Origin of the sequence: Polymorphospora sp. NPDC050346 (assembly GCF_040655695.1) — a bacterium.
Classification (GTDB): Bacteria; Actinomycetota; Actinomycetes; order Mycobacteriales; family Micromonosporaceae; genus Polymorphospora; species Polymorphospora lycopeni.
On record NZ_JBFAKM010000009.1, the window covers coordinates 57672 to 173014 of the forward strand.

Consider the following 115343-nt stretch of genomic DNA (forward strand, 5'->3'; position numbering starts at 1 on the left):
CGCGCAACCTGCTGGTGCGGGCCCGCCGCACCGGGGCGTCCGCGACCCCCGAGCTACACGCGGAGTACGACGCACTGGTCGGGCCGTGGCAGCTCACCCCGAAGCTGGCGGCCCTGCTCGCCGAAACCTGACCCGAGGCTCAGCGCCGACGGTCGCGGTCGCCGTCGCCGGGGGGCCGCACCGAGGTCAGCCCCTCGTAGGCCATCGTCGGGAACGGCACGACGTTGGCCGGGCTCTCGGCGTTGCCGGCCGCGGCGAAGGCGTTCCACGAGATGTCGACCAGCAGGCGCTTGAGTTCGGCGTGCCGTTCCGCCGCGTTCGCCTGCAGTGCCATCCGTACGCCGAGGATCACCGAGACGAGGGTGGTGGTGATCGCTCCGGTCGCGGCGAGCAGGTGCATGCCGGATGCCGCCCCCTCATCGAACGCCAGGACCACCAGCCAGGTCCAGAAGCCTGCGGCGAAGACCGCTGCCTTGCAGACGAAGAAGAGGCTGATCGCACCGGGGCGGTGCGGTGGCGGCGGCGGTCGGTTGTCTTGCGGGGCCATCGTGCGCTCCTGGGGGTGATCACTCGTCCGCCGTGGACACGGCCAGCGGACCTGCCGTCGGGCGTACGAACCGCCGGCCGGTTGATCCTATTTGATGCGCGCAATCACGGATGGTGAGACTGGCGATGCTGTCCGACAGATTCGGCAGGCCGATGTGATGTCCCGCTGCCCCCCGGTCAGCGGGACATCACGCCGGTGCTCCACGCCACCGCACATGGGCGGAGAGACGCCATCGTGTGCGGACCGGCCGGGAAGGAAGCGGCACGCCGGGCGCCGGTCCCACGGGTGGGACCCACGCTAGTACGTCCCGTTGATGAGACTAATCGGTCTATCGGCCGGCTCGCGAGCCCTTGTTGTGGTCTACCCTCCAACTGGACATGCTTCGGGTTGAGCGGAAGGGGGTTTGCCACCGCGTGGCCGTACCTGACCGAGCTCAGCCGGCACCCCCGCCGTCCCCGTCAGGGGGCTCTCCGCAGGCGGCGTTCGCCCGCTTCGTACGGCGGGCGATCGACGATGCCAAGAACGAGCGCGGCTGGACCGTCACCGACCTCGCCGCCCGCACCGGGGTCGGGCGCTCCACGGTCTTCCGGTGGCTCGCCGGCGACTGGCAGGACTATCCCGAGCTGGCCAAGGTGCGTGGCTTCTGCGCTGCCCTCGACGTGCCGGTGTCCGCCGCCTTCCGGGCGCTCGGCCTGCCCGACCGGGAGATGTCCCCCGGCCGGGTCCGGGTCGAGCCGCCGCTGGAAGCCGACGTCGAGGTGATCCTCGGCCGGCTCGCCGATCCGGCGGTGCCCGCCGAGGAGAAGAAACTCATCCGCGACATGTTGCGCTACCTCGCCCAGCGCCCGGTCCGCCGGGCCGGCTGAGCCGGCCACCGCCGCTTCGCCGCCGGCCGGGCCGACCGTCACCGGTCACCGTGAGTGGCCGCCGGCCGATGGTCAGCCCACCACGAGGGTGAACTCCGCGGTGTGCACCTGACCGGCCACCTGAAAGTCGAGGAAGAGCCGGTAACGGCCGGGGCTCGGCGCGGTCATCCAGAACTTGATCCCCCCACCGGCGAGTTCCGCCTCCGGATGCACGTGCACGTAGCCCAGGTCGCCGTCCCGGATCGTCACCAGGTGCCCGTACGCGCCGAGGTAGCGCTCCAGGCCGGCGACCGGGCTGCCGTCGCGGAACACCCGGAAGAGCAGCGGCTGCGAGACACCCACCTGCGGCGTGCCCTCGTACGTCACGACGAACCCGTCGACGCTCGCCTCGCGGGCCGGCGCCGGCAGCGGCGTCGGCGCGTAGTCGCCATTGGCCACCAGGTCGACGCCGAGGGTCACCGGGGTCTGCGTGCCGGCCGTGTCGACGGCGGTGAAGTCGGCGTACGCCCGCCAGATGCCTGGACCGGTCAGCGCGAGCGGGACGCTCCACGTGCCGTCGGATGCCATCGTCGGGTGCAGGTGCTGGTAGCCGGTCAGGTCCCGGCGGACCACGATCATGTGCAGCGGCTTGTCGTGCACGATCGCGAACGTGGTCACGGTCTGCCGGTCGATCCCCTGCACGGTGAACCGGAAGTCGACGGCGGAGCCGACCCCGAGTTGGGTCGTCGCCGGCACCAGGGTGTAGCCGGCGCTGCTCAGGGACAGGCCGCTGACGCCGTCGGGGCCGGTGGCCGGGCCGCCGGTCGAGTGGTCGTGGGCGCCGCCGGCAGCGGCGGGCGGATGGGTGTGGTCGCCGGTGCCCGGTGCGTGGGTGTGGTCGCTGGCGCCGCCGGGGGTGCCGGTGCCACCGGTGGAGTCCCCGGCCGGCTGGCCGACGACCCGGCCCAGCCCGAAGCCGGCGACGAGCATGACGACCAGCCCGCCGACGAAGAGGGCGAGCCGGACCGTGGACCGGTCGGGGTCCGGGGCGGCCGCCCTGGCCACCGGTGGCCGGGCCGGCGCGGTCTTAGGCACCGGTGCCGGCGAGTTCGTAGCCCGCCTCGTCGACGGCGGCCCGGACCGTGTCGAGCGCCAGCGGGGCGTCGCTGGTCACCGACACCGTGCCGGTCGGCAGTTCGACCCGCACGTCGGATACGCCGGGCAGCGCGGTGAGTTCGGCGGTCACCGCCTGCACGCAGTGCCCGCAGGTCATGCCGGCGACGGTGTACGTGTTGGTCACGGGCATCTTCGGGTCCTCCTAGGAGCGGACGAGTCGGGCGATCGCGTCGGACGCCTCTTTGACCTTGGCGGACGGGTCGGTGCCGTTCTGGGCGGCGTCCATCACGCAGTGGGCGATGTGCCCTTCGAGCAGGCCGACGGCGACGGCTTGCAGGGCACGCGTCGCGGCGGAGATCTGGGTGAGGACGTCGATGCAGTAGGTGTCCTGCTCGACCATCCGGTGCAGGCCGCGTACCTGGCCCTCGACGCGGCGCAGCCGACCGAGCAGGGCCTGCTTGTCGGCGGCGTACCAGTACTGGCCCGGCTCGTCGCCCGGCGGCGTGGTCTCGGCTTCCGTCATAGGGACGAGGGTACCCCCCCGGCGTATCCGCCCACCGCCCGCCGGGCGAGACGGTGCCGGCATGGTCGTCAGCCCGCGACGGCGAGTGCCAGCGGCAGGACCGCCGGCGCACCGGACTGGCGGAGCAGCCGGCCCACCATCGCCATCGTCCAGCCCGAGTCGACGAGGTCGTCGACGAGCAGCACCGGGCCGGCCAGGCCGTCGAGGGCCGCCGCCAGCCCGTCCGGTACGGCGAAGGCGTCGTGCAGCCCGCGTACCCGTTGGGCGCTGTTGCCGCGCGCACCGGAACCGGACGACGCGCCGGCCCCGGTCGCGGCGACCGTGCCCAGCAGCGGCAGCCGGCCCACCGACGCGACCCGCTCGGCGAGGCTGCCGACTAGTCGAGGGCGTTGCCGCGACCCGACCGCGACCACCCCGGCCGGGCGCTGCGGCCACCGGTCGTCGCCGCGCGCCCAGTCCTTGAGCACCTCCACCACCGCGCCGAAGACGTCGTCGGGCACCGGCCCGTCCGCCGCGCCGGGTCCGACCAGTGCCCGCAGCCGGGTGCCCCACCCGAGGTCGGACAGTCGCCCCACGGCCCGGCCGGGCGCCGACTGCTCGCCGGGGCCGAGTTTGCCGCGCAGCGGTACGCCGATCGCCTCCAGGCCGGTCGGCCACAGCTTCTTCGACGGGATCTCGACGCCGGGCCGGCCGAGGAACGTCTGTGCCGCGGCGAGTGCGGGCGCCGAGACTTCGGCGTCGAACTGCGGTCCGGCGCACCGGTCGCAGCGGCCGCACGGTGCGGCACCGGGATCGTCGAGGCAGCGGCGCAGGAACGCCATCCGGCAGTCGGTGGTGGCCGCGTACTCCCGCATCGCCTGCTGCTCGGCGGTGCGGGCGGCGGCGACCCGCTCCAGCCGGGCGGTGTCGTAGACCCAGGGCTCGCCGGTGGCGACCCAGCCGCCGCGCACCCGGCGGACCGCGCCGTCGACGTCGAGGACCTTGAGCATCAACTCCAGGCGGGCCCGGCGCAGGTCGACGATGGGTTCGAGGGCCGGCGTCGACAGCGGCCGGTCGGCCCGCTCCAGCGCGGCGAGCACCGACCGGACCTGCTCCTGCGGTGGGAAGGCCAGCGAGGCGAAGTAGCGCCAGATCGCCTGGTCTTCCGCACCCGGGAGGAGCAGCACCTCGGCGTGCCGTACGGCGCGGCCGGCCCGCCCCACCTGCTGGTAGTAGGCGATCGGCGACGGTGGCGCGCCGAGGTGCACGACGAACCCGAGGTCGGGTTTGTCGAAGCCCATGCCCAGCGCCGACGTGGCCACCAGCGCCTTGATCTTGTTGTCGAGCAGGTCCTGCTCGGCGGCGCGGCGGTCGGCGTCCTCGGCCTGGCCGGTGTAGGCCGCCACCGGATAGCCCCGGGACCGCAGGAACTCCGCCGTCTCGCCGGCCGCCGCGACGGTCAGGGTGTAGACGATGCCCGAGCCGGGCAGCCGGTCGAGCTGGTCGGCCAGCCAGCCGAGCCGGTGCGCCGGGCTCGGCAGGTCGAGTACGGCCAGCCGCAGCGAATCCCGGTCGAGGCTGCCGCGCAGCACCAGGGCGTCACCGAGTTGTTCGGCCACGTCGTCGGTGACCCGGGTGTTCGCGGTCGCCGTGGTGGCCAGCACCGGGGTGCCGGCCGGCAGGTTGGCCAGGAAGGTCCGCAGCCGGCGGTAGTCGGGGCGGAAGTCGTGTCCCCAGTCGGAGACGCAGTGCGCCTCGTCGACCACGAGCAGCCCGGTCGTCGCCGCCAGGCGGGGCAGCACCGAGTCGCGGAACTCCGGGTTGTTGAGCCGTTCGGGGCTGACCAGCAGCACGTCGACCGCACCGGCGTTGATCTCGTCGGTGACCTGCTGCCACTCGTCGAGGTTGGCCGAGTTGATGGTGCGGGCGGTGATCCCGGCGCGGGCGGCCGCCTCGACCTGGTTGCGCATCAGCGCCAGCAGCGGCGAGACGATGACGGTCGGCCCGGCGGCGGGACCGGCGTCGGCGGCGCGCAGCAGCGCGGTGGCCACGAAGTAGACCGCCGACTTGCCCCAGCCGGTGCGTTGCACGCACAGCACCCGGCGCTTGTCGACCACCAGCGCCTCGATCGCCCGCCACTGGTCGTCGCGCAGTCGCGCCCCGTCTCCGGCGAGCCGGCGCAGCACCGCCTCGGCCTGCTCGCGTACCGCCGTACGCCCGGTGTCCACCCGACATGTCTACCAGCGCCGGCCGACAGCGCGCCGGCCCGCTTCGCGCAGGGCGCGCGCGGCGCGGCGCCGTCGGCCGCTACCTGGTGGTCAGCGCCTCGCGCATCCGGCCGATCTCGGCCTTCTGCTCGACGACGACACCGCTGGCGAGCTCGTTGATGATGTTGTCTTCGCCGAGCACCAGCACCTCGCCCGCCATGTCGATCGCGCCCTGGTGGTGTTCGGCCATCATGTCGACGAACATCCGGTCGAACTCGGCGCCGCGGGCGGCGGTGAGGCGGCTCAGCGCCTCCGCCGACTGCATGCCGGACATGCTGTGCCGGTGCCGGCCACCCGCGTCGCGGCCCAGGCCCCGGTCGGCCAGCCAGGTCTCCAGTGTCTTGATCTCCGGATCCTGGGCGGCCAGGATCCGCTCGGCGATGCTCTTCAGCCCCGGGTTCTCGCCCCGGTCGGCCACCAGCCGCGCCATCACGAGCGCCTGCTCGTGGTGCGGGATCATCATCGCGACGAACCGCACGTCGGCGTTGTTGTAGGACGGTGCCGCCAGCGGCGTCACCTCGTTCGCCGGTGCCGTCTTCGCCGGCTCACCGGGGCGCCCGGGCATCAGCACCGGGGCGGTGGCATCCGGCAGGCCGGGCAGGTCGAGCGGCGCCGGCGGGCTCGGCTGGGCCGCCGGTTGCGGACCGTCGTCGGGCAGCCAGAGGACCACCCCGGCCACCGCGGCCACCACCGTGAGCACGGCCAACTCGATCAGCACGAACGCCCGGATCCGTACGCCACCCAGCACAACTGACTCCCGCCGTCCACCCGAGGTTGGCCGGGATCGTAACGCGCTCTTGACCTGCTACGGGAGGGGTCAGCGGCAGCGAAGATGATCCATTTGGTCCGGCCTGCGGCTATTCGTACCGGCGCACCGACGGCACCGTTGCGAAACCGAGATCAACATCGAAGTCTTCGTGTGACCCACGTCACAATCCCCAGGTCAGGGGCCAGGTTATTGTGCCGACACCCTACTCACCCCCGACGAAGGGTGTCACATGCTAGAAACGTCCCCCCGAAGGTACCGGAGGCTCGCGGTCAGCCTGGCCGCCGCGGGTGCCCTCGTCCTCACCGCAGTCGTGGCGGCACCCGCCAGCGGGTTCACCGACTCGGCCGAAGGCTCGGACGCCTGCGACTCGTTCCAGGGCGCCGGCGACAACTTCGCCGAGTACTGCCTCACCGAGGAGGCGGTCAACGACGCCGCCGCCACGTACGCCATCCCGGGTGTCGACGAGATCTCCAGCAGCCCCAACCTCGAACTGATCGCCAACATCCCCAAGTTCGGCGGGTTCGCCACCGAGAGCGCGTACAACACCGACCTGGCCTTCCAGGGCAACTACGTCATCGCCGGCAACTACCAGGGCTTCAACATCCTCGACGTGAGCACCCCCAGCTCACCCCAGGTGGTCAGCCAGGTGGTCTGCCCCGGATCGCAGGGCGACCCGTCGGTCTTCGGCGACCTGCTGTTCCTCGCCGTGGACGCGCCGCGCAGCGACGACTCGTGCAACAGCGCGAGCGGATCCGCGGCCCAGCAGACCTCCTGGGAGGGCGTCCGGATCTTCGACATCAGCGACAAGGCGAACCCGCAGTACATCAAGTCGGTCCGGACCGACTGCGGCTCCCACACCCTGACGCTGGCGCCGGACAAGGCCGGAACCGACGTCTACGTCTACGTCCAGTCGTACGGCCCGTCGAGCGGCGCCTTCTACTGCAAGCCGCCGCACGACAAGATCTCGATCATCAAGGTTCCGCTGGACAACCCGACCAGCGCCTCCGTCGTGGCCGCCCCGGTCCTGTTCCCGGGCACCGCCGGCAACACCTCCACCAGCGGCTGCCACGACATCACCACCTACCCGGAGCTGGACCTGGCCGCCGGCGCCTGCATGGGTGACGGCGTCCTCATGGACATCTCCGACCGGGAGAACCCGGTGATCATCAGCCAGGTCCGGGACACGAACTTCGCGTTCTGGCACTCGGCGACGTTCAACAACGCCGGCACCAAGGTGGTCTTCACCGACGAACTCGGCGGCGGCAGCGGCGCGATCTGCACCAGCAGCTACCGGACCAACCAGGGCGCGAACGCGATCTACGACATCGTCGGCTCCGGCGCCGACCGCGAACTGGTCTTCAAGAGCTACTACAAGATCCCGCGGCTGAACAGCACGCTGGAGAACTGCGTGGCCCACAACGGCTCGCTGATCCCGGCGATGGGCCGCGACATCATGGTCCAGGCCTGGTACCAGGGCGGCATCTCGGTGATCGACTTCACCGACTCGGCCAACCCGGTCGAGATCGCCTACTGGGACCGGGGTCCGCTCTCGGACACCCGCCGCATCCTGGGTGGGGCCTGGTCGACGTACTACCACAACGGCTACATCTACTCGAACGACATCCAGAAGGGCTTCGACGTCCTCAAGCTGGACGACCCGCGTACGAACAACGCGCGGGCGGTCGTGGCCTTCGAAGAGCTGAACGTGCAGACGCAGCCCAGCTACCCGGCCTGCACCACGGTCATCACCAACCGCATCAACGGCGGCCTGGACGTCAAGTCCGGCGTCACCTGCCTCGACGGTGCGAGCGTCAACGGCGCGACCAAGGTCGCTCCGGGTGCCGGCCTGATCATCTTCGACTCGAGCCTCAACGGCTCGATCACCGCGACCGACGCCACCGTGGTGTCGATCGTGGAGAGCAAGGTCAACGGCTCGGTGAAGGCGCCCGGCGCCGTCATCCGGGACAGCAAGGTCAACGGATCCGTGAAGATCTGATCCACGGCACGAAAGCTCCGGCCCGGCGGATTCCGCCGGGCCGGAGCCTTTTCAGCACTTGTGATCACCGCGCCCCGTACGGGACGCCGGTACGACGGGTCAGCGTTTGCGGTTGGGAACCAACTGCCGCAGCGGGCCGAGCCGGCCGGCGCGGCTGGCCAGCCCGCCGGGGAAGAAGTAGACGGCCAGGATGAACACCGTGCCGAGCACGAACAGCGGCTGCGACAGCGGGGCGCTGAGGAAGCCGGGCAGCGCCTCGACCGCCGACGAGGTGCCGAACGCGGTCAACCGGTGGTCGAGATACATGTAGAGCATCCCGCCGATCACCGGTCCCCACCGGGTGCCCGGGCCGCCGAGCACCACCATGACCAGCAGCGACAGCGTCAGCTCCGACGAGGTGATGTGCGGTGACGCGCCGCTGACCAGCAGGGTGTAGACGATCCCGCCGGCCGCGGCCAGGGTGCCGGACAGGGTGAAGGCGACGAGCTTGAACCGGTAGGGATCGAGCCCGAGCACCCCGATCCGGCGCTCGTCGTCGCGCAACCCGGCGAGGACCCGCCCGGTCGGCGACGACGCCACCCGGTGCACGACGAACACCACCAGCGCCAGGTAAGCCAGCGCCAGCCAGTAGAGGGTGTAGGTGTTGGCGACCCCGACGAAGAACGCCGGCAGCCCGGAGACGTCGAGCGGCAGCCCCTCCTCACCGCCGGTGAGCCCGCCGAAGTCACGGGCCACCAGGATCGCGCCGACCTGCGCGAAGGCGAGCGTGACCATGGCGAAGGCGATACCGGCCGTACGCAGCGCGATCGCGCCGATCAGAGCGGCCAGGATCGCGCCGCCGACCAGGGCGAACGGGGCGGCCTGCCACAGCGGCAACCCGGCCTTGGTGATCAGGATGTCGGTGCCGTAGACGCCGGCGGCGAAGTAGAGCGCGTGGCCGAACGACAGCATGCCGGTACGGCCGTAGAGCAGGTCGTAGCCGGCGGCGAGCCCGCCGTACACCAGACAGAGGGCGAGCAGTTGCAGGGTGCCGGGCGAGTTCAGCGCCCCGTCGAAGACGCCCGGGATCTCGACCGTCACGTACGGCACGAAGACGAAGACGACCAGCGCCACGAGCGGTAGCCAGGGGCGCAGCAGGGTCCACCACCGCCGGGCCGGCGACGGCTCGGCCGGTGCGGCGGTGGCCGGTGGCTCCGTCTTGGAGGGGGTGTCGAGGTCCGTCACGCCGTTGCCGCCTTCCCGGCGATGCCCTGCGGGCGCAGCAGCAGCACGATCGCCAGCAGCGCGACCACGCAGATGTCCCCGAGCCCGGAGGTGCCGTAGTAGTTGACGAACTGCTGGAGCAGGCCGACGGCGACCGCCGCGTACGCGGAGCCGACGACCGAACCCATCCCGCCGATGACCACGACGATGAAGGCGAAGATGAGCAGCGACCCGCCCTGGCTGGGCGAGACCGATCCGAAGTAGACGCCGCCGAGTGCCCCGGCCAGCGCCGCCGCCGCGCCACCGATCGCGAAGACCAGGGTGAACGCCTTGCGTACGTCGATGCCCAGCGCGGTGACCATCTCCCGGTTCTCCACCCCGGCCCGGATGACCAGGCCGTACCGGGTGTAACGGAGGAATCCGAGCAGCGCCGCCAGCACCACGGCGGCGGCGACGATCAGCAACAGCCCGGAGTTGGGCACCTTGGCACCGAAGACCGAGGTCACCCCCTGCGTCCACTGCGGACGCGGGAACGGCCGCGGGTCGGCACCCCACGTGGCCTGGAGCAGCGCCACGCCGGCCAGTGACAGGCCGACGGTGACCAGCACCTGCTCGATGGTGCGGGAGTAGAGCGGCCGGATCATGATCAGCTCGACGAGCATGGCGACCAGCACGCCGGCCGCCACCCCGAACGCGACCGCGAGCACGAAGCCGAAGCCGTCGGCACCCGCGCCCGGCAGGTTGCCGGCCGCCCACCAGGTCGCGTACGCCCCCACGGAGAGGAACAGCCCGTGCGCGAAGTTGAGCACGTCGGCCAGGCCGAAAACCAGGGACAGGCCGGAGGCGACCAGGAAGTAGAGGGCGGACAGCCCCAGCCCGGTCAGGGTCAGCAGGATCACCGTACTCATGCGTGCACCCCCGACGACCCGACGCCGAGCAGCGACCTGGTCAGCTCGGCCTCCGACAGCAGCCGGCCGGCGTCACCGGTCCAGGCGACCCGGCCGGCGTCCAGCACGACCGCGTCCCGGGCGAGCCGCCGTACGACGGCCAGGTTCTGCTCCACCAGCAGCACCGGCACCTCGACGGCGACCCGCTCCAACACCTCGGCCACCTCCGTCACCACCTTCGGCGCGAGCCCCTTGGTCGGCTCGTCGATGAGCAACAACCGGTTGTCGTTGAGCAGGATCCGGCCGATGGCCAGCATCTGCTGCTGCCCGCCGGACAGCGATCCGGCCCGCTGCTTCGCCCGCCGGTCCAGCTCCGGGAAGAGTTCGAAGACCCGGCCGTACGCGGGGGCGCTGCCCCGCCGTTCGGCGAGTCGCAGGTTCTCGGCGACGGTGAGGCCGGCGAAGACACCACGGTCCTCCGGCACGTAACCGAGCCCGTCCCGGACCACCCGGTAGGTGGCCTGGTCGGTGATGTCCCGCCCGCCGATGGTCACGGTGCCCCGCACCTCGCCACCGCGCGGGGTGAGCCCGAGTACGGCCCGCAACGTGGTCGTCTTGCCGACCCCGTTGCGCCCGAGCAGGACGGTCACCCCGCTGCCGGCGACGTCGAACGAAACCCCTTGGAGGATGTGCAGCCCGGCGATCCGTACCGACAGGTCCTTGATCGAAAGGATGGGTTCGCTACTCATAGTGCCTCCCCCAAGTACGCCTCCTGGACCGTCGCGTTCGCCATCACGGTGTCGGGGGTGTCGCAGGCGAGCAGCGCCCCGTGGTGCATCACCGCGATCCGGTCGGCGAGTTCGAGGATCACGTCCATGTGGTGTTCCACCATGAGTACGGACCGACCGCTGTCGCCGGTCAGCGAGCGGATCACCGCGACCAGCTCCGGTACGTCCTCCGCGCTGACCCCGGCCATCGGCTCGTCGAGCAGCATGACGGTCGGTTCGCCGGCGAGCAGCAGGGCGATCTCCAGCTTGCGTTTCTCGCCGTGCGCGAGGGTGCCGGCCAGCGCCTCGCCCCGGTGGGCCAGCCCGACCCGGTCCAGCGCCCGGTCGGCGGCCTCGGCGACCGCGGTGTCCCGGGCCGCCCGCCGCCACAGGTTGAACGAGCCGCCCCGTTGCGCCTGTACGGCGAGCCGCACGTTCTCCCGTACGCTCAGCGACCCGAACACCGACGAGGACTGGAAGGTGCGGCCGAGTCCCCTGCGGGCCCGCCGGTGCGGGGGCAGCGCCGTGACGTCCTGCCCGCCGAGCAGCACCTGCCCGGTGGTCGGCGGACGCAGGCCGGAGATCAGGTTGAACAGCGAGGTCTTGCCCGCGCCGTTGGGGCCGATGACCCCCAGGAACTCGCCCGGCCGCAGGTCGATCTCGACGTTGTCGACGATGGCTACCTCGCCGATCCGCCAGGTCAGTTGCCGGGTGGCGAGGAGTGCCCCGGTGGCGGGGCCCTCCTCGCGCTGGCGCGTCGCCGGTGTGACGGAGGGGGGCACCGTTCTCAGCCCTTCATCGGCACGGCCGGCGGCGCGGCCTCTTCGGGGGCCAGGGTCTTGGTCAGTTGCGCGGTGAAGTCGGTGCCGCTGCCGGAGAGCGTGGCCTGGAACATCGGCTGCAGCAGGGCGTGGTCCTCGGCGCGTACGGTCGTCTTGCCCTTGACGCTGTCGAAGGTCCAGCCCTCCAGGCCGGCGACCATCTTGTCGACGTCGTCGCCACCTTCCTCGACGGCCCGGACGATCATCTGGGCGGCGGCGAAGCCGTCGGGGTGGAAGAGGTCGAGAACCCCGCCGGGTACGGCGGCCTTCGCGGCCCTGGCCGCCTCGTTGTCGGCGGCGCCGTCGAAGAAGTGGGAGAGGAACGAGATCTTGCTGCCGGCGGCGCCGAACGTCGGCCAGGAGGCCCGGATGTCCAGGCCGGTGACGACCGTGGTGGAGGTCAGCACGCCCTGCTGGTCCAGGGTCTGCCACATGGCGGGGGCGGTGGTGCCGGCCCAGGCGACGAAGAGCAGGTCGGGCTTTGCCGCGGTGAGCTGGCTGGCGAACGGGGTGAAGTCGGTGGCGCTGGCCGGGGCCATGACGCTGGTGACGGTCGCGCCGGCACCACCGATGACGGCCTTGACGGCCTCCTCGTTGCTCTTGCCGAAGGCGCTGTCCTGGGCGAAGACGACGACCTTCTTGCCGGCGGCGTCGCCGATGAACGACTTGGCGGTCAGCACGTCCTGATAGGACTGCCGACCGGACCGGAAGGTGTACTTGTTGACGGCGGTGGCGCCGTCGGTCGCGGCCGGGCCGGAGATGAACAGCACCTTGTTCTGCGCGGCGAGCGGCGCGACCTGCAACGCCACACCGGAGGCGGTCGATCCGGCGAGGATCTTGTAGCCCTTGCCGATCAGGTCCTTGGCGGCCGAGACCGCCTTGGTCGGGTCGCCGGCGTCGTCGACCTCGGTGACCTCGACCGGCCGGTCGCCGATCTTGTTGGTGCCGCCGGTGGCGTGGGCGAGGCCGGCGCGGAAGCCCTCGATGTACTGCTTGCCGTACGTGGCCAGCGCACCGGACTGCGAGTAGACCAGGCCGACCTTGACGGGTGCGGCGCTGTCACCGCCACCGGTCGCGCTTTCCTGAGGGCTGCCGCACGCCGCCACGACCAGGGCCGCGGCCATCACAGTGGCAGCGGCGGTGAACACCCGCCGCGTCGTCCTAACGGTCATTGTCACTCCACGTGAAGAGACTCGGAGGGAAATCTCGTTGTCGGCCCACGCTAGGGAGTGACGTCACCCACGATCTATGTGGCGGAAACCCACAAGTAACGGCACGGAGGTATCTGCCCCGGACAGGTCGGGCCGGCCGACATCGGCCGGAACGGCCATCGATGGCAGCCGGGGCCACGCCGGCCGGCCGTACTGTGTCGATCCGCACCACCGAACCGGGCTGGAGGTCACGACACGATAACGCGGACCGCCGTCGGGTGGGAGGTTTCCGCTCCCGCCCGACGGCGGCCGTGGATGACGCTCGGTGGCGTCCGGGTCAGCTCAGCGCCGCAGGCGCCGGCCCGGGGGTCAGCTCAGCGCCGCGCGGGCCGCGACCGCGGTGTCCGGGTGGTCGGTGAAGACGCCGTCGACACCGGCCGCGAAGAGCAGCTCGTACTCGGCGTAGATGTCGCCGCGGGCGTTCGGGTCGGTGCCGATGCGCAGGTCGACGGGAAGGAACTGGTTCTCCGCCCGCGACGTCCAGGTGTGCACGAGCAGGTCGTGCCGGTGCGCGTCGCGGACCAGCTTGGTCGCCGGCAGCAGCCGGCCGGCGGCGTCGCGCGGCAGGACCAGGTTCTTCTGCGCGCCGATGCCGTCGGCGTAGCCCGCGATCCAGCGCAGGCCGGCCGGGGTCACCAGATCGGCGTACGTGCGGGGGTCACCGGCGACGGTGAAGTCGTACGGGCGGCCGGACGCGTCGACGAGCTGGGCCAGCCGTACGTCGGTCAGCCGGGCGAGCTTGCGCAGGTTGGCGGTCTCGAAGGACTGGATGATCACCGGGTCCTTGCGCTTGGTCATCCCGTTGCGCTTGAGCACCTTGACCAGCGGTTCCTCCAGCGCCAGCCCGATCGACTGGAAGTAGGTGGGGTGCTTGGTCTCGGGGTAGATGCTGATCGTGCGGTTGCGGGCGCGGCCCTCCCGCTTGGCCAGGTCGATGACCTCCTGGAGGGTCGGCACCTGGAACTGGCCGTCGAAGGCGGTGTTCGTCGGGCGGACCAGCGGCAGCCGCTCCTTGGCCCGCAGCGTCTTCAGCTCGGCCAGCGTGAAGTCCTCGGTGAACCAGCCGGTGACGGTCACCCCGTCGATGGTCTTGGTGGCCCGCCGGTCGGCGAACTCGGGGCGGGTCGAAACGTCGGTCGTACCGGAGATCTCGTTCTCGTGCCGGGCGACCAGCTCACCGTCCCTGGTCGGCACCAGGTCGGGCTCGATGAAGTCGGCGCCCTGCCGGATCGCCAGCCGGTAGGCCTCCAGGGTGTGCTCCGGCCGGTAGCCGCTGGCGCCCCGGTGCGCGATCACCGTCGGGCGGTCGGATGCCCTGGTCCCCTTGTCGGCCACGGCCGGGGCACTCGGGACCGCCACGGAACCGACCACCAGCAGCGCGCCGGCCAGGCCAAGGGCGGAAAGGGTACGTCGCAACGCCGTCTCCTCGTCGTCGGGTGCGATCACGTGCGCGCGGGTACGGCGCACTCGCGGCCCGAGTCAAACGGCGTGCCGCGACCATCGATTGATCTGCACCTGTCCATCCGGTGAACCTCGCGGGTGGGACTGGTGGACCGGCCGCCGCCGTTCACCCGTCCGCGGACCGGAACGCGGCCGGGCCTGCCTGCCGACCAGGCCCACGAATCCGCCACCGACCGACCACCGAGCGTGATATGAACAGCCACGATGCGCCGGCCGCTGCAGCACCCCGCCCGGATCGTGCCGCTGGCGTTCCTGTTTGCGATCGCTGTGGGCACGATCCTGATGCTGCTCCCGGTAACCAGGGAGGGGCCGGGTGGGCCGAGCTTCGTCACCGCGCTGTTCACGGCCACCTCGGCGGTTTCGGTCACCGGTCTGACCGTCGTGGACACGGCCACCTACTGGTCCGACACCGGCCATGTGCTGATCCTCGTGCTGGCGCAACTCGGCGGCTTCGGCATCATGACCCTGGCGACGCTGCTCAGCCTGCTGGTGTCGCAGCGGCTCGGGCTGCGCAGCCGGCTGTTGGCACGGGCGGAGAGCAGTCTCGCCCTGGGCGACGTACGGCAGGTGCTCGGCCGGATCGCGCTGACCATGCTGATCTGCGAGTCGGTCATCGCCGTCTTCGTCGCCGGGCGGCTGTGGATCCACTACGACTACCCGTTCGGCAAGGCCGTCTGGTACGGCGTCTTCCACTCCGTGCAGGCGTTCAACAACGCGGGTTTCGCCCTCTACAGCGACAGCATGGCCCGCTTCGTCGGCGACTGGTGGATCTGCCTGCCGCTGTCGATCGGCATGCTCGCCGGCGGTCTCGGTTTCCCGGTGCTCTTCGAACTCGCCCGGCGGTTCGGCCGGCCGGGCAACTGGTCGACGCACACCCGGCTCACGGTCTGGGGCGGGCTGGTGCTCGGCGTCGCCGGCCTGCTGGTCTTTCTCTCCTTCGAGTGGACCAACCCGCGCACCCTGGGGCCGCTGGGCACGCACGAGAAGCTGATCGCCGCGATCTTCCAGGACGCGTCGACCCGGGCGGGCGGCTTCAACAGCGTGGACTTCGGCGCGATGAACAGCGAGACGATCGCGGTCTGCATCGCACTGATGTTCATCGGGGGCGGCAGCGCCAGCACCGCCGGCGGCATCAAGATCACCACGTTCTTCCTGCTGGCATTCGTGATCTGGGCCGAGGTACGGGGTGAGCCCGACGTGGTGATCGGGCGGCGCCGGATCGCCGAGACCACCCAGCGGCAGGCGATCACGATCGCGCTGCTCGGCATCGCGCTGGTCACCGGCGGCGCGCTCCTGCTGATCGCGCTCAGCGACGGGGTCGGCCTCGACAAGGCAGTGTTCGAGGTCACCTCGGCGTTCGCTACCGTGGGGCTGTCCACCGGGCTGACCCCGACATTGCCGCACAGCGGGCAGATCGTGCTGGTGGTCCTGATGTTCATCGGCCGGGTCGGCACGATCACGGTCGCCTCAGCGATCGCGCTGAACGCCCGCACCCGGCTCTATCGATACCCGGAGGACCGTCCGATTGTTGGATGACGAACAGGGCGTACCGAAGGGGCCGTTGGGCCCGGCGCAGGGCGCGGGCCGGGCACCGACGGCCGCGGAGGGCGTCGCGGTCCTCGGGCTGGGCCGCTTCGGCGGGCAGGTGGCGGCTTCCCTGCTTCGGCTCGGGCACGAGGTGCTCGGCATCGACGACGACCCCAAGCTCGTGCAGCAGTGGTCCGACCAGCTCACCCACGTGGCGCAGGCCGACTCGACCGACAACGAGGCCCTGCGCCAACTCGGCGTGCCCGACTTCGGCCGGGCGGTGGTCGGGATCGGCACCGACATCGAGGCCAGCGTGCTGACCGTGCTCGCGCTGACCGAGATCGGGGTCCAGGAGATCTGGGCGAAGGCCGTCTCGACCAAGCACGGCAAGATCCTGTCAGCGGTCGGCGCCCAGTACGTGATCTACCCGGAGGCGGCGATGGGTGACCGGGTGGCACACCTGATCACGAGCCGGATGCTCGACTTCATCGAGTTCGACGACGGCTTCGCGATCGCGAAGATCCGCGCCCCGGAGGACATGGTGGGCCGCAACCTGGCCGACATCGGGCTACGGACGAGATGGGGCGTGACGGTGGTCGGGGTCAAGACGCCGGGCCAGGAGTTCGACTACGCGCAGGCGAGCACCGTGATCCCGACGGGCAGTGTGCTCATCGTGGCCGGCACCACCGAGCAGGTTCAGCAGTTCGCCGCCACCACCTGACGGGCACCCGCCGCTCAGTCGTCATCGTCATCGTCGTCGCTGTCGTCATGACCGTGGCCGTTGTTGTTCTTGTTCTTGTTGTTGCCGTTGTTCCCGTTCCCGTTGTTCCCGTTGCCATTTCCGTTGTTGCCATTGTTGGCGTTCCCGCTGCCGCGGTTGCCGGACCCGCGGTCGCTGACCTTCTCGGTGCGGCCACTGTCGGCGGTGGCCGGTGGCGGGACGGCGCCCTGCGGGTTGGCGCCCGCGACGGCACCACCCACCTGCTCCTGCTGGCCGGCGACCCCGCTGACCCGTACCTCGCACGGCTCGCCGTCGAGGTGGAACCGCACCGGAAGCGCGTTGGCCGTCGCGTACGTCCCGGTCAGCGTGATCTTGACCGCCGCGCCGGCCGCGAGCGCGTCGGTGCCGGCGGGGGGCCGGACGACCACGTCCTGCCCGGCCTGCCGCCACGCCACCGGCTCGCCGTGGACCATCGTCTGGTCGCCGGGCAACGCGAAGGTCAGCGTCCAGCCCTGCCGGACGCGCCCGTCGTTGGTGAGGGTCAACTCGGCGTCGAACGCCCGGCCCGAGTCCGAGCGCAGCGCGTAGTCGACCTGGCAGGCCGCGGCCGGCTGGTTGCCCATGGCCAGGCTCGTCGGCTCGTCGCCGGTGGCCGGGCTGCCGGTGCTGGCCGCCCAGCCGACACCGGTGACCGCGAGCATGGCGGCACCGGCCATCGCGGCACCGACCCGACGGCGGACGCCCGGCGTACGCCCGGACCACCAGCGCCGCACCGGACCGGGAGCCGGCGTGCCGGTGGACGCCGGCAGCACCCCGGTCGCCGCGGCGCCCGGCAGGATCGTCGTACCGGCGAGGGCCAGGCTGCCGTCCGCGTCGCCGGCCGCCCCGACGGGGGCCGGCGACACCGGTACGATCCCGGCCAGCCCGACCGTGGTCGCCAGCGTACGGGCGACCTCGGCGCTGGTCGGCCGGTCGGCCGGTGTCTTGGCGAGGCAGCGCCGGACCAGGTCGGCGACCTCGTCGGGCAGTCCGTCGACGGGTGGCAGCGGCGCCGGGTCGGCGTGCCGGTGGTTACGCAGCATCTGGGTGGTCGTGTCCGCTTCCCAGGGCAGCCGGCCGGCCAGGCAGCGGTAGAGCAGCAGGCCCAGGGCGTACACGTCGGTGGCCGTCGAGACCTGCCCGGCGTCGAGCCGCTCCGGCGCCAGGTAGGCGGGGGTGCCGAGCAGCTTGCCGTCCGGGTCGGTGTCGCTCTCGCCGGCGAGGGCGGAGATGCCGAAGTCGACCACCTTGGCGCCGGTGGCGGTCAGCATGACGTTGCCCGGCGTCACGTCGCGGTGCACGACGCCACGGGCGTGTGCCGCGGCCAGCGCGGACGAGACCTCGGCGCAGACGGCGACCGCGTGCCGCCAGGGCAGCGCGCCGTACCGGCCCAGCCGGGCTTCCAGGGACTGCCCGTCGACCAGTTCCATGACCACGTACGGGACGGGTACGCCACCGGTCCAGTTCTCGCCGAAGTCGTAGACGTTGGTGATGTGTGGGTGGATCAGCCGGGCCGCGGCCTTGGCCTCCACCCGCAGCCGGTGCCGGAACGACCGCTCGGAGGCGAGTTTGGCGGCGAGCACCTTGATCGCCACCTGCCGGCCGAGCACCTCGTCGTAGCCGCGCCAGACCACCGACATGCCGCCGGCGCCGAGTTCCTCCACCAGCCGGTAGCGGCCGCCCAGCAGCTCGTTCCCCACCCCATGCATGATCCGATGGATGCCCCCGGAGCAGGGATTTCAATCGCGACAACCGAAATCGGTCAGCGGCACCGGCCGGCGCCGCGTCGGTCAGCCGACGGTCAGGAGCTGGTCGACCGGGGCGTACTCGTCGGTGAGGATGCGGGCGCCGTCGACGAAGCGGTCGAGTTCGGCGCCGGCGAGCAGGGTGGCCGGCTCGTCGATGGAGGTGTCGAGCCCGTGCCGCAGGGCGTTGAGGTCGAGCGGGGTGTCGGAGGCGACGATGAGGAAGTTGGCGCCCTCTTCGCCGGCGAGCCCGGCCGGCGGGGCGACGACGGCGATGTTCGGGAAGACGGCGGCGACGGTGGCGAGCTGGGCGCGGATGAAGCGCAGCGGCGGATAGTCGATCACGTTCATCACGTAGATGCCGCCGGGCCGGGTGATCCGGTGCACCTCGGCGGCCATCTCCCGGGTCGCCAGGTGCCAGGGCACGGTCAGGTGGCCGAAGGCGTCGCCGACGACGAGGTCGGCGCTGTCGGTGGGGCGCTCGGTGACCAGCATCCGGGCGTCACCGACGACCGGTTCGAGGTCGGGGCCGGGGCGTACGTCGAGTTCGCGTTCGCCGAGTTCGACCAGCCCGCCGTCGATCTCGAAGACGATGTTGTCGGTGCCGGGCCGGGTCGCGGTCAGGTAGCGGGGCACGGTGAACCCGCCGCCGCCGAGGTGTACGGCGTCGAGCGGCTGGCCGGGCGGTGCCATCACGTCGGCGACCGCTCCGATCCACTGGGTGTAGGCGAACTCCAGGTGGGTCGGGTCGGCGAGGTCGACGTACGAGTGGTGGGCCGAGTTGAGCACCAGCAGCCGCCCGGTGGAGTTGTCCGGGTCGACCTCGACGGACGCGCAGTGGTATTCGGTCTCCACGTCGCACGGGTCGGGGGCGACGGTGGAGACGGTCACCGCGCCCAGACCGACGATCGCGACGAGCACCTTGGTGCCGGTCCGGCCGGGGATCGGCACGCCGCCCTGCCGGCGCAGGTAGCCACCGACGACGAGGCCGGTGACGCCGAGCACCACGGCGAGCCCGAGGATGATCACGGTGCTGCTGAAGACGGCGACCAGCACGAAGCCGGTGCCCAGGGTGGCGGTGATCGCGCCGAGGGTGCCGATGCTGGACAGCTTGCCGACCACCTGGCCGGTGTGCCGCAGGTCGCCGAGTTGCAGCTTGACCACCAGCGGGGTGACCGCGGAGAGCAGCGCGGCGGGCACCACGACGGCCAGCGCGACGAGCAGCAGCATCCCGGGCGCCGCGCCGCCGCGCAGCAGCTCACCGGCGTAGCGGACGACCGGGAGGGTGACCGCGGTGGTGATCGCGGAGATCACCAGCGCGGGGGCGAGCAGGGTGCGCGGGTCGCGGCGGTCGGCGAGCCACCCGCCGAACCAGGTGCCGTACGCGATCGCGGCCAGCGCGATGCCGATGACCGAGCTGGTGACCTGGAGGGTCACCCCGACGTACGGCCCGACCAGGCGCAGCGCGGCGGTCTCCAGGACCAGCACGGCGCCGCTGGACAGGAAGACGAGCGCGGCGGCGAGGCCGTTCGGGAGCGGGCGGCGCAGCTCGTCGGCTGCCTCCGTGGTCGCGGTGTCCATCGCTGCGATGGTACGCAGCCCGACTGGGCGCTTCCGGTCAGACCGGAAGGTCAGATCATCGATAGATGGACGTGGTTGGTGTGGTCGCCGGCCGGACTGCCGCCGCCGTTGTAGTTGCTCCAGCCGGTGCCGGGCATCCAGATCTGGCGGTACCAGATCACGTAGAGCACGCCGAGCCGGCTGGCGTTCTTGATGTAGAACGCGGCGAGGTTGTTGCCGTAGGTGCGGTCGCCCCCGGTGGCGTGCACGTTCTGGAAGCCGCTGGTCGCGGCGGAGAAGTCACAGGCCCGCCCCTTGGGGTGCTCGCCGCTGCCGCCGCTGCGGTAGCAGGAGACGTAGCGCTTGAAGCCGGCCACCTTGGCCTCGTTCATCGCGTGCAGGGTGCGCGGGGTGATGCATCCGGAGGTGGTGGGGTCGTCGACCGTGCACGACTCCTTCGGCCAGGAGCCGTTGGAGTTGCGCGGCGCGGGCTTGGCCGCCGGCGAGTTCGCGTTGACGTAGCCGCCGCTGGCCCCGCCGCCGACCGCGGCCAGCGCGCGCTCGGCGTCCTTCTTCTTCTTGGCCATGATGGCGAGCTGCTTTTCCTGCTCCTTGACCTCGTTGTCCATCGCGGCCTTGGCCCGGTCGGCCTGCTCGCGGGCCTGGGTCAGGGCGACCAGCTGCCGGTTCTCGTGCCGCGCGATCGTCTCCAGGCCGGCGGCCCGTTGCAGGAACGCCTCGGGCGACGCGCTGTTGACCATGATCATGACCGCCGACATCCGGCCCCGGCGGTAGGACTCGGCGGCGACCAGGGCCACCTCTTCGGTCAGCGCGGCGAGGTTGGCCTCGACCTTCTGGAGCTCCAGGGTCAGTTCGAGCTGACGCTTCTGGGAGTTTTCCAGGGCCGCCTTGGCCTCGACGTGCCCCTTGGACGCCGCTTCGAGCGCGTCGCGCAGGTTCTTGCTGCCGCCCTCGTTGGGCGGCGAGCCGGGTGCGGCGAGGACAGCGCCGCCCGGGGAGCCGACGAGGACCGCCGTGGCGGTGAGGACTGCGGCGAACAGCGCCACCGCGCGGCGCCGGAGCAGGGCCGTCCTGGGCACGAAAGTGGATCCTTCCGTCGGCCGCCTGAGCCCCCCGGCCGGGTCGCGCACCATGCGTGGCGCCCCTGTCACTTTCGGCGGCGACCCCGCGCACCGGTGCTAATGGCGTCGGTCGGCGACGCCACCGGGCGGAGACCGCCGGCCAGCATACCGGACGACGCAAGGGCGACGTGCGATCCACAGTGGAAGATCCACGCTTTCGAAAGTAGGCTAGCCTTGCCTAACTGACTGTGCGCGAGGAGAGCGGATGCTCAGCTCCGAAGCCCGGATCGTCACCGACCGGCCCGGCCGATACCTGACCCAGCTCTGCCGGCACTTCGCTCACAAGATCACCACCGAGTGGACCGACGAGCGCGGTTTCGCCGACTTCGGCTTCGGCACCTGCACCCTCCTCGCCGAGGACGGCGCCCTGGTCCTGCGCGCCGAGGGCGCCGACGAGCCCGGCCTGTCCCGCGTCGAATACGTCGTCGGCGACCACCTCGAACGCTTCGCCGCCCGCGACGGCCTCACCGCCCACTGGAGCCGCCCCGCGCCGGCCTGACCACCCCACGACGGCCATCGGCCGTGGGGATCACACGCCGGCCGTACGCAGCACCTCGCGCACCTCGTGCCAGATCTGCTCGGTGGCGGCCGCCACCAGGCCACTCCCCTCACCGCTCGCCTCGTACGGGCTGCCGTCGAGGCGGCACGCCACCCCGCCCGCCTCCCGGACCAGGAACGAGCCCGCGACGTGGTCCCACGGCAGGGTCCGCCAGAAGACGGCGAAATGCTGCACCCCGGCGACCAGGTCGGCGTACTCCCGGCCGGCGCAGTGCACCCCGGGCAGCACCTCACCGAGCACGCTCGCCCGCTCCCGGAACGCCTCGCGCACCCCGGGCGGGAAGAACCGGGTCATGATCGGCCCACGCAGACCACCCGCCGGTGGCGGGTCGGCGCTGATCCGCATCCGCACCCCGTCCACGTACGCGCCGGAACCGGCCTCGGCGACGGTCAGGCTGTCGCGCACCGGGTCGTGGATCCAGCCGGCGACGGTCGTACCGTCCCGCACCAGCGCCACCATGATCGCGAACGGCGTACGGCCGGCGGCGTAGTTGGCGGTGCCGTCGATCGGGTCGACGACCCAGACCGGGTCGCTCCCCCGCAGCCGGGCGAGCAGCGCCGGATCGGCCGCCACCCCCTCCTCGCCGACGACCACCGAACCGGGCAGCAGGGCGGTCAGCCCGGCGCTGAGCACCTCCTCGGTGCGCTGGTCGGCGACGGTCACCACCTCGCCGGGCGCCTTCTCGGTGACGTCGGCGGCGGACAGCCGCCGGAACATCGGCAGCACGACCTCGGTGGCCGCCTCCCGGATCAGCGCCGAAACGTGCTCGATCATCCGTTGCGCGGGGGCAGCTTGACCACGCTGACGAAGAACTCGTCGATCTGGCGTACGACCGCGATGAACCGCTCGAAGTCGACCGGCTTGGTCACGTAGGCGTTGGCGTGCAGCTGGTAGCTGCGCAGGATGTCCTCGTCGGCCTGCGACGTGGTCAGCACCACCACCGGAATCCGGCAGAGCTGCTCGTCCTTCTTGATCTCGGCCAGCACCTCGCGGCCGTCCCGGCGCGGCAGGTTGAGGTCGAGCAGGATCAGGTCGGGGACGACCGCGTCGGCGTACTTGCCCTCACGGCGCAGGTAGGCCAGCGCCTCGGCGCCGTCGGAGACGACCTGGAGCCGGTTGCGCAGCTTGTGCTCCTCGAACGCCTCCTGGGTCATCAGGACGTCGCCCGGGTCATCCTCGACCAGGAGCACCTCGATCGGGCTCCTGCCATCGGCGGGTGCGGTCACGCCACAGTCTCCTTCACACCGTCCGGCCGGTCCGCCGGCTCGCCGTCCCCGGTGTCGGCCACGTCGGACCCGTCCGGCTCGTCGGGTGCCGGCTCGTCGGCGACCACGGGAAGAGTAAAGCGGATGGCGGTCCCCCCGGTGACCTCCGGGTCCACCCAGATCCGGCCACCGTGATACTCAACGATCTTCTTGCCGATCGCCAACCCGATGCCGGTGCCCGGATAGGCGTCCTTGGAGTGCAGGCGCTGGAAGATCACAAAGATCTTGTCGGCGAACTCCGGCTCGATCCCGATGCCGTTGTCCTGGCAGGTGATCTCCCACTCGTCGTCGACCCGACGGGCCGAGACGTTGACCCGCACCGGTTCGTCCGGCCGCCGGAACTTGATCGAGTTGCTGACCAGGTTGACCAGGAGGTTGGTCAACAGCGGCTCCTCGCCGTGCACCACCGGCAGGTCCGCCCAGGTCACCTCGCCGCCGGCGTACTGCCGGGCCGCCTCGGTCTGCCCGGCCACCTGGGTCATCACCTCGTTGAGGTCGACGTCGGTGAAGCCGGTGGTGAGCCGGCCGATCCGGGAGAACGCCAGCAGGTCGTTGATCAGGCGCTGCATCCGCTGCGCGCCGTCGACCGCGAACGCGATGTACTGGTCGGCCCGCTCGTCGAGCTGCCCGGCGTAGCGGCGCTGCAGCAACTGGCAGAAGCTGGCGACCTTGCGCAGCGGCTCCTGCAGGTCGTGCGAGGCCACGTACGCGAACTGCTCCAGATCGCGGTTGGACCGCACCAGTTCCTCGGCCTGCTTCTGGAGCTGACTGTTGATCCACTCGATGCGGGTCCGGGCCTCACGCACCTCGGCCAGCTCGGCGGCGATCCGGCGGCGCATGCCGTCGACGTCCCCGGCCAGCGCGGCCAGCTCGGGCGGGCCGACGCCCTGGATGTCGCGCTGGTAGTCGCCCTCGGCGACCAGGCGTACCTGGCTGGCCAGGTGGGTCACCGGGTCGATCACCAGCCGGTTGATCAACAGGATCAGCGCCGCGGCGGCGATCAGGACCACGGCGGCCGCGGTCACCAACAGGACGACCAGGGTGTTACCGGTCTGCCGGGCGTCGGCCGCGATCTGGTTACGCAGCGCCAGGATCTCCGCCTGGAGCTGCTGCACTTCCGAGCGCAGCACGTCGAAGCGCACCCGGGCCCGCTCGTCCAGCAGCGACTGGGCCGCCTCCGTGCCCCTGCTGTCGACCGCCTCGATCACCGGTACGGCGATCTCCAGCCGCCACTGCTCGGCCTGGTCGCGGATCTGCCCCACCCGCCGCCGGATTTCCGGCTCGTCGGTCAGCAGGCCGTCCATCTGGGTCAGCAGGTCACGCTCCTGCTCGACGCCGCGCTCGTACGGCACCAGGTCGACCGGGTCGCCGCTGACCGCGTAGCCCCGGATGCCGGTCTCCTGGTCGAGCAGCGTGCCGAGCAGCGCCTCGCTACCGGTGCGCAGCGGGCCGCTCTTGTCGAGCAGGGTGTCGAGGTGGGTGCGGTTCTGTGCGGCCTGCACCACCCCGATCGTGGCCAGCGCGGCCAGCAGGACCCCGACCAGCACGCACATCGTGGTGACCCGCCGGCGCAGCGTCCACTTCCGGCCGTTCACCGCCCGCCGCCCCGGCTCACCAGCAGCATGGCGACGTCGTCGGCGAGCGGGCCGCCGTTGGCCAACTCGGCCCGCCCGACCAGCCAGCCGGGCAGTTCGTCGAGCGGCACCCGCGCGGTGTCCGGATGGCCGACCAGCTCGGTCAGCCCCGGGACGTCGAGCCGCTCGCTGCCGCCCCCCACCCGCCCCTCGATCAGGCCGTCGGTGTACATCAACAGGGACCAGTCATCACTGTCGAACTCCAGTTCGAAGGCGCGTGGGGGCCGCGGCCGGACACCGAGCAGGAGCCCGCCGGGGGCGGGTACGGGCGCGACCCGGCCGCCGGAGAGCAGCAGCGGCGGCGGATGGCCGGCCAGCCGTACGGTGGCCCGGTTGCGGGACAGGTCGAGGCGGACCGCGGCGACCGTCGCGAAGATCTCGCGGAGCCGGCGCTCGCTCATCAGGACCTGCTCCAGCGCGGGCAGCACGGCGTCGTCGGGCACCCCGGCGAGCACCAGCGCCCGCCAGGCCACCCGCAGTTCGACGCCGAGCGCGGCCTCGTCGACCCCGTGCCCGCACACGTCACCGACGATGAGGTCGACCCGGTCGGGCGTGGTCTGCACCACGTCGTAGAAGTCGCCGCCGATCAGCGCCGCGTGCCGGCCCGGCCGGTAGAACGTGTGGACCTCGACCTCGCGGGTCGTCATCAGCGGCTGGGGCAGCAGGCCGCGTTCGAGGCGGGCCGACTCGGCCTGGCGCAGCTCGGCCTCGCGCAGCCGGCGGGCGTTCTCGTCGGCCCGCTTGCGCTCGACCGCGTAGCGCAGCGCCCGGGTCAGCAGCACCCCGTCGACCTGGCCCTTGACCAGGTAGTCCTGGGCGCCTTCGGCGACTGCCCCGACGCCGAGGTGCTCGTCCTGACGGCCGGTGAGCACGCAGACCGCCGCACGGGAACTCATCGCGAGCACCTGGCGCAGCCCGTCGAGCCCCTGCGAGTCGGGCAGGCCGAGGTCGAGCAGTACGCAGTCGACCGCGCCGATCTGCTGGCGGGCCTGGGTGATGCTGGTGGCGACGACCAGGTCCATCGCCGCGTCGGCCTCGGCCAGCAACTCGCCGACCAGGAACGCGTCGCCCTCGTCGTCCTCGACGAGCAGCACGCGCAGCCGCTCGACCTGCGGAACCGGTAGTCCCGCACCGAGCCGGGCCCGCGGCGGGACGACGGAGGAACCGGTCACCACGGCACCCCTTCGGATCGCATCTGCGCCACTCTTCCCGGACGGTCGCTGATCGTCGGTCGCGGCAACCCGGTAAGGGTCGCGTGCGCCCACGCTATGCGACCGCCGGGCCGGGCGGCCACCCGGTCCGGTCCCGCTGGCCCCGGCGCCCGCTCTGACGGATGATGACAGCCCGCCGTTCGCAGGAGGCAACGTGGCCGCACCGCTGCTCCCCCCGGCCGACCGGGCGCTCGCCCGCCCGTCACGGCGGGTCACCGCCGCGGCCGCCGCCCTGGCCGCGCTCGTGGTGGTCGGCGCCGTCGGCCTGCTGGAGATCCGCCCGCCGCGGCCGCGGCCCGCCGACGCGCCGGCCGCACAGTTCAGTGCCGGGCGGGCGGAGGAGCACCTGCGGGTGGTGGCGGCCGAACCGCACCCGGCCGGCAGCGCGGCGAACGACCGGGTACGCGAGCACCTCGTCGGCACGCTGCGCGGGCTGGGCCTCGCGACCGAGGTGCAGGACACCGTGGCACCCGAGGCCGGCCAGCTCAGCGGTGCGGCCGGCGGCGCGACCCTGGCCCGGGTCCGCAACGTGGTCGCCGTGCTGCCCGGCACCGACCCGACCGGCCGGGTCTTCGTCGTCGCGCACTACGACTCGGTGCAGCTCGCGCCCGGCGGCAACGACGACGGGGCCGGCACGTCGACGATCCTGGAGGTCGCCCGCGCGATGACGGACGGGGCACGCCCCCGCAACGACGTGGTCTTCGTGCTCACCGACGCCGAGGAGGCGTGCCTGTGCGGGGCCTCGGCGTTCGCGTCGAGCCACCCGTTGGCCCAGGGCGGCGGGGTGGTGCTCAACCTGGAGGCGCGGGGCAGCACCGGTCCGGTCATCATGTTCGAGACGTCGCGGGACAACGCCGCGCTGGTCGGCGCGTACGGGCGGGCCGCGCCGCACCCGGTCGGCACCTCGTTCGCCGTCGAGGTCTACCGGCTGCTGCCCAACGACACCGACTTCACCGCGTTCCTCGCCGAGGACTTCGTCGGGCTCAACTCCGCCTATCTCGACGGCGGGGCGAACTACCACACTCCGCAGGACACGGTCGGCTCGGTCGATCTGGCCAGCATCCAGCACCACGGCGACAACACCCTGGCCCTGGTACGGGAGTTCGGGTCGGTCGACATCGCCGGCCTGACCGCGGACGGGGACGCGACGTACTTCCCCGTACCGGGCGGTCTGGTCCGCTACCCGGGCTGGTTGACCTGGCCGCTGGTGCTGCTGGCCGGTGCCGCGGTCGGTCTGCTGGCCTGGCTGGCCCGCCGGCGCGGACGTACGACGTGGTCGAAGTTGGGCGTCGGCTTCGAACTCTGGGCGGTGCCGATCGTGGTCGCCCCGGTCGCCGCGCAACTGCTGTGGGCGGGGCTCACCGCGATCCGGCCGGGGTACGCCGAGCTGCTCGACCCGTACCGTCCACAGTGGTATCGGCTGGCTGTCCTCGGGCTGACCGCCACGATCGTCCTCGCCTGGTACGCGCTGATCCGCCGGCGGATCGGACCGGCCGCGCTGGCGATCAGCGGCCTCGGCTGGCTGGTGGCGCTCGGCGCGGTCCTCGCCGCGCTCGCGCCGGGCGGTTCGTATCTGGCGACGCTGCCGGCGCTGGCGACGGCGATCGGCGGAATCGTCGCGCTGCTGGTCCGCCCGGGCAGCGTCTGGGCGGTGGTCGCGGTCACCGCCGGCGCGGCGGTGGGCGTGCTCGTCCTGTTGCCGACCGTGGTGCTGCTCTTCCCGGCACTCGGCATGGCGATGGGCGGCGCCGCCGCGGTCTTCACCGTGCTGCTCGGCATCGCGGTGCTGCCGGTCGTCGACCTGCTGCATCCGGAGGCCGGCGGGCAACGTGGACTGGCGGCCCTGGAGGCCCGGCGGGCGGCGGCCGTCCCGACGCTCGCCGCCGGCCTGGCCACGCTGGTGTTCGCCGGGGTCGGACTGGCCGTCGACCGGTTCGACGCCGACCATCCGACGCAGACCCACCTCATGTACGCCCTGGACGCCGACACCGGCACCGCCCGGTGGCTCAGTCGGGAGGCCGACCCGCAGCCGTGGACCGCCGGATACGTCGACGGGCCGGCCTCGATCGCCGACGAGTTCCCCGCCCTGGCCGCCCACGAGCTGCTCGCCGGCCCGGCGCAGGCGGCCGCTCTGCCGGCACCGGCCGTGCAGACGGTCAGCGACACCACCACGGCCGGGGTCCGCACGCTACGGGTCAGGCTGGTGCCGCAGCGCCAGGTACGGCTCGCCGCGCTGCACGTCGACCAGACCACCGCGACGGTGCGGTCCGCGACGGTGGCCGGGGTGCCGGTGCCGGTCGAACCCACCGACGACGACCGGTGGAGCTTCGGCATCGTCTTCCACGCCCCGCCGCCGGAGGGAGTGGAGATCGAACTGACCCTGGCGGCGACCGGACAGCCGGTGGCGCTGCGGGCGGCGGACGCCAGCGACGGCCTGTCCGGGCTGCCGGGCTTCCGGCCCCGGCCGGCCGATGTCGGGATCGTCGGCTCGCACAGTTCGGAGATGCTGATGGTGGCCCGGACCTACCGCCTGCCCCCGGCGTAGCCGGGGCTGACGCGGCGCGGTCATAGCGGACAGGATCTGACCGGAACAGCTCCTACGTTGGTGCCGAAGGCCGCCGTGGCGGTCGCGGACCGACGAGGAGGACCGGAATGGAGCAGGTGGGCGACGACAAGGTACGCGCGGTGCCGACGCCGTACGGGACGGTGACGCCGTACGTGGTCGTACGGAACGCAGGCGCGTTCCTCGACTTCCTGGTGGCGGCGTTCGGTGCCGTGGAGCGCGGGCGGGTGCCGAACCCCGACGGCACGGTCGGACACGGCGAGGTCATGATCGGCGACTCGGTCGTGATGTCGTTCGAGGCGAACGAGCACTGGCCGCCGACACCGGCCTTCCTGTCGCTGTACGTCGGGGACTGCGACGCCGTCTCACGGTCGGCGACCGCCGCGGGAGCCACCGTCGTCACCCCGCTGGGCACGAACGCGTGGGGTGACCGGGGATGCCGCCTGAAGGACCCGTTCGGCAACCTCTGGTGGGTCCAGACCCACGTCGAGGACGTCCCCGAGTCGGAGATGTACACCCGGATGGCGAGCCCGGAACACGAGGAGTTGATGCGCGTGTCGACCGAGACCCTCGACGGGTTCATGCGCTCCGTGCGCGGGGCCGGCGTGGCCTGATCCGGCGGGTCAGCGGCCGGACGACTTCCAGCGGAAGTGGACGAAGAGGCGACCGAAGTTGTCGGAGTCCTTCTCCACCCGGTGGTAGAGCTGCTTGATCTCCTTCTGGTCGAGGAAGCGCAGCACCCGCTTCTTCAACTGGCCCGACCCCTTACCGGGAATGATCTCCACCAGGGTGGCCTTCTTGGCGACCGCCTCGTTGATGATTCCGCGCAGCGCCCGGTCGATGTCCTGGTTCCGGTTGAAGATGTCGTGCAGGTCGAGCTTGAGCTTCATCGCGCGGCTCCCGGCTGCTCAGAATCCATGACGGCTGCCGTCGGCATGATCGGTCCGCTCGCGTGCTCGCTCATGACAGCAGATGGTAGGCCGGCCGCCGGGAGCGGGAAACCTGCTCACGGCGGCCGGCCGGTGGTTCAGCGGTTGACCCGGTTCTCGACCCGGCGCAGCGCGGCGGAGTATTCGGCGTTCTCCTCGGCGCGCATCGCCACGGCGAGGCGCAGGTGTCCGAGCGCCTCGGCCGGCCGGCCGAGACGTTCGAGGGTACGGCCGAGCACGTGGTGCGCGTAGTGGTCGCTGGGGTCGCTGACCAGCATCGCCCGCAGCTGCTCCTCGGCCCGGTTGAGCTGGGCCGCGCCGAAGTACGCGCGCGCCAGCAACTGCCGTACCGCGGTGTTGCCGGGCTCGGCGGCGACGATCGGCTCGAGCAGTTTGGCCGCGTACGCCGGGTCGCCGGCCTCGAAGAACAGCTCCGCCCGCCGGTACTCCTGCAGAAGATCCATGTTTCCGCCTCCCGGTTCGGTCGTACCCGTGCGGGTGGCACAACAACGGGACAAGCGGTCCTCTTCCCCGCGTCGCGGCCGGCGGGTGGCCCGGCCAGGTCAGGCCCGGTCGCTGCGGACCGGTCGGTGCGGGCGGACCGACCAGGCGCGGACCCCGCCGAGGATGCCGGCGGTGTTGGGGACCACCACCACGTCGTCGCCCATCCGGGCCAACTGCTCGGGGCGGATCAGCCGGGAGTTGCCGCCGCCGAGGTAGAGCCGGTCCCACAGGAACACCGGGCGCAGGCCCTCGACGACGCCGCGTACCCGGCGGGACCAGAACGTGTCGCCGAGCCGGCGGCGTTCGTGCTCGCCGACGTACGTGTCGTAGCTCTGCCCCCAGCGGACCGGCGCCTGCGACAGCTCCAGGTGCGGGGCCAGCACGCCGCCGTCGAACAGTGCGCTGCCCAGGCCGGTGCCGAGGGTGAGCACGAGTTCCAGGCCGGTGCCGGCGACCACGCCGGCGCCGTGCACCTCGGCGTCGTTGAGCACGAGTACGGGCACCCCGAACGCCTCGGTCAGCCCGGTCTGGGCGTCGAACCCGAACCACTGGGCGACCAGATCCTGGTCGACCTTGGTGCGCGGGCCGGCCCGGGTGATGTAGTGCGGGGTGGCCACCACCACGCCGTGCCGCAGCATGCCGGGCATGCCGACGGTCACCCGGTCGGCGGCCGGCAGCTCCGCGGCCAGGTCGAGCAGGGTCTTCACGAACAGCGACGGGGGCAACGGGTAGGGGGTCGGCACCCGCAACGGGCGGGCCCGCATCGTGCCCTGCTCGTCGAGCACCGATCCCTTGATGCCCCCGCCGCCGCAGTCGATCGCCAAGGTCGTCACCACAGGCACAGTCTGCACGGCGGGTACGGGTGCGCGGGATAGCATCTCCCCCTGATGGCTGCCACCCTGATCGCACGCGGGCTCGTCGCCGGCCACGGCGACAAGATCCTCTTTTCCGACCTCGATCTCGTCGTCGCGCCCGGCGACGTGGTCGGGCTGGTCGGGGTCAACGGGGCCGGTAAGTCGACCCTGCTGCGCATCCTCGCCGGCCGCCAGCCGGCCGAACAGGGTTCGGTGCAGCTCAACCCTCCGTCGGCCACGGTCGGCCACCTGCCGCAGGAGCCGGACCGCCGGGCCGGCGAGACGGTCCGCGCGTTCCTGTCCCGGCGTACCGGGGTCGCCGCCGCCCAGCGGGACATGGACGAGGCGGCCGAGGCACTGGCCACGGGCACGTCCGGGGCCGACGACCGGTACGCCGCCGCGCTGGAACGGTGGCTCGACCTGGGCGGCGCCGACCTGGCCGAACGGGCCGAGACGGTCGCCGACGAACTCGGCCTCACCGTCGACCTCGACCAGCCGATGACCACCCTCTCCGGCGGGCAGGCGGCCCGGGCGTCGATGGCGTCGCTGCTACTCAGCCGCTACGACGTGTTCCTGCTCGACGAGCCGACCAACGACCTCGACCTCGACGGGCTGCGCCGGCTGGAGGAGTTCGTCACCGGGCTGCGGGCCGGCACCGTACTGGTCAGCCACGACCGCGAGTTCCTGACCCGTACGGTGACCCGGATCGTCGAACTCGACCTGCCCCAGCAGCAGGTCCGGCACTACGGCGGCGGGTACGCCGCCTACCTGGAGGAGCGCGAGGTGGCCCGCCGGCACGCCCGCGAGGAGTACGAGGAGTACGCCGACACCCGCGCCGGCCTGGAGGCCCGGGCCCGCACCCAGCGGTCGTGGATGGAGAAGGGCGTGAAGAACGCCCGCCGCAAGGCGACCGACAACGACAAGATCGGTCGCAAGTTCCGGTCCGAGGCGACCGAGAAGCAGGCGGCGAAGGCCCGGCAGACCGAGCGGCTGATCGAGCGCCTGGAGGTGGTCGAGGAGCCGCGCAAGGAGTGGGAGCTGCGGATGGAGATCGCCGTGGCGCCGCGCGCCGGTGCGGTCGTCGCGGCGCTGCGCGGTGCGGTCGTACGCCGTGGCGGGTTCACCCTCGGGCCGGTCGACCTCCAGATCGACTGGGCCGACCGGGTGGCGATCACCGGCGCCAACGGGTCCGGCAAGTCGACGCTGCTCGGGGCGCTGCTCGGCCGGCTGCCACTGGAATCCGGCAGCTCGGCGCTCGGGCCCGGGGTGGTCGTCGGCGAGGTCGACCAGGCGCGGGGACTGTTCCTCGGCGACGAATCCCTGCTGGACGCGTTCGGTGCGGCCGTACCCGCGATGGTGCCGGCGGACGTACGGACGCTGCTGGCCAAGTTCGGGCTGCGGGCGGCACACGTGCTGCGCCGGGCGGCGACGCTGTCGCCGGGTGAGCGGACCCGGGCCGCGCTGGCCCTGTTGCAGGCGCGTGGGGTCAACCTGCTGGTCCTCGACGAGCCGACCAACCACCTCGACCTGCCCGCGATCGAGCAGCTCGAGTCGGCGCTGGCGAACTATCCGGGCACGCTGCTGCTGGTGACCCACGACCGGCGGATGCTCGACGCCGTACGGACCACCCGGCGCATCGAGGTCGAGTCGGGCCGGGTCGTCGCCCGCTAGCCCTTGTGCGGCGCCGGTTCCGGGCGACAATCAACGGGTGATCACATGGGAGTACGCACTACTTGTGCGACGGCGGGTACCCCGGATGCACGACACCGGGTGGGAGCTGACCTACACCTGGTACGGGCCGGACGGCCAGGTGCTGGACGTCACCCCGTACGGCGACACGGCTCTGGCGCATCTCAACCGGGCCGGGTCGCAGGGCTGGGAGCTGGCGTCTGTGACTGAGGACACATCCATGCAGGGCTCCAGCGAGTTGCACCGCTACCACATGAAACGGTCCAGGACGACGGGGCCGCCGCGGCAGCGTATCCGCAGCTCAACGCGGGCGGTTCGGCGCAACTGACGGGAGCGGCACCATGGCCAGGACCCACACCTACGAGCTGTCGGTGAACTGGACCGGGGACCGGGGCACCGGCACCAGCGCGTTCCTGGCCTACGACCGGACACACGAGATCGACGCGCCGGGTCGGCCCATGCTGCCCGGCTCGTCGGACCCGGCGTTCCGGGGCCAGGCCGACCGGTGGAACCCGGAGCAGTTGCTCGTCGCGTCGCTGTCCCAGTGCCACATGCTGTGGTACCTGCACCTGTGTGCCGACGCGGGCGTGGTCGTCACCGGCTACACCGACCAGCCGGTCGGCACGATGGTCGAAGAGGCCGGGGCCGGCGGGCAGTTCACCGGGGTCGAGCTGCGGCCGCGGGTCACCGTCACCGAGGCCGGGATGGTGGAGCGGGCGACCGAGCTGCACACGGCGGCGCACAAGCTGTGCTTCATCGCCCGGTCGGTCAACTTCCCGGTGACCCACCGCCCGGTGGTCGAGGCCGCCTGAGGTCAGCGCCTCTTGCCACCCTTCGAGGTGGTCTTGCGGGTCTTCGGGTTGTTGTTGGTGCCGCTGTTGGAGTTGTCGGCCGAGGTCGGTGACGCGGTCGGGGTCGGCGTCGGGCTGGGCTCCTTGGCCGGGGTCCAGCCGGCGGGCGGTGTGTTGCGGCCGGCCGACACCCATGACCAGGCGACGAACCTGCCGTTCACCATGCGACCGCAGTCCGGCACCTCCGACTTGCGGCGGTCCTCGGCGTCGCAGTCCTCGACCTCGACGCCCGATCCACCGGGCGGCGTCTGTGGTGCCGGGTCGCCACCGCAGCCGGTGACGAACACGAGGGTGGCCGCGAGTGCCACGGTCGAGGCGAGTGTGGACAGTCGCATGCGGACCTCTTTCGGATCTGGGTGGCGGCGTCGGCCATCGACCACAGTGACCTATCGATGCAACACCCGGACCGGGTACGTGTCGGCAGGTCAGCCCCGGTTGCGCGGATGCTGCCTGGCGGTCCGCTCGTTGCCACGCCGGTAGTTGCCGGTCCAGCGGGCCATCACCTGCTGTGGGTCGTCGTCGACCTCGGCCAGGAACTCGGCCGCCCGTCCGCCGCGCAGGGTGGTGGCGCTTCGCCCGTGGTGCGTGATGACGACCGACCCGTCGGCCCGTGTGATGTAGTCGAATCCCTCCGCCCGTCCCATGCCCCGAGATCCTGCCAGCACCACCGCGTCGGGCCCATCGATTTCCGCACGCTCAAGATCCGCGTGATCAGGGAGTTTGCCGGACGGCGCGCCGCCGACACGCGGGAAACAGTCCCTGATCACGGGGATCTAGGCGGGGTAGGTGGTGGTCTCGATCGCTTTCAGGGCGGGCCAGACGCGGGCGCCGGGGGCCAGGTTCAGGTGGGCGGCGGCCGCGGGGGTGACGTCGGCGGCCAAGGGGATCGGGCCGGCGAGTTCGATCCGCAGGTTGTCGCCACTCGGAGCCACCGCCACGATCGTGGCCGGCCAGGTGTTGCGCGGGCTGCCGTCGGGCTGGCGCGGATACAGCGCGACGGCCGACGGGCGGAACGCCACGAACACCTCGCCGTGCTGCGGCTCGGCGGTGGCCAGCCGGAGGCCGCCGGCCAACTCCACCGTGGTGCCGTCGGCCCGGCCCCGATAGAGGTTGAGGCCGACCAGCCGGGCCACGTAGTCGGTCCGCGGTCGGGTCGTGACGGTGGCCGCGTCGCCGGACTGCACCACCCGGCCCTGCTCGACGATGACGAGCCGGTCGGCGAGGACCATCGCGTCGAGCGGGTCGTGGGTGATCAGCACCGTCGCGCCCGGGTGCTCGGCGAGGTGCCGGTGCAGGTGGACCCGGGTGTCGAGCCGGGTACGCGCGTCGAGGGCGGCGAGCGGTTCGTCGAGCAGGAGCAGGTCGGGTCGTACGGCCAGGGCGCGGGCGAGGGCGACCCGCTGGGCCTGCCCGCCGGAGAGCTGCCGGGGCCGGCGCCGCGCGTGCTCGGCCAATCCGACCCGGTCGAGCCAGCCGGCGGCGTCGGCGCGGGCCTGCTGGCGGGACACGCCGCGACAGCGCGGACCGAACGCGACGTTGTCGAGCGCGGTCAGGTGTGGAAAGAGCAGGTAGTCCTGGAAGACGACGCCGATCGAACGCTTTTCGGGGGCGACGAACCGCCCGGCGTCGGGATCGTCGAGCCGCCGGCCACCGATCGTGACGTGCCCGCCGTGCAGCGGCAGCAGGCCGGCGAGGGCGCGCAGGGCGGTGGTCTTCCCGGCGCCGTTCGGGCCGAGCAGTGCCACCACCTCGCCCGGCGCGGCGGTCAGCGGCAGGTCGAGGGTGAAGCCGGGCCGTTCGACGACCAGGTGCGCGTCCAGCAGTTCGGTCATGGGCTGGTGATCCACCGGTCGCGGAGGCTGGCGAGGATGGCGACCGAGACGACGAGCAGGACGAGGCTGAGCACGATGGCCGCCTCCAGGTCCTGTTCGAGGGCGAGATAGACGGCCAGTGGCATGGTCTGGGTGCGACCCGGGAAGTTGCCGGCGAAGGTGATGGTGGCGCCGAACTCGCCGAGGGCGCGGGCCCAGCACAGGACCGCCCCGGCGGCGATGCCCGGGGCGACCAGCGGCAGGGTGACCCGCCGGAAGGCGGTCCACCGGCCGGCGCCGAGGGTCGCGGCGGCCTCCTCGTAGCGGGCGTCGGCGCCGCGCAGCGCGCCCTCGACGGCGATGACGAGGAACGGCATGGCCACGAACGCCTCGGCCAGCACGACGCCGGTGGTGGTGAACGGCAGCGTGATCCCGAACGTCTCGTCGAGCCAGCCGCCGATCAGGCCGCGCCGGCCGAACACCAGCAGCAGCGCCACCCCGCCGACGACCGGCGGCAGGACCAGCGGGACGGTGACCAGGGCCCGTACGAGCCGCCGGCCGGGAAAGGTGGTGCGGGCCAGCAGCCAGGCCAGCGGTACGCCGAGCAGCAGGCAGAGCAGGGTCGCGGCGGTCGCGGTGACCAGCGAGAGCCGCAGTGCCTCCAGCACACCGGGCGCGGTGAGCCGCTGCGGGAGGCTGGTCCACGGTGTCCTGATCAGCAGCCCGGCCAGCGGCAGCACGAGGAAGCCGAGGCCGAGCAGGGCGGGCACGGCGAGCACGACCGGCACCCGCGCGGTCCCGCGCCGGCGCCGGCCGCGCCGGAGGCGGGTGACCGGCCCGGCTCCGGCGGTCTTGGCGCTGGTCGGCGGCACGGTCAGGGCGCCTGGAACCCGGCTTCGACCAGGACGGTGCGGGCCTTGTCGCCGAGCACGTACGCGACGAACGCCGCCGCCCCGGCGCTGTTGGGGGCCTGCTTCAGCGCGACGATCGGATAGTCGTTGACCGCGCCGGCGGACTCGGGGAACTCGATGCCGTCGACGTCGGCGGCCGCGGCCCGGGCGTCGGTGCGGTAGACCAGCGCCGCGTCGACCTCGCCGAGCCTGACCTTCGACAGTGCCTGCTTGACGTCCTGTTCGAGGGTGACCGGGGTCAGCGCGGTGCCGGCGGCGTCCAGCGCCGTCTTCGCCGCCGCGCCGCACGGCACCTGCTCGGCGCAGAGCGCGACCTTGGTGTCGGGCTTGGTCAGGTCGGCCAGGCCGGTGATGCCCTTCGGGTTGCCCTTGGCCACCGCGATGACGAGCTGGTTGCGTACGAAGACCTGCGGCTCGGCGGCGTTGTCGCCGGCGTCGGTGACGGTCTTCATGGTGGCCGGGCTGGCGGCGGCGAAGACGTCGGCGGGCGCGCCGGCGGTGATCTGCTGGGCGAGCTGGGAGCTGCCGGCGAAGCTGAAGGTGATCGTGACGCCCGGGTTGGCCGCCTCGAAGTCCGCGCCGATCCGGGTGAACGACTCGGTCAGCGAGGCGGCGGCGAGCACGGTGATGCTGCCGGTCACCGCGCCCGGCGAGCCGTCCGCGTCCGGCCGTGGGTCGTCGTCACCGCCGCCGCAGCCAGCCGTGGCCAGCAGCAGGGCACCGACCGCCACACTCAGCGTCCATCTCCGACCGCGCATCCGCGCTCCCCTTCCCCGTTTCGACCGGGCCGCTGGTCAGCGGGCCCGTTCCACCACGACGGTGGTCGACTTGATCACCGCGACGGCGGTCGAGCCGACCTCCAGGCCGAGGTCGTCGACGGCTTCCCGGCTCATCAGCGACACCACCCGGAACGGTCCGGCCTGGATGTCGACCTGGGCCATCACCGAGTCGCGGGTGACCGCGGTGACGATCCCGCGCAGCCGGTTGCGGGCCGACGAACGGCCGGCGTCCTCGTCGGGGTCGTCGGCCAGCGACTTGGCGAACCGGGCCAGGTCGACGCCGGAGACCGTGCGGTGGCCGTGGTCGTCGCGTTCGGCGGCGAGCCGGCCCCCGTCGATCCAGCGGCGGACGGTGTCGACGCTGACACCGAGGAGTTCGGCCGCCTCGCCGATCCGATAGGTGGTCACCTCGCCACCCTATGGCCGCATCTGCGAGTTGAAAAGCTCTGATCCCCCGCAGATGCCGGGGGGATCGCCCTCCCAAAGCCGCTGATGCGGCACACCGCCGGCCGGCGGGGCTGGGGAACCCACCGGCCGGCGGGGCCGGTGCCGGACGCTGTCCGCGAGGGCACGACGTACGTCGTCCGGCATATTCCGTCGCCGGCCCGGGCCGGGCCGTGACCCGGACCGGCGACGGGGTCAGTCCCGGCGGCCGATCGTGGAATAGAGCAGGTGGCCGCGTACGACGAGGCCGGAGGCCGGGTCGGTGGCGAGGCGGCCGATCTCGTCGAGGTCGGTGTCGGTGAGGGCGCCGGTGGTGAGGCGGTCGCGGTGTTGGGCGATGTTGACGCTGACCAGGGCGAGGCCCGGGCTGCCGGCGTACCAGACGGGTGTGTGGATCGCGGTGTCCAGGTCGCGCAGGCCGGCGGCGCGCATGGCGGGGTGGATGCGGACGGCCCAGGTGAGGTCGGTGCCGGCGGCGGCGAGGATGTCGCGGGCGACGGCGTGCTGGTAGACGGCGAACAGGGTGCGGGCGCCGGTGGTGGGGGCGTCGATGACGGCGGTGTCGGGCTGGATGGCCCAGTCTTCGACGCAGAGGACGCCGCCGGGGGTGAGGGCGTCGGCGAGGCGGGCGAGGATGCGTTCGCGCTGTGGCAGGTGCATGAGGACGAGGCGGGCGTGGATGAGGTCGTACGGCGGTTTCGGGACGGGGTCGGTGGCGATGTCGTGGGCGAGGGCGGTCAGGCGTGGGTGGCGGGGAATGAAGGCGGGACGGATGTCGGTGGCGAAGACGTGTCCGCCCGGTCCGACCTCCTCGGCGAGCCAGGCGGGTACGGCGCTGCCGCCGGCGCCGATTTCGAGGCAGCGCCGGCCGCGCAGGTCGAGGTGGGCGAGCCGGCCGATGGTGACGTCGTCGAGGAGAGCGGCGAGGCTGGCGAGCTGGTTCGGTGCGGCGGGGTGGTCGTTGTCGTAGGCGTAGTGGTCGTGCCTGGTCAAGGGTGGGTGCTCCAGGATCGGGCCGGTGGCCGGCGATGCGTGGGTACGAGGGTGGCCGGGGGCACGCCCCCGATCGCGCTGGGCGTGACGTGCCCCCGGCCGCGGGGTGGTGCGGCTCCCCGCCGGACGGGACTCAGGCGGGGGCGGGTGCCAGGTCGAAGGCGGCGACCCGGTCCGGGGCGAGTCCGGCGGGGATCGTGCCGGCGCCCTGGAGGACGGCGATGGCGCGGGCGATCCGTTCCGGGTCGAGTACGCCGGCGCGGGCGTTCGACAGCACGTACGGCTGCATCAGCGCGACCTCCTGTGCGGCGGCGGCCGGGTCGGCGGACGGGACGTGCTTGTGCAGGATCTGGCCGGCTTCGTCGGGGTGGTCGATGGAGTAGACGAGTCCTTCGAGGATCGCCTCGGTGAACCGGCGTACCAGGTCGGGGTCGTCCTTGATCAGGGTTATGGGTGCGATGAGGGCGTTGCCGTACAGGTCGGCGATGACGTCGGAGTACGGCAGCAGGTGCACCGGCCGCCCCTGGGCGGCCTTTTCGACGGTGCCCCGGGCGACGGTGAACTGGCCGATGCCGTCGACCCGGCCGGCGGCGAGCAGCCCCGGGGTCTGCTGCGCCGGGGAGTTCACCCACTGCACACTCGCAGGGTCGATCCCGGCGAGCCTGGCGTACGCCGGCCACAGCAGCATCGGCGCGCCACCGGGCACCCCGCCGACCCGCTTGCCTACCAGGTCGGCCGGGGTGGTGATGCCGGACGACTCCAGGACCGTGATCGAGTTCAGGGTGCGTTGCTGGATCGCCGCGACCGCGCGTACGTCGCCCTGGTAGTCACCCTGCCCGAGGGTGATCATGACGCCGGACAGGTCGTTGGCGGAGAACTGCGCCTGCCCGGCCGCGAGGAGTTTGAGGTTGTCGGCCGATCCCTGCCCGGGCTTGATCTCGACCTCGATCCCACGGTCGCGGAAGAAGCCCTTCTCCAACGCCACCCAGGCGTATGCTTCCCGGCCGAAGCTCGCGAACGCGGTCAGGTAGACCACCCGGTCAACCCCGTCCGGCTGCCGGGCCGGCGCGGCGGTGCAGGCGGCGGTGACCGCGAGCAGCCCGGCCAGGATCGCCGTACCGGCGCGGCGGGCGGGTCTGTTGCGCATCTCTGTTCACTCCAAACAGGACAGGGTTGGCGAGGCATGGACACGCCGGCGCCCCGCCCGGATCGGCCGGGCGAGGCACCGGCGAGGTCATCGGGTATACGGCAGCCGGCCGACGCCGGCCCAGATCGGCACCCGGGGGTGGGCGCCGGGCGCTTCGAGGTCGCCGGGTTCGGGCCACCAGGCGTCGACCGGTACGACCCCGGGTTCGAGGAGCCGCCAGCCGGCGAACAGGTCGGCGACCTGGGCCCGGCTACGGAACGTCAACGGCGTACCGGTGCGGGTGTTGTACTGCGCCACCACGCCGACCGTGGCCGCCGACATCTCGTCCGGCGTGGTCAGGTGGGAGACGACAAGGTGACTGCCGGGTGCGGCGACCGATCGGAACCCGGCGAGAATCCGGGCCGGGTCGTCGGCGACGAAGTGGAGGACCGCGACGGCGAGGACACCGACCGGCTGGTCGGGGTCGATCAGGTCCTGGGTCGCCGGGTCGGCCAGGATCGCGTTCACGTCGCGGATGTCGGCCTGCACCATCGCCGCGCGGTCGTCACCGGCCAGCAGGGACTGGCCGTGGGCGACGGCGACCGGGTCGATGTCGACGTAGACGACCCGGCCGTCGGGGTCGGCGGCGTGCACGATCTCGTGGACGTTGCCGACGGTCGGCAGCCCGGAACCGAGGTCGACGAACTGCCGTACGCCCTCGTCGAGCAGGAAGTCGACGGCGCGGCGCAGGAACGCCCGGTTGGCCTGGGCCCAGCGGCCGGCGTGCGGTTCGGCGGTGAGCATCTGCCGGGCGAGCGCCCGGTCGGCCGCGAAGTTCGCCGAGCCGCCCAGCAGCGCGTCGTAGACGCGGGCCGCGCTCGGCCGGTCGATGTCCACACCGGACGGATGCCGGTCGTCGGCGGAGTCGCCGCTCATCCGGACACCGGCCCGTGCAGTGCCGACCAGCAACCCATGGTGGTGTGCCTCCCCGGTGGTGGGCTCCGGGCGGCGCTTCCGCCCGGCGATGTCCCCACTCAAGCCGCCGTCGCCGATGTCGTGGAGCCCCGTACGCGGGGAATGACAGCGCGGGCCGGGTCACGACATCTTTATGACAAATAGCGACATTGGCGCCGGTGCACATATCGGCCGGGGCACCCGCGTGGACCCGCCGGGCCGGCGGCGCGGATCGGTAGGGTCGTCGGATGCTGAACCGGGATCTGGAGAACATCGCGCGGACGGCCCTGGCGGCACACCTGCCCGGAACGCACCTCGGCAGGCTGGAGCCGCTGGGCGAGGGCGAGGACAACGTCGCGTACGAGGTCGACGGCGAACTGATCCTGCGCGTCCGCAAGGAGGCCGACCCGGCACCCGCGACCGAACGGGAGGCCCGCCTGCTCGCCACCGTCGCCGACCTGTCGCCGCTGCCGGTGCCGACGCCGCTGTTCGCCGCGCCGGAGCTGGGCTGCCTGGCGTACCGGAAGGTGCCGGGAGTGCCGTTGCTGGACCTGCCCGACCGCCTGGCGTACGCCGCACCGGTGGCCGCCGCGATCGGCCGGCTGCTCGGGGCACTGCACGCCGTACCGGTCGAGCGGATGGCCGAGGTGGCCGAACCGGACCACCAGCCGCTGCCCGACTGGCTCGCCGAGGCCGTGGAGAACCACGCCGCCCTGGCCGGCCGGCTGCCGGCGGAGCACGGCGCGGCGATCGGGGCGTTCCTCGCCGCGCCGCCGCCGGACGGCGGGTACGTCCCGGTCTTCTCACACAACGACCTCGGCGTCGAACACGTCCTCGTCGACCCGGCCACCCGGACGGTGACCGGCGTCGTCGACTGGAGCGACGCCGCGATCGTCGACCCGGCGTACGACTTCGGCCTGCTGTTGCGCGACCTCGGCCCGGCCGCGCTCGAGACGGCCCTAGACGCCGCCGGGCGCACCGGCCCGGACCGCGACGGGCTGCGGAACCGGGCCCTCTTCTACGCCCGGTGCGGCGTGTTCGAGGACCTCGTCTACGGCTTCGAGGCACCGGACCGGTCGGCGTACGTCGACAAGAGCCTCGCCGCGCTGCACTGGCTGTTCCCGGCACCCGGCGGCGACTGAGGCGGTCGGCCCCGGACCGGATGCCCGTCCGCACAGGGTTGTGTGCACGAAACGTGCGCCGGTGGCGCCGAGTCGGCGAGGGAGCGCCGGTGCCGCCGTCGATACAGTGGACGGTGCCGGATGGGTCGCGTACGCCGAGTTCGCGGAGGATGGGTGTGGACCGTCAGTCGGGCGACCTCGTCGAACTGGGTGGCGGTTGGAGCCTGTGGCCGTGGTTCTGTCTACGGGCCGCCGGTTTTCCCGTCGACCTGCTCGAGCCGCTGGCCGACCCGCGACTGGCCGCGCTCGCCGACGACCTCGGCGCCGCGCCGGACGCCGAGCGCGAGGCGGCCTACCGGACGCGGTTCGACAGCGCCGGGGTGGCCCTCGGCAGGGCGCTGCACCGGGCCGCGAGCGATCCGCTGGTGCGCGAGGCGGTCGCCTGGCAGAACCCGCAGGCGCTGACCACCGGCTTCGACACGCTGCTGCGCCGCGACCCGGGCACGGTTTCGCGCACCGGCCGGCACCGCAAGACCGAGACGCTGGTGACCAGCTACCTGCACCGCTACTGCGCCAAGAACGACACGATCGGCTTCTTCGGCCCGCTGCGCTGGGGCCGGATCGACCCCGACCGGCCGCTGCCGGTCGGGCCCACGGACGACGGCACTCCCGGCTCGCGCACCCTCTACCTCGAAGGCTGGGCGCTCGCCGCGCTGGGCCGGGCGCTGGCCCCGCCGCTGCGGCCGTGGCTGGTCCCGCGGCTGCTGCCGCTGCTGCGCGCCGACGGGTCGTCGCTGCGGATACCGCTGGCCGCCGACGTACCGCTCGATCCGGTGTCGGCGGCGGTGCTGACCGCGTTGCGGCCCGGCCGGACCGCCCGCGAGGTCGTGGCGGCCGTGGTGGCCGCCCCGGATGCCCCGACCGGTGACCCGGACCGGGTGTGGACGGCGTTGACCGGCCTGCACCGGGCCCGGCGGATCGAATGGACCCTGGAGGCGCCGGCCGACGACCTGCGGGCCGCCGAGACGATGCGGGCCGTCGTGGCCGGGGTCGACGACCCGGCCGTACGCGACCCGGCGTTGCGCGCCTTCGACCGGCTGGCCGCCGCGGCCGGCGGGGTGGAGGCGGCCCGCGGCGCCCCGGACAAGGTGGTCGCCGCGCTGGACACGCTCGGCACCGTCTTCACCGAACTCACCGGCGAGGCGTCGGTACGGGAGGCCGGCGCGCTCTACGCCGGTCGCACCCTGGTCTTCGAGGAGTGCCGCCGGCCCGACTCGGTCGTGCTCGGCCGGGCCGCGCTCGATCCGCTGCGTGGGCCGCTCACGCTGCTGCTCGACAGCGCCCGCTGGTACACGGCGGCCGGGGCGGCCCTCTACCGGCGCACCCTGCGGACGGTCTTCGACCGGCTGGCGGCCGGCCGGGCGGACGGGGTGGTGCCGCTCGCCGAGTTGTGGCTCACCGCCCGTGGCCCGCTGCTCGACGCCCCGGACGCCCTGGTCCGCCCGTTGACCAGGGCGCTGCACCAGCGGTGGGAGCGGCTGCTCGCCGTGCCCGAGGGGGTGCGGCGGGTGGCGCGTACGTCGGCCGAACTGCGCGCCGGTTTCGCCGAGGTCTTCCCGGCCGGCCCGCCGGGCTGGGCCGCCGCCGTCCAGCACAGTCCCGACCTGATGATCGCCGCACCGGACCTCGACGCCGTACGCGCCGGCGACTTCGACTGGGTCCTCGGCGAGTTGCACCCGAGCTACCACACGATGCGCTACGCGAGCTGGGTCGACTGCCATCCGGAGCCGGAGGCGCTGGCCGCGGCGATGGCGGCCGACCTGCCCGGCGGCGTGGTCCGGATCGGTGCGACCGGGGCGCAGGGCGGCACCGCGACCAGGTTCTCGCGGCGGCTGCTCGGCCCGGCCGACCGGCGGCTGGTCTTCGCGCCGGACACCTGTGACGCCGACCCGGAACGCGACCTGGTGGTCGGCGCCTGCGACGTCGTCGACGTCGGGGGCCGGCTGACCGTCCGCCGGCACGCCGACGACCCCGGCTTCGACCTGGTCGAGGTGTTCGCCGACCTGATCGCCGGCAACCTGATGCCGCACTTCCGGCTGCTGTCGCCGGCGCCGCACCGGCCCCGGGTCACCATCGACCGGCTGGTGGTCAACCGGGAGACGTGGACGTTCCCGGCGGCCGCGCTCGGGTTCGCCGGGGACGCCGACGAGGCGCGGCGGTTCCTGGCCGCCCGCCGCTTCGCGGTCGGGCACGGGCTGCCCCGGCACGTGTTCGTCCGCGCCACCGGTGAGAAGAAGCCGGTGCACGTCGACCTCACCAGCCTGGCTTCGGTCGAGGTGCTGGCGCGGATGGTGCGCCGGGCCGACCGGACGGCCGGGTCCGAGGCCCGGGTGACGGTGACCGAGATGCTGCCGGCGCCGGACCAGATGTGGCTCGCCGACGCCGACGGCCGCCGCTACAGCGCCGAACTGCGGTTCGTCGCGGCGCCGTCCCGCTAGCGCTACCGGTCGACGGGGTCGGCGGTGGCGACCACCGGCCGGTCCGGGTCGCTCTCCGGCGGCGGCTTCGGACCGTCGGTCGCCGTACGCAGGTTGGGGCGGGCCGCCAGGCAGGCCAGCGCGCCGAGGGCGGCGACCACGACGAGCAGCAGCATCGCCGTACGGGCCGTTTCGGCGGTGACCGAGACACCGGTGCCCTGGAGCACGGCGCCGACCGCGGCGGAGCCGATCATCGAGCCGATCTGGAGCGCGGTGACCAGTACGCCGGACGCCGCGCCGGCGAGTTTCGGCTGCACGCCACCGAGCGCGACGACGGCCAGCGGCGTGAACAGGAAGGCGTTGCCGATTCCGATGACGCTCATCGGCGCGACGAAGGACTGCCAGGTGGCGCCCTCGTACATCGCGGTCATCGCCCACAGCATGCCGCCGGCGGTCAGCACCGCGCCGACCAGCAGCAGGTGCTTGCCCTCGACGCGTTCGGAGAGCTTGCCGGCGACCGGGTCGAACAGGGTCGAGAAGAGCGAGGCCGGCACGATCACCAGGCCGGCGGCGAGCGGGTCCATGCCCAGCACCGACTGCAGGAAGAGCGACAGCACCAGGACCAGGCCGATGACGGTGCCCGAGGTGGTGAGCGAGAAGGCGTTCATCAGCGTGTAGTTGCGGTCGCGGAAGAGGCCGAACGGAACCAGCGGTTCGCTGTCCTGCCGGCCGCGCTGCTGCACGACGAAGGCGGCGAAGAGGACCCCGGAGCCGGCGAGCAGCGCCCAGATCCAGCCGTTCCAGGCGTATCGCTCGCCCTGGCTGATCGCGAACGTGAGGCAGAACAGGGCGGCCGAGGCGATGAGTACGCCGAGCAGGTCGAGCCGGTGCCGGCGTTCGGGGCGGGTCTCCGGGATGACCAGCCAGGCGAGCACCAGCATGGCGACGCCGAGCGGGGCGTTGACCAGGAAGACCCACCGCCAGTCGAGTGCGCTGACCAGCACCCCGCCGACGACCGGGCCGGTGACGGCGGCGACGCCGCCGACCGCGCCCCGGATGCCCAGCGCCATGCCGCGCCGGTCGGCCGGGAAGAACTCGACCAGCAGCGCGAGGGTCTGCGGGGTGAGCAGGGCGGCGCCGAGCCCCTGCGCGGCCCGGGAGGCGATGAGCTGCCCCGGGGTCTCGGCCAGCCCGGCGGTGAGGCTGAAGAGGGTGAAGAGGGCGACGCCGATCACGAACAGCCGGCGCCGGCCGTAGAGGTCGCCGAGCCGCCCGGCGGTGATCAGCACGACCGCCAGCACGAAGATGTACGCGCTGATCGACCAGACCACCTGGTCGGTGGTGGCGTCGAGGTCGGCCATCACGCTCGGGATCGCGACGGCCAGGACCGCCACGTCCAGTTGGGTCAGGAAGTAGGCCAGCGCCAGCACGGCCAGGATCGCCCACGGGTTGCCCCGCATCTTCGTCATCTCGGTCCGCTCCGTGGGTGCTCGTCGGTCGTGGTCAGGGCCGGGCCGCTTCCCGCCACAGCATGGGTGGGATCTTGTTGGTGCGTTCGACCCGGCCGAGGGCGGTGACCCGTTCGGTGGTGATCGCGTCCGGGTGGTGTTGGGCGATGACGCCCAGGTCGTAGAACTCGCGGAGCAGCCGCTCGTGGACCGCGCCGGGGTCGGCGTCGCCGGTGAAGTGGACGGTGAGTTGCCGTACGGAGTGGCGGGACTCGGTGCCGCGGGTGAGCACCAGCTGGGCGTCGCGGACGCCGGGTTGGGCGCGTACGACCGAAAGGGCCTCGCCGATCCCGACGAGGGCGCCGTGCAGTTTGATCGCGTCGTCGGCGCGGCCGAGTACGCGCAGCGCGTCCGGGCGGCCGCAGCGGCATTCGGCGGGTGCGACCCGGTCGCCGAGGCGGTAGCGGACCGTCGGCACCGTCCATCCGGTGCCGCGCCGGGAGAGCAGGGCGCCGGCGTCGTCGGGTTCGATGACCTGGTCGGGCATCAGGTGCAGCACCGACAGGTCGCAGGCCGGGGTGTTGGTGGCCATCACGTACGTCTCGACGGAGCCGTAGTTGCCCCAGAAGCCGATGTCGGGGAAGGCGGCGCGGACCGTCTTCTCCTTGTCGTCGGTCCATGGCTCGGCCATCCAGATCAGCTTCTTCAGCGGCAGGACGAGTCCGGAGTCGAGGACGCCGCGGGCCAGGTCGGCCAGGGCGGTCGGGGTGCCGCAGACCGCGTCGACGCCGACGTCGTTCCACATCGGGATCCAGTCGGCGATCTCGGCCGGCGAGTGTGGGCCGGCCGGGATGATGTCGCAGCGGCTGTGCTCGGCCAGCGCCTGCATGTAGTAGTGCGAGGCCCACATCCGGCCGGGGGTGAACAGGTTGAGCATCAGGTTTCCGGGGGCGAGCGGCCGCCACTGGCGCAGCAGCCGGTCGTGTGCCTGGTGGTAGCTGACGAAGGTCAGCTTCGGCCGCCCGGTGGTGCCGCCGCTGGACATCAGGATGCCGCCCCCGTCGCGCGACATGTGCCGGGAGATCGCGAGGATCTCGACCGGGCCGGTCACCGCCAACCCTTCCAGGCCGGCGGCGTCGTCGGGGACCGGCGCGCCGCCGTGGTCGGCCAGCCACCGGGCCTGGGCGAGGATGTCCTGCCAGGGCAGGCGGCCGATGGTCACGCCGGGCCTCCCCCGCCGGCCAGGAAGGCGGCGTGGCCGGCCTGGTATGCCTGGAAGCGGGACCGGACGATGGATCCGGCGATCCGGTCCTGCTCGGGGTCGCCGTTGAAGGCGACCGCGCCGTCGAGCTCGATCTCGGAGATCCAGTACCGGTCGCCGTCGATGAGGAAGTCGACGCAGAAGTACGGGGTGGGCAGCCGGGAGGCCGCGTAGGCGATCGCGTCCTCCAGGTCGGCGGGCAGGCTGGCGTAGCCGCGCTCGTGGCGGCCGCCGACCGCCTTGGTGACCATCAGGCAGTAGCCGTCCTTGACGCCCTCCAGCACGGTGTGTGCCCGGCCGTCGACGCAGTAGACCCGCTTCTCGTGCACGCCGGGCAGGTAGGGCTGGGCGACGAGCGCGGTGTCGGAGCCGCCGGCCAGGCCGATGACGCCGCGCAGGTCGTGGACGTTGTGGACGACCGAGATGCCGAGCCCCATCCCCCAGTAGGCCGGCTTGACGATCATCGGGTAGTCGAGGTTGGCGAAGGCGGGGTCGAAGTGGCCGCTCATCGCCTCCCGGCCGCCGATCACGCGTACGGTCGGCAGCAGCGGCACCGGGCTGTTTCGCAGGTGCAGCATCGTGGCGGTCTTGTCCTCGCCGATGTAGGACAGGGCGGGCGGGATCGGCAGGTAGAAGCCGGCCCGTTCCAGGATGGTGAAGAGGAAGAGCTGGTTTTCGACGTCCTGGCTCTGGTGCGGTAGCGAGTAGAGCGAGGTGACGAAGATGGTGTCGGCGGGTGTCACCGGGTCGCCGTTGAGGTAGAGCCTTGGCCGGGTCGCGTCGGTGGTGTCGACCGCGATCTCCTCCGGCTTGTTGAGCGTCATCTCCAGGCCGAGGTCGGCGGCCACCTTCCGGTAGGGCTCCCAGACGGCCTCGTCCTCGGCGCGGCGCTGCCAGGCCGTGCCCCGGTCGGGGTAGATCCAGCTCAGCCGGCGGGCGGGGGACGCGGCGGTGGTTTCAGCCATCGGCTTCACTCCCATGGATGCGGGCCGGCTCGGCGACCCGGGCGACGAACTCGCGGACCGTACGGGTGAACCTGTCGCGCTCCTCGACGAACGGCAGGTGTCCACTGTGGGCGAAGATTTCCAGCCGGGCGCCCGGGATCGCGTCGGCGAGCCAGCCGCCGACGGCACCGGGATAGACCTGGCTGCGGGCACCGTGGACGAGCAGGGTCGGGACGCCCAGCCGGGAGACCCGTTGCCGCCAGTCGGCGGCGACCGCGTCGGCGAGCAGCGCGCCGACCGCGGCCGGGTCGCACCGGCCGGCCTGCGCGACCAGGTCGGCGACGACCGCCGGATCGGGGTCGGCGCCGGCGGCGAACGAGCCGCGGACCAGGTTGTCGGCGAACGCGCCGTAGTCGGCGGCGATGGCCTGCCCGAACTGCGCGGCGGCGGCGGTGGTCAGGTTGCCGAAGGCCGGGAAGGGCCAGCCGTCGTCGCCGACGAGGCACGGGGTCTGCTCGACGGAGACCAGCCCGGCGGTCCGGGCGGCGCCGAAGCGTTCGAGGTAGCCGTACGCGACGGTGGCGCCGAGCGACCAGCCGAGCAGGGTCACGTCGCGCAGGTCGAGCGCCTCGACGGTGCGGTGCACGTCCTCGGCGGCGGCGGCCAGCGACGCCGTACCGCCGGTGTTGCGGCCGTGGCCGGGCAGTTCGACGGTGACCACCCGGTGGTCGGCGGCGAGGTCGGCGACGGCCTCGGCGAGGAAGCCGGCGGTGGCGGCCAGCCCCGGTACGACCAGCAGGGTCGGGCCGGTGCCGCGGTCGTGGTGGATGCTCATCGGGATCCTCCGGAAAGGCCGAGGCGGTGCCGCAGCAGCGGTTTGTCGATCTTGCCGACCGGGGTACGGGGTATCTCGTCGACGAACCGGACGGTGCCGTCCAGCCCGTGGGTGCGCAGGATGTCCTCCACGATCTTGCCGACCTCGTCGGCGGACCGGCCGGGAGCGGGCCGGACCGCGACGGCGACCTGGGCGGCGTACCGTCCGGGGTGGACGGCGAGGCAGACCGCGGTGTCGACGGCGCCGGTGCCGGCGATCTCGTCGTCGAGCATCGGGGCGAGCACCGGCCCGGCCGGGGTGGCCAGCGCCTCGGAGACCCGGCCCAGGATGCGGTAGGAGCCGTCGGGTCCGCGGCGGGCCACGTCGCCGGTCCAGAACTCGGGGGTGCGGAAGGTGCGGGCGTTGGCCTCGTCGTTGCCGAGGTAGCCCTCGCTGGTGCAGTCCGACCGCAGCACCAGCTCGCCGATGTCCGGCTCGGTGCCGACCGCTTCGGCGAAGGGTTCCAGGCGGGTGCCGACACCGCGTACGGGGATCATGCCGGCGTCGGCCTGTACCTCGTCGGTCATGTTGCCCAGCGCGAGACCGAACTCGGTGGAGCCGTAGATCTGCCGGATCCGGATGCCGAGCGCCTCGTCGGCCCGCCGGATGACGGCCGGGGGCAGGTAGGCGCCACCGCACAGCGGCCGGCGCAGCCGGGACAGGTCGACCTCGCCGTCCGCCGCCGCCACCAGGTCCTCGTAGTGTTTCGGCAGCGCGCTCATCACCGTGATCCCGTACGCGGCGAGCTGGCGCAGCAGTACGTCCGCCGGGGCGGCCGGGTCGGCCAGCACCAGGCGGGCCCCGGACAGCAGCGCGGCGAAGACGTGCAGGTCGGTGGCGTGCGCGACGTCGAGGGTGTGTCGGCAGAGGAACGCGTCGGTGTCGCGGATGTCGACGTCGGCGATCCAGCGACGGCGCTCCCGCACGAACTTGTCCTGCCGCCAGGCCATCAGCTTCGGGAAGCCGGTCGAGCCGGAGGTCCACAGGGTGCGGAAGATCCGGTGGTGCACCTCGGTGGCGAGCTCCGCGAGCGGGTCGGCGGCGCCCAGCTCGTCGAGGCCCACGGTGGGCGGCCCGGGCGGCAGCTCGCGGTGACCGTCGGTCACCACCAGGACCGGCTCGGTACGGTCCAGCGCGGTGCGCAGGTCGGCGGCGTCGAAGTTGCCCATCAGCGGTACGTAGCGGGCGCCGAGCCGGGCCACGGCGATGATCAGTGCGACGTATCCGATGCTGTTGCGCATGGCGAAGGCGACGCTGTCGTCGGCGCGTACGCCCCGGGCGGCCAGGCCGCCGCCCAGGCGGTCGACCAGCGCGACCAGTTCGGTGTAGCTGACCGCGTCTCCTCCCGTGGTCTCGACGGCGGGTGCGTCGGGGCGGGCGGCGGCGACCGCGCGTACGGCACCGTAGAGCGTGTCCGGCTCTTCGGCGGTCATGCCGTCCACCCGGCGTACGTGGCGAACCGCCAGTCCTTGGCCAGGCAGTCGACCTGCGCGTAGCCGGCCTGCCGCAGCCAGTCGAGTTGGGTGTCGACGTCGATGCAGATGTCGTGCTTCATCCGCTCGCGGCCGGCGGCCCACTCGTCGGCCGGCGTCTCGGAGTCGTGCACGTGCTTCTCGTGCTGGCGGTCGTAGAGCGCCTCGATCGCCGGGGTGGGCGCGAGCACCTGCTCGACGTTGACGAACAGGCCGCCCGGGCGCAGTACGTCGCGGATGCGGGCGAACAGGTCGCGCTTGCCCTCGTGCGGCAGGTGGTGGATCGCCAGGCCGGAGACGACGGCGTCGAACGGGCCGACCGGCAGCGGGTCGGTGAGGTCGGCGACCAGCGTGCGGACGTGCTCGACGGTCTCGAAGCGCTGCACGGCCTTGGCCAGCATCGGCTGCGACCGGTCGACGAGCAGCAGTTCGGCGTCGGGCAGCCGCTCCAGCAGCGCCGCGCTGAGCAGGCCGGTGCCGGCGCCCAGGTCGAGGATGCGGGGCCGGCGGGGCACCGACATGGCGACCACGCTGACCGCGCTGCCGTAGAGGAGGTCGAACGACGGGATCAGTTGCCGCCGCAACGCGTCGAAGGTCGCCGGATTCCAGAGTTCGGTGGTCACAGGTCTCCCCCCATCAGCCTTACGGCAATGGATCGGTCAGGGCTGGGCGGTGGCCGAGCTACGCCCCAATGGGCGGCCGGATTCGCGCCAGACATTGACCGTGGTGCAGTGGTTTCACCCGGTCTCCCCTGCTTGCCGAGATCCAGAAAGAATGCACCCGGCAGCAATGCCACCTGGCCACGTCGCCGAGCATCACTATAGACGATGATCATTCAGTTAGAAACGGGTAGATCATCCGACGAACCCGGCGGATACGGGCCCTTCGAATTCACGTCCGTCGCACCGTTGCCACATTGCGGAGAGTGACTGTCGGGAGGGTGACATCCGGGGTGGCACATGCCACCCACCAGCGGATTGACACCGGGCGGGCGATTCGGAAAGACTTACCGTCCACAACAGAAGATGCGTGCACCGTGGGGAAAGTCCGGTCGAAGTCCGGCGCTGGCCCGCAACGGTAGGCCGTCGAGCACTGCAATGTGCCCGGCGGTGAGCCCGAATGCCCACCTGCGCGCAAACCCGCTCCTCACCCGTCGTGGCCCACGGGACGGAGTCCGGATAAATCCCCACCGCGCATCGTGAGCGCAGGGACCTCCGGCCTCGTTACCTTCGGGCCGGAAAGGCGTGCCCACACATGGTCCGCTCGCTATCCCGGCACAAACTCCCCGCCCTGCTGTGCGGCGTACTCGCCGCCGCCCTGACCGTCGCGACACCGGCCGCCGCGGCCGCCGCCCCGCCGACCCTGAGCCGCTCCGACGCCGCCGCCGGCTGGCTGGCCCGGCAGATGGTCGACGGCGAGCGCTTCGAGACCGAGTTCGGCGGCGTCAGCTATCCCGACCAGGGCCTCACCATCGACGCCGTCTTCGCGTTCGCCGCCGCCAAGGTCGCCGACGAGAACGGTGCCAAGGCGCTCACCTGGCTCGCCCGGCCGGAGATCCTCACCGGCTACGTCGGCGACGGCAGCACCGAGGCATACGCCGGCGCCACCGCCAAGCTCACCCTCGCCGCCCAGGTCCGGGGTGCCGACCCGACCGCGTTCGGCGGCGTCGACCTGGTCGCCCGACTGCGCGGCCTGGAAGACCCGTCCGGCCGGTTCTCCGACCGGTCCGCGTGGGGCGACTACAGCAACGCCTTCAGCCAGTCCTTCGCCCTGCTCGCCCTCGACCGCACCCCGGCCGGCGCCCCCGCCACCGCCGCCGCGTTCCTGGCCGGCAGCCGCTGCGCCGACGGCGGCTACCCGCTGCTGTTCGCGCAGGCCACCTGCGTCAGCGACGTCGACGCGACGGCGCTGGCCGTGCAGGCCCTGCTGGCCGTCGACCGGTACGCCGACGCGACGGCCGGGCTCGCCTGGCTGACCGGCGTACAGGCCGCGAACGGCTCGTTCGGCAACGCGGCCGGCGAACCGAACGCCAACAGCACCGGCCTCGCCGCCCAGGCGCTGTGGGCCGGCGGGCGGCTGATCTCCGCCGCCAGGGCGAACATCTTCCTGCTCGGCCTCCAGGTCGGCTGCTCCGGCCAGGTGGCCGACCGTGGCGCGGTCGCGTACACCAGCGCCGGCTTCGACCCGGCCACCGCGCCCCGGGCCACCGCCCAGGCCGTCCCGGGGCTGGCCGCGGTCGGCTTCGCGAAGCTCTCCGCCACCGGCGCCCGCGGCGCCGCGCCCACCCTGGCGTGCCGGTGAGTACGGCGATCGCGCGGACCCGACGCTGGGCCGCGACCCTCGCCGCGCTCCTGGTGCTGACCGCCGGCCTCACCGTCGCCGAGCCGGCGCCCCGGGCCGCGCACGCCGCGGCCTGCACCGGGACGACCGGCGTCACGGTCGTCGTCGACTTCACCGCCTTCGGTGGGTCGATCGAGGTACGGTGCGCGCCCGGCGACCCGGCCACCGGGCTGGCCGCCCTCCAGGGCGCCGGCTTCGCCGTCACCGGTACGGCCCGGTGGGGGCTGGCGTTCGTCTGCCGCCTCGACGGGCTGCCGACCGCTGCCACCGAACCGTGCGTCAACACCCCGCCGGCCAGCGCGTACTGGTCGTACTGGCACGCCCCGGCCGGCGGCAGCTGGTCGTACAGCACGCTCGGCGCCAGCAGCTACAACCCGGCACCGGGCACTGTGGAGGGATGGTCGTTCGGGTCCGGCGCGGCCCCGGGCATCTCGCCCCCGTGACCCGCTGACGATCCGGGCCGGGCGGCTTCCCCCCGCCCGGCCCGGATGTGTCGGCCCGCTCCCGTACCCTCCCGCCAGGCATTTCGGGTTCCGGTGGAGGAGAACGGGTCATGAGCAGTCTCGGTGTGCACTTCGCGATCGACGAGGAGGCGGCGGCCCGGCTGCTGTCGGCCGACGACGACGCGGCGGTGATGGCGATCGTCACCGGGATCGAGGAGGCCTGGGACGAGGTCGACCACTGCGAGACCGACAAGGCCTGGGACGCGATCCACCGCTGCCTTACCGACGGCCTGCTCGGCTACGACAACGGCGACTATCCCCTCAACGCGGCGGTCCTCGGCGGTCTCCAGGTCCACGAGGACGACGACTACATCGTCGGCCTCCTCACCCCGGACCGGGTACGCGACGTCGCCGAAGCGCTCGTCCCGGTCGACCGCGACCGGCTGCTCGCCGGCTACCGGGCGATCGACGTCGAGGACTACGGCGTGAACCACGGCGCCGAGGACTTCGAATACACCTGGGCGAACTTCACCGATCTCGTGGCCTTCTTCCAGCGCGCCGCCCGCGACGGCAAGCACGTGATCTTCACCGTCGACCAGTGAGCGTCGGCGACCGCTGTCACTCCAGGTGGAACGTTGCCGACCCCCGTTCGGCGGCCGTGCCCACCGGCTCGATGAACAGCAGCCCGGTGCGGTGGCGGACGTACCGGCCGGGGAAGTTCCCCGATTCGAGCGAGATCCCGGCACCGTCGGCCAGTCCGGGCCGGCGGACGAAGCTCGCGTCGGCCCGGAACAGGGCCGAGCCGTCGTCGCGCTCCAGGTGGATCTCGTAGTTGCGGTGCCGCAGGTAGTGGCCGGGGAAGTTGGTCGACTCCAGGGACACCGACCCGGAGCCGGCCAGGCCGGTGACGATCCGGAACTGGGAGTCGGCCAGGTTCGTCACGTTCGGCTCGATCCGGCCCCGGTAGGCGAAGTGGCGGACGAAGTTGGCGGCGAGGTCGTGCGAACGCAGCCGTACCGGGGTCGCGCCGTCGGGGACCGGGATGCCGAAGTTGGGCGTGCCGTCGGCGTTCCAGTACAGCTTCTGGATACGGGTCCGCCGGTTCGGGTCGTTGAGCGGGTCGCCGGTGATGTCCCGGTAGTTGCGGTCGTGGTAGACGAGGATGTCGCTCTGCCCGTCGTCGGACGTGGTGAACGAGTTGTGGCCGGGACCGTACTGGCCGGTGGCGGCGTTGCTGGCGAAGACCGGGGTCGGGCTCTTCGTCCAGGACGCCGGATTGAGCAGGTCCGCCGTCGCGGCGGCGGTCAGCAGGCCGAGACAGTAGTTGGCGTCCGTCGCGCTGGCCGAGTAGGTCAGGAAGATCCGGCCATTGCGCTGGATCACCGCCGGTCCCTCGGCCACCCGGAAGCCCCGGGTCTCCCAGTCGTACGTCGGCACGGTCAGCCGGGTCACCGGGCCGGTGATCGTCCACGGGTCGGCGCCCATCCGCGCCAGGTAGAGGTTGGAGTTGGTGGCGATCCCCGGCTCCTGCTGCGCCCAGGTCAGGTAGCGCACCCCGCCGGCGACGAACGTCGAGGCGTCCAGGGCGAAGGTGTCCCACGGCGTGGTGATCCGGCCGCGTTCGGTCCACGAGCCGCCGAGCGGGTTCGCGGCGGAGTTCTCCAGCACGTACATCCGGATCCGCCAGATGTCGTCGGCCCGGCCGGCGGCGAAGTAGACGTACCACCGGCCGTTGATGAAGTGGATCTCCGGTGCCCAGATGTGGGCGCTCATCTCGCCGCTGGTGTGCCGGCGCCAGATCGTGGTCTCCGGGGCGGTGGAGAGTCCCTGCAGGGTGGTGGCGCGGCGCAGCACGATGCGGTCGTACTCGGGCACCGTGGCGGTCAGGTAGTAGTAGCCGTCGGTGTGCCTGACGATGTGCGGGTCGGCCCGCTGGGCGACCAGCGGGTTGGTGTGGTTGACCGCCGGGGCGGCGGGGGCCGGTGCCGCCGGCAGCAGGCTCGCCAGCACGGCGAGCACTGTCGCGGTGGCGACCCGGCGGACGAGGCCGGCGGGGCGCGGCGCGGCGGGGCTGGTCATCGGCGTCTCCTCGTACGGTCCGGTCGGCGGCGGATGCGGCCCGCCGGTCGCTGGTAGCCGCCAGCATTGTGAAGGCTAACATCGACGCTTATCAAGCGTTCGAGCTTATTTAGTTGCCGTTCCATCCCATGTCCAAGCAGGTAGATCCATCAGCAACCCTGCTCGACCAACGCCGACCGGCAGCTTGACAAGCCATATTGTTAACGCGACCATCATCGATGCATTCCGTCGACGGCAGGGAGCGGGCCGATGCCACCCATCCGTGAGAAGCAACCCCATCGCACGCGGCCGCGCTGGCGCGCGGGCCTCGCCGCCGGCCTCGTCCTCGTCGTGGCGGGCACCGCCGCGACCGTCGCCATGCCGGCGGCCTCTGCCGCCACGGTCGACACCAACGCCTACTACGTGCTCGTCAACCGGCACAGCGGCAAGGCGCTCGACGTCTACAACCTGGCCACCAACGACGGCGCCCCGATCAACCAGTACGCCCGCAACGACGGCGCGTGGCAGCAGTGGCGGTTCCTGGACGCCGGCAACGGCTTCTTCCGGGTGCAGTCCCGGCACAGCGGCAAGGTGCTCGAACTGCCCAACGCCAACGACGGTGTCCAACTGGTCCAGAACGCCGACAACGGCAGCACCCGGCAGCATTTCCGGCTGGCCGACTCCGCCGGCGGCCACGTACGGCTGATCAACCGGCACAGCGGCAAGGCCCTCGACGTGTGGGAGTGGTCGACGGCAGACGGCGCGATGGTCTCGCAGTACCAGGACCTGGACGGCAACAACCAGCAGTGGCGGATGGTCAACCTGGGACCGGTGGTCGGCACCCCGGGGACCTTCACCAACCCGATCAAGCGCAACGGCCCGGACCCGTGGCTGCAACACCACAACGGTTTCTACTACCTGGCCACGACCACCTGGAACTCCACGATCACGATGCGCCGGTCGAGCACACTCAGCGGCCTCTTCGGCGCCCCCGAGCAGGTCGTCTTCGATCTCTCCGGGCGCCCGAACGGCTGCTGCAACATGTGGGCCCCCGAGTTCCACCTGCTCGACGGACCCAACGGGCGCCGCTGGTACCTCTACTACGTCGCCGGTCAGAACGTCAGCGACTTCAACCCGACCCAGCGGCTGCACGTGCTGGAGAGCGCCGGCACCGACCCGATGGGTCCGTACACCTTCAAGGCCGACCTCGGCAGCGACTGGCAACTGGACGCCAGTGTCCTGAAGGTCAACGGCAACCTCTACCTGCTGGGCACCTACAACGGCGGCGGCAACGGCCAGAGCCTGTTCATCACCCCGCTCAGCAACCCGTGGACGATCAGCGGCTCCCGGGTCCGGCTCAGCTCGCCGACGCTGAGCTGGGAGCGGCAGACCCACCCGGTCGCCGAAGGACCCGAACCGCTCTACCACAACGGCCGGACCATGATCGTCTACTCGGCCAGCGCCTGCTGGGGCCCCGACTACAAACTCGGCCTGCTCACCCTGACCGGCAGCAATCCGCTCAACCCGGCCTCCTGGACCAAACACCCCACCCCGGTGTTCCAGCGCAGCGACGCCAACGGCGTCTACGCCCCCGGCCACAACGGTTTCTTCAAGTCACCGGACGGCACCGAGGACTGGATCGTCTACCACGCCAACGACTCGGCCGGCGGCGGCTGTGACATGAACCGCTCCACCCGCGCCCAGAAGTTCACCTGGAACGCCGACGGGACACCGAATTTCGGGACCCCGGTCCGGCTGGGCGTCCAACTCGCCGCCCCCTCCGGCGAGTAGCCGCCCGGACTCACCCCCCGGCCGGCCCGGTCCGGCCGGGACCGGCCGGGGCGGAGTCGAACACGACCGGGGCGTCGAAGGCCGCGCGACGGGCGGCCCGGCGCAGGGCGGCCAGCACCGCCGGCCCGGCGAGCACGATCGCGACCACGTTGGTGATCGCCCGGCCGGTGTCCCAGCCGAACGTCGACGTGACCCCGGTGAAGACCGCGAACCGGTGCAGGTTCTCCAGCAGCGGCGCCCCGGCCACGTACGACAGTTGGGTGTCGATCCCGGTGGTGTACGGCCAGAACCACATGTTCATCAGGAAGCCGAACCCGTACGCGGCGAGCAGGCCGTACCCGGCGAGCATGGCGATCTCGGCCTTGCCGCGCGGACGGACCGGCAGCAGTCCGGCGCCCAGCCCCACCCAGGCCGAGGCGAGCATCTGGAACGGCAGCCACGGCCCGACCCCGGCGGTCAGCAGCGCCGACGTGAACAGCGACGTACAGCCGAGCACGAAGCCGAAGCCCGGGCCGAAGACCCGGCCGGCGAGGACCAGCATGAAGAAGACCGTCTCGATGCCCGCGGTCCCGGCGCCGAGCGGGCGCAGCGCGGCGTTGATCGCCGACAGTACGCCGAGCATGGCGAGCCCCTTGGCGTCGATCCCGCCGGAGGAGAGTTCGGCGAGTACGACGGCGACCAGCACCGGCAGGATCACCACGAAGATCAGCGGGGCGTCGGCGGTGTGCGCGATCGCCTCGGGTTCGGGTGCGTGGAACAGCGGCCAGAAGAACATCGCCAGCCCGGCGGCCGACGCCAGGACCAGGACCAGCGCACTACGCGGCGCCACCCGGATCACCCTGGTACGGGACACGACAGAAGGTGTCATGTCGGCCCCTCGCTTCGCTCGGTCATGCCGGCACATCCTGTCCGGCGAGGCTGGCGGCGACCTGCGCGACGGTCAGCCAGGGCAGCGGGTCGAGGACCTTGGCGACCTGCGGCGCGAAGGCCGGTGACGCGACGACGACGTCCGGTGTCGGGCCGTCGGCGACGATCTCCCCCTCGGCCATCACCACGACCCGGTCGGCGGCCGCCGCCACGAACTCGACGTCGTGGGTGGCGAAGACGACCGCCCGGCCGGCCTCGGCGAGTTCGCGTACGACGGCGGCGAAGTGCCGCTTCGCCGGATAGTCCAGTCCCCTCGTCGGTTCGTCGAGCAGCACCACCGGCGGTGCGGCGACCAACTGCACGGCGAGTACGAGCGCCAGCCGCTGCCCCTCGGACAGGTCGCGGGGATGGCTGGCACCGGGCAGGCCGGGGACCAGCCGGTCGAGCAGGGCCCGGCAGGTGCCGGCCGGCGACCCCGACTCCTGGTCGGCCTGGGCGCACTCGGCGTCGACCGTGTCGAGGTAGAGCAGGTCGGCGGGGGTCTGCGGCACCAGGCCGACGAGGCGGCGGGCCTTCCCGGCGGACAGCTGCTTCGGGTCGGTGCCGCCGACGTCGACCCGGCCGCCCTGGCGCGGGCCGGAGCCCTGCACCGCCCACAGCAGCGACGACTTGCCGGAGCCGTTGCGGCCCATCAGGGCGGTGATCTCGCCGGCCCGCAGGTCGAGGTCGACGCCACGTACGGCGTACACCTCGCCGTAGCGGACCACGACCCGGCGCGCGGTCAGGGCCACCGGGCCGGCGGCGGTGGTCCGGGGTGGTAGCGGCCGGTCACGCAGCCGCTCGCGCAGGGCGGGTGCCCGCCGACGGGCGTCGCGGACCGACAGCGGCAGCGGCTGCCAGCCGGCGAGCCGGCCCAGTTCGACCACCGGCGGGGCGACGTCGGCGGTGGCGAGCACGTCGGCGGGCGTACCGGAGACGACGGTGCCGTCGCCGGGCAGGTAGAGCATCCGGTCGGCGTACTGGACGACGCGTTCGAGCCGGTGTTCGGCGACGACGACGGTGACGCCGAGGTCGTGCACCAGCCGGGTGATCGCGGCGAGCACGTCCTCGGCGGCGGTCGGGTCGAGGGCGGAGGTGGGTTCGTCGAGCACGAGGACCCGGGGCTGGGCGGTCAGCACCGCGCCGATCGCGACCCGCTGCTGCTGGCCGCCGGACAACGTCCGTAGTGGACGGTTGCGGAGTTCGGCGATGCCGAGCAGGTCGAGGGTCTCCTCCACCCGCTTGCGCATCACCGGCGGTGGTACGGCGAGCTGTTCCATGCCGTACGCGAGTTCCTCCTCGACGGTGTCGGTGGTGAACCCTGCGAGGGGGTCCTGGCCGACGACACCGACGAGGTGGGCGAACTCGCGGGGCGGGTGCTCGCGGGTGTCGAGGCCGGCGACGGTGACCCGGCCGGCGAGCCGACCGCCGGTGAAGTGCGGCACGAGGCCGTTGACGGCCCGTAGCAGGGTCGACTTGCCGGCGCCGGTCCGGCCGGCGACCAGGCACAGTTCACCCTCCTCTATGGACAGGGTGACGGCGCGCAGCGCCGGGGCGGGCGCGTCGGCGTAGGTGACCGTGACGTCGGTGAACTGGATCGTCATACCCGCTCCCGTCCGGCGGCCACGCCGACCGGTGGCCGGCCGGCGGCCGTGCCGACCGGTGTGTCGGCCGGCGGCGGTGGCGCCAGCCAGGCCGGCAGTACGGCCACCAGCACCGCCGCCGCCGGCAGTGCGGAGATCTCCGGCCACGACAGCGGGCTCAGCGACGGGTACAGGTTGGCCGCGTCGACCCGGATGGTGGCGTAGAGGCCGCCGGCGGCGGCCAGCCCGCACAGCGCGACGGCCACCTCGGCCGGACGCCAGCGGTCCGGCCGGTAGACCGAGCGGACGACCCGCCGGCCGCCGAGCACGAATCCGCCGACGGCCAGGGCCAGCCCGGCGCCGAGCATCGGCAGGCCGAGATAGCGGGGGGTGCTGGCGTCGAGCAGCCCGTAGACGCCGACACACACCCCGACCAGGCCGGCGACGACCAGGACGCCGGTGAGCAGCCGAAACCCCCGCGGTACGGCGCCCCGGCGGCCGTAGCCGCGGGAGTCCATCGCCGCCGCCAGGGCCAGTGACCGGTCGAGGGCGTCCTCCAGCACCGGGATGACGATGCCGCGCAGCGCCCGCAGGCCGCGCCCGGTGCCGCCGCGCAGCCGCCGGGCCCGGCGTACCCGCAGCACGCTCTCGACGAGTTGCGGGGCGACCGAGAGAGCGACGACGACGGCCGCGCCGACCTCGTACAGGGCGCCGGGCAGCGCCCGCAGCATCCGTTTCGGGTTGGCCAGGGCGTTCGCCGCGCCGAGGCAGATCAGCATGGTGGCCAGTCGCAGCCCGTCGTAGAAGCCGCCGAGCAGTTGCTCGACCGCGACCGGTCCGAAGAGCCGGATGCCGGCCGCCCACTCCGGTAGCGGGATCTGCGGCAGCGTGAACAGCACGGTGTCGCCCTGCCCGCCGCCGAAGACGACCCGGAAGAGCACCCGGGAGACGACGATGATGCCGCCCAGCCACAGGTAGAGGCGGAAGCCGAGGGCCCACGGCGCGGTGCCGCGGCGGGCCGCGACGACGTACGCCGCGACCGCCAGGATCAGCGCCAGCAGCAGCGGGTTCGTCGTGCGGCTCGCCGCGACCGCGAGCCCCAGTGCCCACAGCCACCAGGCGCCGGGGTGCAGGTTTCGCGGCACTCGTACCGGGGCGGTCACCTCAGACCTGGTCCGGCGGTTCGGTGCCGGTCGCGGCCCGCCGGCGCCGGGCCGTCCACACCGCACCGCCGGCGAGTGCCACCAGCAGTACGCCGCCGGCCAGCGTCGCGAACGGCACTCCCCCGCCGTCGCCGGTCCGCGCGGCGGGCTCGGGCGGCAGCGCGAGATCCGTACCGGTCGGGGTCGGTGACGGACCCGGGTCGGTGGTGGCCGGTGCGGCGCCCGACGTCGGCCCGGCGGGTGTGGGCGGGGTGGTGGCCTGGGTGGTCACGGGACCGGTCGGGGCGGCGGGCGGCGGCGCGGGTCGCGACGGGGCGGGCGGCGGATTGGCCGGGCGGCTGGCGGCCGGTGGCGGGGCGCCGGGCTGACCGCCCGGTGGCGGGCCGGCGGTGGTCCGCGTCGGTGCCGGTGCCGCCGGCCGGCGGGGCGCCACGCGCGGCGGCGGGCTGCTGGACGAGGTCCGGTCCTTCGAGAACGACCAGCCCTCGAAGCTGCCCGGTGGCGGGGTCCGGTTCAGCACCCCGAACTGGCTGTAGCTCCAGGTGCCACCGTTCGACGCGTGCCAGTAGGACCAGTAGGCGCTGGCCGGCGGTGTGTCGATGCACGGTTCGCTCTGCGGGCCGGGCTTGCCCTCGATCCGGCAGATGAATCCCTCGCCCCACCGGGCGGTGCCGGTGATCTGGATGCCGGCGTTCTTCAACGCCGCCAGGCCGGTGGCCTGCTTGCCGGGGGCACACCTGATGATCGTGGCGCCGCCGAGTTCCCGGAAGTCGACGATCACCGTGACGCCGTTGGCGTCGGGGCAGTAGCCGGCGCTGCCGGCCGCGTGGGCGGGTGCGGTGCCGACGGTGGCGCCGGCAGCGGCGAGCAGCAGCGCGGCCAGGGCCGCGCCGGCCGTCCGCAGCCCGACCCGGAACCCGGCCGCCGCCGGGTCGCACCCGGCCGGTGTCGGCGGGAACCGGTCCGCCCGTACGGTCACGACCGCTCCCGGCGGCGCCGGCCGGCCACGACCAGCCCGACCCCGGCGAGCATGACGACCGCGCCGAACGCCCCGATCGAGGTGACGTCGACACCGGTCGTCGGCAGCCGTCCGCCACCGGACGGCGGTGGCGCCCAGGTCGTCGGCGCCGGGCCGGTCGGGCCGGTCGGCGACGGGGTGGCGGTGCCGGTCGGAGTGGCGGTCGCGGTCGGGGACGGCGACGCGGTCGGGGAGGTCGTCGGGGACGCCGACCCGGTCGGGGTCGGGGTGGCCGTGGACGTCGGGGTCGGTTCGGTGCCGCCGGTCCCGATCTCGGCCAGCGACACCTTCGCCAGCCCCAGCGCGGCCTGCCCGGTGGCCCGCCGCCACTGATCCGTCTCGTTCTCGGCGATGCCGCCCGAGATCGCGTCCGCGAGCGAGCCCGGGGTGTACGCGATCGCCCCGGCGTACGCGGCCGCGGCCCCGCCATCAGCCGCCGTCAACTGCTGCGCGGCGACGAAGTCGGCGGCCCGGTCGGCCTCGACGGTGTGTCCGGCGGCGGCCAGCGCCTGGCCACCCAGGCCGGTGCTGTTGGTGTTGGAGTAATCGGTGCCCATCGAGCCCTGGAACGAGCCGTCGGCCTTCTGCTGGGTGAGCAGCCACCCGATGCCGGCGTCGGCGGCGGCCTTCGCGCCGGTGGCGCCCGCGGCGTCGGCAGCGAGCAGCGCCTGTACGGCCATCGCCGTCGTGTCGACGTCCTGGACCTGGCCGGCCACCGGTGCGCTGGTGCAGGCCGCGCCGTCGGTCGCGGGGTTGAGCCGGAAGCCGCCGGCGGCGCACTGCTGCTTGATCAGGAAGTCGACCGCCGGCTGCGGGACGCCGCCGGAGCGGGCCAGGCCGAGCACCGCGAGGCTCTGCGCGAAGAGGTTTCCGCCGTATGCCGGCTGATCGCCGTTCCAGTCGAAGATCCAGCCCTGCACGGCTCCGGCGTCCGCGCCGCGGATCAGGTCGAGGGTGCGGGCACGCATGTCGTGGCTGCCGAACGAGGTCGGGTCCCGGCCGGCGACCACGGCAGCGACGAGAACCTTGGCCATCGAGCCGCCGATGAGGTAGTCGGGGGCCCACTCGCCGCCGGTCGCGTACGAGTCGACGTTCGCCTCGACCGCGTCGGCGACCGCGTCGGCGGCGGCCGGCTCGGTGCCGGCGGCCTCCAGCGCGATCAGCGCGTCGATGGTCAGGCCCCAGTCGGTGCCGCCGAACGGACCCGCCAGGCGTCCGTCGGCCAGTTGGCCGGCCAGCCACCTGGCGGCGGCGGCGCTCTGCGCCGAATGCGGGTTGTCGGCGCGTACGGCGGCGGCCGGCGCGGGGGTGGGTGTTGTCGAAAGCGCGACGAGCAGCACCGCGCTCCCGGCGAGGGCCGGGGTGAGGGCCGCGAGAAGGCGACGGAACATGGGACATGCCTTTCGGGAGCGGTGGTGAGCACCGCATCCCGGCCCGCAGGGGTCCGTCGATCCGGGCTCAACCTGTAGACCACGACAGTTGAGGCCGCTCGTCTCCGTGTGGGCATTCCGGCTCGTGGTGGAAGTCCACCACATACGGTTGCGGGTCAGCGCCGGCTTCACACCGGCTTCCCCCACGCGGAAACTCATTCAGTTGTGGGTAAGCCATTCTGGCTGGCAGCGAACCTTACGGTATCCAGCCACCCACGCCGCGTACATGAGGCACAGGTCACGACCTCGCATCGATGGCCACCGACGGTACGTCCGGTCCATGCGACCGGCGGTCCCGTCGGTGGCACCCGGTCGGACGATGGAGGACGGTGGCGCGCCGTTGCGACGATGTTGCCGAACGGGGTCGCGTCCGTCGGCAGATCTGGAGATCGGCAGTGAGCACTGATTCAGGCTGGAACGACTACCTGTCCACCGACACACCCGCCGTGGACGTCACACCGGTCGCCCCGACCTTCGAACCCGTCGCCGTGCCGGAACCCGCCGCGACGATCGTGCAAAGTGAACTGACCAGCGCCACCAGCGACCAGCAGTGGTCGGACTGGCACGCGGACAGCAGCGCCTCGTGGGCCGACTCGGCGCAGAGTTACGTCGACTACGCCCAGCAGAGCGCCGCACAGGGCTACTTCGACGCCGCCGACAGCGCGATGGACACCGCCGCCAACCATGCCTCGATCGCCGGCGCCAACCTGGACACCTCGATCGATTACCAGGCCGCGGCGAACACCCACGTCGAGACGGCCGCCACCGAACTGGCCCCGTACGACGCCGGCCTCGGCTCCGCCACGGAATGACCTGGGCGGAAGCCGGGGAGGCCACCACCGGCCCGGCTGCCGGCACGCCCGGCCTCGAACCGGGGCGGTTGGCCGCCGGGGCGGAGCGGCGGGTCGCCGTACCGCCCAGCGTGGCCCGTCAGCACCTGCTGCGCACCATCCGGGAACTGTCGTTCGAGCTGCGGACCGAGCAGCTCAGCGTGCTGGAGGCGGTGCGCGGCTCGAAGCTCGGCGGGGTCACGCTGGCACCGGGCAAGCTGCCGGTGAGCCTGCGGATCGGCCTGGAGGCGGCCGACGCCGGTTGCCGCATCGCCGTCCTGCTCGCCGACCGCTGGCCCGGCAAGGTCGGCCGCAACTGGGGCGCGACCAGCGCGTACGTCGAACTCTTCGGCGCCGTGCTGGCCGCCGTCGACGGCGCGCTGACCCGGCTCGACCCGTCGGCGGCGGCCTCGTTCGCCCCATGGTGGCGCGACACCGGCACCGGCGACGTCGCCATCATGCAGAACGCCGCCAGCCGCGCCGCCCAGGCGCAGGCGGCCCTGTCGCGGCACACGTCGCGGCTGCTCGACGGTGGTTCGGCACCGCCCCGGGGGGCGTCGGTCAGCCGGTCCGGTGTGGACACCTTCGTCTTCGAGACGGCGGACGCGGTCGCCGAGGTGCCGACCGAGCTGGCCGACGGCATGCTGATGGTGGGCACGCTGGTCACCAGCCGGCCCGGCGCGATGCCACCGGCACTCGTCGCACAGGTGCAGTCGCTGGTCTTCCGGATCGAGGAACACCTCGCCGCCGACGGCCGGGCCTCGCTGTTTCCCGCCACCCCTGAGGACGTGCCGGTGGTGACCTTCCTGCACCAGCAGGCCCGGCTGCGTGGCCTGCTGCCGGTCCGTACGCTGCGGACCTGCACCACCTGCCGGCTGGAGAAGGTGACCAACCCCGAACTCGAACGGCTCCAGGAGCGGACCCGACGCACCCGCGACCTGGCGACCGGCATCAGCGCGGTGGTGACCCCGTACGTGCTGGCCGGCCGGCTGGTGCAGTTGAACAGCAAGGGCCCGGAGTTCGCCTGCCCGCGCTGCCAGGGTCTGGACGCCGACGAGACCGTGGTGACGTACTGCCAGCGCTGCGGCGACCGGCGGGCCGAGACGGCACTGCGCGGGTGCCCGAAGTGCCAGTTCGACTTCCGCTCGCTGCTGCCCGCCGAACAGTTGTGGCGGCCACGGACCGCCGGGCCGGACGGCGGCACCGTCGCCGGGACCGGGCCGTCGGCGGTGGTGGCCGGACCGGCGGCGCTGCTGAAGGTTCCGGACGACTTCCCGCCGGCACACCCGCGCCCGCCGAAGGCGCCACGGCCGGCGCGCCCGGAGGTTCTCCCGCCTCCCTCCGGACCGCCGGCGACCTGAGCACGCCCGCCGTGCGAGGATCGGGCCGGCCGCTGGCGGCGGAGATCCGTCGCCGGGGCCGGCCGGCGCCGCCGGAAGCCGGCGACCGCGGCGAGCACGAAAGGTCAGCCGATGCCCACCGCCGACGAACTTCTCAACGCCGCCGCCGTCGACGGGCTGGCGCGCTGCCTGCTCGACGTGGCACCGGGGCATCCGCTGCCGGCGTTGCGTCGCACGGCGGCGGCGCTGGAGGGGCGGACGCTCAGCGAGCGGTGCCACGACGTACGCGACGCGCTGCTGACCGATCTACCGGACGACTACGACGGGTTCGCGGCGGTCGTACGCGCCGCCCTGGAGCGGCCCGGGTTCACCGGGTGGATGACCTGGCCGGTCACCGAGGCCGTCGCGCGGCGCGCGCTCGACGCCGGGCCGGCCGACCGTTTCGACGCCGGACTCGCCCTGCTCGCCGACCTGACGCCGCGGCTGACCGCCGAGTTCGCGATCCGGTCGTTCCTCGCGGCCGACCTCGACCGCACGCTGGCCGTGGCACTGGAGTGGACCCGGCACCCGGACCCGCACGTGCGGCGCCTGGCCAGCGAGGGCACCCGTCCCTACCTGCCCTGGGCGCGGCGGGTGCGGGCGTTGTTCGACCGCCCGGCGGCCACCACCACCGTGCTCGACGCGCTCTACCGCGACGATTCGGAGTACGTCCGCCGCTCGGTAGCCAACCATCTCAACGACCTGAGCCGCATCGATCCGGAACTGGCCACGACGACCGCCACCCGCTGGCTCGACCGGGCGGACGAGCACACCGCGAAGGTGGTCTGGCACGGCCTGCGTACGCTGGTCAAGAAGGGTGATCCGGCGGCGCTCGGGCTGCTCGGGTTCGGTCCGGCGCCCGACATCGTCGTCACCGGACCGGTGCTCGGCGAGGCTGTGGTGGCGTCCGGCGGCGACCTGCTCTTCGAGGTCACGCTGGAGAACCGGGGGCCGGATCTCGCGGCGGTGGCGATCGACTACGTCGTCCACCACCGGCGGGCCAACGGGACGCTGAGCCCGAAGGTCTTCAAGCTCACCACGCGCCGTCTCGACGCCGGCGCCAGTCTGACGATCAGTCGGCGGCACTCGTTCGCGCCGATCAGCACCCGCACCTACCACCCGGGTGAGCACGCGGTCGAGGTCCAGGTGAACGGTGTGCGGCACGGGCTGTGCACCTTCCGGCTCGGCTCTCCCTGAGCGGCGGTGCGGGGTGGCGGCTGCCGCCCGGGGTACGGGCCCGGACGGCAGCTGGCCGGGTCAGCGCGCCTGGAAGGTCATGCAGTCGGCGAGGTCCTGGCCCGGCGCGACCCGGATCGACGGTGCCCGGCATTCGAGTTCGGCGTTGAACCGGCATTCGGCGCGCTTGCAGGCGCCGACTTGGGCGATCACCATGTCGAGCCCGCCCTTGGCCGAGGTGTCGATGAACGTGTCGCAACTGGCGGTCGTCTCGCCGATGGTGATGGCGAAGGCCCGGCATCCGTCATGGTTGTAGCCGCAGTCGGTTACCGTGCATTCCTGTACCCGCGGCATTTCCAGCATCTGTGTCATGACTACCTCCTCCGTTCGACCGTAAACCGGCACGGCGCTTTCGGCACTTCGAACAGGAAAAGAGTTTGCCCAGCTCAGAGGAGTAGAGCCTTACCTAATACGCCAGGTGAGGCTTTCCTTAATTCGACTGGCAACGATCATTCCGGTGCGGGCGGAACAGGCCTGGGCGCAATTCCGCGGGGCCACGGATCCGTATTGCCGCGCGATGGTCCGGCCGGTCGGGTCAGGCGGTGACGTGTGGCCGTACCCAGGGTGCCGGCACGTCGTGGAAGGCCGCGTCGACCAGCAGCCGCTCCAGGTCACGCAGGAACCGCTCGGCCTGCTCGGGCGGCAGGTAGGCGGTGTTGGCGGTGAGCGTCAGACCGATGCCGCCCGGCTTGTCGACGACCTCCACCCGGGTCCGGTAGACGAAGCTGTCGTAGCTCTCGCCCCAGGAGAACGACGACCTCGACATCGCGGCACGGACCTCGTCCTCGCCGGTCTCCCGACCGAACACGCTCGCGTCGGTGCTCAGCCGGATGTCGTTGAAATAGCAGTGCGCGCTCTCGCCAGTATTGATCTTGTGACCGGCCGCCTCGTACGCCCGCAGCAGTTCCGCCTGCTCGTAGTAGGCCGAGCGGTACGCCTCGAGCGCCGCCGCCCACACCCGGGGCAGCAGTTTGGCGAAGTCCGGACGGTCGGCCAGGTCGACCACGATCATGCCGAGCTGGTTGAGCTTGGCGATCGCGGTGTCGTAACCGGGCAGCGAACGGTTGTTGACCATCATGAAGATGCCGACGGTGTCCCGGCCGGACCAGCCGGCGTGCACCGCGGCGATCGCCGTCAGCAGCACCGTCGAGGTGGTCACCCCGTGCCGGTTGGCGACCAGCCGTACGGCGGTGTCCGCCGCCGCCGAGACCAGGGTGCCCTGCCGGAACAGCGGGGTCAGCGGTGGCCCCAGCTCCGGCAGCGTCTCCTTGGGCAGCCGGCCGAACCAGTCGACCCAGCGGACGATGGCGCGTTGCGCCCGGCGCCGGTGGCGCTCCTCCTGCTCGCGCCCGGCAATGTCGACCGACTGGAGTCCGGGTGGTGCGGCGATGCTGCCCCGCAGCAGGAGCACCCGCAGGTCGCGCAGCACGATCTCGACGGCGCCGAAGTCGACGGTGGTGTGGCTGAAGACGAGCACGACCTGGCATACCCGGTCGCCGGCGACCACCAGCGCCACCCGCTGCGGCAGTTCCTCGGCGAGGTCGAACGCGGTCGAGGCGAGCCGGGTGGCCAGCGCCTGCGCGGTGGCGGTGCCGTCGTCGTCGGCCGGGCCGGCGTGCACCAGCAGCACCGGCTGCTCGCCGTGGCCCGACACGACCTGGAGCAGTTCCCCGTCGACGGTCCGCAGCCGGGTGCGCAGCGAGCTGTGCCGGCCGACCAGGGCACCGATGACCCGCAGCACGTCCGGCACGCCGGTCCGGGCCCGGCGCGGCACCGGGACCACCCGCGAGATGTTGACCATCGTCCGGTTCGGCGGATACATCTCGAACGCCCGCCACAGCATCCGTTGGCCCCAGGTGAAGGGGGCCGACGGGGATTCCGTCCCGGTGAAGTCGGCGGCTGTCCACTTCTCGGCCACCGGCTCGACCGGCTGGACCGTACCTTCGAGCCCGGACACCCCGCACCTCCGCTGCGCATGATCCACTGTGGCCGATCGTGGGCACCGGCTACCGGCCGGGCCACTTCGACCAGTATCTGTTCCGGGCGGGGCTTCTAACTCCACGGGACAGCGCATTGCTCCGGCCGTTCGGCCGATCCACCGGCCGCCGCCCGCTGTGCGACGGATCAGCCCGGCACCGGGTTTCGCCTGCGGGCGGCCTCGAAATCAGCGGGATAGACGATGCCGGATACGAGCCGCGGCGGGCAGGATCCGGAGATGGACTCCTGGCTCACCACCGTCGGTCTGCCGATCGCGCTCGGCATCGTCATGCTCGGCCTCGGCCTCGGGCTCACCATCGGCGACTTCCGCCGGGTGGCGACCTATCCGAAACTGGTACTGATCGCCCTGGGCTGCCAGATCGTGCTGCTCCCGGCGTTGTGCTTCGGCCTGGTGATCGCGTTCGGCCTGCGGCCGGAGCTCGCGCTCGGCATGATGCTGCTCGCGGCGTCGCCCGGCGGGACCACCGCCAATCTCTACAGCCATCTCTTCGGCGGCCACGTCGCGCTCAACGTGACGCTGACCGCCGTCAACTCGGTGCTCGCCGTCCTCACCCTGCCGGTGGTGGTCAACCTGTCGTCGGGATACTTCCTCGGCGACGGCGCCTCGATCGGGTTGCAGTTCGACAAGGTGGTGCAGGTCTTCGCGATCGTGCTCATTCCGGTGGCGATCGGCATGGCCCTGCGGTCGCGCTTCCCCGACCTGGCCGACCGGCTGGCCCGGCCGGTGAAGATCTTCTCGGTCGTCGTGCTGGTCGCGGTCGTCGTCGGCGCGATCGTCAACGAGCGGGACAACATCGCCGACTACTTCCTCGCGGTGGGGCTGATCGTGCTGGTGTTCAACGTGCTCAGCCTCGCCGTCGGCTACGGCCTGCCCCGGCTGGCCGGGGTCGGCCGGCCGGAGTCGATCGCGGCCGGCATGGAGATCGGCATCCACAACAGCACCCTGGCGATCACCATCGCGGTCAGCCCGGCGCTGTTGAACAGCACGACGATCGCGGTCCCGGCCGCCGTCTACGGCATCGTCATGTTCTTCACCGCCGCCGCCTTCGGCTATCTGATCAATCGGCGCCGCAGCACGGCGGAGACCCAGCCCGACCTCGACCCGACCCGCTGAGCCGGGCGGCCGGGCCGGCCTCTTCGGTGAGGCCGGCCGGCCGGCGGTCAGCCCTCGGACTTCATGGCGTCGATGAGGCTCTGCGGGCGCAGGTCGGTCCAGTTGGCCTCGACGTAGTCGAGCGCCTCCTGTCGGGGCCCGGGACCGAACACCGTGGTCCAACCGGCCGGCACGTCGGCGAACGCCGGCCACAGGCTGTGCTGGTTCTCGGCGTTGACCAGGACCAGGAAGGTGCCGTCGGGGTCGTCGAAGGGGTTGGTCATCGGGCTCTCCTCGGTGGCGGTTCCACGGACTTGACGAGACTATGCAGGATCCGGGTCCAGTCGGCAGCCGTCTCCCGGACGGTTTCCTCGGCCAGCACCGCGCCCGGCCAGGTCCAGGTGGCCGTCAGGTGGGGTCCGTCGGCACGGTCCTCGACCTGGATCGTGACGCCGAGCGCGTACGACTGGGGCATGTCCGGGTCGGCGGCGTACGGCGCGGCGGCGGCCATCTCCGGCGCGAACGACCAGTCCGCGGCCTCCGGCAGGCTGAACCGGCCCAGGTAGTTGACCTGGACGTCGGGGTCGCCGAGGGCGGCCAGGCTGGCGCCGGTCCGGCTGTCGAGGTGCCGGAGCAGGCCGAAGCCGATGCCGTTGCCGGGTACGGCGCGCAGCGTGTCGCGGACCCGGGTCACCGCCGCCCGCAACGTGTCGGCCCGGTCCGGGTCGACGGTGCCGGGGTCGAGGCGCACCGGGTAGACGCTGGTGAACCAGCCGACCGTGCGGGACAGGTCGACCGGGCCGGCGACCGTCGACTCCTCACGCCCGTGTCCTTCGAGGGCGATCCGGACGCTGCCGCCTTCCACTCCGGTGCGGCGGCGGGTCCCGGCGACCGCCGCCGCGACGGTGGCCAGCAGGACGTCGTTGACGGTCGCGTCGAGGGCGGCCGGTAGCCGGGTGAGCAGGGCGGCCGTCTCGGCGGAGGCCAGCGTGGTGTGGACCTCACGACAGGTGGCGGCGGTGTCCCGCGCCGGGTCGAGCGGGCGGCGCAGTGGAAGATCGCTGCCGGCCCGCCGCGCGCCGTCGTCGGGACCGGCCAGCGCGTCCGTCCAGTACGCCAGCTCCGCTTCCCGGGCCGGGTCGGCCGAGGCCCGGACCAGACCGGCCGCCCAGTCGGCGAAGGAGGTGCCGACCGGCGCCGGCCCGCCGCCCGAACGCCCCGGCTCGCCGGCCGCCGCCCACGCGGCGGCCAGGTCCGGCACCAGGATGCGCCAGGACACCCCGTCGACGGCGAGGTGGTGGATCGTCAGCAGCAGCCGGCCCGGTCGCGGTCCGGCGTCGAACCAGACCGCCTGGAGCAGCACGCCGCCGTTTGGGTCCAGCCGGTCGCGGGCGGCCCGGGCCTGTGCGGCGACTTCGGCCCGCAGGCCGTCGTCGTCGAGGCCGGCGGCGTCCACCCGGTGGACCAACGGCCGTACGTCGGTCAGCCCCGGTGGCGGCACCCGCAGCGTCCACGGCCGCCCGTCCGTCCGGTCGAGCCGGGCCCGGAGCAGATCATGGGTGTCCACGAGAGACCGCAGGGCCCGGACGATCCGGTCGTGGTCCGGTTCGGCGGGCGTACGCAGCACCGCCGACTGGTTGAAACCGTCGATCGGGCCGGGCAGCCCACGCAGCCAGTGCATGATCGGCGTCAGCGGGACGGTGGTCTCCCCGACGGTCACGACCGGGGCGAGCGCGGCGACGGTGCGCAGCCGGAACACGTCCCGGGTGCGCAGGGTCAGCCCGGCGCGGCGGGCCCGGGCGACGAGTTCGATCGAGCTGGCGCTGTCGGCCCCGGCGGCGAAGAAGTCGTCGTCGACGCCGATCTCCGGTCGGCCGAGCACGTCGGCGACGAGGTCGCGCAGCGTACGTTCCAGCGGGGTGCGGGCCGCCCGGCCGGCCGACGGCCGGTGGTCGGGGGCGGGCAGCGCGGCCCGGTCGAGCTTGCCGTTGGGCAGCACCGGCAGCCGGGGCAGCACGACGAAGGCGGCCGGCACCATGTACTCCGGCAGCAGCCCGGCCGCGTGTTCCCGCAGCACCGCCGGGTCCGGGTCGGTGCCGGGGGTGGCGACGACGTACGCGACGAGGTGGCGGCCGTGGTCGTCGCGTACGACCACGCTGGCCCGCGACACCGTCGGATGGCCGGTCAGCGCCGCCTCGATCTCGCCGGGCTCGATCCGGTAGCCGCGGATCTTGACCTGGTCGTCGGCCCGGCCGGCGTAGTCGATCTGCCCGTCTGCGGTCCACCTGGCCAGGTCGCCGGTGCGGTACATCCGGGTGCCGGGCGGGCCGAACGGGTCGGCGACGAACCGCTGCGCGGTCAGGTCCGGCCGCCCCAGATAGCCGCGGGCGAGTCCGGCGCCGGCCAGGTACAGCTCGCCGGTGACGCCGGGGGCGACGGGTCGCATGGCCGGGTCGAGCACGTACGCCCGCAGGTTGGCGACCGGCCGGCCGACGACCGGCCGTTCGCTTTCGCCGATCCGGGCGACCAGGGCGTCGACGGTGCACTCCGTCGGGCCGTACAGGTTGAAGCCCGTGGTGCCGGACAACCCGGACAGGGCGGTCCAGAGGTCGGGCGGGACGGCCTCGCCGCCGACGCCGACCACCGCGAGGCCGCAGCGGCCGTCGCGGACCAGGCCGGCGTCGGCCATCGCGGCGAACTGTCCCGGGGTGACCTCGATGAAGTCGAGCCGGGCGGCGGTCACCGCGGCGGCCAGCCGGCCGGGGTCGCGGCGGGTCTCGTCGTCGACCACGTGCACGGCGTGGCCGTCGTAGAGCCACAGCTGCGGCTGCCAGGAGGCGTCGAAGGAGAACGACCAGGCGTGGCCGACCCGCAGATGGCGGCGGCCGGTGGCGGCGACCGCCGGTTGGTGCAGGGTGGCGCGGTGGCTGTGGAAGAGGTTGACGAGGTTGCGGTGGGTGACCACGACGCCCTTGGGGCGGCCGGTGGAGCCGGAGGTGTAGATGACGTATGCCGGGTGGTCCGGCCGCAGCCGGCGGCGGCGGTCGGGGTCGGTGACGGCGGTGGCCGGCTGGCCACGCAGCCGTTCGGCGGTTTCGGCGCTGTCCAGCAGCAGTCTCGGCGGGCCGCCGGCGGGCAGGTCGGCGGCGATCTCGGCGGTGGTGAGCAGCAGCACCGGGCCGGCGTCGGCGAGCATGCCGGCGATCCGGTCGGGCGGCAGGTCGGCGTCGACCGGCAGGTAGCCGGCACCGGCCTTGTGTACGGCGAGGATCGCGGCGACCGTGATCGCCTTGCGGGGCAGGGCCAGCGCGACCAGCCGCTCCGGGCCGGCGCCGTCGGCGACCAGCAGCCGGGCGAGCCGGTTGGTGTAGCGGTCGACCTCGGCGAACGACCAGCCCATGGCATCGGTGTCGGTGCCGACGAGGGCGGTGGCGTCCGGGGTTTCGGCGACCTGGGCGGCGAACAGGTCCGACATGGTGACGGCCGGCACGTCGACGACGGGCCCGTTGCCGGCGGCGAGCACCCGGTCGCGGACCGGTTCGGTGAGCAGGTCGACCGTGCCGGCCGGGCGGTCCGGGTCGGTGGCCAGCGCGGTGAGGGTGCGGGCGAGCGCGTCGGTGATCCGTTCGACGGTCGCCGGGTCGAGCACGTCCGGCCGGTACTCGGCGACCAGCCGCAGCCGGTCGCCGGGCTCGACCGACCAGGTCAGCGGGTAGTGGGTGGCGTCGCGGCCGCCGGCCGGCCGGATGTCGAGCCCGGCCACCGGGCCGGCCGGGCCGTCGGTCACCGGAAAGTTCTCGAAGACCACGAGGCTGTCGAAGAGTTCGCCGGCGCCGGCCGCCCGCTGGATCTCGGCGAGCCCGAGGTGCTGGTGGTCGACCAGCCGGGACTGGGCGGCCCACACCCGGTCCAGCACGTCGCGCAGCGGATCGGCGGGCCGGCAGCGGACCCGGACCGGGATGGTGGTGATGAACAGGCCGATCATCGACTCCATGCCGGGCAGGTCGGCGGGGCGGCCGGAGACGGTGGCGCCGAAGACGACGTCGTCGCGGCTGAGCAGGCGGCTGAGCACGATGCCCCAGGCGGCGTGCACGGCCGTGCCGACGGTCACGCCGGTCCGCCGGGCGAGGGCGGAGAGCGCGGCCGTCACCTCCGTGGGCAGTTCCGTCTCGTGCAGCCGGGGCGCGATCGGCGGGCGGGCCGGGTCGGCGGGCACCAGCCGGGTCGGTTCGGTCACGTCGGCGAGTTCGGTCGCCCACGCCTTGCGGGCGGCGCCGCGGTCCTGGGCGGCGAGCCAGCCGAGGTAGTCGCGGAACGGCACGACCGGGGGCAGTGCGGCCGGGTCGGCGTCGGCGGCGTAGAGGCGGGCGAGTTCGTCGACCAGTGGCGGGCCGGACCAGCCGTCGAGCAGCAGGTGCTGGTGGGTGAGGATCAGCCGGTGCCGGTCCGGTCCGAGGTGGACCAGGGCGAGGCGCAGCAGTGGCGGGGCGGCCGGGTCGAAGCGGGCGGCCTGGGCGTCGAGCAGATCCGGCCAGGACGTGCCGGCACCGTCCTGCTCCGACCAGGGCAGTTCGGCGGTGGCCGGGACGAGCGCGACCGGCCGGCCGGACGACAGGTGCCGGAAGCCGGCGCGCAGGTTGGCGTGCCGGTCCAGCAGGGCCTGTCCGCTGCGGCGCAGCCGGTCGGCGTCGACCGGTCCGGCCAGGTCGAACCAGGTCTGCACGGTGTAGACGTCCGGGCCGTCGGTGTCGAGCGCGGCGTGGAAGAGCAGGCCCGCCTGTAGCGGGGTGAGAGGCAGCACTTCGACCGGTGCCGGGTCGAGCGCGGCGATCTCGGCCGCCTCGGCGGGGTCGAGGACGAGCCCGGTGGACACCGGGGCGGTGCCGGGGGTGGCCGCTGGTTCGGCGTCGCGGGCCACGGCGGCCAGGCCGGCCGGGGTACGCGCGGTGAAGACCGCCGCCGGCCGGATGGTGAGTCCTTCCCGGCGGGCGCGGCCGACGAGTTGGATCGCCACGATGCTGTCGCCGCCGAGGGCGAAGAAGTCGTCGTCGGCGCCGACGGCGGGCAGGTGGAGCAGGTCGGCGACGAGCCGGCAGAGCAGTTCCTCGCGGGCGGTCGCCGGGGCCCGGCCGCCGGTCGCCGCGCCGAAGTCCGGTGCCGGCAGCGCCCTGCGGTCCAGCTTGCCGTTCGGGGTCAGCGGCAGCGGGCCGGGCAGCACCACCACCGCGGCCGGGACCATGTATTCCGGCAGCCGCGCCGCGACGTGGTCGCGCAGGGCGGCCGGGTCGGGGGCGGCGGTGCCGGCCGGTACGACGTACGCGGCGAGCCGGGTCACCGGACCCGACCGGTCGGCGACGACGGCGGCCTGCGCCACGTCGGGGTGGCCGGCGAGGGCCGCCTCGATCTCGCCGAGTTCGATCCGGAAGCCACGGATCTTCACCTGGTCGTCGGTGCGGCCGAGGAAGTCGAGGTTGCCGTCGGTCCGCCAGCGGGCCCGGTCGCCGGTGCGGTACATGCGGGCGCCGGCCGGGCCGTACGGGTCGGCGACGAACCGCTGTGCGGTCAGCCCGTGCTGGCCGAGGTAGCCGGTGGCGAGGCCCCGGCCGGCGACGTACAACTCGCCGACGACGCCGGAGGGGACCGGGCGCAGGTAGGGGTCGAGGACGTACACCCGGGTGTTGGGGTCGGGGCGGCCGATGGGGACGGCGGCGGCCCAGCCCGGTTCGGCGGCCCACAGGGTCGAGTTGACGGTCGCCTCGGTCAGACCGTACGCGCCGAAGACCCGCTGCCGGCGGGTGAGCCGGCGGACCAGGTCCGGCGGCACGGTCTCGGTGCCGACCAGCACCACCCCGCCGTCGGGCAGCTCGCACTCCTCGGGCAGGGCGGACAGCAACGACGGCGGCAGGATCATGTGGGTGACCGCGTGGGCGGCCAGGAAGTCGGTCAGGGCGTGGTCGGCGACCCGGGCCTCGTCGGAGATCAGCACCAGCCGGCCGCCGACGCACAGCGACATGACCAGGTCGAAGACGGTGACGTCGAAGCCGACGGAGGCGAACTGGAGGACCCGGCTGTCGGCGCCGACGCCCATCCGGTCGACGGCGGTCGCGGCGAGGCTGGCGATGCCCTCGTGGCTGACCACGACACCTTTCGGGCGGCCGGTGGAGCCGGAGGTGTAGATGACGTAGGCGGCGTGGTCGAGGCCGGCCGGTGGTCGTGCCTCGGTGACCGGGCCGCCGTCGAGGCCGGCGAGTTCGGCGGCGGTCGCGGGGTCGTCCAGCACGATCCGGTGTACGGCCGCGTCCGGCAGCGACGCGTCCATGGTGGACAGCACGGTCCGGGCGCCGCTGTCGGTCAGCATGTAGGCCAGCCGGTCGGCCGGGTGGGTCAGGTCGAGGGGCAGGTAGGCGGCGCCGAGCTTGAGCGTGCCCAGGATCGCCGCGACCATCGGGGCCGACCGGGGCACGGCGAGCCCGACGACGTCCCCGGCCCGTACGCCGTCGCGCAGCAGCAGCCGGGCGATCCGGTTCGCGGCGGCGTCGAGTCCGGCGTACGTCAGCTCGCCGGCCGCGTCGACCACGGCGACCGCGTCAGGGTGTTCGGCGACCCGGGCGGCGAACAGGTCCGGCAGGGTGGCCTCGGCGACGGGCCGGCCGGTGGCGTTGAGGTCGTGCAGGACGTGCCGCCGCTCGGCGTCGTCGAGCAGGTCGGCGGTGTGCAGCGGGGCGGCCGGGTCGGCGGCGACCGCGTCGACCAGCCGGGCCAGCCGGCGGCCGATCGCCTCGACGGTGGCGGGCTCGAAGACGTCGGCCCGGTAGCCGAGGGTCACGCTGAGGGATTCGCCGTCGGCCTGCTCGACGAAGCTGAAGACCAGGTCGAACCGGGCGGTGCCGGTGGCGTACGGCTCCGGGGTGGCGGTCAGGCCGGGCAGGTCGAGCCGGTCGTCGCCGCGGTTGCGGTGCACGACCATGACCTGGAAGAGCGGGTTGTCGCCGGCCGCGCGTTCGGGGTTGAGGTCGCGGACGACGGCCTCGAACGGCACGTCCTGGTTGGCGAACGCGGCGAGGTCGGCGGCCCGGACCCGGGTGAGCAGTTCGGTGAAGCCGGGGTCGCCGCCGACGTCGGTGCGCAGCACCAGCGTGTTGACGAAGAAGCCGACCAGGTCGTCGAGGGCTTCGTCGGTGCGGCCGGCGATGGGGGCGCCGAGCGGGATGTCGGTGCCGGCGCCGAGCCGGTGCAGCAGGGCGGCGACCAGGGCGTGCCCGACCATGAACATGCTGGCGCCGGTCTGCTGGGCGAGGCGGCGCAGGACCCGTACGGCGGCCGGATCCAGCTCGACGGACGTCTCGCCGCCGGCGGCGCCGGTGGTGTCCGGGGTGGGGGTGCGGTCGGCGGGCAGTTCGAGCCGTTGCGGGGCGCCGGCCAGCGTCTCCCGCCAGAAGGCGAGCTGGCGGGCGGCGCGGCTGGCCGGGTCGGCCGGGTCGCCGAGCAGTTCCCGTTGCCACAGGGTGTAGTCGGCGTACTGCACCGGCAGCGGCGGCCGGTCCGGTGCGGTCCCGCCGAGCCGGGCCGCGTACGCCACGCCGAGGTCGCGCAGGAACGGCCCGTCCGACCACTCGTCGGTGGTGACGTGGTGCAGCAGGATCACCACCACGTGCTCGTCGGGGGCGAGCCGGGCGATGGTGAGCCGGACCGGCAGTTCGGTGGCGAGGTCGAACGGCCGGGACGCGGCGGCCCTGACCACCGTGGGCAGTTCGGCGGCGGTGACGTCGCGCAGGTCGACGGCGGGTACCGCGTCGGCGGTCGGGACGACGCGCTGCACCGGGCGGCCGTCGTGGGTGACGACGAGGGTCCGCAGCGCCTCGTGCCGCGCCACCACGTCCCGCACGGCGGCGGTGAACGCGTCGGTGTCCAGGGTGCCGCGCAGCCGGGCGACCAGCGGGAAGTTGTACGCCGCGGAGTCCGGGTCGAGCTGGTGCAGCACCCACAGCCGCTGCTGGGCGTACGACGCCGGTAGCGGGTCGGGGCGGGGTGCCGGTTCCAGGGCCGGCCGGTCGCCGCCGGGGTCCGGGGCGACGCGGGCGCACAGTTCGGCGACGGTCGGCGCCTCGAACAGGTCGCGGATCGACAGGTCGGCGCCGAGGACGCCACGGGCCCGGCCGACCAGCCGGGTGGCGAGCAGCGAGTGGCCGCCGAGGTCGAAGAAGTTGTCCCGTACGCCGACCGCCGGCAGGCCGAGCACGTCGGCGAAGAGTTCGCACAGGGCCCGTTCGCGGTCGTTGGCCGGCGCCTGGTCGGGGGTGGCCGTCGGGGCGGGGTCGGCGTCCGGCAGCGCCCGGGTGTTGAGCTTGCCGTTGACGGTCAGTGGCAGGTCGGCGAGCAGCACCAGGGCGGCCGGGACCATGTAGTCGGGCAGTCCGCGCTTGAGATGGTCGCGCAGTCGGGTGGTGAGGGCCGCGGTGCCCCGGGCGGCGGCGGGCCGGTTGGCGCAGTCGGCGGGGGTGGCGGCGGCCCGCAGCGGCCGGCACAGCCCGGCCGGCGGCTCCTCGTCCGGCGGGGTCAGCACCAGGTCGAGGCTGCCGTCGTGGGCCGGTGACCAGGTGACCAGCGCCCGGTAGCCGAGCCGTTCCCCGAGTTCGCGCAACGCCTCCGGCTCCACCCCGTCCGCACCGTCCACATCGGATGGCTGGTCGTCGAGGGCACGGACGGTCGCGAGTTCACCGGCGAGGCGGGCGTTGGGCACCCGCTCGACGCGTACCCGTTCGGGCCGGGCCGATTCCAGGTACGCGCCGAGCCCGGCGAGGTCGCCGTCGAAGCGTCGTACCGGCAGGTCGGCCGCGGGTGGCGTGGTGCCGGATGCCGCCCGCAGCACCACGTCGTAGCGGTGCCGGGTCAGCTCGTTGTGGTGCCGCCCCCGTTTGGTGAGCACGGTGCCGGCCACGCCCGGAAGGACCGCGAACAGGTCGGGGTCGACCAGCAGTTCCTTCTCCATCAGCACGCCGCGCTCGACGGCGCGCCGCAGCCGGTCGGGATCGGGGTCGGCGCCGGACCGGGCCGCCTGCACGGCGGCGTGGAAGGTACGGGCCAGCCGCAGGTTGCGTACGTCGCCGACGAAGACGGCACCGCCGGGCACCACCAGGTCCAGCGCGCCGGTCAGCACCTGGACCAGGTATTCGACGCTCGGGAAGTACTGGACCACCGAGTTGATCACGATGGTGTCGAAGTGGTCGCGGGGCAGCCCGGACAGGTCGTCGGCGCGCCGGTGCCGCAGCTCGACCCGGCCGGCGAGATCCGGTACGCCGGCCACGTCGACCCGCAGCTTGTCGATGACGGGTGCGGCGAAGTCGGTGCCCCAGTACGACTCGCAGTCCGGGGCGAGCCGGGTCAGCAGCAGCCCGGTGCCGCAGCCGATCTCCAACACCCGGCGCGGTCGCAGTTCGCGGATCCGGGCGACGGTCGTGTCCCGCCACTCGCGCATGTCGGCGAGCGGGATCGGGCGGCCGTCGTAGCTGGAGTCCCAGCCGGCGAACTCCTCGGTCCCGACGGCGGTGCCGACCTCGGCGTACTCGTCGTGGTAGATCTGGTGCCACTCGGCGATCTGTTCGTCCTCGTCACCGGCGGCGACGCCGTCGGCCGGCACGACGTAGCCGACCAGGCGGCGGCCGGTGCCGGTGTCGCGGGCGACGACGGCGGCCCGGGCGACGTCGGGGTGCTCGGTGAGCACCGATTCGATCTCGCCCAGTTCCACCCGGTACCCACGGATCTTCACCTGGTCGTCGGTGCGGCCGAGGAAGTCGAGGTTGCCGTCCGGGCGGCGGCGGACCAGGTCACCGGTGCGGTAGAGCCGCTCCCCCGGCGCCCCGAACGGGTCGGCGACGAACCGGTGCGCGGTCAGGCCGGGGCTGCCGAGATAGCCACGGGCCAGGCCGGCGCCGCCGATGTAGAGCTCACCGGCGCAGCCGTCCGGCACCGGGCGCAGCCACGGGTCGAGCAGGTGGGCCCGGGTGTTCCAGATCTCCCGGCCGACGGTCGGGGTGGCGCTGTCGAGGGTGCCGCCGCCGAGGGTGTTGATGGTGTATTCGGTCGGACCGTAGAGGTTGTAGCCGAGCGTGCCGTCGGTGTCCCGCAGCCGGTTCCAGACCTGGTCGGAGACGGCCTCGCCGCCGAGCAGCACCAGCACCGGCCGGTGCCGGCCGGCCGCCTCGTCGCCCGCCAGCAGCCCTTGCGCGATCAGGTGGTCGGCGTACGTCGGGGTCACGTTGACGACGTCGATGCGGTGCCGGTCGCAGTACGCCACCAGCGCCTCGGCGTCGCGGCGCAGTTCCTCGTCGCAGACGTGCACCTCGTGGCCCTCGACCAGCCAGAGCAGTTCCTCCCACGACATGTCGAAGGCGAACGAGACGGTGTGCGCGATCCGCAGCCGCCGGCCGGCGGCCTCGACGACCGGGCCGAAGATCGCCTCCTGGTGGTTGAGCTGCATGTTCGTCAGCCCCCGGTACGGGGTGACGACGCCCTTGGGCCGGCCGGTCGAGCCGGACGTGTAGATGACGTACGCGGGGTGTTCGAGCCGTTCGGGGCGGGTGCGGGCGAAGGCCGGGTGCTCGGCTGGTTCGGCCGGGGTCGCGGCGAGTTCGGCGACGGTCTCCGGGGCGTCGAGCCGCAGCAGGTCACGGTCGGGCAGCCGGGCGGCGACGGCCTTCGTGGTCAGCACACAGACCGGCCCGGCGTCGTCGATCATGTGGGCCAGCCGGTCGGCGGGGTGGTCCAGTTCCAGCGGGAGGTAGGCGGCCCCGGTGCGCAGCACCGCGAACAGCGCGGCCACCATGTCCGCCGAGCGGGGCAGGGCCAGCGCCACCACCTTCTCCGGGCCGGCGCCCCTGGTCATCAGCAGGCGGGCGATCCGGTTCACCCGGGCGTCCAGTTCGGCGTACGTCCACCGTCGTGCCCCGAACACCAGTGCGGTCTCGTCCGGCGTACGGCGGGCCTGCGCGCCGAGCAGGTCGGCGATCGTGTCGCCGGGCAGCGGCCGTACGGTCGCCCCGGCGCGGGCGGCCAGCGCGGCGCGTTCGGCCGGCGGCAGCACGTCGAGCCGGCCGACCGGGGTGGCCGGTGCGGCGGCCAGCCGGGAGAGGACGGTGACGAACCGGTCGAGCAGGCCGGTGGCCGTCGGTGCCCCGACCGTGTCGGCCCGGTACGCCAGCGTCGCCCGCAGCCGCTGTCCGGGTGCGACGACCAGGGTGAGCGGGTAGTGGGTGGCGTCGACGCTGCCGGCCTCGGTGACGCCGTACCGGTCGCGGAGCCGCGTGATCTCGTCGTCGCCGCCGACCTGCTGCAGGGCGAAGAGGGTGTCGAAGAGCTGGGTGTGGCCGCTCTCCCGCTGCACCTCGCCGAGGCCGAGGTATTCGTGCGGCATCAGCGCGGCCCGTTCGGCCTGCATCCGGCGCAGCAGGTCACCGACGGGTTCGGCCGCGTCGAGGGCGACCCGGACCGGAACGGTGTTGAGGAACAGGCCGATGGTGTCGTCGACGTACGGAATCTGCGCGGGCCGGCCGGCGACGGTGGTGCCGAAGACGACGTCGGTACGGCCGACCGCGGTGGAGAGCACGAGTGCCCAGGCGGCGTTGAGCAGGGTGTTGAGGGTGACGCCGTGGTCGCGGGCGGCGGCGCGCAGCCGGTCGGTCGCCGCCGTGGACAGCTCGACGCTGCGGCGGCGCGGCAGCACCGGGCGGCGGGCCTTCTCGGCCGGGGCGACCAGGGTCGGTTCGGCCAGCCCGTCGAAGGCGGCCCGCCAGGCGGTGGCCGCCGCGTCGCGGTCCTGGCCGGCGAGCCAGTCCAGGTAGGAGCGGTAGGAGCCGGCGGGCGGCAGGTCGCGGTCGTCGCCGTCGGCGGCGTAGAGGGCGAGGAGCTGGTCGAGGACGATCCGGGCCGACCAGCCGTCCCAGAGCAGCACGTGGTGGGTGATGACGAGCCGGTCGGTGTCGCCGAGCCGGATCAGCAGCAGCCGGAAGAGCGGTGGCCGGGCCAGGTCGAAGCGGCGGGTCCGGTCGGCGGTCAGCAGCCGGTCGAGTTCCGCCGCCCGCGCGTCCTCGTCCATCGTGGACAGGTCGGCGGTGGTCAGCGCCGGTGGCGGGTCGGCGGTGACGAACTGCACCGGGGCGGGCAGCCCGTCGCCGGTGAACCCGGCCCGCAGGCCGGGGTTGCGGGCCAGCAGCGTACGGCAGGCACGGGCCAGCCGGTCGGCGTCCATCGGCCGGGCCACGTCGAAGGCGACCTGGGCGGTGTAGACGTCGAGTTCGCCGCTGTCGTAGCTGGCGTGGAAGTACAGCCCCTCCTGGAGCGGCGACAGCGGCCACACCTCCTCGACCGGCCACGGACTGCGCTCCCGTACCAGTTCCAGGTCGGCGGGTGCCAGCACCTCGACGGCCGGGGCGCCGTCCGGCCCGGCGCCGGTCCCGGCCGACGGGACGGCGTACGCGGCCAGTTCGGCGGGGGTGCGCAGGGTGAAGACGTCGCGCGGGCTGACCGGCAGGTCACGGGCGTGCGCCCGGCTGGACACCGCGATCGAGCGGATGCTGTCGCCGCCGAGGGCGAAGAAGTCGTCGTCGGCGCTGACGCCGGGCAGGTCGAGCACGGCCGCGAAGATGTCGCAGAAGAGCCGCTCGCCGTCGGTCGCCGGGGCGCGGGAGGCGGCCCGGTCCGGTTGCGGGTCGGGCAGCGCGGCCACGTCGAGCTTGCCGCTGGCGGTGCGGGGCAGGGCGTCGACGGCGACCACGACCGCCGGCACCAGCGGGCCGGGCAGGGTCGCGGCGAGGTCGGCCCGCAGCGCGTCGGGGTCGACGTCGGCGCCGGGGCGGGCGACGACGTACCCGACCAGGCGGGTGGCGCCGCCGGGACCGGGCCGTACGGCGACGGCCGCCGCCGCGACCCCGGGCCGGCCGGCGAGGTGGGCCTCCACCTCGCCCGGCTCGATGCGGTGGCCGCGTACCTTGACCTGCCGGTCGGTGCGGCCGAGGTACTCCAGCACCCCGTCCTCGGCGTACCGGACCAGGTCACCGGTCCGGTACATGCGCTCCCCCGCCGGCCCGTACGGGTCGGCGACGAACCGGTCGGCGGTCAGTGCCGGCCGGCGGTGGTAGCCCCGGGCGAGTTGGGCGCCGGCGACGTACAACTCGCCGGGTACGCCGGGCGGGACCGGGCGCAGGGCGCCGTCGAGGACGTAGAGGCGGGTGTCGGCGACCGGTCGTCCGATCGGCACGGTCGGGCCGGCCGGACCGGTGTCGGCGGGGTGCCAGGTGACCTGGATGGCGGTCTCGGTCGGGCCGTAGACGTTGTGGACCGGTGTCCCGGTCAGCTCCCGCCAGCGGGCGGCGGTCGCGGCCGGCAGCGCGTCGCCGCCGGCCAGCACCCGGGTGAGGCTGGCGACCGAGGTGCCGGTGCCGGTGTCGGCGACGGCGAGGGCGTCGGCGAAGGCGGTGAGCACCGACGAGACGGTCACCAGCGTGGTCGCCCGGTGCCGGTGGATCACCTCGGCCAGGTGGGCCGGGTCGCCGGTGCCGTCCGGGCGGGTCAGCACGATGGCGGCGCCGGCGGTCAGTGGCCAGAAGATCTCCAGGGCGGCGGGGTCGAAGGTGGCCGACAGTTGGTGCAGCACCCGGTCGTCGGCGGTGAGCCGGAACCGGTCCTGGACCCAGGTGAGCTGGCTGGTGATCGCGGCGTGCGGGACGACGACGCCCTTGGGCCGGCCGGTGGAGCCGGAGGTGAAGAGCAGGTAGGCGGGCTGGTCCGGGCGCGGCCGGGTGGCCGGGGCCGGTTCGGGCGCCGCCGGGCCGTCGACCGGGAGCAGGTCGAGCCCGGCCGGCAGTGCGGCCCGTGCCGCCGGCACCGTCACGACGGTGCGTACGCCCGCGTCGGCGAGCAGGTCGGCCAGCCGGTCGGCGGGCTGGTCGGCGTCGAGCGGCAGGTAGGCGGCGCCGGCCTTGAGCACGCCGAGCAGCCCGACGACGAGTTCGACCGATCGGGGTACGGCGACGGCGACGAACCGTTCCGGGCCGGCACCGGCGGCGACCAGGCGGGCGGCCAGTGCGGCGGCCCGTTCGTCGAGCTGCCGGTACGTCACCGTGGCGTCGCCGGCGATGATCGCCGGCGCGTGCGGGGTGCGGGCGACCTGCGTCTCGATCGCGTCGAGCAGGGTCGCCGGGCCGCCCGCGCGGTGCGGGCCGGCGAGCAGGGCGAGGGTGTGGTCGCGTTCGGCGTCGGTGAGCAGGCCGAGCCGCCCGCACGGCAGGTGCGGGTCGGTGGCGATCTGTTCGAGCAGCCGGCCGAGCCGGTCGGCGATCCGCCGCGCGGTGGGTGCGTCGACCCTGGACAGGTCGTGCTTGAAGCGCAGGTCGAGCCGGTCGCCGGGCAGGGCGATCAGGGCGAGTGGATAGTGGCCGACGTCGCGGTAGTCGAGGCCGGCGACCCCGATGGTGCCGGACGGGTCGCGCAGCCCGTCCTGTTCCGGATAGTTCTCCAGCACCACGAGGGTGTCGAAGAGTTCGTCGAGGCCGGTGAGGCGGTGCAGTTCGGCGAGGCCGAGGTGCTGGTGGTCGAGCAGGTCGGACTGTTCGGCGTGCAGGCCGGCGAGTACGTCGAGCAGCGACCGGTCGGGGTGCCAGCGCAGCCGTACCGGCAGGGTGTTGATGAACAGGCCGACGATGTCGGCGATCCCGTCGACGTCGGCGGCCCGGCCGGAGACGGTGGTGCCGAAGAGCACGTCGCGGCGGCCGGTGAGCTGGCCGAGGAGCAGCCCCCAGGCGCCCTGGAGCACGGCGCCGAGGGTGAGGCCGTACTCGCGGGCCCGGGCGGTCAGCGCGGCGGTGACCGGCTCGGGCAGGGTGATCCGCAGTTCGGCGTTGCGGGCCGGCAGTGGTCGTGCCGGCACTGGCACCAGCCGGGTCGGCTCGTCCACTCCGGACAGTGCCGCGGCCCAGGCGGTCCGGGCGGCGTCCCGGTCCTGCCGGCCGAGCCAGCCGAGGTAGGTCCGGTACGGGGTGACGGCCGGCAGCGGGGCGGCGGCCGGGCCGTAGCCGGCGAGCAGGTCGCGCAGCAGCACCGAGACCGACCAGCCGTCGGCGACGATGTGCGGGAACTGCAGGACCAGCCAGTGCCGGTCCGGGGACCGGCGGACCAGCAGGGCACGCAGCAGCGGTGCCCGGCCGAGGTCGAACGGCCGGCCGCGTTCGGCGTCGGCCTCGGCGGTCAGCCGGTCCCGCTGCGCGTCGGCGTCGAGCCCCGACAGGTCGACGGCCCGCCAGGGCAGCTCGACACCGGCCATGACGGCCTGGACGAGGTCGCCGTGCGGGCCGGTGCGGAAGGCGGCCCGCAGCGGGGCGTGCCGGTCCAGCACCGACCGCGTCGCGGCGCGTAGCGCGTCGGCGTCCAGCGGCCCGGTCAGGTCGACGACGAGCTGCACCACGTACGCGTCGGTGCCGACCCCGTCGAGCAGGGCGTGGAAGTAGAACCCCTCCTGCAACGGGGTGACCGGCAGGACCTCGACCAGGCCCGGCAGTTCGGCGGCGAGCTGGGCGGCGGTGGCCGCGTCCACCGTGACCGGCGCCGGGTCGGTCACCGGGTCGGCCACCGGCACGGCGTCCGGGGCCAGCGCGGCGACGGTACGCCGGACGAAGACCTGGCGCAGGGTGATCGCGAGTCCGGCCTGCCGGGCCCTGATCACCAGTTGGATCGCGACGATGCTGTCGCCGCCGAGGGCGAAGAAGTCGTCGTCGATGCCGACCGAGGGCAGGTCGAGCACCTCGGCGTAGAGGGTGCAGAGCAGTTCCTCGCGGGCGCCGCGCGGACGTACGCCGGTGCTGAGCGCGCCGAGGTCGGGCGCCGGCAGCGCGGCCCGGTCGACCTTGCCGCTGCCGGTGACCGGGATGCGGTGCAGGGCGACGAAGGCCGCCGGCACCATGTGCTCGGGCAGCCAGGTGCGGGCCTGCTCACGCAGCCGGCGCAGCAGGGCGGTCACGTCGCGGAAGGCGACCGGCCGGTTCGCCAGTTCGGCGAGCGGCCGCCCGGTGCCGCCGGGCCGGTAGGCGGGTGCCGGGGGCCGGTCGGCTCCGGTGGTGGCGGCGCCGTCCGGCGCTCGACCGGTGCGGAAGACCGCCTCCAGGTGGCCGTCGGTGCCGTCCGGCGCCCAGGTGACCGCGACCGTGTAGCCGTGCCGGGTGGCGAGGTCGTGCAGCGCCTCCGGGTCGACCGGGTCGGGCGTCTCCCCCGCCACGTCCGGCGCCAGTTGCCGGTGTGCCGCCAGGTCGGCGACCAGGCGGGCGTTCGGCAGCCCGGTCACCCGCAGCTCGGCCGGGCGTTCGCCGGCCAGCACCGCACCGATGGCGTCCAGGGTGGACAGTTCCGTACCCCGGACCCGGGCCGGTGCGGCCGCCACCGGCGCCCCGGCGGCCGCGCCGTCCGGGCGGCGGTGCAGGACCACGTCGTAGCGGTAGCGGCTCAGCTCGTTGTGGTCGGTGCCGCGCCTGACCCACAGGTCGACGCCGGCGACGTCCGGCAGCCCGGCGGCCAGGGTCGGGAAGAAGTCCGGGTCGAGCAGCAGTTCGCCCTCCCAGGCGAGGTCCTGCTCGACGCCGGTGCGGGCCGCCGCGACGTCCAGCGGCCGCCGTCCGGCGGTGTGCCGGCCGACCTGTACGGCGGCCCGCAGCACCGGCAGCAGCCGCAGGTTGCGTACGTCCCCGACGAAGACCCGCCCGCCGGGGACGACCAGTTCGACGGCGCGCCGCAGCACGTCGGCGAGGTAGCCGGCGTCCGGGAAGTACTGGACGACCGAGTTGACCACCACGGTGTCGAAGAAGCCGGCCGGCAGCCCGTCGAACCGGTGTGCCGGCCGGGCCCGCAGGGTGACCCGCCCGGCCAGGTCCGGGTTGCCCGCGACGTGGCCGCGCAGCGTCTCGATCGCCTGCTCGGACAGGTCGGTACCCCAGTACGCCTCGCTGTGCGGGGCGAGCCTGGACAGGATCAGACCGCTGCCGACCCCGATCTCCAGGATCCGTCGGGGCCGCAGCGCCCCGATCCGGGCGACGGTGGCGTCCCGCCAGGCCCGCATCTCGGGCAGCGGGATCGGCTGGCCGTCGTACGTGCTGTTCCAGCCGGTGAAGTTGTCGGCGGCGGGTTCGGCGGTGCCGGCCCGGTAGAGCAGCTCGTGCAGCTCCTTCCACTGCGCGACCTGCCCGTCACCCCGTCCGGCGGCACCGTCGGCCGCGGCGGTTCTCCCCCCGGTCGCCGGTACGACGTACGCGACCAGCCGCCGGTCGCCGGGCCGGTCCTCGCGTACGGTCGCGACGACCTGGGCCACCTCGGGGTCGCCGGCGATCGCCGACTCGACCTCGCCCAACTCGATCCGGTATCCGCGGATCTTCACCTGGTCGTCGGCCCGGCCGACGAAGTCGAGCTGACCGTCGGCCCGCCACCGCACCAGGTCACCGGTGCGGTAGAGGCGTTCCCCGGCCGGCCCGTACGGGTCGGCGACGAACCGCTGCGCGGTCAGCCCGGCCCGGTTCAGGTAGCCGCGGGCGAGGCCGGGGCCACCGAGGTACAGCTCGCCGATGACGCCGACCGGCACCGGGCGCAGCGTGTCGTCGAGGACGTAGGCGCGGGTGCCGGGGTCGGGGCGGCCGATCGGCACCGAGGAGCCGGTCGGCAGGTCGGGGTCGCAGCGGCCCAGGGTCGAGTTGACGGTCGCCTCGGTCGGCCCGTACGCGTTGTACATCTTCAGCCGGCGGGCGTAGCGGGCGACGAGTTCGGACGAGACCCGTTCGGTGCCGGCGAGCAGGGTGGCGCCCTCGGGCAGTTCGGCGTCGGCGGGCAGGACGGCGAGCAGGGCCGGCGGCAGGATCATGAAGGTGGCGCCGTGGTCGCGGGCGTACCCGGCGAGGGCGTCGGTCGGCACCCGCCGGTCGGCGGGGACCAGCACCATCCGGCCGCCGGACAGCAGGGCCAGGCACAGGTCCCAGAACGCGACGTCGAAGCTCGGTGAGGCGAACTGGAGGACGCGGCTGTGCGGGCCGATGCCGAACCGCTCGGTCTGGGTGGCGATGAGCTTGGCGACCCCGGTGTGCGACAGCACGACGCCCTTCGGGTGGCCGGTGGAGCCGGAGGTGTAGATGACGTACGCGGCACCGTGGACGGTCAGCGGGGCGGACCGGTCGGCGTCGGTCGGGTCGGTGACCGGCTGCCCGGTCAGGTCCGCGGCGAGGTCCGGGGTGTCGAGCAGCAACCGGTCGGTGCCGGCGCGGTGTGGTATCCGGTCGGTGAGGTCGGTGGTGGTGAGCAGGCAGACGGGTGCGGCGTCGGCCAGCATGTAGGCGATCCGGTCGGCCGGGTAGTCGACGTCGAGCGGCAGGTAGGCGGCACCGGCCTTGAGGACGGCCAGTTCGGCGACGATCAGGTCCACCGACCGGGGCAGGGCGAGCGCGACCAGCCGCTCCGGGCCGGCGCCGGCGGCGATCAGCAGGTGGGCGAGCCGGTTGGCGCGCTCGTTGAGCTGCCGGTACGTCAGCTCGGTTTCCTCCAGCACGAGTGCGATCGCGTCGGGGGTGCGCCGTACCCGGGTCTGGAAGAGGTCGGGGACGGTGCCGGGCGGCACCGCGCAGGCGGTGTCGTTCCAGCCGACCAGGATCCGGTGCCGTTCGGCGGGGGTGAGCAGGTCCAGTTCGGCGACGGGCCGGTCGGGCCGCCGCGCCCCGTCGGTGAGGAGGTTGTCGAGGTGGTCGAGCAGGCGTGCGGCCGCCGCCGGGGCCAGCCGGCCGGTGGCGGAGCGCAGGTCGAGTTCGACGGCGTCGGCGCCGGTGGTGGTGGCGCCGAGCCACAGATCGAGGCGGTCGTCGGGGACGGCGCCGTACCCGACGTTGTAGGGCGCGGCGGTGGCCGGGTCGACGATCGTGTCCAGCGGCAGGGTGTGGGCCGCCGCCGCGGCCCGGGTGGCGGCGACCCGCCCGGCGAGTTCGGCGAGCCCCGGCGCGCCGGCGAGGTCCAGGCGCAGCGGTAGTTCGGCGCCGATCAGCAGGTCGGTTCCGCCGGTGTAGCGGTGCAGCAGGGCGGCGAGCCCGGCGAGTACGACGTCGTCGGTGCCGGTCCCGGTGCGGCGGGCGAGGTCGGCCAGCGGGCCGGCGGGCAGCGTACGGCGGTGCCCGATCCGCGGCCGGGAGCCGGTGCGGGGGGCGGGGACCTGCGGCGTACGGGTGCCGTCCACCGGGAGCGGGATCTCCGGGGCGGCCCCGGCGAGCCGGTCCCGCCAGTACCGCAGGGCGGACTCCACAGTGGTCGTTTCGCTGGCGGACAAGAAGGATCACACCTTTCCGGCGGAAGGCACGCGGGGCCGACCGGCCCCGGGACGGAAACGCGCCGAGCGGTCAGACGCGGGCGGCGGCGGGAGTCTGGACGGCGCGGCGGGCGGCGATCGACGTGACGATCTCGGCGGCCCGGATCGCACCGTTGGACAGCAGCGACGAGCTGATCCCGTGGCTGTGTTCGGTGCCGCCCTGGAGGTAGACGCCGCAGCGCAGGGTGTCGCGGGTGGCCACCCGGTAGTCGCGGTGCACCCGGAGCCGGCCGTGGCCGTCGCGTTCGCAGTGGTCGCCGAGTTCGCCGAGCAGCATCGTCGGGTCGACCGGGTCGTAGCCGGTGGCGCAGACCAGGATGTCGGCGTCGAGCGTGCGGCGTTCGCCGGTGGTCAGGGTTTCGACGACCACCCGTACGCCGGCGTCGTGCACGGTTGCGGCGGCCAGCCGGGTGACGTTGAGCATGTGCAGCCGCCTGCGGCCGAGCACCTGTTCCTGGTAGCTGCGGCGGTACAGCTCGGCGATGAGGTCGCCGTCGACCACCGCGTAGTTGGTGTTGCCGTGGTAGCCCATGAGCTGGTTCTTGACCTCGGCGGGGGCGTCGTAGAAGTCGTCGACGGCGGCCGGGTCGAAGATGCGGTTGGCGAACGAGCTGTCGTCGGCGGGGGTGTATCCGTAGCGGGCGAAGACCGCGTAGACCTCGGCGTCGGTGAACTGCTCGTGCAGCCGGGCGGTGACCTCGGCGGCACTCTGGCCGGCGCCGACGACGACGAACCGGGCCGGGGTGGCGCCGGTGAGCCGGCCAAGGTTGTGCAGCAGCTCGCCGCTGTGCCAGATCCGGTCGCCGGCGACGACGCCGCCGGGCAGGCGGGGGCGCAGACCGGTGGCGAAGACGAGGTTGCGGGCCCGGTAGACGGTGGTGCCGGCGCCGGTGTCGACCAGCACGTCGACCAGGTCGACGCCGCCGTCGGCGTCGGTTCCGGCCGGGCGTACGGCGATCACCTCGTGGCCGTAGCGGACCGAGTCGTCGACCTGGGCGGCGGCCCATTCGAGGTAGTCGTGGTATTCGACCCGCAGCGGGTTGAGCGTCTTGTGGTTGATGAAGTCGACCAGGCGGCCCTTCTCCTTGAGGTAGCACAGGAAGCTGAACCGGCTGGTGGGGTCGCGCAGGGTGACCAGGTCCTTGAGGAACGAGACCTGCATGGTGGCGTCGTCCAGGAGCATGCCCCGGTGCCAGCCGAAACGCTCCTGGCGCTCGAGGAAGACCGCGGTGGGCCGGCCCGGGCCGCTCTGCTCGGTCAGCGCGATGGCCAGGGCCAGATTGGACGGTCCGAATCCCACCCCTACGACGTCGTAGACGGGCACATCGGGCGAAGAGCGCGGCATAGACCACCCCTAGATCGTTATTTAGGGTAGGCTACCCTTTGCTAGAATGCCGGTCAATGCGTCACGGGATCGACACGCAGCGCGCAGACAGGTAAGCCTTGCCTGACCCACCCACCGTCGTCAATGCCTGGAGGCGTCAAGATGCGAGTCGTCATGTTCGGTTACCAGACCTGGGGACACCGGACCCTGCAAGCGCTGCTGGACTCCGAACACGAGGTCGCGCTGGTCGTGACGCACCCGAAGAGCGACCACGCGTACGAGCAGATGTGGGACGACTCGGTCGCCGACCTGGCCCGCGACAGCGGCGTACCGGTGCTGCTGCGCCAGCGCCCCGACGACGACCTGGCCGAGGAGGTCAAGCGGGCCGACGCCGACATCATCGTGGCGACCAACTGGCGCACCTGGATCCCGCCGGCGATCTTCAACCAGCCCCGGTACGGCACCCTGAACGTGCACGACTCGCTGCTACCGGCGTACGCCGGCTTCTCGCCGCTGATCTGGGCGGTGATCAACGGCGAGCCGGAGGTCGGCGTCACCGCGCACATGATGGACGAGGAACTGGACGCCGGCGACATCGTCCTGCAACGTGCCGTACCGGTCGGGCCGACCGACACCACGACCGACCTGTTCCACCGCACGCTGGCCCTCTTCGGGCCGATCACCCTGGACGGCCTGGCGCTCATCGCGTCCGGCCGGACCGACTGGGTCAAGCAGGACCGCGGCCGGGCCAGCTTCTTCCACAAGCGGTCCATCGAGGACAGCCGGATCGACTGGACCTGGCCGGCACAGGACCTGGAGCGGCTGGTCCGGGCGCTGCCCGACCCGTACCCGAACGCCTTCACCTACCACCGCGGCGAGCGGATCCGGATCATCTCGGCGGGGATCTCCGAGGGCTGCTACGGCGGCACACCGGGCCGGATCTTCATCCGGGAGGGCGACGGCATCGTGATCGTCGCCGGTGCGGAGGCCCGTCGTGGCCGCAGCCACGGCCTGGTCGTCAAGCGGGTACGCACCGACGACGGCACCGAACTGCCGGCCACCGAGTACTTCCGCACCATGGGCGGTTACCTGACCGACCGCCCCTGACCGGACGACGCCGGCCGCCCCCGGGTCACGGCCTGCCGCCGTCCACCACCGCGTCGGCGTCGTCCCAGTCGACGCGGTAGCGGTACTGCTCCTGCCCCGCCCTGGCGCCCATCCGTAGGAAGGTGGGCAGCATCAGGTCACGGAAGACGCTGCCCGCGGCCGAGGTGACCTTCCGGTCGCCGATCCGGCGTCCCATCCGGACGATCGCCTCGGCCCGGTCCCGGCGCCGCGCCACGAAGTCGTCGAACGCCGCGACCGCGCTGGCCCGGTCCCGCAGGCACCGGGCCAGTACGGCGGCGTCCTCGACGGCGAGACTGGCCCCCTGGCCACTGGACGGGCTGGTGGCGTGCGCGGCGTCGCCGATCAGGCAGATCCTGGACGTGTGCCAGGTCGCGAGCGACCGTAGGTCGTAGATCGGCCACGCGCCGAGCGAACTCTCCGCGGCGGCCAGGATCGCCGGCACCGGGTCGGGGTCGCCGTCGTGCAGCGCCCGGATGTCGGCCATCCACCGGGCCTGGTCCAGCCGGTCCAGTTCGCCGCGCCGGGGTTCCCGCCGGTGCGGGACGTTGGTGAACCAGTAGACGAGCCCGCCGTGGGCCGAGTAGCCGAAGAACGCCCGCCGGCCGAAGATCATCTGCTGGCGGGCGGTGTCGGGCAGCGGCATGGCCGTCCAGCCGCCGCAGTCGACGATCCCGGTGTACGCCGGGGTCGGCGCGTCGGGCCAGGTGAGTCGCCGTACGGTCGACCACACCCCGTCGGCGCCGATCACGATGTCGGCGTCGACGGCACGACCGCCGGCGAAGACCGCCCGCACCCCGTCGGTGTGCTCGACGAGACGCTCCAGCCTGGCGTCGAAGGTGTACGGGACGCCGGCCGCCCGGGCCCGCTCGGCGAGGGCTGCCTGCAACCGCGCCCGGCGCAGGACGACGCCACGCGCGCCGTACCGCTCCTGGTCGGCCTCGCCGGGCAGCTCGCCGATCCGCCGGCCGCGCGAGTTGCGGAAGTCGATCCCGGACAGTTCGAAGCCGCCGGCCGCCGCCGGTACGTCGCCGAGGCCGAGCGTGCGCAGGGCGTTGACGCCGTTGGGGGCGAGGGTGAGGAAGGCGCCGCCGCTGTCCTCGACGTCCGGACGGGCCTCGGCGACCTCGCTGGCTAGCCCGGCCTTGTGCAGTGCCAGGGCGAGTGCCGACCCGGCGATGCCGCCACCGATGATGAGAGTCTTCATGGGTCACGTCCAGAGAAGAGAAGATAGTTCGTTCGTCCGAACGATTGAAAGGTAGCAGCGGTCTCATGGCGTCGTCAACGGAACGGGACGCGGACCGGGCGGCCGCCGAGACGGCGGTCGCCGACTCCGGCCGCCTGCTGAGCACGGCGATGATCCTGTTCCACACCAGCCTGTCGAAGAAGGTCGGCCTGGGGCCGACCGACGAGAAGGTGCTCGAACTCGTCCAGCGGCATCGCAACGTGTCCCCACGGCAGCTCGCCGAACTGACCGGACTGGCCAAGAACTCGATCACCGACGTACTCGACCGGCTGGCCCGGCGCGGCTTCGTGACGCGGCAGCCCGACCCGGCCGACGGCCGCAAGGTGATCGTCGTGGCGGCCGACGAGGGCATCGCCCGGATCGCGACGCACTTCGCCGGCCTGATGGGGCGACTCGCCGACCTCAACGCCGCGTTCTCCCCCGAGGAGCTGCGGGTGGTCGCGGAATACCAGCGCCGGGCGGCCGAGATCCAGGAGGACGAGGCCCGGCGGCTGGCCGCCGACTGAGCCGTGCGCTCCGCGCACGTCCGGCCCGGACCGGACGGGCCCGGTGCCGGCCGGCCCGGCGTCAGTTCGGCTGGGCCCGGCCCCGACGCCAGTAGCCCATGAACGCCACCGCCCGCCGGTCGACACCGCACTCGCCCACCAGGAACCGGCGCAGCGCCACCACGGTGCCGGCCTCGCCGGCGAGCCAGGCGTAACCGCCGTCGACCCGGCGTTCGTCGTCGGGTTCCGGCACCTGCCACGGGTCCTCGTCCCCGTCGGCGGGTACGGCGGCCGGCGCACCGCCGGCGGCCGGCAGCGCCAGGCCGGGGGCCAGCTCGCGGACCACCCGCTCCAGCCGCTCGCCCCGGCTGCCGACCAGCCACACCAGGTCGACGTCGGGCGACACGTCCAGCTCGACGACGTCGGCCGGCTCGGGCACCTCCAGCACCACGGTCGTGGTGGTGCCGGGCGGGATCGACTCCGCGATCGCCGCCGCGGCCGGCAGCGCGGCGGCGTCGGCGGCGAGCAGCAGGCGGGCGGCCAGCGGCGGGGGCGCCCAGGCGACGTCGGTCGCCGGGGGCCCGACCACCGGCCCGATGACGGTCAGCGGATCACCGGTCCGGGCGGTGGTGGCGAACCTGGTGGCGGGGCCGGTGTCGCCGTGCACGACGAAGTCGATGTCCAGCTCGCGGTCCGCCGGCCGGAAGGACCGCACCGTGTACGTCCGCAGCGGCGCCCGGCGCCCGGTCGGCGTGTCCCGCCACCGCCCGAACCAGTCCGGCTCGCCGACGTAGCCGAGGTGTTCCGCCTCGTCGGTCAGGAAGAGCAGGTTGATCCGCTGGTCGAAGCCGTGGCCGGCGAAGTCCGCGAGGGATTCGCCGGCCAGGGTGACCCGGGTGAACGTCGGGCTGAGCCGCCGCACCCGGGTCACCCTGGTCAGAAAGGTCTGGTACGACGCCACTACGAGCCGGTCTTGGTCAGCGACGGCAGCAGTTGGTCGATCGCGTACGGCACGCTGAGCACCGTGACGAACGACAGGGCCGCACCGATCGGCGGCTCCATGTACGGCACGAACACGGCCTTGCCGCCGGTCACGACCTTGAGCGTGGCGAAGACCGGGTCGGCGCGGACCCGGGGCTCGACCGACTCGTCGGTGGCGAGCAGCAGCAGCCGGTCGACGTCGAGGATGTCCAGCCGCTCGGAGCTGACCACCGCGGCGGTGTCCTGGCCGGCGGCCTGCTCGACCTGGTCGGAGAGCTTGAAGCCCATCTCGGCGAGCAGTTGCGCCTTCGGGTCGGACTTGGCGAAGGCGGCGTACATGCCGGGCTCGCTGGGGTCGGCGACCACGATGGTCTGCTGGGCGAACTCCGGGTGCTGCTGGCGGATGTCCGCGAACCGCTTGTCGATGTCGCCGAGCAACTGCTCGACCTGCTCGGTCTTGCCGAGGGCCTGCCCGATGGTCCGGGTCATCTCGTCCCACGGGGTCGAGTAGTCCTCGTACTTCGCCGACTGGGCGACGACCGGGGCGACCTTGGACAGGGTGTCGTACTGCTCCTTCTTCATGCCCGAGTACTGGGCGATGATCAGGTCGGGAGCCAGTTCGATGATCTTCTCGACGTCGTACTCGTCGCGCTCGCCGACGATCTCCGGTTGGGTGCCGCCCCACCGGTCCTTCACCCAGGCCCAGTTGCCGAACGGGCGCTCGCCGAACCAGTCGACCGCGCCGACCGGCTTGATGCCCAGCGCCAGCACGGTGTCCTGGTCGCTGAGGCCGAGGGTCACCACCCGGGTCGGTGCGGCGGGAATCGAGGTGGAGCCGTATTTGTGGTCGATCACCACCGGCCAGGCGCCGTCTCCGGCGGGTGCCGGGGCGCCGTCGGGGTCGGCGGTGTCCCCGCCGCAGGCGGCCAGTACGCCGACCAGCGCGACGGCGATCGCCGACCGGGCCAGCCGGCCCGACCGCCGACCAGTGCCGATCTCGTATGAGCTGTTCATCGGTCCGCTTTCCGAAGCATGGGGAATCGAAAGTCGACAGCACTGTCCGATCGAGGCGTTCGGGACAGCCGAATCGACACCGACAACGCTAAGGGTCGGCTAACCTAACCTCAAGCCGTAAGATGCTCTCACCCACGAGCCGCTCCCGCAAGGAGCACGCCGCACCGCCCCACCCGCCAGAGAGGCCCGCGTGACCGCCACCCCGCTCTTCGCGCCCGTACGGCGGACCGCCGGCATCCGCCTGCTCGGGTTGGCCGCCGGGCTGGCCCTGCTGGCCGTGGTGTGCCTGCTCTCGATCGCGTTCGGAACGCGACAGCTCCCCATCGGACAGGTCATCGACTCCTTTGTGGACCCTGGTCGGGTGCCCGCCGACGTGCTCGCCATCGTGCGCGGCGTACGCATCCCGCGTACCGCCCTGGGGTTGCTGGCCGGCGCCTCGATCGGACTGGCCGGCGCGGTGATGCAGGGCCTGACCCGCAACCCGCTGGCCGACCCGGGCCTGCTCGGGGTCAGCGCCGGAGCCGCGTTCGGCATCGTCGTCGCGATGGCGCTGCTGAACGTCACCGGCGTCTACGGCTACATCTGGTTCGCCCTCACCGGGGCGCTGCTGGCCAGCGCCGTCGTGTATGTGCTCGGCGGCCTCGGCCGGGGCGGCGCCACCCCGGTCAAGCTCGCCCTGGCCGGCGTCGGCGTGACCCTGCTGATCGGATCGCTGACCAGCGCCATCGTGCTCTCCAGCCCGCTGGCCCTGGACCGCTTCCGGTTCTGGACCGCCGGTTCGATCGCCGGCCAGGACGCCGGCGTGGTGCTGCGCATCCTGCCGTTCCTGGCCGCCGGCGTCGTCCTCGCGCTCGGCACCGCGCCGGCCCTGAACAGCCTCGCCCTCGGCGACCAGGTCGCCAAGGCACTCGGCCAGCGGATCGGCTGGATCCGGTTGCAGGGCGCGCTCGCCGTCACCCTGCTGGCCGCCGGCGCCGTCGCCGTCACCGGCCCGATCGTCTTCGTCGGCCTCGTCGTCCCGCACCTGGTCCGGATGGTCACCGGCCCGGACTACCGCTGGCTGCTGCCGTACACGATCGTCTACTCCCCCGTCCTGCTGCTCGCCGCCGACGTCGCCGGCCGGATCGTGGCCCGCCCCGGCGAAATCCAGGTCGGCGTCATCGTCGCCTTCATCGGCGGCCCCTTCTTCATCGCGCTGGTCCGCCGGCGCCGACTCGCGGAGCTGTAGCCGGTGGCCTTCCTGGAAACCTCGACCGCCGCCGGCCGGACCACGTTCCGGTTGGCCCGGCCGGCCGTCTCCGGCGTGCTCGCACTGCGCCCGATCGCGGTCGGCACCCTGCTCGCCGCCGTCACCTTCGCGGCGTTCTGCGTCAGCGTCGCGGACGGCCGGATCCAGATCCCGCTCACCGACGTGGTTCCCGCCCTCTTCGGCCACGGCGACCCGGGCACGCTGCTCGTCGTACGGGAGTTGCGGCTGCCCCGCGCCCTGACCGGACTGCTGGTCGGCGCCGCGTTCGGGCTGTCCGGGGCGGTGTTCCAGGCGATGACCGGCAACCCGCTGGCCAGCCCCGACATGATCGGGGTGATCGCCGGGGCGCAGACCGCCGTCGTCGCCGGCATCGTGCTCGGCCTCGGCGCCGGCCTCGGCACCCAGACACTCGGCGTGGTCGGCGCGCTGATCGCCGCACTCGTCGTGTACCTGCTCGCCTGGGGACGGGGCACCACCGGATACCGGCTCGTGCTGGTCGGCGTCGGGGTCGCCTGGATGTGCACCAGCGCCACCGACTACCTGGTGGCCCGGGCGATGCCGTACGAGGCCCGGGCGGCGGTCGGCTGGCTGGTCGGCAGCCTCAACGAACGCGGCTGGCACCACGTACGCCCGCTGGCCCTGGCGATGGCCGTACTCGTGCCGGCCGTCCTGCTGCTCGGCCGCTGGCTGGGCACCCTGCACCTGGGCGACCCGGTCGCGACCGCCCTGGGCACCCCGGTCGGCTACGCCCGGATCGCGCTGCTGGTGACCGGCGTCGGGCTGGCCGCCTTCGGCACCGCCGCCGCCGGCCCGATCCTGTTCGTGGCACTGGTCTCGCCCCAGATCGCCCAACGGCTGGCCGGCCGGGCCACCCCGCCGCCGCTGATCTCCGCCGTCACCGGCGCCCTCATCGTGCTGGCCGGTGACCTGGTCAGCCGGATCGTGCTGGCCGACGCGCGCCTGCCGATCGGGGTGGTGACCGGGGTGCTCGGCGCTCCCGTCCTGCTCTGGCTCCTCGTCCGCGCCAACCGCACCGGTTCTGGAGGATGACCGTGAAACGTGACCTGTCCGGCACGCCCGAACCCGACCTGCCGCACCCGCCGGAGCTGCACGCCACCGGACTGCGGCTGGGCTACGACGGCACGATCGTCGTCGACGGGCTCGACCTCGCCGTCCCGGCCGGCCGGATCACCGTGATCATCGGCGGCAACGCGTGCGGCAAGTCGACCCTGCTCCAGTCGCTGGCCCGGCTGCTCACCCCGCGCGGCGGGGCGGTGCACCTCGACGGCCGGTCGATCCACGGCATGCCGACCCGGCAGGTGGCCCGCCGGATCGGCATCCTGCCGCAGTCGCCGGTCGCGCCCGCCGGGCTCACCGTGATCGACCTGGTGACCCGCGGCCGGTCGCCGTACCAGACGTGGTGGCGGCAGTGGTCGGTCGAGGACGAGCGGGCGGTCACCGGAGCGCTCACCGCCACCGGGATGCTCGAACACGCCAACCGGCCGATCGACGCGCTCTCCGGCGGGCAGCGACAGCGGGCCTGGATCGCCATGGCGATCGCGCAGGGCACCCCGGTGCTGCTGCTCGACGAGCCGACCACCTATCTCGACCTGGCGCACCAGATCGACGTACTCGATCTGGTGGTCGACCTCAACCGCCGCGACGGCCGGACCGTCGTGATGGTGCTGCACGACATCAACCAGGCCGCCCGCTACGCCGACCATCTGATCGCGATGAAGGCCGGCCGGATCGTCCGGCAGGGACACCCGGCCGAGGTGGTCACCGCGGAACTGATCGAGGAGGTCTTCGACCTGGACTGCCAGGTCGGCGTCTGCCCGGTCAGCGACGCCCCGATGATCATCCCGATGGGGCGGCACCACGGGGCCCGTACACCCAACCTGGCGGTCCGGTGACCGTCGCGACCGCCGCCGGGCCGGTCACCGGCGGCCGGGTGCTGCGCCGCGCGGTCGCCGGCCAGACCAGGTACGTCGTTCCCGCCGGCCTGCTCGCCACCGGTCACCAGGCCGGCGAGGCGCTGGTGCCGGTCCTGATCGGCGTCGTCGTTGACGAGGCGGTCTCCACCGGTTCGACCGGTGCGCTGTTCGGCTGGCTCGGCGTGCTCGGCGCGGTCTTCCTCGGGCTTTCGACGAGCTACCGGTTCGCCGCCCGGGCCGGCGAACGCGCCGCCGAGCAGGCCGCCCACGAGATCCGCCGGGAGTTGACCGGCCGCGTCCTCGCCCCGTACGGCGGTGCCGAGACCGGGCAGTTGCCCGGCGCGCTGGTCAGCGTCGCCACCAGTGACGCGGGCCGGGTCGGCGCGGTCAACATGGCCGTCACCGCCGGCATCGCCGCCCTGGCCGCGCTGGTGACCACCGTCGTGGCGCTGCTGACCATGTCGGTGCCGCTCGGTCTGCTGATCCTGCTCGGCGCCCCGCCGGTGCTGGTCGCCGCCCACCTGCTCGGCCGGCCGTTGCAGAAGCGCAGCGCGGTCGAGCAGGAGAACGCGGCCCTGGCCTCCGGTGTCGCCGCCGACCTCGTGGCCGGCCTGCGGGTACTCAAGGGGATCGGTGCCGAACCGGCGGCCCTGGCCCGCTACCGGGTGATCAACCAGCGGTCGCTGGCCGCCACCCTGCGGGCCGCGAACGCCCAGGGCTGGCACGACGGCGCCCTGCTCGGCATCACCGGCGTGTTCATCGCGGCCGTCGCGCTGGTCGGCGCGCGGCTGGCCAGCCAGGGCGCGATCAGCGTCGGCGACCTGGTCGCCGCCGTCGGGCTGGCGCTCTTCCTGTTCAACCCGCTGTCGGTGGTCGCCTGGGTCAACGGGCAGCTGGCGCTGGCCCGGGCCTCGGCGGCCCGGGTGGCGGCCGTCCTGGCGGCGCCACCCGCGGTCCCGGCCGGTCCTGCCGCACCGGACACCCCGGTCCGTGGCGAGCTGCGGTTCGACGGTGTGGAGCACGGGCCGCTGCGGATCGGTGACCTGCGGGTCGCGCCGGGCGAACTGCTCGGCGTGGTGACCGCCGACCCTGCGGCGGCCAGCCTGCTGGTGCGCTGCCTGGCCCGGGAGACCGATCCCCTACAAGGGACGATCACATTGGACGGTGTCGCCCTGGCCGGACTCGAACCGGACCGGGTCCGGGCGGTGGTCGTCACCGCCGCGCACGACGCGGTGCTCTTCGACGGCACCGTACGCGACAACGTCACCGCGGTCGGCGGCCCGACCGCCCCGGTCGACGCCGTGCTCGCCGCCACCCGCGTCGACGAGGTGGCCCGGGGGTTGCCGGCCGGGCTGGACACCGCCGTCGGGGAACGCGGCCGGTCGCTCTCCGGTGGCCAGCGGCAGCGGGTCGCCCTGGCCCGGGCCCTGGCCGCCGACCCGCCGGTGCTGGTCGTGCACGACCCGACCACCGCCGTGGACGCCGCGACCGAGAGCCACATCGCCGCCCACCTGCGCCGGCTGCGCGCCGGCCGGACGACGGTCGTCGTGACGACCAGCCCCACCCTGCTCGCCGTCACCGACCGGGTGGTGCTCCTCGACGCCGAGGGAGGCACCGTATCGGGCCGGCACGGGGAACTTGTCGCCACCGACAAGCGGTATGCCACGACGGTCCTGGCCTGACCGGCCACCGTCCGGAACCGCCGTCCTGACCACCGTTGTCCCCACCACCGCTGTCCGACCACCGACGGGAGGCACGATGCCGAACGTACTGCCCATCGCCAGCCGGGCGCAGGCCGTCGCGGCGGTACGCCGGCTGCTGAAGCCCCGCCGGGCACTGGCCGCCGGCTCGCTGGCCGTACTCACCGCCGCGACCGCCGTCGGGCTGCTGACCCCGCCGATCCTGGGCCACCTCGTCGACCTGGTCACCCGGGGCCGGCCGGTCGACGCCCTCACCCTGCCGGCGGTGCTGCTCGTCGTGGTGGCCGTGGTGCAGGGGGTCAGCACCGCGATCGGCATCGGGATGCTCGCCCGGCTCGGCGAGGGCATGCTCGCCGAGCTGCGCGAACGGTTCGTCGAACGGGCTTTGGCACTGCCGCTGAACCGGGTGGAACAGGCCGGGTCGGGCGACCTGACGTCGCGGGTCACCGGCGACGTCGAGGTGATCGCCGAAGCGGTCCGGGCGGCCCTTCCCGAACTGGTGCGTTCGGTGCTGACCATCGGGCTGACCCTGGTCAGCCTCGCTGTACTGGACTACCGCTTCTTCGTCGCCGCCCTGCTCGCCGCCCCGATCCAGGCGCTGACCGTCCGGTGGTACCTGCGGCACAGCGGCCCCCTGTACGCCGCCCACCGCCTGGCGGTCGGCGCCCAGCAGCAGCAACTGCTGGAGACCGTCGGCGGGGCCGCGACCGTACGGGCGCTGCGGCTCGGTGACCAGCACGTCGACCGGGTCACCCGGCGCTCGTGGTCGGCGGTGGACCTGGCGCTGCGGGCGATCCGCCTGATCACCCGGTTCTACGGGCGGCTCAACCTGGCCGAGTACGTCGGGCTGGCCGCCGTACTCGTGGCGGGGTTCCTGCTGGTCCGCTCCGGTGAGGTCTCGATCGGCACGGCGACCGCCGCGGCGCTGTACTTCCACAACCTCTTCGGTCCGGTCAACGCCGCCCTGCGGCTGGTCGACGACGCGCAGGTGGCGGCGGCCAGCCTGACCCGGCTGGTCGGGGTGGCGGAGCTGCCGTCGCCCGCGGACGGACCGGCCCGGCCCGCCCCGGTCGACGGTTCCCTGAAGATCGCCGAGGTCGGGTACGCCTACCAGGCCGGCCACCCGGTGATCAGGGGCGTGACGCTGGAGATCAGCCCCGGGCAGCGGGTGGCGCTGGTCGGGGCGAGCGGCGCCGGCAAGACCACGCTGGCGCAGCTCGTCGCCGGCATCCACCAACCGGACCACGGCACGATCATGCTCGGCGGGCTCGACCTGGCCGGGCTGAGCGCGGCGGAGCGCCGCCGTACGGTCGCCGTGGTCACCCAGGAGGTGCACGTGTTCGCCGGCCCGCTCGCCGACGACCTGCGGCTGTCCAAGGTAGACGCTACGGACGACGAGCTGCGGGCGGCGCTCGCCGGGGTCGGTGCCCTGGACTGGGCGCTGGCCCTGCCCGACGGGCTGGACACCGTGGTCGGCGACGGCGGCCACCAGCTCTCGGTGACGCAGGCCCAGCAGCTCGCGCTGGCCCGGCTGGTGCTCGCCGACCCGAAGGTGGTGGTCCTCGACGAGGCGACCGCCGACGCCGGCAGCGCGGGCGCGAAGGTGCTGGAGCGGGCCGCCGACCGGGCGCTGGCCGGCCGTACGGCGCTGGTGGTCGCGCACCGTCTCACCCAGGCCGCAGCGGCGGACCGGATCGTGGTCCTCGACGCCGGCCGGATCGTCGAGACCGGCACCCACGACGAGCTGACCGCGCTACCCGACGGCCGCTACGCCACCCTGTGGCAGGCCTGGTCCGGCTCCCGCTCTCGCCCCGCTGATCAAGGAGAAGTCGTGGCCGGAGACCGGCGAAACACCCACGACTAGTCCTTGATCAGCGCGACGGGCGAGGCGCGGCGGGCGCGGTGGGCGAGGCGGGTGGGGCGGGGTGGGCGGCGGCTATGACGCGGGTCAGGGCCTCGTGCAGGCTCTGCAGCTCGGCCAGGGGCAGGCCGAGCCGTTCGACGACCGCCGGCGGGATGCGCTCCGCCTGCGCGCGCAGGTCGCGACCGGTGGTGGTCAGCGTCACCGCCAGGCTGCGCTCGTCGCGGGGGTCACGCTCGCGGCGTACGTAGCCGATCGCCTCCAGGCGCTTGAGCAGGGGTGACAGCGTGCCGGGGTCCAACTGGAGCAGCCCGCTGAGGTCCTTGACGGACAGTGGCGCGTATTGCCACAGGGCGAGCATGACCAGGTATTGCGGGTGGGTCAGGCCCATCGGCTCCAGCAGCGGGCGGTAGACGGCCACCACGCCCCGGGCGGCGACGGACAGCGCGAAACACACCTGCCGCTCCAGGGCGAGCAGGTCGTCCTGGTCACTGACAGGCTCGGCCACGGCTGCTAGCGTATCAACAGTTTTTGCACCAATCATTGGTGCCACAATCGAGGCGAGGAGAACGTGACATGACCGAGTCACCGGCACGGAAGCCGGAAAAGGGCGACCGGATGTTCAACTTCCTCTTCAAGATCCTCGGCCCGCCGACGGTCGACAACGCCCTCCAGGGCTGCTCGAGCCAGGCCCACGAACTGTGGAAGAAGGACCTCGAGGCACGCAAGCGCTACAGCCGGGAGCAGCGCGAGAAGAAGCGCGCCGCCGAGCAGGCCGCCCGCGACAACCGGACGTTCGACGTACGCTGACCGCCCGGCACGCGGCCGCCGGTCAGCCGGTGATGTCGTCGATCGCCCGGTCCGCGACGGCGAGCACCGCCGTCCCGCCACTTCGGCCGTGGGTGTCGATCGCGGTGTCGACGAACTTGATCGCGTGCGGGTCGCCGCCAGCGGCTGCCCGGTCGACCAGGTCATGGACCCCGGTCCCGGCCCGCGGCACCGGGGCGGGGCGGGCGTCGGCCGGCGCGTACGCGGCGGTGACGGCGGCCGTCGCGGCCCAGGCCGCGGCGAGGCTCGGCGCCCAGAGCGCGGCGGGCAGGGCCGGCAGAGTACGTAGCACCGCGTTCGGCGCGGTCGCGGCGTGCACGAGCATGACCGGTTCGGCGTACCCGTGACCGCCGAACCGGACGACCGCCGCGTCCACGACGGCGGCGAGCCGCTCCGGTACCGGCCCGGCCGGGTCGCCCGGCACCGCACCGGCGGCGGCCGGCCAGCCGGGCAGGTCGGCCAGCTGGGCGAGCCGGGCCCGGATGCCGTGGCGCTGGTCCGGCACCCGGGGTACGGCGTCGAGCGCCGATCTCGGGTCGGTCGACGGGTACCGCCCGGCGCCGGGCGCCGCCAGCGGCTGCCACCGGGCCGCCCAGTAGGCCAGCCCGTGGCCGAGTTCGGTGACGCGCGGGGCCGTCTCGGCGTCGAGCAGGGCCCGGACGGCGTGCCCGACCCGGATCACGCCGTGCGTGGCGCCGGCGGCGATGCCGGGCAGCAGGCGGGGCCACCACCGGGCGAGCACGTCGCGCCACGGTTCGCCGGCCAGTTCGCGCTCGAAGTGATCGAGCCAGTCGCCGGTGCGTACCGGGTCGCCGAGCGGGTCGCGCCACTCGTCGGCGGTGATCGGGTCGATGCCACGGGGCCGCTCTTCGAGCCGGTCGGCGTAGCCGTCGAGCCAGCGGTGGACGTCGTCACCGTGGCCGTGCCGGATCAGGCACTCGACCGCCATCGGGGCGTGGTTGGACAGCCAGCCGAAGCGTTCCGGCCCGGTGTGCCGGAGCCGGTCGTACGCCTCGTCGAGGATCGGGGTGGTCATGCGTACGACCGTCACACCTGAAGTCCGCTTCAAGTCAACCACCGGCCCGGACCAGGGCGGACGGTGCGACGAAGACCGCTTCCGGGAACCATGGGAGGGCCGCGTCCGACTACCCGCTGTGGGGGTCGCGCGACCGTGGGTCGGGCCACCCGCCATCGCTGAACGACGCCAGCCTGGAAGGCACCTGATGTCAAACAAGACCAGCCGCCGCCCGAAGCCGTCCGAGGGCACCGCCCGCCCGGCCGGCGGGCCGAAGCGTGACGGCTCCGCGAACGCCCGGAACGCGACCGCCGCCGCCCGGAGCCGCAAGGCCGGCGGCAAGGCCGCGAAGGCGATCCGCAACCAGGGCATGAGCACCAACATGAAGGTGACCCTGGCCCTGCTCGGGGTGGTACTGGTCGGGTTGGGCGCGCTGTTCGTGGTGGTCCAGCGCGGCAGTGACGACGCGCGGGCGGCCGCCGCCGAGCGGGTGGTCCGCGACGACAGTCACCGGCTGTCGGTCGCCGCCGACGGCAGGGTCACCGTCGTGGAGTTCCTCGACTTCGAGTGCCCGTCCTGCGCGGCGGTGTATCCGGCGGTCGAGCAGCTGCGCGCCGAGTACGACGGCCGGATCGACTACGTGGTGCGCAACTATCCGCTGCCGATGCACGCCAACGCGATGAACGCCGCGCTCGCCGTGGAGGCCGCCGCCAAGCAGGACGCGTTCGAGGGGATGTACCAGAAGCTGTTCGAGACGCAGCGGACCTGGGGCAACCAGTCACAGGACCAGGCCGCGACGTTCGAGGGGTACGCCCGCGAACTCGGGCTGGACGTCGACCGCTACCGCGCCGACGTGGCCGATCCGGCGACCGCGGCCCGGGTCAATACCGACCGCGAGGACGGGAGCGCGGCCGGGGTGACCGGCACGCCGACGTTCTTCGTCAACGGCGAGCGGTTCGACGGGCAGCCGACGTACGCCGGCCTCAAGGCCGCGGTCGACGCGGCGCTGGCCGAGTGAGCGCGCGTCCGGCGGTGCCGACCGCCCGCCGTACCCGTCCGTCGCCCAGGTCGACCCGGGTAGAGCCGGCGGCGGAGGGAACCGAACCGGTACGACCGGTCGGGCCGGTGCCGTTCGCGGCCCGGATCGTCGGTTGGGTGCTCGCGCTCGGTGGCGGGATCGGCGCCCTGGCCGCGTTCGTGCTCACCGTCGAGAAGATCAATCTGATCGAGGACCCGAGCTACCGGCCGACGTGCAGCATCAACCCGATCCTGTCCTGCGGTTCGGTGATGACGACGCCGCAGGCCGAGGTGTTCGGCTTCCCGAACCCGCTGGTCGGCATCGCCGGTTTCAGCGTGGTCACCACGATCGGCGTCCTGGTGCTGGCCGGTGCCCGGCTGCCGAGATGGGTCTGGCTGGGGTTGCAGGCCGGGGCGACGTTCGGCGTGGTCTTCGTGCACTGGCTGGTCTACCAGAGCCTCTACCGGATCGGCGCGCTGTGCCCGTACTGCATGGTGGTCTGGGTCGTCATGATCGCCATCTTCTGGTACGTCACGCTGCACAACCTGCACCACCGGCACCTGCCGGTACCCGGTGGTCGGGGTGTGGACGGGCTGATACGCCTGCACACCGTTGGGCTGACCGTCTGGTTCCTGGTCCTGGTCGGGCTGATCGGCGAGGCGTTCTGGACGTACTGGCGTACCCTGCTCTAGCTTTCGCACGGGCGGTGGCGCACGACGATCCCGGGGGTGCCGATGACCGCGGTGATCGCTGACGGTGCGGCGGCGCCGGACCGGCTCGAACCGGTGTGGCGGGCGGTTGCCGACGACTTCCGGCTGGTCGATCCGCAGGACGCGGATGCGGCGGCACTCTCCGGGCTGCACGACGATCTGTACGGGCTGTTCACCGGCCTCGGTGTCACCGACGTGTCGGCGCGGCTCGCCCTGCCGGCGGACTACGCCCACTTCCTGGCCCTCGCCGGCGGTTTCCGGCGGCGTAGCGACGACGTGCACGACATCGGCCTGTTCGACATCCGGTCGGTGTGGTCGTGGTCGGACTTCTCCTGCCGGCTCTTCGCCGGTGGGCGGCCGGCCGGGGCGTCGATGTGGCTGACCGTCGCGGAGTGGTCGGACCGGCACGAGTTGGCACTGTGCTGCGACCGTGCCGACCCACGGTTCGGTGCGGTCGTCGACTGCAAGGACGACCACCCGTGGCTCGGCGGACGCTCGATCGACCCGGTCGGGGCGTCGTTCACCGACTTCCTGGCGTCGCTTTCGTGAGGCGCGTCCGGCCGGCGGCCCGCGCCGCCGGCCGGGTGCGGGTCACGCCGGCAGCAGGTCCTCCGGCAGGTCCTGGTAGGCGACCGGACGCAGGAACCGGTTGATCGCCATGGTGCCGACCGAGGTGGTCCGGGCGTCCGAGGTGGCCGGGTACGGTCCACCGTGGACCATCGCCGGGCCGACCTCGACACCGGTCGGCCAGCCGTTGTAGATGATCCGGCCGGCCCGGCGCTCCAGCACCGGCAGCAGTTTCGCGGCCAGGTCGTGGTCGGCCGGGTCGGCGTGCAGGGTGGCGGTGAGCTGTCCGGCCAGGTGGCTAGCGGTCTCGACCAGTTCCTCGGGCGTGGCGCAGGAGACCAGGACCGAGGTGGCGCCGAAGACCTCCTCCTGCAACCGCGGCTCGGCCAGCAGGGTCTTGGCGTCGGTCTGGTAGACGGCGGGCACGCAGGCGTTCGGGGCGTCGCTGGCGGCGCCTCGGGCAACCAGGCTCACCGCGGGAAGGCCGGCCAGTTCGGCGTTGCCGGCCCGGTATGCCGACGCGATGCCGGCGGTCAGCATGGTCTGTGCGGCCTGCCCGCCGAGCAGCCCGGCGACCGTCTCGCGGAAGGTGTCCAGGTCCGGACCTTCGACGGCGAGGAGCAGGCCGGGGTTGGTGCAGAACTGGCCGGCGCCCATCGTGAGCGAGTTGACGTAGCCGGTGGCGGTCTCGGCCGCGGCGGCGGCGAGCTTGCCGGGCAGGAGGAACACCGGGTTGATGGCGGACATCTCGGCGTAGACCGGGATCGGGACCGGGCGGCGCTGCGCGATGGCCATCAGCGCGGTGCCGCCGGCCCGGGAGCCGGTGAAGCCGACGGCGGCGATCCGGGGGTCGGCGACGAGTTGTCCGCCGGTCTCGTTGCCGGCGCCGAAGACCAGCGAGAAGACGCCGTCGGGCATCCCGGTGGTCCGGGCGGCGTCGGCGACGCAGGCCCCGGCGAGTTCGCCGGTGCGCAGGTGGGCGAGGTGGCCCTTGACGACGACCGGGCAGCCGGCGGCCAGCGCCGACGCGGTGTCGCCGCCGGCGACCGAGAACGCCAGCGGGAAGTTCGAGGCGCCGAAGACCGCGACCGGGCCGAGCGGGATGAAGCGCGACCGCAGGTCGGGCCGGGGCAGCGGGGTCCGGTCCGGCTGGGCCGGCACGTGCCGGGGATCGCGCCAGTCCGGGTTCGCCAGCAGGTCGGCGAACATCCGGAGCTGGTTGGCGGTCCGGCCGAGTTCGGTGCGGGCCCGGCCTTCGGCGAGTCCGGTCTCGGCCTGTACGGCGGCGACGAGCTGCTCGCCGGCCGCTTCGAGGTTGTCGGCGATCTGCCGCAGGAACCCGGCGCGGGCCTGGTCCGGCAGGGACCGGTACGCGTCGAAGGCGGCGTCGGCGCGGCGGCACGCCTCGGCGACGGCGGTGCCGTCGTCCATCCCGTACGCCGGCTCCAGTTCCTCGCCGGTGGCCGGGTCGACGGGTCGCCGAACGCCCGCGGTGCCGCGGATCCGGTCGGTGCCGATGAACATCTCTCCGGTGAGCTGCATGGTCGCCTCCGGTCAGCCGTCGAGGTGGGCGGGGTCGGTGAGCCGGTCGCGGGCGGCCGGGTCGCGGTGCACGGCGAGCGCCCAGAAGAGCAGGGCGATCCCCATCGCCCCGGCGTCCGGGGTGCCGAGCACCCGTTCGCCGACGTAGCTGGCGCGGCCCATCCGGGCCCGCAGGTCGGCGGTGGCCCGGGCGTTGGCGAGTGCGGCGGTGGCGGTCGCGGTCCAGTCGACCGGGCCGGTCGCGTCGTTGAGGCCGTCGATGGTCGGGGCGAGGCAGTCGACCATGGTGCGGTCGCCGACCTTCGCCTCGCCGACCCGCTGGATGGCGGCGAGGCCACCGGCGAGGCCGGCGACGAGCGCGGCGTCCTCGTCGCCCTGCTTCGCCAGTTCGGCGGCGGTCTCGCGCAGCAGGAGCCCGATCAGGGGTCCGCTGGTGCCGCCGACCTCGTCGAGGAACCAGGTGGCGGCCACGTCGAACTCGGTGGCGAGGTCGGCGCCGGCCGGCAGCCGGGACACCACGCCGCGCAGGCCGTCGCGGAGGTTGTCGCCGAAGTCGCCGTCGCCGGCGACCTGGTCGATCCGGGTCAGTTCGGCGTGGGCGGCCTCGGCCGCGTCGAGGTAGGTCTTCATCAGCATTGGCGGTCTCACTTCCTGAGGACGGCGGTCCACGCGGGCGCGTGCCACAGTCCGGCCCAGCCGTCGTCGAGCATGGTGACGGTGATCGAGAAGCCCTTCATGTCCAGCGCGGGCGACCAGGTGCCGACGAGGCTGCCGGCGAGGCTGATGCCCCGGTCGGCGAGGTTGTCGGCGGTGCGCGCGAAGACGTTGTAGAGCTCGATGCCGGTGGTGCCGCCGAGGCCGTTGACCAGGACGATCGCCGAGTCGCCGGCCGGGGTCCTGGCGAGTACGTCGGCGACCATCCGGTCGACGAGTTCCTCCAGCGGGGGGCGGGGGATGCTGCGCTGGGCGCGTTCGCCGTGGATGCCGACGCCGTACTCGATCTGTCCGGGGTCGAGGACGAAGCCGGGTTCGCCGGTGACGTGCGAGGTGTGGGCGACGGACGCGACGGCGACGCTGCGCGAGCGGGCGGTCACGGCGCGGCCGAGTTCGGTGAGGCCGTCGAGGTCGAGGCCCTGGTCGGCGGCGGCGCCGAGAATCTTCTCGACGATCACGGTGGCGCCGGTCCCTCGGCGGCCGGTCGCGGTCTGCTCGCTCTCGGTGGCGACGTCGTCGTCGACGAGTACGCGTTCGACCCGGATGCCGTCGTGGCGCAGCCGCTCGGCGGCGATGCCGAAGTTGATCCGGTCGCCGGTGTAGTTCTTGACCACGTGCAGTACGCCGTCGGGTCCGGCGACCGCCCGGCTGGCCTCGTAGATCTGCCGGTTGTGCGGCGAGGCGAAGACCTTGCCCGGTACGGCGGCGTCGAGCATGCCGGCGCCGACGAGCCCGATGTGCATGGGTTCGTGGCCGGAGCCGCCGCCGGAGACGATCCCGACCCGGCGGCGCGGGTCGCGGTTGACCGCCTTGACGTACACCGGGTTCTGGTTGAGTTCGACGATGTCGGCGTGGTCGCGGGCGAATCCGAGCAGGGCCCGGTCGACGTAGTCGGCCCCGGACGAGAAGAAGGCTTCGGCCATGTCGTGGTCTCTCGATTCGGTTCAGCGGGTGCTGGGCGGGGCCAGCGAGTCCCGCATGATCATCGTTGCCGGCAGTACGACGTCACCGAGGCCGCGTTCGCCGTCGAGCTGGCGCAGCAGCAGGTCGGCGGCGGCCCGGCCCATCTCGTACGCGGGCTGGTCGATCGCGCTGATCGGCGGGTCGACGAGCGGGAAGAGGTTCATGTCGTCGAAGGCCAGGATGCTGATGTCGGTGGGGATGCGCAGTTTGGCCTCCCGGATCGCCTTGAGCGCGCCGACGGTGACGAGGTTGTTGAAGCAGAACACCGCGGTCGGCCGGGGGTCGAGTTCGAGCAGGTCGTTCATCGCCTTGTAGCCGCCGGCCTCGCCGAGGTGGCCGTGCCGGATGAGTTCGTCGGGCAGGGCGGTCCCGGCCGCCTTGTAGGCGAGCCGGAATCCGGAGAGCCGCTGGCAGGCGGTGTCGAAGTCGCGCGGCCCGGAGATCATCGCGATCCGGGTGTGCCCCATCTCGAAGAGCTGGCTGATCGCGCCGCGGGTCACCTTGCGGTTGTCGGTGCGTACGAGTGGCGCCTTGATGCCCCGGGGCCGCCGGTCGACGAGGACCAGCGGGCCCCGGGTGGCACCGAGTGCGGTGGTGAATCCCTCGTCGGTGCCGACCGTGGTGGCGGCGAGGCCGGCGAGGGTGCCGTCCTGGAACGAGGTGAGCAGGTGGCGCTCACGCTCCGGGTTGAGGTGTGAGCTGGCGATGACGCAGTGGTAGCGCGCCTCCGCGGCCCGGTCCTCCAGCCCCTGCGCGACCTGTGCGTAGAACGGGTTCGTGATGTCCGGTACGAACAGGCCGAGCAGGTTGGACCGGCCGCGGGACAGGGCACGTGCCGCGGCGCTGGGGACGTAGTCCAGCCGGAGGGCGGCGGCCCTGACCTTGGCCTTGGTCGCCGCTGTCACCGAGGCTTCGTCCCGCAGTGCGCGCGTCACGGTCGCGGTCGACACGCCGGCCAGTTTGGCCACGTCCCGGATTCCTGCCACCAGACGACTCCTTGTTCCAGGCCGAGGGATGTCCACCAGAGGTACAGCCTTCGGCGTCGGTGAGTCAATCACGCGGTGATCGCGCCGGCCTCCACGAGGGCGGCCCGGATCACCGCCTCCTCCTGCTCGCTGACCGGGGTGAGCGGGTGGGCGCCGAGCCCGCCGGTGCGGCCCTGGAGCTTCAGCGCGGTCTTGATGCGTACGGTCATGTTGGAACCGTCGATCGCGCGCCACACCGGCAGCAGCTTGTTGTGGATCTCCAGGGCGGTCTTGTGGTCGCCCTTCTGGACGGCGTCCCACTGGTCGACGCAGAGCTGCGGCACGACGGTGAGGGTGGCGCTGATGGCCCCGCCGGCGCCGAGCAGGTAGGCCGGGTAGAGCAGGTCGTCGACGGCGGTGAAGACGACGCCCTCGGTGGGGGCGGCCTTGAGCAGGTCGGCGAGCTGGTGGATGTTGCCGCCGGACTGCTTGACGCCGACGACGCCGGGGATCTCCTGGATGGCCCGGTAGACGGTGGTCGCCGGGATCAGCGCGTACGGAATCACGTTGTAGATCAGGACCGGCAGGCCGGTGGCGTCGCAGATCCGCCGGTAGTAGTCGAGGGTGGTCTCCTCGTCCGGCTGGAAGAGGTAGTGCACGGGGGTGACCTGGAGGGCGTCGACGCCGACCTCCTTGAGCGCGAGCCCGTAGCGGATGACCTCGGCGGTCGAGTCGCGGATGATGCCGGCGATCACCGGTACGGCGCCCTTGACCTCCTCGACCGCGATCTTGGCGACGGTTACGGACTGTTCAAGAGAGAGCATCTGTCCATCGCCGGTCGAGCCGGTGACGCACAGCCCGTGCACGCCCACCGCGAGGTGGAAGCGGATCTCCGCACGCAGGGCTTCGGTGTCGATGTTCTCCTCCGCGTCGAACGGAGTCACGAGCGGCGGAATGATTCCCGCGAACTCGGGTGCTGCTGAAGCCATGTGACGACCTCTCTCGACAGGGCTCGATGTTACCGGTTACAACTACGATCGAATATTTCGCATCACTTGGCGGATGTCAACCGTGGATTTGCGCTGCATGACAGGCTTGTTTCGAGCCTGCTCTTGACAGGTACGCGACGGCCACGTGATCGTGTAACCGATAACACAGACCACACACCGCACCGCTACCAGAGGACGAACCATGATCCGCAACCACCCCAGAGCGAGGCTCGCAGTCACCGCCGCCGCGGTGGCCGGGACCGTCGCGCTGCTCGCCGCGTGCAGCCCGCCCGGCGCCGGAACGGGCAGTTCGGCCGGCCGCGCGGACGACGGCGGACCCATCAATCTGACCTTCTGGACCAACCTCACGGTGAGTACTCAGGCCGGGGCGATCCAGCAGCAGGCCGAGCAGTGCGCCACCCAGCAGCAGGACGTCAGCGTGACGTTCGAGGCCGTCCCGTTCGACAGCATGTACCCGAAGATGGTGACCGCGTTCAAGGCGGGCAACGGCCCCGACATCATGAACACCATCGAGGGTGGTGTCGCCGCCGCCGAGGCCGGCGGCTTCATCGTCCCCGTCGACGACGTCATCGACAGCCACGGCAAGGACGACTTCATCCCGTCCTTCCTGCACGCGGTCGGCAAGGACGACCAGACCTGGGCGGTGCCGGACTGGGCCCTGCACCAGGAGGTCTGGTACCGCAAGGACCTCTTCCAGGCCAAGGGCATCGAGATCCCGAAGTCGTGGCCCGAACTGCTGGCCGCCGCCAAGCAGCTCGACGACCCGGCGAACGGCGTACGCGGCTTCGCCGTACCGATGGGTTCGGCACTGGTCGCCCCGCAGACCTACTACCAGTTCCTGTACGCCAACGGCGTACACACCTTCGACCCGCAGACCGGCGAATACGCGCTCGACCGCGACCCGGCGAAGGCGATCGAGGCCACCCAGTTCATGCTCAACCTCTACAAGGCGGCGTCCCCGCCGGAGTCGCGCACCTGGTCGTGGAACGACTTCCGGACCGGATACGCGCAGGGCAAGCTCGCCATGGTGCTCGACTTCGGTGCCGTCGTCGGCCTGGCCGCCGAGCAGAACCCGAGCATGATCGACAACATGGGCGTCTTCCCGCTGCCCGGCCCGACCGCGGAAACCAAGCCGCAGGGCTCGATCGGCGGCGGCTACTTCTTCATGGTCGGCAAGAGCAACGAACGGCGCGAGAAGGCCGCGAAGACCCTGGTCGAATGCATGATGCAGCCCGACCTGGCCGCCGCCCGCACCAACACCCGGCCGGTGTTCGCGCTGCCGGCGACCAACAGCGCCGCGGAGTCCGCCACCTACACCGACAACGAGACCGTGCAGCGTTTCGCCCCGGAGATCCAGACCATCCGAGAGAACATCCTGCCCGAGTGGTACCGCTACGGGATGGAGGCCGGTCTCAACCAGCTCGCCGGCCAGATCGAGGCGACCACGTTCGTCGGTGACCAGCTCCAGTCGGCCGCGGCCGGCAGCATCACCGCGGAGCAGGCCTTCAACAACATCAACGCCGAGATGAAGCGTCTCGCCAAAGTCAGCTGATTGGTTCCCCTGATGGCAATGACGCAACCTGCCTTCCTGTCCCGGACCCTGACCGGACGGCAGCAGCGCGCGGGCATGGCGTTCGCCGTGCCCGCGGCACTGCTCTTCGCGATAATCCTGGCGTACCCGATCTTCGAGAGTTTCCGTACGTCGCTGTTCTCCATCGACCTGCTGACCGGCGACGCCTCCTACGTGGGGCTGGACAACTACACGGCACTGGGCAGTGACCGCAACCTGCTGTCGACCATCGGCAACACCCTGCTGTGGACGGTGGTGTCACTGGCCGGCCAGCTCATTCTCGGGCTGATCGCGGCGCTGCTCATCGACACCAACTGGCGCGGCATGCGCTGGATCCGGCAGCTGCTGCTGATCCCATACGTCGTACCGGTCATCGCGACCGCCCTGGTCTGGCAGTGGATGCTCGACGGCCACTACGGAATCATCAGCAGCAACCTGCAATCGTGGGGATTCCTGCCGGCCGGCGCCACCCCGCTCGGCCTGGAGGGAACGGCGCTGTTCACCGTCATCCTGGTGAACATCTGGCGTGGCTTCCCCTTCGCGATGCTCGTCTACTGGGCCCGGATGCAGAGCATCGACAAGGCGCAGTACGAGGCGGCCCGGGTCGACGGCGCCGGCGCCTGGCGCGAGTTCGTCCACATCACCCTGCCCAACCTGAAGTCGGCGACCATCGCGCTACTGGCCCTGCGCGGCATCTGGACGCTGATGTACTTCGAGCTGGTCTGGCTGCTCAGCCGCGGCGGGCCGGCCGGGTCGAGCGAGGTTCTCTCCACCTACATCTACAAGGTCGTGATGGGTGAGTTCCGGATCGGCTACGCCGCCGCCATCGCCTCGGCCGTCGGGCTCTTCCTCGCCGCGGTCGGCGTGGCCGGCTGGCTCCTGGTGCGGACCCGGGGAAGGCGGTCCAAGTGAGCGTGACAAGCAAAGCCAAGCGGCCCCCCACGGCGCGGGCCGACGGCGGGCCGACCCGCACCCCGGCGAAGGCACCGCCGAAAACGTCGGGGAAGAAGGTCGCCGCGGTCATCGGCCGGATCGTCGCCCTGGCACTGATCGTGTTCTTCGCGGTGGGGCCGATCCTGTGGATGGCGCTGAGTTCGTTCCGGCCCGCCGACGAACTCTTCCAGTCCGACCCGTCGCTGATCCCGTCCCGGCTGACCGGTGACTGGTACCGGGAGGTCTTCGAGGGCAGCGAGGCGGTGCGCTGGTTCGTCAACAGCTTCATCGTCGCCGTCGTCACCACGCTCGTCTCGGTGACCGTCGGCACCACCGCCGGATACGCGGTCAGCCGCTTCGAGTTCCCCGGCCGCAAGGTGCTGCTCGCCTGCCTGAGCGTGTCGTACCTCTTCCCGGCGATCCTGCTGCTGGTGCCGCTCTACCTGGCACTGTCGGCGCTCGGGCTGGTCGGTGGCCTCTTCGGCATCATCATCGCCCACCTGACCATCACCCTGCCGCTGACCACCTGGCTGATGAAGTCGTTCGTCGAGGCCGTACCGAAGGAACTGGAGGAAGCCGCCTGGGTCGACGGCCTCGGCTACTTCCGCTCCTTCCTCACGGTCACCCTGCCGCTGCTGCGGACCGGGCTGGCGACGACCGCCATGTTCTCCTTCATCCTCTCCTGGGACGAATACCTCTTCGCCAGTGTCATCGCACAGGGCCAGAACGTCACCGCACCGGTGGCGATGGCCGGTTTCGTCACCTCGTTCGACATCCGCTGGGGCGCGATCATGGCCCTGAGCACCCTGGTAACCATCCCCGTCGTCGGGCTCTTCTTCGTGCTCCAGCGCTACTACGAAAAGGGTCTGACCGCGGGCAGCGTGAAAGGCTGACGCGTGTCGCGTACCGAAAACCCCGTACTCACCCCTCAGGTGCTCGTCGTCGGCGCCGGATCGGCCGGCACCGCCGCCGCGATCGCGGCGGCGGAGACCGGGGCCGACACCCTGCTGGTCGAGGCCAGCGGCCACGTCGGCGGTACGCTCGCCCGCCAGCTGCTGGAGCACAGCGCCGGCTTCCACGACGCCACCGGTAACCAGGTCACCGGCGGCGTCGGCCAGCGCATCGTCACCCTGCTCCAGGAGTACGGCGGCTCGCCCGGCCACATCCCGGACGACGTGTCGTACACGGCGACCCGCACCCCGGTGAACCACTCCGAACTCTCCATGTGCGAGGCCGTGCTGCTCCGCCGGGCCGGCGTACGCCTGCTGCTCAACACCGTCGTCGTCGACGTGGAGACCGCCGCCGGGACCGGCGGGAACGACGACGGCGGGACCGGCACCACGGTCACCGCCGTCGTCGCCGAGATCCCCGGGCGGGGGCGCACCATCATCCGCCCGGGGATCGTCGTGGACTGCTCCGGCGACGCGGTCGTCTTCGCCCTCGCCGGCGCGTCTTTCCAGACCGACCGGGCCGACGCGACCCAGCCCGGGTCGCTGCTGCTCAAGCTCGGCGGCGTCGACTACGAGCCGCTGCTGAAGTACGCCGCCGACAACCCCGACGACCTGCGGCCGGGCAGCCGGATCGGGGACGCCGTCGACGACCACGCCAACCTGTGGGGCTTCGGGAAGCTGCTGGCGAAGGGGCACGCCGACGGCCGCCTGTCGTGGCGGCGTACCGAGATGCACCTGGCCGCCTGGCCGAGCCGCGGCGAGGCGGTGCTCAACCTGACCCGCACACCGGTCGAGCCCGGGTCGAGCAACGGCGACGCCTACCTCAAGCTCGCCCAGCAGGTCATGGAGACGGTGGCCTGGTTCCGCGAGTACGTGCCCGGCGGCCGGCTCGCCTACCTGGCCGAGGTCGCCGACCGGGTCGGGGTACGCGAGTCCCGCCGGATCACGGGCCTCGTCACGCTCACCGAGGACGACGTGAAGCAGGGGCGCCGGTCGGCGCAGAGTGTCGGGCAGGGAGCCTTCCCGATCGACGTACACGACGCCAACGCGCCCGGCCTGTCGCACACCGACGGGCTGGCGTCCGCCTACGACATCCCGTACGGCATCCTCGTCGGCGCCGAACACGACAACCTGCTCGCCGCCGGCCGGTGTGTCTCCAGTACGCACGAGGCGAACGGCTCGGCCCGGATCACCGCCACCTG

The 115343-nt window shown here is 73.0% G+C and carries 93 protein-coding genes, 1 pseudogene and 2 riboswitches (2 of these 96 cut by a window edge); of the genes and pseudogenes, 36 read left to right on the plus strand and 58 right to left on the minus strand.

What is annotated here, in order from left to right:
• Nucleotides 1-131 carry the 3' portion of an SAM-dependent methyltransferase gene (locus AB0I42_RS11855; RefSeq protein WP_357536542.1) on the plus strand. Its footprint begins 1174 nt before the window's first position, so 131 of the gene's 1305 nt are visible here — the last part of the coding sequence; its start codon lies off the left edge, out of view; its stop codon occupies nucleotides 129-131.
• Between the two features lie 8 nt (nucleotides 132-139).
• On the opposite strand, the gene AB0I42_RS11860 is transcribed toward AB0I42_RS11855, so the two are convergent.
• On the minus strand, nucleotides 140-547 hold the full coding sequence (locus AB0I42_RS11860) for a hypothetical protein (protein WP_357536544.1): 408 nt from the start codon (nucleotides 545-547) through the stop codon (nucleotides 140-142).
• Nucleotides 548-960: 413 nt separating this feature from the next.
• Between AB0I42_RS11860 and AB0I42_RS11865 the strand changes: the two genes are divergently transcribed.
• Nucleotides 961-1413 carry a helix-turn-helix domain-containing protein gene (locus tag AB0I42_RS11865; protein ID WP_357536546.1) on the plus strand — a complete coding sequence of 151 codons (453 nt, stop codon included), beginning with the start codon at nucleotides 961-963 and terminating at the stop codon, nucleotides 1411-1413.
• 72 nt (nucleotides 1414-1485) lie between these two features.
• Here AB0I42_RS11865 and AB0I42_RS11870 read toward each other — a convergent pair whose 3' ends face one another.
• From AB0I42_RS11870 to AB0I42_RS11890, 5 genes are all read right to left on the minus strand, one after another.
• Entirely contained in the window at nucleotides 1486-2487 is a 1002-nt protein-coding gene (locus AB0I42_RS11870) for a hypothetical protein (protein ID WP_357536548.1), read from the minus strand.
• Nucleotides 2480-2698, minus strand: a complete 219-nt coding sequence (locus AB0I42_RS11875; RefSeq protein WP_357536550.1) for a cation transporter — start codon at nucleotides 2696-2698, stop codon at nucleotides 2480-2482. Before AB0I42_RS11875 ends, AB0I42_RS11870 begins: the two co-directional genes overlap by 8 nt.
• 12 nt (nucleotides 2699-2710) lie before the next feature.
• Nucleotides 2711-3031 carry a metal-sensitive transcriptional regulator gene (locus tag AB0I42_RS11880; protein WP_357536552.1) on the minus strand — a complete coding sequence of 107 codons (321 nt, stop codon included), beginning with the start codon at nucleotides 3029-3031 and terminating at the stop codon, nucleotides 2711-2713.
• Between the two features lie 68 nt (nucleotides 3032-3099).
• Nucleotides 3100-5238 carry a DEAD/DEAH box helicase gene (locus AB0I42_RS11885; protein WP_357536554.1) on the minus strand — a complete coding sequence of 713 codons (2139 nt, stop codon included), beginning with the start codon at nucleotides 5236-5238 and terminating at the stop codon, nucleotides 3100-3102.
• Between the two features lie 79 nt (nucleotides 5239-5317).
• The gene (locus AB0I42_RS11890; RefSeq protein ID WP_357536556.1) at nucleotides 5318-6025 is read right to left on the minus strand and encodes a DUF305 domain-containing protein; all 708 of its coding nucleotides are present in this window, start codon (nucleotides 6023-6025) and stop codon (nucleotides 5318-5320) included.
• Between the two features lie 445 nt (nucleotides 6026-6470).
• Between AB0I42_RS11890 and AB0I42_RS11895 the strand changes: the two are divergent.
• A pseudogene (locus tag AB0I42_RS11895) lies at nucleotides 6471-7763 on the plus strand (hypothetical protein); the annotation flags it as partial.
• Between the two features lie 378 nt (nucleotides 7764-8141).
• Here AB0I42_RS11895 and AB0I42_RS11900 read toward each other — a convergent pair.
• The 6 genes from AB0I42_RS11900 to AB0I42_RS11925 all read right to left on the minus strand — a co-directional run bounded on the left by AB0I42_RS11900 (nucleotide 8142) and on the right by AB0I42_RS11925 (nucleotide 14377).
• Nucleotides 8142-9176, minus strand: coding sequence for a branched-chain amino acid ABC transporter permease (locus AB0I42_RS11900; RefSeq protein ID WP_357536797.1), 1035 nt, complete (start codon nucleotides 9174-9176; stop codon nucleotides 8142-8144).
• 86 nt (nucleotides 9177-9262) lie between these two features.
• The gene (locus tag AB0I42_RS11905) at nucleotides 9263-10153 is read right to left on the minus strand and encodes a branched-chain amino acid ABC transporter permease (RefSeq protein WP_357536558.1); all 891 of its coding nucleotides are present in this window, start codon (nucleotides 10151-10153) and stop codon (nucleotides 9263-9265) included.
• Entirely contained in the window at nucleotides 10150-10881 is a 732-nt protein-coding gene (locus AB0I42_RS11910) for an ABC transporter ATP-binding protein (protein ID WP_357536560.1), read from the minus strand. The genes AB0I42_RS11905 and AB0I42_RS11910 overlap by 4 nt, the downstream gene beginning before the upstream one ends.
• Nucleotides 10878-11681 carry an ABC transporter ATP-binding protein gene (locus AB0I42_RS11915; RefSeq protein ID WP_357536562.1) on the minus strand — a complete coding sequence of 268 codons (804 nt, stop codon included), beginning with the start codon at nucleotides 11679-11681 and terminating at the stop codon, nucleotides 10878-10880. Before AB0I42_RS11915 ends, AB0I42_RS11910 begins: the two co-directional genes overlap by 4 nt.
• A 5-nt stretch (nucleotides 11682-11686) precedes the next feature.
• Nucleotides 11687-12892 (minus strand): substrate-binding domain-containing protein, encoded by a 1206-nt coding sequence (locus AB0I42_RS11920; protein ID WP_357536564.1) that lies wholly within the window; start codon nucleotides 12890-12892, stop codon nucleotides 11687-11689.
• 348 nt (nucleotides 12893-13240) lie between these two features.
• Nucleotides 13241-14377: a glycerophosphodiester phosphodiesterase gene (locus AB0I42_RS11925; protein ID WP_357536566.1), complete on the minus strand. Its 1137-nt coding sequence runs from the start codon at nucleotides 14375-14377 to the stop codon at nucleotides 13241-13243.
• Between the two features lie 219 nt (nucleotides 14378-14596).
• On the opposite strand from AB0I42_RS11925, the gene AB0I42_RS11930 reads away from it, so the two are divergent.
• Nucleotides 14597-15928, plus strand: coding sequence for a potassium transporter TrkG (locus AB0I42_RS11930; RefSeq protein WP_357536568.1), 1332 nt, complete (start codon nucleotides 14597-14599; stop codon nucleotides 15926-15928).
• 25 nt (nucleotides 15929-15953) lie between these two features.
• The gene (locus AB0I42_RS11935) at nucleotides 15954-16640 is read left to right on the plus strand and encodes a TrkA family potassium uptake protein (protein ID WP_357536799.1); all 687 of its coding nucleotides are present in this window, start codon (nucleotides 15954-15956) and stop codon (nucleotides 16638-16640) included.
• A 14-nt stretch (nucleotides 16641-16654) separates the two neighbouring features.
• On the opposite strand, the gene AB0I42_RS11940 is transcribed toward AB0I42_RS11935, so the two are convergent.
• The 3 genes from AB0I42_RS11940 to AB0I42_RS11950 form a co-directional block, all read right to left on the minus strand.
• Nucleotides 16655-18388, minus strand: coding sequence for a protein kinase (locus AB0I42_RS11940; protein WP_357536569.1), 1734 nt, complete (start codon nucleotides 18386-18388; stop codon nucleotides 16655-16657).
• An 81-nt stretch (nucleotides 18389-18469) separates the two neighbouring features.
• Nucleotides 18470-20005 carry a fused MFS/spermidine synthase gene (locus AB0I42_RS11945; protein WP_357536571.1) on the minus strand — a complete coding sequence of 512 codons (1536 nt, stop codon included), beginning with the start codon at nucleotides 20003-20005 and terminating at the stop codon, nucleotides 18470-18472.
• Between the two features lie 50 nt (nucleotides 20006-20055).
• Entirely contained in the window at nucleotides 20056-21084 is a 1029-nt protein-coding gene (locus AB0I42_RS11950) for a hypothetical protein (RefSeq protein ID WP_357536573.1), read from the minus strand.
• A 247-nt stretch (nucleotides 21085-21331) separates the two neighbouring features.
• Between AB0I42_RS11950 and AB0I42_RS11955 the strand changes: the two genes are divergently transcribed.
• Nucleotides 21332-21625: a DUF2218 domain-containing protein gene (locus tag AB0I42_RS11955; protein WP_357536575.1), complete on the plus strand. Its 294-nt coding sequence runs from the start codon at nucleotides 21332-21334 to the stop codon at nucleotides 21623-21625.
• Nucleotides 21626-21655: 30 nt separating this feature from the next.
• Here AB0I42_RS11955 and AB0I42_RS11960 read toward each other — a convergent pair whose 3' ends face one another.
• Genes AB0I42_RS11960 through AB0I42_RS11975 form a run of 4 tightly spaced genes read right to left on the minus strand, consistent with a single transcriptional unit; the run spans nucleotide 21656 to nucleotide 25756 of the window.
• Entirely contained in the window at nucleotides 21656-22459 is an 804-nt protein-coding gene (locus AB0I42_RS11960) for an inositol monophosphatase (protein WP_357536577.1), read from the minus strand.
• The gene (locus tag AB0I42_RS11965; RefSeq protein ID WP_357536579.1) at nucleotides 22456-22911 is read right to left on the minus strand and encodes a response regulator; all 456 of its coding nucleotides are present in this window, start codon (nucleotides 22909-22911) and stop codon (nucleotides 22456-22458) included. The genes AB0I42_RS11960 and AB0I42_RS11965 overlap by 4 nt, the downstream gene beginning before the upstream one ends.
• A complete protein-coding gene (locus AB0I42_RS11970) occupies nucleotides 22908-24545 on the minus strand; it encodes an ATP-binding protein (protein ID WP_357536581.1) in 1638 nt (545 codons plus the stop codon). The genes AB0I42_RS11965 and AB0I42_RS11970 overlap by 4 nt, the downstream gene beginning before the upstream one ends.
• Entirely contained in the window at nucleotides 24542-25756 is a 1215-nt protein-coding gene (locus AB0I42_RS11975; protein WP_357536582.1) for a SpoIIE family protein phosphatase, read from the minus strand. Before AB0I42_RS11975 ends, AB0I42_RS11970 begins: the two co-directional genes overlap by 4 nt.
• Before the next feature lie 193 nt (nucleotides 25757-25949).
• On the opposite strand from AB0I42_RS11975, the gene AB0I42_RS11980 reads away from it, so the two are divergent.
• Both AB0I42_RS11980 and AB0I42_RS11985 read left to right on the plus strand, forming a co-directional pair.
• Nucleotides 25950-28340: a M28 family peptidase gene (locus AB0I42_RS11980; protein ID WP_357536584.1), complete on the plus strand. Its 2391-nt coding sequence runs from the start codon at nucleotides 25950-25952 to the stop codon at nucleotides 28338-28340.
• Between the two features lie 107 nt (nucleotides 28341-28447).
• Complete coding sequence (locus AB0I42_RS11985; RefSeq protein WP_357536586.1) at nucleotides 28448-28972, plus strand: VOC family protein; 525 nt, start codon at nucleotides 28448-28450, stop codon at nucleotides 28970-28972.
• 9 nt (nucleotides 28973-28981) lie between these two features.
• On the opposite strand, the gene AB0I42_RS11990 is transcribed toward AB0I42_RS11985, so the two are convergent.
• From AB0I42_RS11990 to AB0I42_RS12000, 3 genes are all read right to left on the minus strand, one after another.
• Entirely contained in the window at nucleotides 28982-29248 is a 267-nt protein-coding gene (locus AB0I42_RS11990; protein ID WP_357513074.1) for a Smr/MutS family protein, read from the minus strand.
• Nucleotides 29249-29385: 137 nt separating this feature from the next.
• The gene (locus AB0I42_RS11995) at nucleotides 29386-29751 is read right to left on the minus strand and encodes a tetratricopeptide repeat protein (RefSeq protein ID WP_357536588.1); all 366 of its coding nucleotides are present in this window, start codon (nucleotides 29749-29751) and stop codon (nucleotides 29386-29388) included.
• Nucleotides 29752-29850: 99 nt separating this feature from the next.
• Nucleotides 29851-30627: an ROK family protein gene (locus AB0I42_RS12000; protein ID WP_357536590.1), complete on the minus strand. Its 777-nt coding sequence runs from the start codon at nucleotides 30625-30627 to the stop codon at nucleotides 29851-29853.
• A 51-nt stretch (nucleotides 30628-30678) separates the two neighbouring features.
• Here AB0I42_RS12000 and AB0I42_RS12005 point away from each other — a divergent pair, with 51 nt between their 5' ends.
• From AB0I42_RS12005 to AB0I42_RS12015, 3 genes are read left to right on the plus strand one after another with little or no spacing between them, the layout of a single operon-like run.
• A complete protein-coding gene (locus AB0I42_RS12005; RefSeq protein ID WP_357536592.1) occupies nucleotides 30679-32316 on the plus strand; it encodes an ABC-F family ATP-binding cassette domain-containing protein in 1638 nt (545 codons plus the stop codon).
• A gap of 37 nt (nucleotides 32317-32353) precedes the next feature.
• Nucleotides 32354-32662 carry a hypothetical protein gene (locus tag AB0I42_RS12010; RefSeq protein ID WP_357536594.1) on the plus strand — a complete coding sequence of 103 codons (309 nt, stop codon included), beginning with the start codon at nucleotides 32354-32356 and terminating at the stop codon, nucleotides 32660-32662.
• 13 nt (nucleotides 32663-32675) lie between these two features.
• Entirely contained in the window at nucleotides 32676-33146 is a 471-nt protein-coding gene (locus AB0I42_RS12015) for an OsmC family protein (protein ID WP_357536596.1), read from the plus strand.
• A gap of 2 nt (nucleotides 33147-33148) precedes the next feature.
• Here the strand turns inward: AB0I42_RS12015 and AB0I42_RS12020 are convergent, their stop codons facing one another.
• The 9 genes from AB0I42_RS12020 to AB0I42_RS12060 all read right to left on the minus strand — a co-directional run bounded on the left by AB0I42_RS12020 (nucleotide 33149) and on the right by AB0I42_RS12060 (nucleotide 40185).
• On the minus strand, nucleotides 33149-33520 hold the full coding sequence (locus tag AB0I42_RS12020) for a hypothetical protein (RefSeq protein WP_357536598.1): 372 nt from the start codon (nucleotides 33518-33520) through the stop codon (nucleotides 33149-33151).
• 90 nt (nucleotides 33521-33610) lie between these two features.
• Nucleotides 33611-33829 carry a hypothetical protein gene (locus tag AB0I42_RS12025; protein WP_357536600.1) on the minus strand — a complete coding sequence of 73 codons (219 nt, stop codon included), beginning with the start codon at nucleotides 33827-33829 and terminating at the stop codon, nucleotides 33611-33613.
• Between the two features lie 129 nt (nucleotides 33830-33958).
• Entirely contained in the window at nucleotides 33959-35017 is a 1059-nt protein-coding gene (locus AB0I42_RS12030) for an ABC transporter ATP-binding protein (RefSeq protein WP_357536601.1), read from the minus strand.
• Nucleotides 35014-35784, minus strand: a complete 771-nt coding sequence (locus AB0I42_RS12035; protein WP_357536801.1) for an ABC transporter permease — start codon at nucleotides 35782-35784, stop codon at nucleotides 35014-35016. The genes AB0I42_RS12030 and AB0I42_RS12035 overlap by 4 nt, the downstream gene beginning before the upstream one ends.
• Nucleotides 35785-35870: 86 nt before the next feature.
• Nucleotides 35871-36665 carry a molybdate ABC transporter substrate-binding protein gene (gene modA / locus AB0I42_RS12040; protein ID WP_357536603.1) on the minus strand — a complete coding sequence of 265 codons (795 nt, stop codon included), beginning with the start codon at nucleotides 36663-36665 and terminating at the stop codon, nucleotides 35871-35873.
• Between the two features lie 36 nt (nucleotides 36666-36701).
• Nucleotides 36702-37094, minus strand: a complete 393-nt coding sequence (locus AB0I42_RS12045; RefSeq protein ID WP_357536605.1) for a TOBE domain-containing protein — start codon at nucleotides 37092-37094, stop codon at nucleotides 36702-36704.
• Nucleotides 37095-37325: 231 nt separating this feature from the next.
• Entirely contained in the window at nucleotides 37326-38123 is a 798-nt protein-coding gene (locus tag AB0I42_RS12050; protein WP_357536606.1) for a methyltransferase, read from the minus strand.
• A 133-nt stretch (nucleotides 38124-38256) separates the two neighbouring features.
• Nucleotides 38257-39270 (minus strand): ABC transporter substrate-binding protein, encoded by a 1014-nt coding sequence (locus AB0I42_RS12055; protein WP_357536608.1) that lies wholly within the window; start codon nucleotides 39268-39270, stop codon nucleotides 38257-38259.
• Between the two features lie 87 nt (nucleotides 39271-39357).
• A complete protein-coding gene (locus AB0I42_RS12060; protein WP_357536610.1) occupies nucleotides 39358-40185 on the minus strand; it encodes an SAM-dependent methyltransferase in 828 nt (275 codons plus the stop codon).
• 266 nt (nucleotides 40186-40451) lie between these two features.
• Between AB0I42_RS12060 and AB0I42_RS12065 the strand changes: the two genes are divergently transcribed.
• Both AB0I42_RS12065 and AB0I42_RS12070 read left to right on the plus strand, forming a co-directional pair.
• Nucleotides 40452-41345 (plus strand): phosphotransferase, encoded by an 894-nt coding sequence (locus AB0I42_RS12065; protein ID WP_357536613.1) that lies wholly within the window; start codon nucleotides 40452-40454, stop codon nucleotides 41343-41345.
• 155 nt (nucleotides 41346-41500) lie between these two features.
• Nucleotides 41501-43822 (plus strand): lantibiotic dehydratase, encoded by a 2322-nt coding sequence (locus AB0I42_RS12070; protein WP_357536614.1) that lies wholly within the window; start codon nucleotides 41501-41503, stop codon nucleotides 43820-43822.
• Between the two features lie 2 nt (nucleotides 43823-43824).
• On the opposite strand, the gene AB0I42_RS12075 is transcribed toward AB0I42_RS12070, so the two are convergent.
• The 6 genes from AB0I42_RS12075 to AB0I42_RS12100 are packed head-to-tail and all read right to left on the minus strand — an operon-like array spanning nucleotide 43825 to nucleotide 50423.
• Nucleotides 43825-45270: a DHA2 family efflux MFS transporter permease subunit gene (locus AB0I42_RS12075; protein WP_357536615.1), complete on the minus strand. Its 1446-nt coding sequence runs from the start codon at nucleotides 45268-45270 to the stop codon at nucleotides 43825-43827.
• Between the two features lie 34 nt (nucleotides 45271-45304).
• Nucleotides 45305-46471 (minus strand): hypothetical protein, encoded by a 1167-nt coding sequence (locus tag AB0I42_RS12080; RefSeq protein WP_357536616.1) that lies wholly within the window; start codon nucleotides 46469-46471, stop codon nucleotides 45305-45307.
• Nucleotides 46468-47475 carry a hypothetical protein gene (locus tag AB0I42_RS12085; RefSeq protein ID WP_357536617.1) on the minus strand — a complete coding sequence of 336 codons (1008 nt, stop codon included), beginning with the start codon at nucleotides 47473-47475 and terminating at the stop codon, nucleotides 46468-46470. The genes AB0I42_RS12080 and AB0I42_RS12085 overlap by 4 nt, the downstream gene beginning before the upstream one ends.
• On the minus strand, nucleotides 47468-48289 hold the full coding sequence (locus AB0I42_RS12090; protein WP_357536619.1) for an alpha/beta hydrolase: 822 nt from the start codon (nucleotides 48287-48289) through the stop codon (nucleotides 47468-47470). The genes AB0I42_RS12085 and AB0I42_RS12090 overlap by 8 nt, the downstream gene beginning before the upstream one ends.
• On the minus strand, nucleotides 48286-49761 hold the full coding sequence (locus tag AB0I42_RS12095; RefSeq protein WP_357536621.1) for an AMP-binding protein: 1476 nt from the start codon (nucleotides 49759-49761) through the stop codon (nucleotides 48286-48288). Before AB0I42_RS12095 ends, AB0I42_RS12090 begins: the two co-directional genes overlap by 4 nt.
• Complete coding sequence (locus AB0I42_RS12100) at nucleotides 49758-50423, minus strand: class I SAM-dependent methyltransferase (protein WP_357536623.1); 666 nt, start codon at nucleotides 50421-50423, stop codon at nucleotides 49758-49760. Before AB0I42_RS12100 ends, AB0I42_RS12095 begins: the two co-directional genes overlap by 4 nt.
• A 383-nt stretch (nucleotides 50424-50806) precedes the next feature.
• Nucleotides 50807-50946, plus strand: a riboswitch (cobalamin riboswitch).
• A gap of 108 nt (nucleotides 50947-51054) precedes the next feature.
• Here AB0I42_RS12100 and AB0I42_RS12105 point away from each other — a divergent pair.
• The 3 genes from AB0I42_RS12105 (at nucleotide 51055) to AB0I42_RS12115 (ending at nucleotide 53185) form a co-directional block, all read left to right on the plus strand.
• Nucleotides 51055-52101: a peptidase gene (locus tag AB0I42_RS12105; protein WP_357536625.1), complete on the plus strand. Its 1047-nt coding sequence runs from the start codon at nucleotides 51055-51057 to the stop codon at nucleotides 52099-52101.
• A gap of 50 nt (nucleotides 52102-52151) precedes the next feature.
• Nucleotides 52152-52583, plus strand: a complete 432-nt coding sequence (locus tag AB0I42_RS12110) for a hypothetical protein (protein WP_357536804.1) — start codon at nucleotides 52152-52154, stop codon at nucleotides 52581-52583.
• Nucleotides 52584-52693: 110 nt separating this feature from the next.
• Nucleotides 52694-53185 (plus strand): YfbM family protein, encoded by a 492-nt coding sequence (locus AB0I42_RS12115; RefSeq protein WP_357536627.1) that lies wholly within the window; start codon nucleotides 52694-52696, stop codon nucleotides 53183-53185.
• A gap of 16 nt (nucleotides 53186-53201) precedes the next feature.
• Here AB0I42_RS12115 and AB0I42_RS12120 read toward each other — a convergent pair whose 3' ends face one another.
• Nucleotides 53202-54662 carry a family 43 glycosylhydrolase gene (locus AB0I42_RS12120; protein WP_357536628.1) on the minus strand — a complete coding sequence of 487 codons (1461 nt, stop codon included), beginning with the start codon at nucleotides 54660-54662 and terminating at the stop codon, nucleotides 53202-53204.
• Between the two features lie 357 nt (nucleotides 54663-55019).
• On the opposite strand from AB0I42_RS12120, the gene AB0I42_RS12125 reads away from it, so the two are divergent.
• The gene (locus AB0I42_RS12125; RefSeq protein WP_357536806.1) at nucleotides 55020-56432 is read left to right on the plus strand and encodes a family 43 glycosylhydrolase; all 1413 of its coding nucleotides are present in this window, start codon (nucleotides 55020-55022) and stop codon (nucleotides 56430-56432) included.
• 10 nt (nucleotides 56433-56442) lie between these two features.
• Here the strand turns inward: AB0I42_RS12125 and AB0I42_RS12130 are convergent, their stop codons facing one another.
• The 5 genes from AB0I42_RS12130 to AB0I42_RS12150 all read right to left on the minus strand — a co-directional run bounded on the left by AB0I42_RS12130 (nucleotide 56443) and on the right by AB0I42_RS12150 (nucleotide 62493).
• Complete coding sequence (locus AB0I42_RS12130; protein ID WP_357536630.1) at nucleotides 56443-57300, minus strand: ECF transporter S component; 858 nt, start codon at nucleotides 57298-57300, stop codon at nucleotides 56443-56445.
• Nucleotides 57301-57322: 22 nt separating this feature from the next.
• Nucleotides 57323-58942 (minus strand): ATP-binding cassette domain-containing protein, encoded by a 1620-nt coding sequence (locus AB0I42_RS12135; protein WP_357536632.1) that lies wholly within the window; start codon nucleotides 58940-58942, stop codon nucleotides 57323-57325.
• Nucleotides 58939-60084: a CbiQ family ECF transporter T component gene (locus tag AB0I42_RS12140; protein WP_357536634.1), complete on the minus strand. Its 1146-nt coding sequence runs from the start codon at nucleotides 60082-60084 to the stop codon at nucleotides 58939-58941. The genes AB0I42_RS12135 and AB0I42_RS12140 overlap by 4 nt, the downstream gene beginning before the upstream one ends.
• A gap of 1 nt (nucleotide 60085) precedes the next feature.
• Nucleotides 60086-60988 carry a hypothetical protein gene (locus tag AB0I42_RS12145; protein WP_357536807.1) on the minus strand — a complete coding sequence of 301 codons (903 nt, stop codon included), beginning with the start codon at nucleotides 60986-60988 and terminating at the stop codon, nucleotides 60086-60088.
• Between the two features lie 71 nt (nucleotides 60989-61059).
• Nucleotides 61060-62493, minus strand: coding sequence for a prenyltransferase/squalene oxidase repeat-containing protein (locus AB0I42_RS12150; protein WP_357536636.1), 1434 nt, complete (start codon nucleotides 62491-62493; stop codon nucleotides 61060-61062).
• A 110-nt stretch (nucleotides 62494-62603) separates the two neighbouring features.
• A riboswitch (cobalamin riboswitch) is annotated at nucleotides 62604-62676 on the minus strand.
• A 251-nt stretch (nucleotides 62677-62927) separates the two neighbouring features.
• Between AB0I42_RS12150 and AB0I42_RS12155 the strand changes: the two genes are divergently transcribed.
• From AB0I42_RS12155 to AB0I42_RS12165, 3 genes are all read left to right on the plus strand, one after another.
• On the plus strand, nucleotides 62928-63344 hold the full coding sequence (locus tag AB0I42_RS12155) for a hypothetical protein (protein WP_357536638.1): 417 nt from the start codon (nucleotides 62928-62930) through the stop codon (nucleotides 63342-63344).
• A complete protein-coding gene (locus tag AB0I42_RS12160) occupies nucleotides 63341-64723 on the plus strand; it encodes a hypothetical protein (protein WP_357536640.1) in 1383 nt (460 codons plus the stop codon). The genes AB0I42_RS12155 and AB0I42_RS12160 overlap by 4 nt, the downstream gene beginning before the upstream one ends.
• 111 nt (nucleotides 64724-64834) lie before the next feature.
• Complete coding sequence (locus AB0I42_RS12165) at nucleotides 64835-65938, plus strand: DNA alkylation repair protein (RefSeq protein WP_357536641.1); 1104 nt, start codon at nucleotides 64835-64837, stop codon at nucleotides 65936-65938.
• 60 nt (nucleotides 65939-65998) lie between these two features.
• Here AB0I42_RS12165 and AB0I42_RS12170 read toward each other — a convergent pair whose 3' ends face one another.
• Nucleotides 65999-66289, minus strand: a complete 291-nt coding sequence (locus tag AB0I42_RS12170) for a DUF1540 domain-containing protein (RefSeq protein WP_357536643.1) — start codon at nucleotides 66287-66289, stop codon at nucleotides 65999-66001.
• Nucleotides 66290-66512: 223 nt separating this feature from the next.
• Complete coding sequence (locus AB0I42_RS12175; protein WP_357536644.1) at nucleotides 66513-67934, minus strand: condensation domain-containing protein; 1422 nt, start codon at nucleotides 67932-67934, stop codon at nucleotides 66513-66515.
• A gap of 258 nt (nucleotides 67935-68192) precedes the next feature.
• Here AB0I42_RS12175 and AB0I42_RS12180 point away from each other — a divergent pair, with 258 nt between their 5' ends.
• Nucleotides 68193-69089: a bile acid:sodium symporter family protein gene (locus tag AB0I42_RS12180; RefSeq protein WP_357536808.1), complete on the plus strand. Its 897-nt coding sequence runs from the start codon at nucleotides 68193-68195 to the stop codon at nucleotides 69087-69089.
• 47 nt (nucleotides 69090-69136) lie between these two features.
• Here the strand turns inward: AB0I42_RS12180 and AB0I42_RS12185 are convergent, their stop codons facing one another.
• The 3 genes from AB0I42_RS12185 to AB0I42_RS12195 form a co-directional block, all read right to left on the minus strand.
• A complete protein-coding gene (locus AB0I42_RS12185; protein WP_357536646.1) occupies nucleotides 69137-69352 on the minus strand; it encodes an MbtH family protein in 216 nt (71 codons plus the stop codon).
• On the minus strand, nucleotides 69349-88398 hold the full coding sequence (locus tag AB0I42_RS12190) for an amino acid adenylation domain-containing protein (RefSeq protein WP_357536648.1): 19050 nt from the start codon (nucleotides 88396-88398) through the stop codon (nucleotides 69349-69351). The genes AB0I42_RS12185 and AB0I42_RS12190 overlap by 4 nt, the downstream gene beginning before the upstream one ends.
• A gap of 70 nt (nucleotides 88399-88468) precedes the next feature.
• Nucleotides 88469-89782 (minus strand): lysine N(6)-hydroxylase/L-ornithine N(5)-oxygenase family protein, encoded by a 1314-nt coding sequence (locus AB0I42_RS12195; protein ID WP_357536649.1) that lies wholly within the window; start codon nucleotides 89780-89782, stop codon nucleotides 88469-88471.
• Nucleotides 89783-89923: 141 nt separating this feature from the next.
• On the opposite strand from AB0I42_RS12195, the gene AB0I42_RS12200 reads away from it, so the two are divergent.
• Nucleotides 89924-90868 carry a methionyl-tRNA formyltransferase gene (locus tag AB0I42_RS12200; protein WP_357536651.1) on the plus strand — a complete coding sequence of 315 codons (945 nt, stop codon included), beginning with the start codon at nucleotides 89924-89926 and terminating at the stop codon, nucleotides 90866-90868.
• Between the two features lie 25 nt (nucleotides 90869-90893).
• On the opposite strand, the gene AB0I42_RS12205 is transcribed toward AB0I42_RS12200, so the two are convergent.
• A complete protein-coding gene (locus AB0I42_RS12205; RefSeq protein WP_357536653.1) occupies nucleotides 90894-92093 on the minus strand; it encodes an FAD-dependent monooxygenase in 1200 nt (399 codons plus the stop codon).
• Between the two features lie 65 nt (nucleotides 92094-92158).
• On the opposite strand from AB0I42_RS12205, the gene AB0I42_RS12210 reads away from it, so the two are divergent.
• A complete protein-coding gene (locus AB0I42_RS12210; RefSeq protein WP_357536655.1) occupies nucleotides 92159-92638 on the plus strand; it encodes a MarR family transcriptional regulator in 480 nt (159 codons plus the stop codon).
• A 61-nt stretch (nucleotides 92639-92699) separates the two neighbouring features.
• Here AB0I42_RS12210 and AB0I42_RS12215 read toward each other — a convergent pair whose 3' ends face one another.
• Together AB0I42_RS12215 and AB0I42_RS12220 are read right to left on the minus strand one after the other, a co-directional pair.
• Complete coding sequence (locus AB0I42_RS12215) at nucleotides 92700-93539, minus strand: siderophore-interacting protein (protein WP_357536656.1); 840 nt, start codon at nucleotides 93537-93539, stop codon at nucleotides 92700-92702.
• A 38-nt stretch (nucleotides 93540-93577) separates the two neighbouring features.
• The gene (locus AB0I42_RS12220; protein WP_357536658.1) at nucleotides 93578-94612 is read right to left on the minus strand and encodes an iron-siderophore ABC transporter substrate-binding protein; all 1035 of its coding nucleotides are present in this window, start codon (nucleotides 94610-94612) and stop codon (nucleotides 93578-93580) included.
• Between the two features lie 190 nt (nucleotides 94613-94802).
• Here AB0I42_RS12220 and AB0I42_RS12225 point away from each other — a divergent pair, with 190 nt between their 5' ends.
• The 5 genes from AB0I42_RS12225 (at nucleotide 94803) to AB0I42_RS12245 (ending at nucleotide 101359) form a co-directional block, all read left to right on the plus strand.
• Entirely contained in the window at nucleotides 94803-95840 is a 1038-nt protein-coding gene (locus AB0I42_RS12225; protein WP_357536660.1) for an iron chelate uptake ABC transporter family permease subunit, read from the plus strand.
• A 3-nt stretch (nucleotides 95841-95843) separates the two neighbouring features.
• Entirely contained in the window at nucleotides 95844-96911 is a 1068-nt protein-coding gene (locus AB0I42_RS12230) for an iron chelate uptake ABC transporter family permease subunit (RefSeq protein WP_357536662.1), read from the plus strand.
• Nucleotides 96908-97774 (plus strand): ABC transporter ATP-binding protein, encoded by an 867-nt coding sequence (locus AB0I42_RS12235; RefSeq protein ID WP_357536664.1) that lies wholly within the window; start codon nucleotides 96908-96910, stop codon nucleotides 97772-97774. Before AB0I42_RS12230 ends, AB0I42_RS12235 begins: the two co-directional genes overlap by 4 nt.
• Nucleotides 97771-99477 (plus strand): ABC transporter ATP-binding protein, encoded by a 1707-nt coding sequence (locus tag AB0I42_RS12240; RefSeq protein WP_357536666.1) that lies wholly within the window; start codon nucleotides 97771-97773, stop codon nucleotides 99475-99477. The genes AB0I42_RS12235 and AB0I42_RS12240 overlap by 4 nt, the downstream gene beginning before the upstream one ends.
• 76 nt (nucleotides 99478-99553) lie before the next feature.
• Nucleotides 99554-101359 carry an ABC transporter ATP-binding protein gene (locus AB0I42_RS12245; RefSeq protein WP_357536668.1) on the plus strand — a complete coding sequence of 602 codons (1806 nt, stop codon included), beginning with the start codon at nucleotides 99554-99556 and terminating at the stop codon, nucleotides 101357-101359.
• Between the two features lie 7 nt (nucleotides 101360-101366).
• On the opposite strand, the gene AB0I42_RS12250 is transcribed toward AB0I42_RS12245, so the two are convergent.
• Nucleotides 101367-101864, minus strand: coding sequence for a MarR family winged helix-turn-helix transcriptional regulator (locus AB0I42_RS12250; protein ID WP_357536669.1), 498 nt, complete (start codon nucleotides 101862-101864; stop codon nucleotides 101367-101369).
• Between the two features lie 68 nt (nucleotides 101865-101932).
• On the opposite strand from AB0I42_RS12250, the gene AB0I42_RS12255 reads away from it, so the two are divergent.
• Nucleotides 101933-102166, plus strand: coding sequence for a hypothetical protein (locus tag AB0I42_RS12255; protein ID WP_357536671.1), 234 nt, complete (start codon nucleotides 101933-101935; stop codon nucleotides 102164-102166).
• 22 nt (nucleotides 102167-102188) lie between these two features.
• Here AB0I42_RS12255 and AB0I42_RS12260 read toward each other — a convergent pair whose 3' ends face one another.
• On the minus strand, nucleotides 102189-103220 hold the full coding sequence (locus AB0I42_RS12260; protein ID WP_357536672.1) for a questin oxidase family protein: 1032 nt from the start codon (nucleotides 103218-103220) through the stop codon (nucleotides 102189-102191).
• Between the two features lie 187 nt (nucleotides 103221-103407).
• Here AB0I42_RS12260 and AB0I42_RS12265 point away from each other — a divergent pair, with 187 nt between their 5' ends.
• The 3 genes from AB0I42_RS12265 (at nucleotide 103408) to AB0I42_RS12275 (ending at nucleotide 105476) form a co-directional block, all read left to right on the plus strand.
• The gene (locus AB0I42_RS12265) at nucleotides 103408-104217 is read left to right on the plus strand and encodes a thioredoxin domain-containing protein (protein WP_357536674.1); all 810 of its coding nucleotides are present in this window, start codon (nucleotides 103408-103410) and stop codon (nucleotides 104215-104217) included.
• A gap of 107 nt (nucleotides 104218-104324) precedes the next feature.
• Entirely contained in the window at nucleotides 104325-104909 is a 585-nt protein-coding gene (locus tag AB0I42_RS12270) for a vitamin K epoxide reductase family protein (RefSeq protein ID WP_357536810.1), read from the plus strand.
• Nucleotides 104910-104951: 42 nt separating this feature from the next.
• Nucleotides 104952-105476: a hypothetical protein gene (locus tag AB0I42_RS12275; protein ID WP_357536675.1), complete on the plus strand. Its 525-nt coding sequence runs from the start codon at nucleotides 104952-104954 to the stop codon at nucleotides 105474-105476.
• A 42-nt stretch (nucleotides 105477-105518) separates the two neighbouring features.
• Here AB0I42_RS12275 and AB0I42_RS12280 read toward each other — a convergent pair whose 3' ends face one another.
• The 5 genes from AB0I42_RS12280 to AB0I42_RS12300 form a co-directional block, all read right to left on the minus strand.
• Nucleotides 105519-107036, minus strand: coding sequence for an aldehyde dehydrogenase (NADP(+)) (locus tag AB0I42_RS12280; protein WP_357536677.1), 1518 nt, complete (start codon nucleotides 107034-107036; stop codon nucleotides 105519-105521).
• A gap of 12 nt (nucleotides 107037-107048) precedes the next feature.
• A complete protein-coding gene (locus AB0I42_RS12285; protein ID WP_357536679.1) occupies nucleotides 107049-107672 on the minus strand; it encodes a DAK2 domain-containing protein in 624 nt (207 codons plus the stop codon).
• A gap of 8 nt (nucleotides 107673-107680) precedes the next feature.
• A complete protein-coding gene (locus AB0I42_RS12290) occupies nucleotides 107681-108673 on the minus strand; it encodes a dihydroxyacetone kinase subunit DhaK (RefSeq protein WP_357536680.1) in 993 nt (330 codons plus the stop codon).
• 21 nt (nucleotides 108674-108694) lie between these two features.
• On the minus strand, nucleotides 108695-109699 hold the full coding sequence (locus tag AB0I42_RS12295; protein ID WP_357536682.1) for a LacI family DNA-binding transcriptional regulator: 1005 nt from the start codon (nucleotides 109697-109699) through the stop codon (nucleotides 108695-108697).
• 68 nt (nucleotides 109700-109767) lie between these two features.
• Entirely contained in the window at nucleotides 109768-110667 is a 900-nt protein-coding gene (locus tag AB0I42_RS12300; protein WP_357513023.1) for a dihydrodipicolinate synthase family protein, read from the minus strand.
• Nucleotides 110668-110869: 202 nt separating this feature from the next.
• Here AB0I42_RS12300 and AB0I42_RS12305 point away from each other — a divergent pair, with 202 nt between their 5' ends.
• The 4 genes in view from AB0I42_RS12305 to AB0I42_RS12320 are tightly spaced (at most 18 nt apart) and all read left to right on the plus strand, a layout consistent with a single transcriptional unit that may run on beyond the window.
• Nucleotides 110870-112240: a sugar ABC transporter substrate-binding protein gene (locus tag AB0I42_RS12305; protein ID WP_357536684.1), complete on the plus strand. Its 1371-nt coding sequence runs from the start codon at nucleotides 110870-110872 to the stop codon at nucleotides 112238-112240.
• Between the two features lie 18 nt (nucleotides 112241-112258).
• A complete protein-coding gene (locus AB0I42_RS12310; RefSeq protein ID WP_357536686.1) occupies nucleotides 112259-113170 on the plus strand; it encodes a sugar ABC transporter permease in 912 nt (303 codons plus the stop codon).
• The gene (locus AB0I42_RS12315; protein WP_357536688.1) at nucleotides 113167-114084 is read left to right on the plus strand and encodes a carbohydrate ABC transporter permease; all 918 of its coding nucleotides are present in this window, start codon (nucleotides 113167-113169) and stop codon (nucleotides 114082-114084) included. Before AB0I42_RS12310 ends, AB0I42_RS12315 begins: the two co-directional genes overlap by 4 nt.
• A gap of 3 nt (nucleotides 114085-114087) precedes the next feature.
• Nucleotides 114088-115343, plus strand: the 5' portion of a protein-coding gene (locus tag AB0I42_RS12320; protein WP_357536690.1) for an FAD-dependent oxidoreductase. 130 nt of this gene lie beyond the right edge of the window; the window shows 1256 of its 1386 coding nt (coding positions 1-1256); the start codon lies at nucleotides 114088-114090; its stop codon lies beyond the right edge, outside the window.

What these genes read in the sequence shown, in the direction of transcription:
- AB0I42_RS11860 (WP_357536544.1), bottom strand. Translation starts at nt 547, where the DNA reads ATGGCCCCGCAAGACAACCGACCGCCGCCGCCACCGCACCGCCCCGGT.
- AB0I42_RS11875 (WP_357536550.1), bottom strand. Translation starts at nt 2,698, where the DNA reads ATGCCCGTGACCAACACGTACACCGTCGCCGGCATGACCTGCGGGCAC.
- AB0I42_RS11880 (WP_357536552.1), bottom strand. Translation starts at nt 3,031, where the DNA reads ATGACGGAAGCCGAGACCACGCCGCCGGGCGACGAGCCGGGCCAGTAC.
- AB0I42_RS11905 (WP_357536558.1), bottom strand. Translation starts at nt 10,153, where the DNA reads ATGAGTACGGTGATCCTGCTGACCCTGACCGGGCTGGGGCTGTCCGCC.
- AB0I42_RS11910 (WP_357536560.1), bottom strand. Translation starts at nt 10,881, where the DNA reads ATGAGTAGCGAACCCATCCTTTCGATCAAGGACCTGTCGGTACGGATC.
- AB0I42_RS11920 (WP_357536564.1), bottom strand. Translation starts at nt 12,892, where the DNA reads ATGACCGTTAGGACGACGCGGCGGGTGTTCACCGCCGCTGCCACTGTG.
- AB0I42_RS11930 (WP_357536568.1), top strand. Translation starts at nt 14,597, where the DNA reads ATGCGCCGGCCGCTGCAGCACCCCGCCCGGATCGTGCCGCTGGCGTTC.
- AB0I42_RS11940 (WP_357536569.1), bottom strand. Translation starts at nt 18,388, where the DNA reads ATGCATGGGGTGGGGAACGAGCTGCTGGGCGGCCGCTACCGGCTGGTG.
- AB0I42_RS11945 (WP_357536571.1), bottom strand. Translation starts at nt 20,005, where the DNA reads ATGGACACCGCGACCACGGAGGCAGCCGACGAGCTGCGCCGCCCGCTC.
- AB0I42_RS11955 (WP_357536575.1), top strand. Translation starts at nt 21,332, where the DNA reads ATGCTCAGCTCCGAAGCCCGGATCGTCACCGACCGGCCCGGCCGATAC.
- AB0I42_RS11960 (WP_357536577.1), bottom strand. Translation starts at nt 22,459, where the DNA reads ATGATCGAGCACGTTTCGGCGCTGATCCGGGAGGCGGCCACCGAGGTC.
- AB0I42_RS11985 (WP_357536586.1), top strand. Translation starts at nt 28,448, where the DNA reads ATGGAGCAGGTGGGCGACGACAAGGTACGCGCGGTGCCGACGCCGTAC.
- AB0I42_RS11990 (WP_357513074.1), bottom strand. Translation starts at nt 29,248, where the DNA reads ATGAAGCTCAAGCTCGACCTGCACGACATCTTCAACCGGAACCAGGAC.
- AB0I42_RS11995 (WP_357536588.1), bottom strand. Translation starts at nt 29,751, where the DNA reads ATGGATCTTCTGCAGGAGTACCGGCGGGCGGAGCTGTTCTTCGAGGCC.
- AB0I42_RS12005 (WP_357536592.1), top strand. Translation starts at nt 30,679, where the DNA reads ATGGCTGCCACCCTGATCGCACGCGGGCTCGTCGCCGGCCACGGCGAC.
- AB0I42_RS12015 (WP_357536596.1), top strand. Translation starts at nt 32,676, where the DNA reads ATGGCCAGGACCCACACCTACGAGCTGTCGGTGAACTGGACCGGGGAC.
- AB0I42_RS12020 (WP_357536598.1), bottom strand. Translation starts at nt 33,520, where the DNA reads ATGCGACTGTCCACACTCGCCTCGACCGTGGCACTCGCGGCCACCCTC.
- AB0I42_RS12025 (WP_357536600.1), bottom strand. Translation starts at nt 33,829, where the DNA reads ATGGGACGGGCGGAGGGATTCGACTACATCACACGGGCCGACGGGTCG.
- AB0I42_RS12030 (WP_357536601.1), bottom strand. Translation starts at nt 35,017, where the DNA reads ATGACCGAACTGCTGGACGCGCACCTGGTCGTCGAACGGCCCGGCTTC.
- modA (WP_357536603.1), bottom strand. Translation starts at nt 36,665, where the DNA reads ATGCGCGGTCGGAGATGGACGCTGAGTGTGGCGGTCGGTGCCCTGCTG.
- AB0I42_RS12055 (WP_357536608.1), bottom strand. Translation starts at nt 39,270, where the DNA reads ATGCGCAACAGACCCGCCCGCCGCGCCGGTACGGCGATCCTGGCCGGG.
- AB0I42_RS12060 (WP_357536610.1), bottom strand. Translation starts at nt 40,185, where the DNA reads ATGAGCGGCGACTCCGCCGACGACCGGCATCCGTCCGGTGTGGACATC.
- AB0I42_RS12065 (WP_357536613.1), top strand. Translation starts at nt 40,452, where the DNA reads ATGCTGAACCGGGATCTGGAGAACATCGCGCGGACGGCCCTGGCGGCA.
- AB0I42_RS12075 (WP_357536615.1), bottom strand. Translation starts at nt 45,270, where the DNA reads ATGACGAAGATGCGGGGCAACCCGTGGGCGATCCTGGCCGTGCTGGCG.
- AB0I42_RS12085 (WP_357536617.1), bottom strand. Translation starts at nt 47,475, where the DNA reads ATGGCTGAAACCACCGCCGCGTCCCCCGCCCGCCGGCTGAGCTGGATC.
- AB0I42_RS12090 (WP_357536619.1), bottom strand. Translation starts at nt 48,289, where the DNA reads ATGAGCATCCACCACGACCGCGGCACCGGCCCGACCCTGCTGGTCGTA.
- AB0I42_RS12095 (WP_357536621.1), bottom strand. Translation starts at nt 49,761, where the DNA reads ATGACCGCCGAAGAGCCGGACACGCTCTACGGTGCCGTACGCGCGGTC.
- AB0I42_RS12105 (WP_357536625.1), top strand. Translation starts at nt 51,055, where the DNA reads ATGGTCCGCTCGCTATCCCGGCACAAACTCCCCGCCCTGCTGTGCGGC.
- AB0I42_RS12115 (WP_357536627.1), top strand. Translation starts at nt 52,694, where the DNA reads ATGAGCAGTCTCGGTGTGCACTTCGCGATCGACGAGGAGGCGGCGGCC.
- AB0I42_RS12120 (WP_357536628.1), bottom strand. Translation starts at nt 54,662, where the DNA reads ATGACCAGCCCCGCCGCGCCGCGCCCCGCCGGCCTCGTCCGCCGGGTC.
- AB0I42_RS12125 (WP_357536806.1), top strand. Translation starts at nt 55,020, where the DNA reads ATGCCGGCGGCCTCTGCCGCCACGGTCGACACCAACGCCTACTACGTG.
- AB0I42_RS12130 (WP_357536630.1), bottom strand. Translation starts at nt 57,300, where the DNA reads ATGACACCTTCTGTCGTGTCCCGTACCAGGGTGATCCGGGTGGCGCCG.
- AB0I42_RS12135 (WP_357536632.1), bottom strand. Translation starts at nt 58,942, where the DNA reads ATGACGATCCAGTTCACCGACGTCACGGTCACCTACGCCGACGCGCCC.
- AB0I42_RS12150 (WP_357536636.1), bottom strand. Translation starts at nt 62,493, where the DNA reads ATGTTCCGTCGCCTTCTCGCGGCCCTCACCCCGGCCCTCGCCGGGAGC.
- AB0I42_RS12160 (WP_357536640.1), top strand. Translation starts at nt 63,341, where the DNA reads ATGACCTGGGCGGAAGCCGGGGAGGCCACCACCGGCCCGGCTGCCGGC.
- AB0I42_RS12165 (WP_357536641.1), top strand. Translation starts at nt 64,835, where the DNA reads ATGCCCACCGCCGACGAACTTCTCAACGCCGCCGCCGTCGACGGGCTG.
- AB0I42_RS12170 (WP_357536643.1), bottom strand. Translation starts at nt 66,289, where the DNA reads ATGACACAGATGCTGGAAATGCCGCGGGTACAGGAATGCACGGTAACC.
- AB0I42_RS12180 (WP_357536808.1), top strand. Translation starts at nt 68,193, where the DNA reads ATGGACTCCTGGCTCACCACCGTCGGTCTGCCGATCGCGCTCGGCATC.
- AB0I42_RS12185 (WP_357536646.1), bottom strand. Translation starts at nt 69,352, where the DNA reads ATGACCAACCCCTTCGACGACCCCGACGGCACCTTCCTGGTCCTGGTC.
- AB0I42_RS12195 (WP_357536649.1), bottom strand. Translation starts at nt 89,782, where the DNA reads ATGCCGCGCTCTTCGCCCGATGTGCCCGTCTACGACGTCGTAGGGGTG.
- AB0I42_RS12200 (WP_357536651.1), top strand. Translation starts at nt 89,924, where the DNA reads ATGCGAGTCGTCATGTTCGGTTACCAGACCTGGGGACACCGGACCCTG.
- AB0I42_RS12205 (WP_357536653.1), bottom strand. Translation starts at nt 92,093, where the DNA reads ATGAAGACTCTCATCATCGGTGGCGGCATCGCCGGGTCGGCACTCGCC.
- AB0I42_RS12210 (WP_357536655.1), top strand. Translation starts at nt 92,159, where the DNA reads ATGGCGTCGTCAACGGAACGGGACGCGGACCGGGCGGCCGCCGAGACG.
- AB0I42_RS12220 (WP_357536658.1), bottom strand. Translation starts at nt 94,612, where the DNA reads ATGAACAGCTCATACGAGATCGGCACTGGTCGGCGGTCGGGCCGGCTG.
- AB0I42_RS12235 (WP_357536664.1), top strand. Translation starts at nt 96,908, where the DNA reads ATGACCGTGAAACGTGACCTGTCCGGCACGCCCGAACCCGACCTGCCG.
- AB0I42_RS12245 (WP_357536668.1), top strand. Translation starts at nt 99,554, where the DNA reads ATGCCGAACGTACTGCCCATCGCCAGCCGGGCGCAGGCCGTCGCGGCG.
- AB0I42_RS12255 (WP_357536671.1), top strand. Translation starts at nt 101,933, where the DNA reads ATGACCGAGTCACCGGCACGGAAGCCGGAAAAGGGCGACCGGATGTTC.
- AB0I42_RS12260 (WP_357536672.1), bottom strand. Translation starts at nt 103,220, where the DNA reads ATGACCACCCCGATCCTCGACGAGGCGTACGACCGGCTCCGGCACACC.
- AB0I42_RS12265 (WP_357536674.1), top strand. Translation starts at nt 103,408, where the DNA reads ATGTCAAACAAGACCAGCCGCCGCCCGAAGCCGTCCGAGGGCACCGCC.
- AB0I42_RS12275 (WP_357536675.1), top strand. Translation starts at nt 104,952, where the DNA reads ATGACCGCGGTGATCGCTGACGGTGCGGCGGCGCCGGACCGGCTCGAA.
- AB0I42_RS12280 (WP_357536677.1), bottom strand. Translation starts at nt 107,036, where the DNA reads ATGCAGCTCACCGGAGAGATGTTCATCGGCACCGACCGGATCCGCGGC.
- AB0I42_RS12285 (WP_357536679.1), bottom strand. Translation starts at nt 107,672, where the DNA reads ATGCTGATGAAGACCTACCTCGACGCGGCCGAGGCCGCCCACGCCGAA.
- AB0I42_RS12290 (WP_357536680.1), bottom strand. Translation starts at nt 108,673, where the DNA reads ATGGCCGAAGCCTTCTTCTCGTCCGGGGCCGACTACGTCGACCGGGCC.
- AB0I42_RS12300 (WP_357513023.1), bottom strand. Translation starts at nt 110,667, where the DNA reads ATGGCTTCAGCAGCACCCGAGTTCGCGGGAATCATTCCGCCGCTCGTG.
- AB0I42_RS12305 (WP_357536684.1), top strand. Translation starts at nt 110,870, where the DNA reads ATGATCCGCAACCACCCCAGAGCGAGGCTCGCAGTCACCGCCGCCGCG.
- AB0I42_RS12310 (WP_357536686.1), top strand. Translation starts at nt 112,259, where the DNA reads ATGACGCAACCTGCCTTCCTGTCCCGGACCCTGACCGGACGGCAGCAG.